112 protein-coding genes, 2 tRNA genes and 1 pseudogene (1 of these 115 running past the window's edge) are annotated in these 110,198 nt (G+C 64.7%); 65 read left to right on the forward strand and 50 right to left on the reverse strand.

The window, feature by feature from the left end; translation table 11 throughout:
- The first annotated feature begins 92 nt into the window (after positions 1 to 92).
- The 6 genes from DA1_RS13300 (at position 93) to DA1_RS13325 (ending at position 2,856) form a co-directional block, all read left to right on the forward strand.
- A tRNA-Val gene (locus tag DA1_RS13300) sits at positions 93 to 167 on the forward strand.
- A 38-nt stretch (positions 168 to 205) separates the two neighbouring features.
- A tRNA-Val gene (locus DA1_RS13305) sits at positions 206 to 280 on the forward strand.
- A gap of 159 nt (positions 281 to 439) precedes the next feature.
- Positions 440 to 1,540 (forward strand): NAD(P)/FAD-dependent oxidoreductase, encoded by a 1,101-nt coding sequence (locus DA1_RS13310; RefSeq protein WP_034394210.1) that lies wholly within the window; start codon positions 440 to 442, stop codon positions 1,538 to 1,540.
- 202 nt (positions 1,541 to 1,742) lie between these two features.
- Complete coding sequence (locus tag DA1_RS13315; protein WP_012205816.1) at positions 1,743 to 2,054, forward strand: DUF883 domain-containing protein; 312 nt, start codon at positions 1,743 to 1,745, stop codon at positions 2,052 to 2,054.
- Between the two features lie 8 nt (positions 2,055 to 2,062).
- Positions 2,063 to 2,482, forward strand: a complete 420-nt coding sequence (locus DA1_RS13320; RefSeq protein ID WP_012205815.1) for a phage holin family protein — start codon at positions 2,063 to 2,065, stop codon at positions 2,480 to 2,482.
- 2 nt (positions 2,483 to 2,484) lie between these two features.
- Positions 2,485 to 2,856: a hypothetical protein gene (locus DA1_RS13325; RefSeq protein WP_012205814.1), complete on the forward strand. Its 372-nt coding sequence runs from the start codon at positions 2,485 to 2,487 to the stop codon at positions 2,854 to 2,856.
- A gap of 147 nt (positions 2,857 to 3,003) precedes the next feature.
- Here the strand turns inward: DA1_RS13325 and DA1_RS13330 are convergent, their stop codons facing one another.
- A complete protein-coding gene (locus DA1_RS13330; protein WP_013802216.1) occupies positions 3,004 to 4,050 on the reverse strand; it encodes a quinone-dependent dihydroorotate dehydrogenase in 1,047 nt (348 codons plus the stop codon).
- 34 nt (positions 4,051 to 4,084) lie between these two features.
- Here DA1_RS13330 and rpiA point away from each other — a divergent pair, with 34 nt between their 5' ends.
- On the forward strand, positions 4,085 to 4,777 hold the full coding sequence (gene rpiA, locus DA1_RS13335) for a ribose-5-phosphate isomerase RpiA (RefSeq protein WP_034394207.1): 693 nt from the start codon (positions 4,085 to 4,087) through the stop codon (positions 4,775 to 4,777).
- 21 nt (positions 4,778 to 4,798) lie between these two features.
- On the opposite strand, the gene DA1_RS13340 is transcribed toward rpiA, so the two are convergent.
- From DA1_RS13340 to DA1_RS13365, 6 genes are all read right to left on the reverse strand, one after another.
- Entirely contained in the window at positions 4,799 to 5,173 is a 375-nt protein-coding gene (locus tag DA1_RS13340) for a hypothetical protein (protein ID WP_230590974.1), read from the reverse strand.
- Between the two features lie 39 nt (positions 5,174 to 5,212).
- A complete protein-coding gene (locus tag DA1_RS13345; RefSeq protein ID WP_034394201.1) occupies positions 5,213 to 5,902 on the reverse strand; it encodes a glutaredoxin family protein in 690 nt (229 codons plus the stop codon).
- Between the two features lie 207 nt (positions 5,903 to 6,109).
- Positions 6,110 to 8,158 (reverse strand): M3 family metallopeptidase, encoded by a 2,049-nt coding sequence (locus tag DA1_RS13350; RefSeq protein WP_034394199.1) that lies wholly within the window; start codon positions 8,156 to 8,158, stop codon positions 6,110 to 6,112.
- A gap of 75 nt (positions 8,159 to 8,233) precedes the next feature.
- Positions 8,234 to 9,088 (reverse strand): bifunctional methylenetetrahydrofolate dehydrogenase/methenyltetrahydrofolate cyclohydrolase FolD, encoded by an 855-nt coding sequence (folD, locus tag DA1_RS13355; RefSeq protein ID WP_034394197.1) that lies wholly within the window; start codon positions 9,086 to 9,088, stop codon positions 8,234 to 8,236.
- Positions 9,089 to 9,171: 83 nt separating this feature from the next.
- Entirely contained in the window at positions 9,172 to 9,822 is a 651-nt protein-coding gene (locus DA1_RS13360) for a response regulator transcription factor (RefSeq protein ID WP_034394194.1), read from the reverse strand.
- Entirely contained in the window at positions 9,819 to 12,392 is a 2,574-nt protein-coding gene (locus tag DA1_RS13365; RefSeq protein ID WP_012205806.1) for a PAS domain-containing sensor histidine kinase, read from the reverse strand. The genes DA1_RS13360 and DA1_RS13365 overlap by 4 nt, the downstream gene beginning before the upstream one ends.
- A gap of 320 nt (positions 12,393 to 12,712) precedes the next feature.
- On the opposite strand from DA1_RS13365, the gene aceE reads away from it, so the two are divergent.
- From aceE to lpdA, 3 genes are read left to right on the forward strand one after another with little or no spacing between them, the layout of a single operon-like run.
- Positions 12,713 to 15,430: a pyruvate dehydrogenase (acetyl-transferring), homodimeric type gene (gene aceE, locus DA1_RS13370; RefSeq protein WP_013802222.1), complete on the forward strand. Its 2,718-nt coding sequence runs from the start codon at positions 12,713 to 12,715 to the stop codon at positions 15,428 to 15,430.
- 19 nt (positions 15,431 to 15,449) lie between these two features.
- Positions 15,450 to 17,162, forward strand: a complete 1,713-nt coding sequence (aceF, locus tag DA1_RS13375; protein ID WP_034394191.1) for a dihydrolipoyllysine-residue acetyltransferase — start codon at positions 15,450 to 15,452, stop codon at positions 17,160 to 17,162.
- Positions 17,163 to 17,177: 15 nt separating this feature from the next.
- Entirely contained in the window at positions 17,178 to 19,022 is a 1,845-nt protein-coding gene (gene lpdA, locus DA1_RS13380) for a dihydrolipoyl dehydrogenase (RefSeq protein WP_034394189.1), read from the forward strand.
- Positions 19,023 to 19,163: 141 nt separating this feature from the next.
- Here the strand turns inward: lpdA and DA1_RS13385 are convergent, their stop codons facing one another.
- The gene (locus DA1_RS13385) at positions 19,164 to 20,093 is read right to left on the reverse strand and encodes a LysR family transcriptional regulator (protein WP_034394186.1); all 930 of its coding nucleotides are present in this window, start codon (positions 20,091 to 20,093) and stop codon (positions 19,164 to 19,166) included.
- A gap of 65 nt (positions 20,094 to 20,158) precedes the next feature.
- On the opposite strand from DA1_RS13385, the gene DA1_RS13390 reads away from it, so the two are divergent.
- Entirely contained in the window at positions 20,159 to 20,776 is a 618-nt protein-coding gene (locus DA1_RS13390) for a LysE family translocator (RefSeq protein ID WP_034394183.1), read from the forward strand.
- A 188-nt stretch (positions 20,777 to 20,964) separates the two neighbouring features.
- Here DA1_RS13390 and DA1_RS13395 read toward each other — a convergent pair whose 3' ends face one another.
- Positions 20,965 to 21,672: a hypothetical protein gene (locus DA1_RS13395; protein WP_034394180.1), complete on the reverse strand. Its 708-nt coding sequence runs from the start codon at positions 21,670 to 21,672 to the stop codon at positions 20,965 to 20,967.
- 133 nt (positions 21,673 to 21,805) lie between these two features.
- On the opposite strand from DA1_RS13395, the gene DA1_RS13400 reads away from it, so the two are divergent.
- Positions 21,806 to 23,071, forward strand: a complete 1,266-nt coding sequence (locus DA1_RS13400) for an MFS transporter (RefSeq protein WP_174549390.1) — start codon at positions 21,806 to 21,808, stop codon at positions 23,069 to 23,071.
- Here the strand turns inward: DA1_RS13400 and DA1_RS13405 are convergent, their stop codons facing one another.
- Both DA1_RS13405 and DA1_RS13410 read right to left on the reverse strand, forming a co-directional pair.
- Positions 23,072 to 24,097, reverse strand: a complete 1,026-nt coding sequence (locus DA1_RS13405; protein ID WP_012205798.1) for an FUSC family protein — start codon at positions 24,095 to 24,097, stop codon at positions 23,072 to 23,074.
- Between the two features lie 193 nt (positions 24,098 to 24,290).
- Positions 24,291 to 24,779, reverse strand: a complete 489-nt coding sequence (locus DA1_RS13410; protein WP_034394174.1) for an EVE domain-containing protein — start codon at positions 24,777 to 24,779, stop codon at positions 24,291 to 24,293.
- A 129-nt stretch (positions 24,780 to 24,908) separates the two neighbouring features.
- On the opposite strand from DA1_RS13410, the gene yghU reads away from it, so the two are divergent.
- A complete protein-coding gene (gene yghU / locus DA1_RS13415) occupies positions 24,909 to 25,748 on the forward strand; it encodes a glutathione-dependent disulfide-bond oxidoreductase (RefSeq protein ID WP_034394172.1) in 840 nt (279 codons plus the stop codon).
- 7 nt (positions 25,749 to 25,755) lie between these two features.
- Here the strand turns inward: yghU and DA1_RS13420 are convergent, their stop codons facing one another.
- The 3 genes from DA1_RS13420 to DA1_RS13430 all read right to left on the reverse strand — a co-directional run bounded on the left by DA1_RS13420 (position 25,756) and on the right by DA1_RS13430 (position 27,565).
- Complete coding sequence (locus DA1_RS13420) at positions 25,756 to 26,433, reverse strand: hypothetical protein (RefSeq protein WP_034394169.1); 678 nt, start codon at positions 26,431 to 26,433, stop codon at positions 25,756 to 25,758.
- A gap of 76 nt (positions 26,434 to 26,509) precedes the next feature.
- Positions 26,510 to 26,767, reverse strand: a complete 258-nt coding sequence (locus tag DA1_RS13425; protein WP_034398643.1) for a GlsB/YeaQ/YmgE family stress response membrane protein — start codon at positions 26,765 to 26,767, stop codon at positions 26,510 to 26,512.
- Positions 26,768 to 26,929: 162 nt separating this feature from the next.
- Positions 26,930 to 27,565, reverse strand: a complete 636-nt coding sequence (locus tag DA1_RS13430; protein ID WP_012205793.1) for a C40 family peptidase — start codon at positions 27,563 to 27,565, stop codon at positions 26,930 to 26,932.
- Positions 27,566 to 27,760: 195 nt separating this feature from the next.
- Between DA1_RS13430 and DA1_RS13435 the strand changes: the two genes are divergently transcribed.
- The 5 genes from DA1_RS13435 (at position 27,761) to DA1_RS13455 (ending at position 34,121) form a co-directional block, all read left to right on the forward strand.
- Positions 27,761 to 28,363, forward strand: coding sequence for an isochorismatase family protein (locus DA1_RS13435; protein WP_012205792.1), 603 nt, complete (start codon positions 27,761 to 27,763; stop codon positions 28,361 to 28,363).
- Positions 28,364 to 28,551: 188 nt separating this feature from the next.
- Positions 28,552 to 29,223 (forward strand): outer membrane protein, encoded by a 672-nt coding sequence (locus DA1_RS13440; RefSeq protein ID WP_034394167.1) that lies wholly within the window; start codon positions 28,552 to 28,554, stop codon positions 29,221 to 29,223.
- A gap of 115 nt (positions 29,224 to 29,338) precedes the next feature.
- Entirely contained in the window at positions 29,339 to 31,225 is a 1,887-nt protein-coding gene (locus DA1_RS13445; protein ID WP_034394165.1) for a propionate--CoA ligase, read from the forward strand.
- Positions 31,226 to 31,391: 166 nt separating this feature from the next.
- Entirely contained in the window at positions 31,392 to 32,780 is a 1,389-nt protein-coding gene (locus DA1_RS13450; protein ID WP_013802235.1) for a phosphomannomutase/phosphoglucomutase, read from the forward strand.
- Between the two features lie 15 nt (positions 32,781 to 32,795).
- Positions 32,796 to 34,121, forward strand: coding sequence for a 3-deoxy-D-manno-octulosonic acid transferase (locus DA1_RS13455; protein WP_034394161.1), 1,326 nt, complete (start codon positions 32,796 to 32,798; stop codon positions 34,119 to 34,121).
- A gap of 37 nt (positions 34,122 to 34,158) precedes the next feature.
- On the opposite strand, the gene DA1_RS13460 is transcribed toward DA1_RS13455, so the two are convergent.
- The 8 genes from DA1_RS13460 to DA1_RS13495 form a co-directional block, all read right to left on the reverse strand.
- Positions 34,159 to 35,583, reverse strand: a complete 1,425-nt coding sequence (locus tag DA1_RS13460) for a sensor histidine kinase (RefSeq protein WP_034394160.1) — start codon at positions 35,581 to 35,583, stop codon at positions 34,159 to 34,161.
- Between the two features lie 2 nt (positions 35,584 to 35,585).
- Positions 35,586 to 36,263 carry a response regulator gene (locus tag DA1_RS13465; protein ID WP_013802240.1) on the reverse strand — a complete coding sequence of 226 codons (678 nt, stop codon included), beginning with the start codon at positions 36,261 to 36,263 and terminating at the stop codon, positions 35,586 to 35,588.
- 370 nt (positions 36,264 to 36,633) lie between these two features.
- Positions 36,634 to 38,109 (reverse strand): TolC family outer membrane protein, encoded by a 1,476-nt coding sequence (locus DA1_RS13470; protein WP_034394157.1) that lies wholly within the window; start codon positions 38,107 to 38,109, stop codon positions 36,634 to 36,636.
- A 90-nt stretch (positions 38,110 to 38,199) separates the two neighbouring features.
- The gene (locus tag DA1_RS13475) at positions 38,200 to 38,547 is read right to left on the reverse strand and encodes a rhodanese-like domain-containing protein (protein ID WP_016447089.1); all 348 of its coding nucleotides are present in this window, start codon (positions 38,545 to 38,547) and stop codon (positions 38,200 to 38,202) included.
- Positions 38,548 to 38,624: 77 nt separating this feature from the next.
- Positions 38,625 to 39,335, reverse strand: a complete 711-nt coding sequence (locus tag DA1_RS13480; protein WP_034394154.1) for a protein-L-isoaspartate O-methyltransferase family protein — start codon at positions 39,333 to 39,335, stop codon at positions 38,625 to 38,627.
- A gap of 43 nt (positions 39,336 to 39,378) precedes the next feature.
- Entirely contained in the window at positions 39,379 to 42,606 is a 3,228-nt protein-coding gene (locus tag DA1_RS13485) for an efflux RND transporter permease subunit (RefSeq protein ID WP_034394152.1), read from the reverse strand.
- Positions 42,607 to 42,608: 2 nt separating this feature from the next.
- Complete coding sequence (locus DA1_RS13490; protein WP_034394150.1) at positions 42,609 to 43,850, reverse strand: efflux RND transporter periplasmic adaptor subunit; 1,242 nt, start codon at positions 43,848 to 43,850, stop codon at positions 42,609 to 42,611.
- Positions 43,847 to 44,545, reverse strand: a complete 699-nt coding sequence (locus DA1_RS13495; protein WP_013802244.1) for a TetR/AcrR family transcriptional regulator — start codon at positions 44,543 to 44,545, stop codon at positions 43,847 to 43,849. Before DA1_RS13495 ends, DA1_RS13490 begins: the two co-directional genes overlap by 4 nt.
- A gap of 146 nt (positions 44,546 to 44,691) precedes the next feature.
- Between DA1_RS13495 and msrA the strand changes: the two genes are divergently transcribed.
- The 5 genes from msrA (at position 44,692) to DA1_RS13520 (ending at position 49,228) form a co-directional block, all read left to right on the forward strand.
- Complete coding sequence (gene msrA / locus DA1_RS13500) at positions 44,692 to 45,228, forward strand: peptide-methionine (S)-S-oxide reductase MsrA (protein ID WP_034394147.1); 537 nt, start codon at positions 44,692 to 44,694, stop codon at positions 45,226 to 45,228.
- Positions 45,229 to 45,342: 114 nt separating this feature from the next.
- On the forward strand, positions 45,343 to 45,840 hold the full coding sequence (locus DA1_RS13505; RefSeq protein WP_230590859.1) for a Fur family transcriptional regulator: 498 nt from the start codon (positions 45,343 to 45,345) through the stop codon (positions 45,838 to 45,840).
- A 51-nt stretch (positions 45,841 to 45,891) separates the two neighbouring features.
- Positions 45,892 to 46,212, forward strand: a complete 321-nt coding sequence (locus DA1_RS13510) for a hypothetical protein (protein WP_034394141.1) — start codon at positions 45,892 to 45,894, stop codon at positions 46,210 to 46,212.
- Between the two features lie 122 nt (positions 46,213 to 46,334).
- On the forward strand, positions 46,335 to 46,790 hold the full coding sequence (locus tag DA1_RS13515; RefSeq protein WP_034394138.1) for a hypothetical protein: 456 nt from the start codon (positions 46,335 to 46,337) through the stop codon (positions 46,788 to 46,790).
- A 239-nt stretch (positions 46,791 to 47,029) separates the two neighbouring features.
- Entirely contained in the window at positions 47,030 to 49,228 is a 2,199-nt protein-coding gene (locus DA1_RS13520) for a TonB-dependent receptor domain-containing protein (protein WP_034394135.1), read from the forward strand.
- A gap of 34 nt (positions 49,229 to 49,262) precedes the next feature.
- On the opposite strand, the gene DA1_RS13525 is transcribed toward DA1_RS13520, so the two are convergent.
- Together DA1_RS13525 and DA1_RS13530 are read right to left on the reverse strand one after the other, a co-directional pair.
- On the reverse strand, positions 49,263 to 50,324 hold the full coding sequence (locus DA1_RS13525; protein ID WP_034394133.1) for a tyrosine-type recombinase/integrase: 1,062 nt from the start codon (positions 50,322 to 50,324) through the stop codon (positions 49,263 to 49,265).
- Between the two features lie 280 nt (positions 50,325 to 50,604).
- Positions 50,605 to 51,474 carry a pirin family protein gene (locus DA1_RS13530; protein WP_034394131.1) on the reverse strand — a complete coding sequence of 290 codons (870 nt, stop codon included), beginning with the start codon at positions 51,472 to 51,474 and terminating at the stop codon, positions 50,605 to 50,607.
- Positions 51,475 to 51,616: 142 nt separating this feature from the next.
- Between DA1_RS13530 and DA1_RS13535 the strand changes: the two are divergent.
- Together DA1_RS13535 and DA1_RS13540 are read left to right on the forward strand one after the other, a co-directional pair.
- Positions 51,617 to 52,054, forward strand: a pseudogene (locus tag DA1_RS13535) (LysR substrate-binding domain-containing protein); the annotation flags it as partial.
- Positions 52,055 to 52,134: 80 nt separating this feature from the next.
- A complete protein-coding gene (locus DA1_RS13540; protein WP_034398641.1) occupies positions 52,135 to 53,088 on the forward strand; it encodes an AEC family transporter in 954 nt (317 codons plus the stop codon).
- A 37-nt stretch (positions 53,089 to 53,125) separates the two neighbouring features.
- Here the strand turns inward: DA1_RS13540 and pdxH are convergent, their stop codons facing one another.
- On the reverse strand, positions 53,126 to 53,773 hold the full coding sequence (gene pdxH / locus DA1_RS13545; RefSeq protein ID WP_012205769.1) for a pyridoxamine 5'-phosphate oxidase: 648 nt from the start codon (positions 53,771 to 53,773) through the stop codon (positions 53,126 to 53,128).
- A gap of 52 nt (positions 53,774 to 53,825) precedes the next feature.
- Between pdxH and DA1_RS13550 the strand changes: the two genes are divergently transcribed.
- On the forward strand, positions 53,826 to 54,398 hold the full coding sequence (locus tag DA1_RS13550; RefSeq protein WP_034394129.1) for a nucleotidyltransferase family protein: 573 nt from the start codon (positions 53,826 to 53,828) through the stop codon (positions 54,396 to 54,398).
- Positions 54,399 to 54,409: 11 nt separating this feature from the next.
- Here the strand turns inward: DA1_RS13550 and DA1_RS13555 are convergent, their stop codons facing one another.
- Both DA1_RS13555 and DA1_RS13560 read right to left on the reverse strand, forming a co-directional pair.
- Complete coding sequence (locus tag DA1_RS13555; RefSeq protein ID WP_034398640.1) at positions 54,410 to 55,048, reverse strand: superoxide dismutase family protein; 639 nt, start codon at positions 55,046 to 55,048, stop codon at positions 54,410 to 54,412.
- A 135-nt stretch (positions 55,049 to 55,183) separates the two neighbouring features.
- Positions 55,184 to 55,810 (reverse strand): gamma-glutamylcyclotransferase, encoded by a 627-nt coding sequence (locus tag DA1_RS13560; protein WP_013802273.1) that lies wholly within the window; start codon positions 55,808 to 55,810, stop codon positions 55,184 to 55,186.
- A gap of 239 nt (positions 55,811 to 56,049) precedes the next feature.
- Here DA1_RS13560 and DA1_RS13565 point away from each other — a divergent pair, with 239 nt between their 5' ends.
- Both DA1_RS13565 and DA1_RS29635 read left to right on the forward strand, forming a co-directional pair.
- Complete coding sequence (locus tag DA1_RS13565; protein ID WP_034394126.1) at positions 56,050 to 56,574, forward strand: OmpA family protein; 525 nt, start codon at positions 56,050 to 56,052, stop codon at positions 56,572 to 56,574.
- Between the two features lie 361 nt (positions 56,575 to 56,935).
- Complete coding sequence (locus DA1_RS29635; RefSeq protein ID WP_080736908.1) at positions 56,936 to 58,147, forward strand: tyrosine-type recombinase/integrase; 1,212 nt, start codon at positions 56,936 to 56,938, stop codon at positions 58,145 to 58,147.
- Here DA1_RS29635 and DA1_RS13570 read toward each other — a convergent pair.
- The 14 genes from DA1_RS13570 to DA1_RS13635 all read right to left on the reverse strand — a co-directional run bounded on the left by DA1_RS13570 (position 58,095) and on the right by DA1_RS13635 (position 68,117).
- The gene (locus DA1_RS13570) at positions 58,095 to 58,382 is read right to left on the reverse strand and encodes a helix-turn-helix domain-containing protein (RefSeq protein ID WP_034394123.1); all 288 of its coding nucleotides are present in this window, start codon (positions 58,380 to 58,382) and stop codon (positions 58,095 to 58,097) included. The genes DA1_RS29635 and DA1_RS13570 overlap by 53 nt on opposite strands.
- A gap of 107 nt (positions 58,383 to 58,489) precedes the next feature.
- Complete coding sequence (locus DA1_RS13575; RefSeq protein WP_198488088.1) at positions 58,490 to 58,957, reverse strand: hypothetical protein; 468 nt, start codon at positions 58,955 to 58,957, stop codon at positions 58,490 to 58,492.
- Positions 58,954 to 59,388, reverse strand: a complete 435-nt coding sequence (locus DA1_RS13580) for a hypothetical protein (protein ID WP_034394120.1) — start codon at positions 59,386 to 59,388, stop codon at positions 58,954 to 58,956. Before DA1_RS13580 ends, DA1_RS13575 begins: the two co-directional genes overlap by 4 nt.
- The gene (locus DA1_RS13585; protein WP_080736907.1) at positions 59,372 to 60,067 is read right to left on the reverse strand and encodes an ASCH domain-containing protein; all 696 of its coding nucleotides are present in this window, start codon (positions 60,065 to 60,067) and stop codon (positions 59,372 to 59,374) included. The genes DA1_RS13580 and DA1_RS13585 overlap by 17 nt, the downstream gene beginning before the upstream one ends.
- A complete protein-coding gene (locus DA1_RS13590) occupies positions 60,064 to 60,477 on the reverse strand; it encodes a YoqU family phage-derived protein (RefSeq protein ID WP_034394117.1) in 414 nt (137 codons plus the stop codon). Before DA1_RS13590 ends, DA1_RS13585 begins: the two co-directional genes overlap by 4 nt.
- A complete protein-coding gene (locus DA1_RS13595; RefSeq protein ID WP_034394114.1) occupies positions 60,470 to 60,793 on the reverse strand; it encodes a hypothetical protein in 324 nt (107 codons plus the stop codon). The genes DA1_RS13590 and DA1_RS13595 overlap by 8 nt, the downstream gene beginning before the upstream one ends.
- A complete protein-coding gene (locus DA1_RS31120) occupies positions 60,790 to 62,124 on the reverse strand; it encodes a hypothetical protein (RefSeq protein ID WP_062794123.1) in 1,335 nt (444 codons plus the stop codon). Before DA1_RS31120 ends, DA1_RS13595 begins: the two co-directional genes overlap by 4 nt.
- A gap of 111 nt (positions 62,125 to 62,235) precedes the next feature.
- A complete protein-coding gene (locus tag DA1_RS13605; protein ID WP_034394109.1) occupies positions 62,236 to 64,350 on the reverse strand; it encodes a DNA cytosine methyltransferase in 2,115 nt (704 codons plus the stop codon).
- A 551-nt stretch (positions 64,351 to 64,901) separates the two neighbouring features.
- Complete coding sequence (locus tag DA1_RS13610) at positions 64,902 to 65,216, reverse strand: H-NS histone family protein (protein WP_034394107.1); 315 nt, start codon at positions 65,214 to 65,216, stop codon at positions 64,902 to 64,904.
- A 267-nt stretch (positions 65,217 to 65,483) separates the two neighbouring features.
- Complete coding sequence (locus DA1_RS13615) at positions 65,484 to 65,702, reverse strand: hypothetical protein (protein ID WP_051940848.1); 219 nt, start codon at positions 65,700 to 65,702, stop codon at positions 65,484 to 65,486.
- The gene (locus tag DA1_RS13620; protein WP_155294279.1) at positions 65,695 to 66,024 is read right to left on the reverse strand and encodes a hypothetical protein; all 330 of its coding nucleotides are present in this window, start codon (positions 66,022 to 66,024) and stop codon (positions 65,695 to 65,697) included. Before DA1_RS13620 ends, DA1_RS13615 begins: the two co-directional genes overlap by 8 nt.
- Before the next feature lie 299 nt (positions 66,025 to 66,323).
- Positions 66,324 to 67,163 (reverse strand): DUF2303 family protein, encoded by an 840-nt coding sequence (locus DA1_RS13625; protein WP_034394101.1) that lies wholly within the window; start codon positions 67,161 to 67,163, stop codon positions 66,324 to 66,326.
- 75 nt (positions 67,164 to 67,238) lie between these two features.
- Positions 67,239 to 67,607, reverse strand: coding sequence for a YfdP family phage-associated protein (locus DA1_RS13630; protein ID WP_046238254.1), 369 nt, complete (start codon positions 67,605 to 67,607; stop codon positions 67,239 to 67,241).
- A gap of 264 nt (positions 67,608 to 67,871) precedes the next feature.
- Entirely contained in the window at positions 67,872 to 68,117 is a 246-nt protein-coding gene (locus DA1_RS13635) for a hypothetical protein (protein ID WP_034394097.1), read from the reverse strand.
- 104 nt (positions 68,118 to 68,221) lie between these two features.
- On the opposite strand from DA1_RS13635, the gene DA1_RS13640 reads away from it, so the two are divergent.
- The gene (locus DA1_RS13640; protein ID WP_126312359.1) at positions 68,222 to 68,449 is read left to right on the forward strand and encodes a hypothetical protein; all 228 of its coding nucleotides are present in this window, start codon (positions 68,222 to 68,224) and stop codon (positions 68,447 to 68,449) included.
- Between the two features lie 225 nt (positions 68,450 to 68,674).
- On the opposite strand, the gene DA1_RS29655 is transcribed toward DA1_RS13640, so the two are convergent.
- From DA1_RS29655 to DA1_RS13645, 3 genes are all read right to left on the reverse strand, one after another.
- Positions 68,675 to 68,956, reverse strand: coding sequence for a hypothetical protein (locus DA1_RS29655; RefSeq protein ID WP_230590857.1), 282 nt, complete (start codon positions 68,954 to 68,956; stop codon positions 68,675 to 68,677).
- 207 nt (positions 68,957 to 69,163) lie between these two features.
- The gene (locus DA1_RS30395; protein ID WP_155737653.1) at positions 69,164 to 69,724 is read right to left on the reverse strand and encodes a DUF4124 domain-containing protein; all 561 of its coding nucleotides are present in this window, start codon (positions 69,722 to 69,724) and stop codon (positions 69,164 to 69,166) included.
- Between the two features lie 490 nt (positions 69,725 to 70,214).
- On the reverse strand, positions 70,215 to 70,973 hold the full coding sequence (locus DA1_RS13645; RefSeq protein ID WP_051940840.1) for a S24 family peptidase: 759 nt from the start codon (positions 70,971 to 70,973) through the stop codon (positions 70,215 to 70,217).
- 79 nt (positions 70,974 to 71,052) lie between these two features.
- On the opposite strand from DA1_RS13645, the gene DA1_RS13650 reads away from it, so the two are divergent.
- Positions 71,053 to 71,295, forward strand: coding sequence for a hypothetical protein (locus tag DA1_RS13650; protein ID WP_034394090.1), 243 nt, complete (start codon positions 71,053 to 71,055; stop codon positions 71,293 to 71,295).
- 182 nt (positions 71,296 to 71,477) lie between these two features.
- Here DA1_RS13650 and DA1_RS13655 read toward each other — a convergent pair whose 3' ends face one another.
- Positions 71,478 to 71,711, reverse strand: coding sequence for a hypothetical protein (locus tag DA1_RS13655; protein WP_034394087.1), 234 nt, complete (start codon positions 71,709 to 71,711; stop codon positions 71,478 to 71,480).
- A gap of 30 nt (positions 71,712 to 71,741) precedes the next feature.
- Here DA1_RS13655 and DA1_RS13660 point away from each other — a divergent pair, with 30 nt between their 5' ends.
- The 27 genes from DA1_RS13660 (at position 71,742) to DA1_RS29660 (ending at position 99,415) form a co-directional block, all read left to right on the forward strand.
- Entirely contained in the window at positions 71,742 to 72,263 is a 522-nt protein-coding gene (locus DA1_RS13660; RefSeq protein WP_034394085.1) for a phage regulatory CII family protein, read from the forward strand.
- Positions 72,264 to 72,690: 427 nt separating this feature from the next.
- A complete protein-coding gene (locus DA1_RS13665; protein ID WP_034394083.1) occupies positions 72,691 to 75,159 on the forward strand; it encodes a DUF5906 domain-containing protein in 2,469 nt (822 codons plus the stop codon).
- A gap of 299 nt (positions 75,160 to 75,458) precedes the next feature.
- Entirely contained in the window at positions 75,459 to 75,698 is a 240-nt protein-coding gene (locus tag DA1_RS13670) for a hypothetical protein (protein ID WP_034394080.1), read from the forward strand.
- On the forward strand, positions 75,695 to 76,540 hold the full coding sequence (locus DA1_RS13675; protein WP_155294277.1) for a hypothetical protein: 846 nt from the start codon (positions 75,695 to 75,697) through the stop codon (positions 76,538 to 76,540). The genes DA1_RS13670 and DA1_RS13675 overlap by 4 nt, the downstream gene beginning before the upstream one ends.
- Positions 76,541 to 76,551: 11 nt before the next feature.
- Entirely contained in the window at positions 76,552 to 77,154 is a 603-nt protein-coding gene (locus DA1_RS13680; RefSeq protein ID WP_155294276.1) for a hypothetical protein, read from the forward strand.
- A complete protein-coding gene (locus tag DA1_RS13685; RefSeq protein WP_230590855.1) occupies positions 77,151 to 79,130 on the forward strand; it encodes a phage terminase large subunit family protein in 1,980 nt (659 codons plus the stop codon). Before DA1_RS13680 ends, DA1_RS13685 begins: the two co-directional genes overlap by 4 nt.
- Positions 79,127 to 79,513 (forward strand): Mor transcription activator family protein, encoded by a 387-nt coding sequence (locus tag DA1_RS13690; protein ID WP_051940834.1) that lies wholly within the window; start codon positions 79,127 to 79,129, stop codon positions 79,511 to 79,513. The genes DA1_RS13685 and DA1_RS13690 overlap by 4 nt, the downstream gene beginning before the upstream one ends.
- Before the next feature lie 45 nt (positions 79,514 to 79,558).
- Positions 79,559 to 79,780 carry a phage head-tail joining protein gene (locus DA1_RS13695; protein ID WP_034394077.1) on the forward strand — a complete coding sequence of 74 codons (222 nt, stop codon included), beginning with the start codon at positions 79,559 to 79,561 and terminating at the stop codon, positions 79,778 to 79,780.
- Between the two features lie 9 nt (positions 79,781 to 79,789).
- Positions 79,790 to 81,349 carry a phage portal protein gene (locus tag DA1_RS13700; RefSeq protein ID WP_230590853.1) on the forward strand — a complete coding sequence of 520 codons (1,560 nt, stop codon included), beginning with the start codon at positions 79,790 to 79,792 and terminating at the stop codon, positions 81,347 to 81,349.
- A 110-nt stretch (positions 81,350 to 81,459) separates the two neighbouring features.
- The gene (locus DA1_RS13705) at positions 81,460 to 83,568 is read left to right on the forward strand and encodes a ClpP-like prohead protease/major capsid protein fusion protein (protein WP_034394074.1); all 2,109 of its coding nucleotides are present in this window, start codon (positions 81,460 to 81,462) and stop codon (positions 83,566 to 83,568) included.
- A gap of 29 nt (positions 83,569 to 83,597) precedes the next feature.
- The gene (locus tag DA1_RS13710) at positions 83,598 to 83,963 is read left to right on the forward strand and encodes a DUF2190 family protein (RefSeq protein WP_034394071.1); all 366 of its coding nucleotides are present in this window, start codon (positions 83,598 to 83,600) and stop codon (positions 83,961 to 83,963) included.
- Complete coding sequence (locus DA1_RS13715; protein WP_034394068.1) at positions 83,960 to 84,292, forward strand: hypothetical protein; 333 nt, start codon at positions 83,960 to 83,962, stop codon at positions 84,290 to 84,292. The genes DA1_RS13710 and DA1_RS13715 overlap by 4 nt, the downstream gene beginning before the upstream one ends.
- Positions 84,292 to 84,702, forward strand: coding sequence for a hypothetical protein (locus tag DA1_RS13720; protein WP_034394065.1), 411 nt, complete (start codon positions 84,292 to 84,294; stop codon positions 84,700 to 84,702). Before DA1_RS13715 ends, DA1_RS13720 begins: the two co-directional genes overlap by 1 nt.
- A gap of 26 nt (positions 84,703 to 84,728) precedes the next feature.
- On the forward strand, positions 84,729 to 85,526 hold the full coding sequence (locus DA1_RS13725) for a phage tail tube protein (protein ID WP_034394062.1): 798 nt from the start codon (positions 84,729 to 84,731) through the stop codon (positions 85,524 to 85,526).
- 104 nt (positions 85,527 to 85,630) lie between these two features.
- The gene (locus DA1_RS13730) at positions 85,631 to 88,321 is read left to right on the forward strand and encodes a phage tail tape measure protein (protein WP_034394058.1); all 2,691 of its coding nucleotides are present in this window, start codon (positions 85,631 to 85,633) and stop codon (positions 88,319 to 88,321) included.
- Positions 88,322 to 88,323: 2 nt separating this feature from the next.
- Positions 88,324 to 88,713 carry a hypothetical protein gene (locus DA1_RS13735; RefSeq protein WP_034394055.1) on the forward strand — a complete coding sequence of 130 codons (390 nt, stop codon included), beginning with the start codon at positions 88,324 to 88,326 and terminating at the stop codon, positions 88,711 to 88,713.
- 10 nt (positions 88,714 to 88,723) lie between these two features.
- Positions 88,724 to 90,616, forward strand: coding sequence for a hypothetical protein (locus DA1_RS13740; RefSeq protein ID WP_034394052.1), 1,893 nt, complete (start codon positions 88,724 to 88,726; stop codon positions 90,614 to 90,616).
- The gene (locus tag DA1_RS13745; protein ID WP_034394049.1) at positions 90,613 to 92,532 is read left to right on the forward strand and encodes a hypothetical protein; all 1,920 of its coding nucleotides are present in this window, start codon (positions 90,613 to 90,615) and stop codon (positions 92,530 to 92,532) included. The genes DA1_RS13740 and DA1_RS13745 overlap by 4 nt, the downstream gene beginning before the upstream one ends.
- 14 nt (positions 92,533 to 92,546) lie before the next feature.
- On the forward strand, positions 92,547 to 93,716 hold the full coding sequence (locus DA1_RS13750; protein WP_034394046.1) for a hypothetical protein: 1,170 nt from the start codon (positions 92,547 to 92,549) through the stop codon (positions 93,714 to 93,716).
- Entirely contained in the window at positions 93,716 to 95,116 is a 1,401-nt protein-coding gene (locus tag DA1_RS13755; protein WP_051940832.1) for a LamG-like jellyroll fold domain-containing protein, read from the forward strand. The genes DA1_RS13750 and DA1_RS13755 overlap by 1 nt, the downstream gene beginning before the upstream one ends.
- A complete protein-coding gene (locus DA1_RS13760) occupies positions 95,113 to 95,544 on the forward strand; it encodes a hypothetical protein (RefSeq protein ID WP_034394042.1) in 432 nt (143 codons plus the stop codon). The genes DA1_RS13755 and DA1_RS13760 overlap by 4 nt, the downstream gene beginning before the upstream one ends.
- Positions 95,545 to 95,546: 2 nt before the next feature.
- Positions 95,547 to 97,433: a hypothetical protein gene (locus DA1_RS13765; RefSeq protein ID WP_034394040.1), complete on the forward strand. Its 1,887-nt coding sequence runs from the start codon at positions 95,547 to 95,549 to the stop codon at positions 97,431 to 97,433.
- Positions 97,430 to 97,666 carry a hypothetical protein gene (locus DA1_RS13770; RefSeq protein WP_034394037.1) on the forward strand — a complete coding sequence of 79 codons (237 nt, stop codon included), beginning with the start codon at positions 97,430 to 97,432 and terminating at the stop codon, positions 97,664 to 97,666. The genes DA1_RS13765 and DA1_RS13770 overlap by 4 nt, the downstream gene beginning before the upstream one ends.
- Before the next feature lie 21 nt (positions 97,667 to 97,687).
- Entirely contained in the window at positions 97,688 to 97,990 is a 303-nt protein-coding gene (locus DA1_RS13775) for a hypothetical protein (protein ID WP_034394035.1), read from the forward strand.
- Positions 97,987 to 98,595 (forward strand): lysozyme, encoded by a 609-nt coding sequence (locus tag DA1_RS13780; protein WP_034394032.1) that lies wholly within the window; start codon positions 97,987 to 97,989, stop codon positions 98,593 to 98,595. The genes DA1_RS13775 and DA1_RS13780 overlap by 4 nt, the downstream gene beginning before the upstream one ends.
- A gap of 8 nt (positions 98,596 to 98,603) precedes the next feature.
- Entirely contained in the window at positions 98,604 to 98,849 is a 246-nt protein-coding gene (locus DA1_RS13785; protein ID WP_230590849.1) for a hypothetical protein, read from the forward strand.
- Positions 98,849 to 99,415 (forward strand): DUF2514 family protein, encoded by a 567-nt coding sequence (locus tag DA1_RS29660; protein WP_080737011.1) that lies wholly within the window; start codon positions 98,849 to 98,851, stop codon positions 99,413 to 99,415. Before DA1_RS13785 ends, DA1_RS29660 begins: the two co-directional genes overlap by 1 nt.
- On the opposite strand, the gene DA1_RS13795 is transcribed toward DA1_RS29660, so the two are convergent.
- Positions 99,390 to 99,599, reverse strand: coding sequence for a hypothetical protein (locus DA1_RS13795; protein ID WP_034394026.1), 210 nt, complete (start codon positions 99,597 to 99,599; stop codon positions 99,390 to 99,392). The genes DA1_RS29660 and DA1_RS13795 overlap by 26 nt on opposite strands.
- Positions 99,592 to 99,801: a hypothetical protein gene (locus tag DA1_RS13800; protein WP_034398611.1), complete on the reverse strand. Its 210-nt coding sequence runs from the start codon at positions 99,799 to 99,801 to the stop codon at positions 99,592 to 99,594. Before DA1_RS13800 ends, DA1_RS13795 begins: the two co-directional genes overlap by 8 nt.
- Positions 99,802 to 99,860: 59 nt before the next feature.
- On the opposite strand from DA1_RS13800, the gene DA1_RS13805 reads away from it, so the two are divergent.
- Both DA1_RS13805 and DA1_RS13810 read left to right on the forward strand, forming a co-directional pair.
- Entirely contained in the window at positions 99,861 to 100,361 is a 501-nt protein-coding gene (locus tag DA1_RS13805; RefSeq protein ID WP_034394023.1) for a hypothetical protein, read from the forward strand.
- Positions 100,354 to 101,016, forward strand: coding sequence for an SOS response-associated peptidase (locus DA1_RS13810; RefSeq protein ID WP_034394020.1), 663 nt, complete (start codon positions 100,354 to 100,356; stop codon positions 101,014 to 101,016). Before DA1_RS13805 ends, DA1_RS13810 begins: the two co-directional genes overlap by 8 nt.
- Positions 101,017 to 101,075: 59 nt before the next feature.
- Here DA1_RS13810 and gloA read toward each other — a convergent pair whose 3' ends face one another.
- The gene (gene gloA, locus DA1_RS13815) at positions 101,076 to 101,531 is read right to left on the reverse strand and encodes a lactoylglutathione lyase (RefSeq protein WP_034394016.1); all 456 of its coding nucleotides are present in this window, start codon (positions 101,529 to 101,531) and stop codon (positions 101,076 to 101,078) included.
- A gap of 333 nt (positions 101,532 to 101,864) precedes the next feature.
- On the opposite strand from gloA, the gene DA1_RS13820 reads away from it, so the two are divergent.
- The 3 genes from DA1_RS13820 to DA1_RS13830 all read left to right on the forward strand — a co-directional run bounded on the left by DA1_RS13820 (position 101,865) and on the right by DA1_RS13830 (position 106,343).
- A complete protein-coding gene (locus DA1_RS13820) occupies positions 101,865 to 102,521 on the forward strand; it encodes a response regulator (RefSeq protein WP_013802276.1) in 657 nt (218 codons plus the stop codon).
- A gap of 114 nt (positions 102,522 to 102,635) precedes the next feature.
- Complete coding sequence (locus DA1_RS13825) at positions 102,636 to 105,584, forward strand: ATP-binding protein (RefSeq protein ID WP_230590845.1); 2,949 nt, start codon at positions 102,636 to 102,638, stop codon at positions 105,582 to 105,584.
- Between the two features lie 63 nt (positions 105,585 to 105,647).
- The gene (locus DA1_RS13830; protein WP_012205761.1) at positions 105,648 to 106,343 is read left to right on the forward strand and encodes a response regulator; all 696 of its coding nucleotides are present in this window, start codon (positions 105,648 to 105,650) and stop codon (positions 106,341 to 106,343) included.
- 11 nt (positions 106,344 to 106,354) lie between these two features.
- Here DA1_RS13830 and DA1_RS13835 read toward each other — a convergent pair whose 3' ends face one another.
- Both DA1_RS13835 and DA1_RS13840 read right to left on the reverse strand, forming a co-directional pair.
- Positions 106,355 to 107,143, reverse strand: coding sequence for an Hpt domain-containing protein (locus DA1_RS13835; protein WP_230590844.1), 789 nt, complete (start codon positions 107,141 to 107,143; stop codon positions 106,355 to 106,357).
- Between the two features lie 259 nt (positions 107,144 to 107,402).
- Positions 107,403 to 107,678 carry an H-NS histone family protein gene (locus tag DA1_RS13840; protein ID WP_013802280.1) on the reverse strand — a complete coding sequence of 92 codons (276 nt, stop codon included), beginning with the start codon at positions 107,676 to 107,678 and terminating at the stop codon, positions 107,403 to 107,405.
- A gap of 504 nt (positions 107,679 to 108,182) precedes the next feature.
- Here DA1_RS13840 and DA1_RS13845 point away from each other — a divergent pair.
- The 3 genes from DA1_RS13845 to DA1_RS13855 form a co-directional block, all read left to right on the forward strand.
- A complete protein-coding gene (locus DA1_RS13845; protein WP_034394013.1) occupies positions 108,183 to 108,470 on the forward strand; it encodes a hypothetical protein in 288 nt (95 codons plus the stop codon).
- A 627-nt stretch (positions 108,471 to 109,097) separates the two neighbouring features.
- Entirely contained in the window at positions 109,098 to 109,685 is a 588-nt protein-coding gene (locus tag DA1_RS13850) for a (2Fe-2S)-binding protein (protein ID WP_034394010.1), read from the forward strand.
- On the forward strand, positions 109,682 to 110,198 hold the 5' end (the start) of the coding sequence (locus DA1_RS13855; protein ID WP_034394006.1) for a xanthine dehydrogenase family protein molybdopterin-binding subunit. It continues 1,784 nt past the right edge of the window; 517 of the gene's 2,301 nt are visible here — the first part of the coding sequence; its start codon is at positions 109,682 to 109,684; its stop codon lies beyond the right edge, outside the window. The genes DA1_RS13850 and DA1_RS13855 overlap by 4 nt, the downstream gene beginning before the upstream one ends.

Here is a 110,198-nt window from a genome sequence, read left to right on the forward strand (position 1 = left end):
GAGCACTGCCTTCACACGGCAGGGGTCACATGTTCGATCCATGTATCACCCACCATTTTTTCCAAAGAGGTTGGCCTAGCAGCCAGCTTCGCGGGTGATTAGCTCAGCGGTAGAGCACTGCCTTCACACGGCAGGGGTCACATGTTCGATCCATGTATCACCCACCAGTTTTTTCCAAAGAAGTTGGCCTTGCAGCCGGCTTCGCGGGTGATTAGCTCAGCGGTAGAGCACTGCCTTCACACGGCAGGGGTCACATGTTCGATCCATGTATCACCCACCAATCAAGCCCTCCTGAAATCTGTTCAGGAGGGCTTTTTCATTTCCGCTCGGTGCATGGTTTTCAGGCCCTGGAAATTCCAATGTGTCCAGATGATCTGTGGCGCATTCGTGTCTGACGCCGTCTGATAATCGGCTGCTGGACGGCGAAAGGGCAGACAAGATGAGCGAACAGGTCGATTGCGTGGTGGTGGGGGCGGGCGTGGTGGGGCTGGCGGTGGCCAGGGCGCTGGCGTTGCAGGGCAGGGAGGTCATGGTGCTGGAGGCGGCTGAAGCCATTGGCACGGGCACCAGCTCGCGCAACAGCGAGGTCATCCATGCCGGCATCTATTATCCCGAAGGTTCGTTGAAAGCCCGTTTGTGCGTCGAAGGCCGGCAGCGTCTCTACGCCTACTGCGGTGAACGTGGCATTGCCCATCAGCGCTGCGGCAAGCTCATCGTGGCAACGGATGAGGCGCAGCGCGGACAGCTCCAGACCATTGCACGCAAGGCCGAAGCCAATGGCGTCCACGACCTGCGCTGGCTTGAAGGCGCCGAGGCACGTGCCATGGAGCCCGCGCTGCACTGTGCGGCGGCGTTGCACTCCCCCAGCACCGGCATCATCGACAGCCACGCACTGATGCTGGCCCTGCAGGGCGATCTCGAAAACGCAGGCGGCATGGTGGTCTGCCGTGCCGAGGTGCAGGAGGCAGCCATCCGTCCAGGCGGCGTGTGGCTGCACACGGCCGATGGGACGGAACTGATGGCCCGCACCCTGGTCAATGCGGCAGGTCTTTATGCGCCATTGCTGGCGGCCCGTTTGCAGGGGTTTCCGCAGCAGTTTGTTCCGCAGGCCTTCTATGCCAAGGGCAACTATTTCACGCTGTCCGGGCGGGCACCGTTCTCGCGCCTGATCTATCCCGTGCCCGAGGCGGCGGGCCTGGGCGTGCATCTCACGCTGGACATGGGTGGCCAGGCCAAGTTCGGCCCCGATGTGCAGTGGGTCGAGAGCCCAGGTGATCTGCAGGTCGATCCCGTGCGCGCCGACGCCTTCTACGCAGAGATCCGCCGGTATTGGCCGGGTCTGGCCGATGGCGCGCTGGTGCCCGGCTACGCCGGCATCCGCCCCAAGATCAGCGGCCCCGGCGAGGCCGCCGCAGACTTCGTGATTCAGGGGCCTCAGACCCACGGCGTTGCGGGCGTGGTGCAACTGCTGGGCATCGAGTCACCGGGATTGACCAGCTGCCTGGCCATTGGCGCGCACGTGGCGCAATTGCTGGCCTGAGGATCTGCCGGTTCACGACACACGGCCACGGCAGGCCTTGTCTGACAAGGCTCAGGCCCTCTCGCTTCCCGGAAGCCCCGGAACAATTGGATAAGATGCTTGCATGTAACAAGGGCCTTGCCCATGTTGCGTGACAGGTATCGGGCGACATGATTGCCTGCTCCCCGCTGTATTTGTTTTCACCTCAATAGAAAGGCTCATCATGACGAAATCGATCACTGACACCGTCTCCACCGCACAAGCCGATCTTGAAAAACTGGTCGGCGACCTGCGTGGTCTGCTGTCTGCCAAGGAGCTGGATGCCGTGCCGGAAATCCATATGCTGCGCCAGCGTATCGATGATGGCATGTCCAATGTGCGTGAGTCCGCGGTGCGTGCGGCGCAGGAAGCGGCCCGCCAGGCCAAGGATGCCGCCTACGCTGCCGATCGCTACGCCCACGATGAGCCGTGGCGCGTTGCAGGCGCGGCCCTTGCCATGGGCGCCTTGCTGGGCTTCCTGCTGGGTCGTCGCTGATCAACGGCATGCCTGACCAGAAAAGGATGCCTGTGAATTGGATTTCCCTTCTGGGTTTGGATGCCTGGGTGGCGCGCTGGCGCGCTTCCGTGATCGAGCTGGCCATTGCCGCAGAAGACCGCACGGACCTCGCGCGGCTTGAATGGGCCGAGCACAAGCGCAGCATGCAGACGGTGGTCGTGCTGCTGATTGCGCTTGCTGGACTCAGCGTCGTGGTCATGCTCACGCTGTCGGTGGCCTTGCTCGTGCAGTTCTGGGACACCGAGCACCGCGTGCTGGTGGGCTGGCTGGTGGGCGGTGGCTGGCTGGCGGTCTGGGCCATTGCCCTGTGGCAATTGCTGGCTGCCGTGCGCCGCCTGGCCCGCCCCTTCATCCTTACCCGCAACGAGCTGAGCCAGGACTGGCAGGCGCTGAAGAAGAGGCTGTAGCCATGGTCGATGCTTCCAACGCTTCCCCGTCCCGCAACGCTGTCACGCCACCCGCGCCCACGGGGCTCAATGCGGAGCTCTGGGTCACATCCACCGTTGAGCAGCAGCAGGTGATGCAACGCATTGCCCAGCAACGCGAGCGCCTCAAGGCGCGCTCTGCGGCCGTGGCCCAGGCCCGGGCATTGAGCCGCTCTGCCACCCAGGTGCAGCCCGATGCACCGCTGGTGGAACGTGCCATCACCTTTGCGCGCCTGCATCCCGTGGCCGTGGCCGTGGCGGCCGGTGCCGCACTGATGGTGGGCCCGCGCAAGCTGCTGCGATTCGGCACCACCGTCATGCCCCTGATCCTGCGCTGGCAGCAGCGCAGGGGTTGAGGGCCGAGAAGCCTGCTTCTCTCCCAAAGAAAACGCCCGGCATGCCGGGCGTTTTCGCGTTCAGCGTTCAGTGCGCCAGCACTGGCTGTGTCTTGACTCAGCTGCCTTGGCTCGAAACGCCAGGCAGCCACCTGTCTGGCGCGAGCCTCAACGCAGCTGGGCTATGGCGCGTGCGGTCTCGGGCACCAGGGCAGGGCCTCGGTAGATCAGGCCGCTGTAGATCTGGACCACGTCGGCGCCTGCGCGGATTTTGCTGACGGCATCTTCGCCGCTGAGAATGCCGCCCACGCCGATGATGGGGTAGCGACTGCCCAGGGCGGAGCGCAGCTGGCGGATGACCTGGTTGCTGGCCTCCAGCACCGGCGCACCGGACAGGCCGCCCGTTTCCTGCGCGTGGGGCAGGCCCTTGACGGCTTCCCGGCTGATCGTGGTGTTGGTGGCGATCACACCATCCATGCCATGGCGCTGCAGCGTGGCGGCGATGACGCCGACCTGCTCTTCATCCAGGTCGGGTGCGATCTTCACGAACACCGGCACCCGCTTGCCATGCTGCGTGGCCAGCTGCTCGCGGCGCTCGGCAATCGCACCCAGCAGGGCGTCCAGCGCTTCGTCGCTTTGCAGGGCGCGCAGGTTCTTGGTGTTGGGCGAGCTGATGTTCACCGTCACGTAGTCGGCATGCGGGTACACGCCGTCCAGCGCCTTGAGATAGTCGCTGGTGGCATCTTCGATGGGAGTGGTGGCGTTCTTGCCGATGTTCAGCCCCAGCAGCATGGGTTTGCCCTGGGCGCGGGCCTGCGAGCGCTTGACGTTGCTCAGGAAGGCATCCAGGCCTTCGTTGTTGAAGCCCAGGCGGTTGATCAGCGCATTGCGTTCGGGAATGCGGAACATGCGCGGCTTGGGGTTGCCCGGTTGCGGGCGGGGCGTCACGGTGCCCACCTCGACGAAGCCGAAGCCCATGGCGGCCAGCGCGTCGATGCAGCGTGCATTCTTGTCCAGACCCGCTGCCATGCCCACGCGGTTGGGGAACTTGAGGCCGGCCAGTTCGACAGGGTCACTCACCATGGGCTGTGCCCACGCCTGCTGCAGGAGCGTGTTCTGCCCCTTTGCCATCAGGTTCATCGTGAGATCGTGGGCGGATTCGGGGTCCATGCCGAAGAGAAAGGGACGGGTCAGGGCGTAGGGGATCAGAGACATGGGGATAATCAAAGGATTACCTGGATTTTCCCTCATGACGACATCTGCTGCCTCTTTTTCCCAAGATGAACTCAAAGCCCTGGTCGGGCAAGCCGCTCTGGCCTATGTGGTGCCCGGCGAAATCGTCGGCGTTGGCACCGGCTCCACGGTCAACAAGTTCATCGATGCACTGGCCACCATCAAGGACCAGATCCCGGGCGCCGTGTCCAGCTCCGTGGCCAGCACCGAGCGCCTGAAGGCGCTGGGCATCAAGGTGCTGGATGCCAACGAAGTCGCCAGCCTGTCGGTCTACATCGACGGCGCTGACGAGATCGACGGTCGCGGCTACATGGTCAAGGGCGGCGGCGCCGCGCTGACGCGCGAGAAGATCGTCGCTGCGCTGGCCGAGCGCTTTGTCTGCATTGCCGATGCCTCCAAGCGCGTCGAGGTACTCGGAGACTTTCCGCTACCTGTGGAGGTGATTCCCATGGCGGCTGCCCAGATTGCGAACCGCTTCAAGGCTATGGGTGGTCGCGCCGAGATCCGCATGAAGGACGGCGCGCCCCTGGTGACGGACAACGGCCAGCACATTCTTGATGTGCGCGGCCTGAAGATTGCCGAGCCGCTGGCCTTCGAGTCCGAGGTCAACCAGTGGCCCGGCGTGGTGACCGTGGGAGTGTTTGCGCACCAGAAGGCATCGGTCTGCCTGCTGGGCACGCCCGAGGGCGTGCAGACGCTCAACTATTGAGCGAAGGCCCTCCGGCCTCGGCTAGCCGAGGCTTTCGAACGCCACGGCGCCTGTGATCCACGCGAGCAGGGCCAATGCACCCAGGCACAGCGCGCGCAACGAAGCTTGCGCGCGCTGTTTTTTGTAGCGCTGTATGAGCAAGGCGATGGCCGCCAGCCCCGTGTAGAGGGCAAGGAACGCAGCCGTCGCCATGTAGTAGGCCAGACGGTTGAGGCCATTGCCCAGACCTCCGTCATGCATGAACCACAGCGTGATCAGGCAAGGCACAAGCACCAGGCTGCCCAGCCTGAAAGGCTCGCGCCATGAAGGCCTGGCAACCAGGGTCCACGCGATGAGCGCGGGCAGGCCGACAAGCGTGGCAAGCCTTGCCATGGTCCAGACCACATCGGACAGCATGGAATCCACGGCCGGGCTCCTGACTGCGGCAGTGTCTGCCTAGAAACTCAAGCCTGCGGGGTTGTCGCTGGTGCGTGCACCAGGTGCAGGGGCGGGGATGGGGGTGCGTCTATTTCCCTGTTCCTGGGCGGTGGGTGCCGCAGCGGGCGCTGATGCAGCCGGTACGGCAGGCTTGGGTGTGGTCAGGGGCTGCGCTGGTGGCCGCTTGTACTGGGCAGGCAGTTGGGAGCTTGCGGGATAGCCTGCGGCATCCAGGTACTGCGTCCATTCGCTGGAGGAGAAGCCGGTAAGAAATTGCTTGCCGACGGTGGCAAACGGCAGTCCGGTCTGCCCGCTGAGCTTGTTCAGGGCTGCCGCGTCCGCCTCGGTCTGCACCAGACGCTCGGCATAGGGAATGCCTCTGGATTGCAGCAACTGACGCGCGCTATCGCAGGGCGCGCAATCGGACGAGGAGTACAGCGTCACCGGAAAGCGGTCAGCAATCTGGCGCAGCGCATAGGGCAGGCCGGCGTTGCTGTCCGAGGCGCTTGCAACTGCCTGGGCGGCAGGCGCTGCTTGCTGCTGGGCGCTTTGGGCCGGGCGGTCCGAGAAAGTGACTTTTCCATCGGGCCCGACGATACGGTAGACCTGTTGTGCGCTGGCCGGCAGCGCGGCAGCGAGGCAGACGAGGGCGAGGCATGGCATCAGGTGGCGCAGGGCGCCGCGGCCAAGGCTGGGAGAAGACTGCATGGACGATCTCGGTTTCGGAAGAAGGGTTTCGTGCCGGGGGCCACCACTCGTCGGATGGATGCCCGCACAGGAGTGCCTGCAAGCATAGCGTGCCATTCATCCTGGGCCATCTTCTGGAGCCACAGGATGTGGCTGCGCGCATCCGATGGGGTGGCCGGGCCAGGAAAAAGCGCCCCGTCGGGGCGCTGCAGACCTGGGGCCGGGCTCTCAGGCCTGGGCCATGCCCTGGTGGCGCAACAGCGCATCCAGCTGGGGTTCGCGGCCACGGAAGGCCTTGAACGACTCCATGGCCGGGCGGGCCCCCCCGGCCTCCAGAATCGCCTCACGGTAGCGGCGGCCTGTCTCGGGGTTGGGGGTTCCATCGGCCAGCATGGTTTCCTCGAAGGCCGCATAGGCATCTGCCGAGAGGACTTCAGCCCACTTGTAGCTGTAGTAGCCGGCTGCATAGCCACCTGCAAAGATGTGGCTGAAGGTGTGGGCCGAGCGGCTGTAAGGAGTCGACGGCAGCACGGCCACCTCGGCGCGCACGCGGGCCAGCAGCGGCATGATGTCTGCCTTCGGATCGTGCTCGGTATGCAGCAGCATGTCGAACAGCGAGAACTCGATCTGGCGCAGCGTCTGCATGCCCGACTGGAAGTTCTTGGCCGCGATCATCTTGTCGTACAGGGCGCGCGGCAGCGGCTCGCCGCTGTCCACGTGGGCGGTCATGTGCTTGAGCACTTCCCATTCCCAGCAGAAGTTCTCCATGAACTGGCTTGGCAGCTCCACGGCATCCCATTCCACGCCCGCGATGCCCGAGACGTCGCGCTCGTTGACCTGGGTCAGCATGTGGTGCAGGCCGTGGCCGGTTTCATGGAACAGCGTGATCACGTCATCGTGCGTGAGCAGGGCCGGCTTTCCATCGACGCCGGTGGCAAAGTTGCAGACCAGGTGAGCGACCGGCGTCTGCAGCCTGTGGTTGTCAGGGCGCAGCCAGCGGGTACGCACATCGTCCATCCAGGCTCCGCCACGCTTGCCCGATCGCGCCGGCTGGTCCAGGTAGAACTGGCCGACCAGCTCGGGGCCTTGCGGCGTGCTGCGCTCGATGCGGTAGAACTCGACGGCGGGATTCCAGACCGGCGCCGCGTCGCGGCGGATGGCCACGTCGAACAGCGTCTCGACGATCTTGAACAGGCCGGCCAGCACCTTGGGCGCAGGGAAGTACTGTTTGACCTCCTGCTCGCTGAAGGCATAGCGCGCCTCCTTGAGCTTTTCGGAGACATAGGCCCAGTCCCAGGGCTGGGGATCGGCCAGGCCCAGCTCATCGCGTGCGAAGGCGCGCAGGTCGGCGACATCCTTCTCGGCATAGGGGCGGGCCCGGTGCGCGAGATCGCGCAGAAAGTCGATCACCTGCTGTGGTGAATGCGCCATCTTGGGAACCAGCGAAATCTCGCCGAAATTGCGGTAACCCAGCAACTGCGCCTCTTCCTTGCGCAGGGCCAGGATCTCCGAGATGTTGGCCGTGTTGTCGAAGCGGATGGCATCGCCCTCGGCCTGGTCGGAGGCGCGTGTCACATAGGCGCGGTAGAGCTTCTCGCGCAGCGCACTGCTGGCCGCGAACTGCATTACGGGCAGATAGCAGGGCATCTTCAGCGTGAGCTTGAAGCCTTGCTTGCCTTCGGCTTCAGCGGCGGAGCGGGCTGCCTGGCGCACATCCTGAGGCACGCCGTCCAGCTCCTCGGCTGTGGCGTAGTAGGCGAATGCATCGGTAGCGTCGAGCGCGTTCTCGCTGAACTTCTGCGTCAGTTCGGCCGAGCGTTCCTGGATCTTGGCAAAGCGCAGCTTGTCCTCGCCCCGCAGCTCGGCGCCGGAGAGCACGAAGTTGCGCATGGCATGGTCCCAGGCCGCACGCTGCTCGACATTGAGCGTGGCGGGGTCAATGGCCTTGTACTTGGCGTACAGGCGCTCGTCGGCACCCAGGCGCGTCCAGAATTCGGTGACCTTGGGCAGGGACTCGTTGTAGGCGGCGCGCAGCTCGGGCGTATCGGCCACGCTGTTGAGGTGGCTGACGGCGCCCCAGGCCGTTCCCAGCTTCTCGGTGGCGACATCGAGCACGGCCGAGATCGAATCCCAGCGCGCCGGAAAGTCGGGTGCCGTGACGGTCTCCAGGGCCTCTGCGGCCCCGGTCAGCAGGATATCGATGGCCGGGCCGACATCGGCAGGGCGTATGCGATCGAACAGGGGCAGGTCGGAGGATTCGAGGAGGGGATTGCTCATGCGTGTCAGATGCCGTCGGGTGCATTGAAATCAAGCGGCTCCCCGGGGAGCCGCCCGATGCTTGTCAGCTCCTGGTCAGCCGGCGGCGCGCTCGGCCGCCTCCATGGTGTTGACCAGCAGCATGGTAATCGTCATGGGGCCGACACCGCCGGGTACGGGCGTGATGAAGCCGGCCACTTCCTTGACGCCGTCAAAGTCCACGTCGCCGCAGAGCTTGCCTTCGTCGTTGCGATTCATGCCCACGTCGATGACCACGGCACCGGGCTTGCACATGTCGGCCGTCAGCACGTTGCGCTTGCCCACGGCGGCGACCACGATGTCGGCCTGGCGCGTCATGGCGGCGAGATCGGCCGTGCCGCTGTGGCAGATGGTGACGGTGGCATTGGCGGCCAGCAGCATCATGGCCATGGGCTTGCCGACGATGTTGGAGCGGCCGATGACCACGGCGTGCTTGCCGCGCAGGTCCTTCATGCCGATGGATTCCAGCATCTTCATGCAGCCGTAGGGAGTGCAGGCCTTGAAGCCGACTTCACCCACCATCAGCGCGCCCGCGCTGGCCACGTGAAAGCCGTCCACGTCCTTGAGCGGCGAAATGGTCTCGATGACCTTGTGGTCGTCGATGTGTGCGGGCAGCGGCAGCTGGACCAGGATGCCGTGGATGCTGGGGTCGTTGTTCAGCGCCTCGACGCGGGCCAGCAGTTCGGCCTCGGTCATCGAGGCATCGTACTTCTCCAGCACCGAATGAAAGCCCGCGTCCTCGCAGGCCTTGACCTTGTTGCGCACATAGACCTGGGAGGCAGGGTTGTCGCCGACCAAAACCACGGCCAGGCCGGGCATGGTGCCGCGGGCCTTCAGGGCGGTGGCGCGCTGGGCGACTTCGGCACGCAGTTGGCGGGAGAGGGCGTTGCCGTCGATGAGTTGGGCTGTCATTGCAGTGAATACCAATAAAAATGCTGCTAGGGCTTGTTGATCAAGCGCTAGCAGCTCTTTGAAAAAAGCGGTGGTGTCTGGGCTTATCCGGCGACGGCTGCCTTGGCCGCTGCAGCGGTCTGGCCCTGGCCCAGGGCGATCTTGAGCAGATCGGCCACGGTGTTGGCGTTGAGCTTTTCCATGATGTTGGCGCGGTGCGCCTCCACCGTCTTGATGCTGATGCCAAGATCGTCGGCGATCTGCTTGTTCAGCCGGCCGGCGACGATGCGCTCCAGCACCTGGGCTTCACGGCTGGTCAGCTTGGCCAGCAGCGCGTCGCGGCTGGCGGCCTGCTGGTGGCCGGCAAAGGCTTCGCGGGCATGGTCCAGCATGCGCTCGACCAGGTTCAGCAGGTCCTCTTCGTTGAACGGCTTCTGGATGAAGTCCAGTGCGCCCTTCTTCATGGTGTTCACCGCCATGGGCACGTCGCCATGGCCGGTGATGAAGACGATGGGCAGGGGGGACTTGCGTTCAATCAGGCGGTCCTGCAGTTCCAGGCCCGTCATGCCGCCCATGCGGATGTCGACGATGAGGCAGGCGATCTCGCGTGGGTCGTAGCGCGAGAGGAAGGTCTCGGCCGAGTCGAAGCAGCGCACACGATAGTCCTTGCCCTCCAACAACCATTGCAACGAATCACGAACCGCTTCGTCGTCATCAACTACGTACACAGTGCCTTTTTTCGGGATCAAGCTCATGCAATCGTCCTTGTTGTGGGTTCAATGGTCGCTGCCGGCGTTGTCGCGTCGCCCGGCGGGGCCAGCGGCAGCCAGAATGAAAACCGGCAGCCGACAACCTCGGAACCATTGTAGAGGTTCTCGGCACGCATCCGGCCCTGGTGGGACTCGACAATGCTGCGGCACAGATTCAGCCCCATGCCCATGCCTTCGCTCTTGGTGGTGAAGAAGGCCTCGAAGAGGCGTTCCAGCACCTCGGGCGGCAGGCCCTTGCCGGTGTCCTGCACGTTGAATTCGATGACGCGCTGGTCCTCGATGGTGCGCGGTACCACGCGCAGCTCCACATTGCGCTGGTGGCTGGGGCGGCCCGACTGCTCGATGGATTCGGCGCCGTTCTTCATGAGGTTGACCAGCACCTGCTCGATGAGGATGGTGTCGGCCATGATGGCCGGCATGCGCTCGGCCACGTGGTAGGTCAGCTGCACATTGCGGCGGCGCAGCTCGATCCCGGCCAGCTCCACGGCCTCGCTGACCATGTCGGTGACCTGGGCCAGGGTGCGGTTGGGCTCGCTGCGCTTGACGAAGGAGCGTATGCGCAAAATGATCTGCCCCGCGCGCTGCGCCTGGTGGGCGGTTTTCTCCAGCGCGAACTTCATCTGCTCTTCGGTCAGCGTGCCCTTTTCGAGCCGGGTGAGCATGCCGCTGCAGTAGTTGCTGATGGCGGTCAGCGGCTGGTTGAGCTCATGGGCGACGCTGGAGGCCATCTCGCCCATGGTGATCAGGCGGCTGACGGACTGGGCGTGCTCGGCCTGGCGATCGGCCTGCTCCTCGGCCAGGCGGCGCGGCGTGATGTCGGTGGCGATCACCATTTGGGCCAGGCGGCCGTCCACCCAGCTCAGGTAGCGCGATCGCACTTCCAGCCACTTGCCCAGTTCCGGCAGGTAGATCTCGGCGTTTTCGCTGCGTGCGCTGGTCAGCGAGTCGGTGGGCAGGCCCATGAGGCCATCCTCGTCGTCCATGCCTTGCGGCTGCGAGCGCACGGGCAGCACGCCGGCCTGGGCGACGAGCTGCAGGTGGCCGTCGGTCTGCGAGCCGAACCACTGCCGGTACAGCTTGTTGGCGAACAGCAGCTCGGCGCTGCCCAGCGGGGCGACGGACACCGAGGCGTCCAGCGCCTCCAGCACGATGGTGAAGCGCTCGTAGGAGGCGGACAGTTGCTCGCGGATGCGGTTGGGCTCGGTGATGTCGGTCATGGACGACATCCAGCCCGTGTGCTGGCCATGGGCGTCGATCAGCGGCGAGACATACAGGCGCGCATCGAACTGCGTGCCGTTCTTGCGCTGCACGCGCACCTGAAAGCCCCCGACGATGGTCTTGCCCGAAAGCTCTTCGCGCAGCTTGGAGTGCAGGTTGTCGTAGTCGTTGTCGGGCCAGTAGGAGTAGGGCGGCATCTGGCCGACCAGCTCTGATTCGCTCCAGCCCGTCATCTGGCAGAAGGCGGCATTCACATAGGTGATGCGGCCTTGCAGGTCCAGCGCGCGCATGCCGGTGAGCACGGAGTTTTCCATGGCGCGGCGGAAGTTTGTCTCTGCGACCAGGGCCTCCTGGGCGCGCTGGCGGCGGCGCGTGTGGCGCCAGGTGGCCAGCAGCAGCCAGGCCGTCATCGCACTGAGCGTACCCACCAGCCAGAACAGGCCGCTGCCGACCACGCCCAGCGAGGTGCGATAGGCCTGGGCACGCAGCACCAGGCTGTTGCCAACGGGAGCGACGGGGGCCTCGTCCTCGTTGGCAACGGTGCGCCAGCGCAGCAGTTCGGTGGCGGTCTGCTTGCGCGGCGTCAGCGGCGTGCCTGCCAGCACCTGGCCCCGGCTGTCGAGCATGGTCATGGCGTAGCGGGCCATGATTTCGGTGGGCGTTCCATAGCGCAGCAGGCTGTCGATGGAGTACTCGCCCAGCAGCTCGCCGATGTAGCGGCCGTCCTGTGCCAGCGGCACATGCAGTTGCAGCAGCGGCGCGGCTTCCCCCTTGTGGGCCAGTCCCTGCACGTAGATGGGTTGCTGCATCTCGCGCGCGAGCTGGTAGGCCTCCAGCGCGTCTCCGGCGCGCAGCACTTCACGCGGGATGCGCAGCTGCTCGCTGCTCACGGTGGGGGCGGACTGGCTGGCCAGGATGCGCCGCTGTGCATCGATCCAGGTGATGGACTGCAGTTCCGGGTACTGGCTGATGAGTGCTTCGGCGCGGCTGGCGAAGTCGGACTCGCCCAAGTCGTGGTTGCCGATGTCGCGCGCCATGCGCATCAGTTGCTCCTGGCGCTCGAGCAGGCGCAGGCGCACGCGTTGCTGGGCATATTCCACGTCGCGGTGCAGCGCTTCCTTCTCGCGGTCTATCTCCTCCATGCGCAGGTACCAGAAGGAGGCCACGATGGCCGCCATGAACATCAGTACGGCCGCGAGGGGGGCGAGCGCCGCGAAGCGGTCCTGGCGCGTGGGAGAAAGACTGCGCCACCAGCTGCGCCACCAGCGCACTGGCGCGGCCACGCCTGCCATGGGGGCAGGGCTGTGCGTGCCGTGCTCGGAAGGGGAGGATTGCATGCGCCCAGTGTAGGGGAGAGTCTGACTGTTTTTAAGGAGTATTGGAGTCGCCGCCGAGGCGCTTCGGCGACGTTCTTTGGGGTCTTCACTGTATGTGCGTTTGCAGCAAAATTTCAAATTATGAAATCAAAAAGCACCATTTGAAATTCGAAAAAAGTATGCGACACTCGCCGAGCATTGAGGCAGTGAATCGGTATTTTCAAGTTCGCCAGACAGGGTCTGTGCCGCGCAAGGCGTGGTGAACTACCCGCCTGCGTTGGCGCGCTGCGCCGCTCACTGGTTCGACCCCAAGACGCTACCTTCTGCAAGGAGACATTCCCATGACAGCTCAGACTGACCCGCAAGGCAATGCAGGCGTTCCCGCCGGCCTGGACCAACAAGAATCGCGCGAATGGATGGACGCCCTGTCGGCCGTCATCGACCGTGAAGGCGCCGAATACGCGCACAAGCTGATCGAGGACCTGCTCGAACACGCACGCCAGAACAGCGTGGACATGCCTTTCTCGGCCAACACCGGCTATGTGAACACCATCGAGACCTCGCAGGAAGCCCGCTGTCCCGGCAACCTGGAAATCGAAGGCCGTCTGCGCGCCTACATGCGCTGGAATGCCATGGCCATGGTGGTCAAGGCCAACCGCCTGCACCCGCCCGAAGGCGGTGACCTGGGCGGCCACATCGGCTCCTTCGCTTCGCTGGCCAACATGTTCGCGGCCGGCTTCAACCATTTCTGGCACGCCGAAAACGAGAACCACGGCGGCGACTGCCTGTACATCCAGGGCCACGTCTCGCCCGGCATCTATGCCCGCGCCTACCTGGAAGGCCGCATTTCCGAAGAGCAGCTGCTGAACTTCCGCCAGGAAGTGGACGGCAAGGGCCTGTCCAGCTACCCGCACCCCAAGCTGATGCCCGAGTTCTGGCAGTTCCCCACGGTGTCCATGGGCCTGGGCCCGCTGATGGCCATCTACCAGGCGCGCTTCCTCAAGTACCTGCATGCCCGTGGCATTGCCGACACCGAAAGCCGCAAGGTCTGGGTGTTCTGCGGCGACGGCGAAATGGACGAGGTCGAGTCGCTGGGCGCGATCTCGCTGGCCGCGCGCGAAAAGCTGGACAACCTGATCTTCGTGATCAACTGCAACCTGCAGCGCCTGGACGGCCCGGTGCGCGGCAACGGCAAGATCATCCAGGAACTCGAAGGCGAGTTCCGCGGCTCCGGCTGGAACGTCATCAAGCTGCTGTGGGGCAAGGGCTGGGACGAGCTGCTGGCCAAGGACAAGGACGGCGTGCTCAAGAAGATCATGGCCGAGTGCAACGACGGCGACTACCAGTCGTTCAAGGCCAATGACGGCGCCTACGTGCGCAAGAACTTCTTCGGCCGCGACCCGCGCGCGCTGAAGATGGTCGAGCATATGAGCGACGACGAGATCTGGAACCTGCGCCGCGGCGGCCACGATTCGCAGAAGGTCTACGCAGCCTTCCACGCTGCCAATTCGCACAAGGGCCAACCCACCGTGCTGCTGGTCAAGACCGTCAAGGGCTTCGGCATGGGCAAGATCGGTGAAGGCAAGAACACCGTTCACCAGACCAAGAAGCTGGGCGACGAGGACATCAAGGCCTTCCGCGACCGTTTCAACATTCCCATTCCCGACAGCCAGATCGCCGACCTGCCTTTCTACAAGCCGGCCGACGACACTCCGGAAATGCGCTACCTGCACGAGCGCCGCAAGGCCCTGGGCGGCTACCTGCCGCACCGCCGCGTGAAGGCTAGCGAGCAATTCACGGCGCCTGCGCTGGATACCTTCAAGGCCATCCTTGAAGCCACGCCCGAAGGCCGTGAGATCTCGACCACCCAGGCCTATGTGCGCTTCCTCACGCAGCTGCTGCGCGACAAGGAAATCGGCCCGCGCGTCGTGCCCATCCTGGTGGACGAGGCCCGTACCTTCGGCATGGAAGGCCTGTTCCGCCAGATCGGCATCTACAACCCCGCTGGACAGCAGTACACCCCGGTCGACAAGGACCAGGTGATGTACTACCGCGAGGACAAGGCCGGCCAGATCCTGCAGGAAGGCATCAACGAAGCCGGCGGCATGAGCAGCTGGATCGCGGCAGCCACGAGCTACAGCACGAGCAACCGGATCATGATCCCGTTCTACGTGTACTACTCGATGTTTGGCTTCCAGCGCATCGGTGACCTGGCCTGGGCGGCCGGCGACATGCAGGCGCGCGGCTTCCTGCTGGGCGGCACTTCGGGCCGCACCACGCTGAACGGCGAAGGCCTGCAGCACGAAGACGGCCACAGCCACATCCTGGCCAACACCATTCCCAACTGCGTGAGCTACGACCCGACCTTCGCCCACGAAGTCGCCGTGATCATGCAGGACGGCCTGCGCCGCATGGTGCAGAACCAGGAAAACGTCTTCTACTACATCACGCTGCTCAACGAGAACTACGCCATGCCCGGCCTCACGCCCGGCACCGAGCAGCAGATCATCAAGGGCATGTACCTGTGCAAGCCCGGCCAGAAGGTGCCGGAAAGCGGCCTGCGCGTGCAACTGCTGGGTTCGGGCACCATCCTGCGCGAATCCTTCTTCGCCCAGGAACTGCTGCTGGCCGACTGGGGCATTGCCGCCGACGTGTGGAGCTGCCCGAGCTTCAACGAGCTCACCCGCGACGGCCAGGACGCCGACCGCTGGAACCTGCTGCATCCGCTGGACACCCAGAAGGTGCCCTTCGTCACGCAGCAGCTGCAGTCGCACAATGGCCCGGTGATCGCATCCACCGACTACATGAAGGCCTACGCCGAGCAGATCCGCCCCTACATGCCCAAGGGCCGCACCTACAAGGTGCTGGGCACCGACGGCTTCGGCCGCTCGGACTTCCGCCGCAAGCTGCGCGAGCACTTCGAAGTGGATCGCCACTACATCGTGGTTGCCGCACTGCGCGCGCTGGCCGAAGAAGGCAAGATCAACGCCACCACCGTGGCCGAAGCGATCGCCAAGTACGGCATCAAGGCCGACAAGATCAACCCGCTGCACGCTTGAGTAAGAACGGGAGACACATATGGCATTGGTAGAAATTCAAGTCCCCGATATCGGTGATTTCGACGAAGTTGCTGTGATCGAAGTGCTGGTCAAGGCCGGCGATCAGATCAAGGCCGAGCAATCGCTGATCACAGTGGAGTCCGACAAGGCCTCCATGGAGATCCCCTCCAGCCACGCTGGCGTGCTCAAGGAGCTGCGCGTCAACATGGGCGACAAGGTCAAGCAGGGCAGCATCATTGCCGTGGTCGAGTCGGCGGAAGCCGCTGCCCCGGCACCTGCAGCCGCCGCACCGGCCCCCGCCGCTGCAGCCCCAGCCCCGGTGGCTGCGCCTGCACCGGCCGCTGCTCCCGCTGCCGCGCCTGCGGCCTCGGGCGCCGCCACGCAGATCGACATCAAGATTCCCGACATTGGCGACTTCAAGGACGTGGCCGTGATCGAGATGCTGGTCAAGGTTGGTGACAGCGTGACGGCCGAGCAATCGCTGTTCACCGTCGAATCCGACAAGGCCTCGATGGAAATCCCGTCGCCAGCGGCCGGCACCATCACGGCGCTGACGCTCAAGATCGGTGACACGGTCAACGTGGGCGACGTGGTCGGCCAGATGAGCGTGCAGGGCGCTGCCGCGCCTGCAGCCCAGGCTGCGGCCCCGGCACCTGCTGCTGCAGCCCCTGCACCGGCAACTGCTGCCCCTGCACCGGCAACTGCTGCCCCGGCCGCTGCAGCTCCGGTGGCTGCCGCTGCAGCATCGGCTCCCGCCGCTGCGCCTGCGCACAACCCCACCGTGGCGCCCACGGGCAAGCTGCCCCATGCATCGCCCTCGGTACGCAAGTTCGCCCGCGAGCTGGGTGTGCCGCTGGACGAGGTCAAGGGCTCGGGCAACAAGGGCCGCATCACGGCCGACGACATCCAGGCTTTCACCAAGTCCGTCATGGCGGGTGCCGTACAGACCAAGGCCCAGGCCGCGACCGCTCCCAAGGGTGGCTCCGGCGGCGGCGCAGGTCTGGACCTGCTGCCCTGGCCCAAGGTGGACTTCGCCAAGTTCGGCCCGGTCGAGCGCAAGGACCTGTCGCGCATCAAGAAGATCAGCGGCGCCAACCTGTCGCGCAACTGGGTCATGATCCCGCACGTCACCAACAATGACGAGGCCGACATCACCGACCTGGAAGCCTTCCGTGTCTCCACCAACAAGGAGAACGAGAAGAGCGGCGTCAAGGTGACCATGCTGGCCTTCGTGATCAAGGCGGTGGTTGCGGCGCTCAAGAAGTTCCCCGAGTTCAATGCCTCGCTGGACGGCGACACCCTGGTCTACAAGCAGTACTTCCACGTTGGCTTTGCGGCCGACACGCCCAACGGCCTGGTGGTCCCCGTGCTGCGCGATGCCGACAAGAAGGGCATCCTGCAGATCAGTCAGGAAATGGGCGAGCTGGCCAAGAAGGCCCGCGACGGCAAGCTCGGCGCTGCCGACATGCAGGGCGGCTGCTTCTCGATCTCGTCGCTGGGCGGCATCGGTGGCACGAACTTCACCCCCATCATCAACGCCCCTGAAGTGGCCATCCTCGGCTTGTCCAAGGGCCAGATGAAGCCGGTGTGGGATGGCAAGCAATTCGTGCCGCGCCTGACGCTGCCGCTGTCGCTGTCCTATGACCACCGCGTCATCGACGGTGCCTCGGCCGCGCGCTTCAATGCCTTCCTGGGCCAAGTGCTGGCGGACTACCGCCGCATCCTGCTGTAAACGGAGGCCCGACACATGGCAATCATCGACATCAAGGTGCCCGACATCGGCGACTTCGCCGAAGTGGGCGTGATCGAACTGCTGGTCCAGCCCGGTGACACCGTCGCCAAGGACCAGTCCCTGATCACCGTGGAGTCCGACAAGGCCTCCATGGAGATCCCCTCCAGCCATGCCGGCGTGGTCAAGGAACTCAAGGTCAAGATCGGCGACAAGATCGCCGAAGGCGGCCTGATCCTGACGCTGGAGGCCGCTGGCGAGGCGGCCGCCGCACCCCAGGCGGCAGCACCGGCCCCTGCAGCGGCGGCTCCAGCGCCTGCCGCTGCAGCGCCCGCAGCATCGGCTCCCGCTCCGGCCGCAGCCAGCTACGCCGGTGGCGCGGCCGATTACGACTGCGACGTGGTCGTGCTCGGCGGCGGTCCTGGCGGCTACTCGGCAGCCTTCCGTGCGGCCGATCTGGGCCTGAATGTGGTCATCGTCGAGCGCTACAAGAGCCTGGGCGGCGTCTGCCTGAACGTGGGCTGCATCCCGTCCAAGGCGCTGCTGCACGTGGCCGCCGTGGTGGACGAGGTCAAGCACCTGGAGGTGGCCGGCGTCAAGTTCGGCGCGCCCGAGGTCAACATCGACCAGCTGCGCGGACACAAGGACAAGGTCATCGGCAAGCTGACCGGCGGCCTGGGCCAGATGGCCAAGATGCGCAAGGTCACCGTGGTGCGCGGCTACGGCAACTTCGTCGGCGCCAACCACCTGGAAGTGGAAGAGACCACGGGCGACGGCCAGGAAAAGACCGGCAGCAAGAAGATCGTGCAGTTCAAGCGCGCCATCATTGCCGCCGGCAGCCAGGCCGTGCACCTGCCCTTCATGCCCAAGGACCCGCGCGTGGTGGACTCCACCGGCGCGCTGGACCTGGCCAGCGTGCCCAAACGCATGCTGATCCTGGGCGGCGGCATCATCGGCCTGGAAATGGGCACCGTCTACTCCACGCTGGGCGCACGCCTGGACGTGGTGGAGATGATGGACGGCCTCATGCAGGGCGCCGACCGCGACCTGGTCAAGGTCTGGCAGAAGATGAACGCGCCGCGCTTCGACAACATCATGGTCAACACCAAGACCGTGGGTGCCGAAGCCACGCCCGAAGGCATCAAGGTCAGCTTTGCGCCTGCCAAGGACGGCATCACCGTGCCCGAGCCCCAGGTCTACGACCTGGTGCTGCAGGCCGTGGGCCGCACACCCAACGGCAAGAAGATCGCTGCCGAGAAGGCCGGCGTGGCCGTCACGGACCGCGGCTTCATCGAAGTCGATATCCAGATGCGCACCAATGTGCCCCACATCTTCGCCATCGGCGACGTGGTGGGCCAGCCCATGCTGGCGCACAAGGCTGTGCACGAGGCCCATGTGGCCGCCGAAGTCATCGCCGGTGAACTGCAGGGCAACAAGGAGCTGGCTGCCAGCGCCTTCAACGCCCGCGTGATCCCCAGCGTGGCCTACACCGACCCGGAAGTGGCGTGGGTGGGCCTGACCGAGGACCAGGCCAAGGCCCAGGGCATCAAGGTCAAGAAGGGTGTGTTCCCCTGGACGGCTTCGGGCCGCGCCATTGCCAATGGCCGCGACGAAGGCGTCACCAAGCTGCTGTTCGACGACAGCCCCGAGGCGCACGGCCATGGCCGCATCCTGGGTGGCGGCATCGTCGGCACGCATGCGGGCGACATGATCGGCGAGATTGCGCTGGCCATCGAAATGGGTGCCGACGCCGTGGACATCGGCAAGACCATCCATCCCCACCCCACGCTGGGCGAAAGCCTGGGCATGGCGGCCGAGGTGGCGCACGGCTCCTGCACGGACCTGCCGCCGCAGCGCAAGTAAGCGCAAGGCCGGGCGTTCAGGCCCGGCAAGAACAGAAAGGCAGCTTCGGCTGCCTTTCTGCTTTGGGAGATGCAGACAAGGACACAGACATCAGTCCGAACACCGGTCCAGACACAGGCACGGCAAAGGGGACAGAGCTGTTCAGGCCTGGGCGCGCAGCCACTGCAGCAATTGGTCGTGCACACCATCTGGCGTGGGCGGAGCGGGGGACAGCAGGCAGTAGCGCGAACCGTCCTCGACAAAGCCCATGGGCGCTGCCAGCACGCCGTTGGCGACGTCGTCGCGCACCAGTTGCCAGGGTCCGATGGCCAGTCCCATGCCTGCCACGGCGGCCTGCAGGCTGAAATAGAAATGGTCGAACTGCAGCTGGGATCCCGACGGCGGCGGCTGGCCGCTGTGCTCTGCCCATGTGGACCAGGCCCCCGGGCGGGTGCGGCTTTGCAGCAAGGGTGCCTCCGGGCGCAGCCCGGTGGCATGCCCCTCGTCGGAGCGCGTGCACCACTGCGCCAGCCGTTCGGGCCGGCAGACCGGGCCTATGCGCTCGGCAAACAGGGTCTCGGCATGACAGCCCGCTGGCGGAGAGAAGTCATCGCGTCGTATGGCCAGATCGATGCCGTCCGCGAAAGAGAAAGGCCCGCCGCCCGCCATCAGGTGCAGCTGCAACTCCGGGTGTTGTTCCTGGAACTGCGGCCAGCGCGGGATCAGCCAGCGCATGAGCAAGGTTGGCTCGCAGGACAGCACCCAGCGGCGCGCCTGCTGCGCGCGCGAGCGCAACTCCTGCGTGGCCTGGCGCATGCGCTCCAGGCCTTCGTGCACGGCCTGGGCCAGGTGGCGGCCCGCCTCGGTCAGGAAGACGCGGCGGCTGCGGCGGTCAAACAGGGTCACGCCCAGATCGTCCTCCAACAGGCGCACGGCCCGGCTGATGGCGCCATGGGTCAGGTGCAACTCTTCTGCCGCCTTGCTGAAGTTCTCCCGCCGGGCGGCCGCTTCGAAGCAGCGCAAGGCCTGCAGCGACGGCAGCCGCTTGCTCGGGGTATGTGAGTTGAGTTCACCAACTGTGTCAGAAAACATCGTTATGTATTTTCATGGAAGGCCAATACTATCCGGCGCGTTGCATTGAATCGAATGGATAACCGATGACCGAATGGATAGCTGTAGTCACCATTACCCTGCTGGCCGTCATCAGCCCAGGGGCGGATTTCGCCATGGTCACACGCAACAGCCTGCTGCGCTCGCGCCGCGCGGGCCTGCTCACGGCGCTGGGCATTGGCCTGGGGGTGCTGGTCCATGTCGGCTATACCTTGCTCGGGGTCGGACTGCTCATGCAGCAATCCACCTGGTTGTTCGACGTGGTCAAGCTGCTGGGTGCAGCCTATCTGATCTATCTGGGCGTGACCATGCTGCGCAGCCGCCCGGAGGGCGATTTGCCCGGCCAGCCCGTGGCCGCGCTCTCCGACATGGCGGCACTGCGCATGGGCTTCCTGACGAATGCGCTCAATCCCAAGACCACGGTGTTCGTGGTCAGCCTGTTCTTGCAGATCGTGGGACAGGACACGCCGCTGGCCACGCAGCTGGCATATGGCGGATTCATCTCGCTGGCCCATGTGGCGTGGTTCTGCATCGTGGCGCTGTGCTTTTCGGCCCAGCGGGTGCGTGCACGGTTGCTGGCCGTGCGGCATTGGATAGACAGGGCCTTTGGCGGCATGTTGGTGGGGTTTGGTTTGCTGCTGGCAACGGCCAAGCTGCGGCTGTGATGTGGTGATGGTCTGACAGGAATTGGTGGGGGAGGACGGGCAAGCAGGCGGCTGCTGCCCGGCATGCAAGGCCTGCGAGGTGCCATCTGGTACCTCGCAGGCTTGGCTGTTTCTGGCGAGTGTCAGGTTCGCCCGGCAAGCGGGCCGGCGTCCCAGTGGCTTGCGGTTCGACCCGGCACGGCAGGTGTTCATGGTGGGGGCGTGCCATCGTCTCCATGGTGAACGCCGGCGCCAAGGCCTGCTCCCATGCCCAGGCCGCCCATGCCTGCGGCGCCCATTCCTGCACCACCCCCGCCGCCACCACCGCCCTTGCTCGAAGCGCCGGATTCCGCGCCACCTTTGCGCGCCCCGCCCGCCGTGCCGCCCGGACGCGTGGGGCCCTGGTTGGGAACGCGCAGGCTGTCGGGGATCGGCTCCAGATCCAGCGCTTCGCGGATGAAGGCGCGCAGCGAAGTGACGAGTGCCGCAGTCTCGACAGGCTGGCCTGCCACCATGTCCTGGGCCGCCTGGGCGGCCATGCGCACTTGGTCCTGCGTCCCGAGCAAGATGACATCGGACAGCGCGGCTTCGACCGCATCGCGAATGCGCCGTTGGCGCTCGCTACCAAAAGCCGGTGGTGCAGCGGCATCGGCATCGTCGGCGGCGGGCCTGCGCAGATCGCGCAGGTGCAGGGGATTCACATGCAGCGTGCCCGTGAAAGAGCCGCCCAGCGTCTTGTAGGCGGCGATAAGCGACTTCAGGCGTTCATTGATCTGGCGGTTCTCACGCTCGCGCCGCTTTTGCACGGTCTGCATGAACAGCAGGCGAATGCCCATCATCAGGCAGGTGACCAGCAGCAGGCCCATTACCGTGGACAGCAGCGAAGACCAGGAGCTGAAATCTAGTGATGAGCGCATGCGCAAGGCCTCGGGAGTTGATCCAGGCCTTCAGTGTGCCTCCATACAGACGGGTCGGCGGGTAAGAAGAGTGCTGTTTGCAGGCGCCGCTTGGCCTATGCTTTCGATACTTCACACATCAGCTACAGGGCGCATGGCATACGCCCCCGGGAGACAGCATCCAGTGAAAACAACGAAGCAGGGGGTGCATCCCTCATGGATCATCGTGGCGGCCGGCGTCAGCGCGGCTCTGCATGTAGGCAAGCTGCCGCCGGCTGTGCCGGTGCTGCAGCAGCAATTGGGCCTGTCCCTGCTGCAGGCCGGCTTTCTGCTGTCCACCGTGCAGGTGGCCGGCATGGCGCTGGGCCTGGTGGTGGGTCTGGGTACAGACCGCTGGGGGCTGCGGCGCAGCATGCTGGCAGGCCTGCTGCTGATGGCGGGTGCCAGCGCCCTGGGCGCCACCGCTACGGGGTTTGCAGCGCTGCTGGCCTTGCGTGCCGTGGAGGGACTGGGCTTTTTGCTGGTGGCCATGCCGGGGCCGGGTCTGATCCGGCGCTGCGTGGCGCCACGCGATCTGAGCGCGCGCATGGGATGGTGGGGTACCTATATGCCGTTGGGCAGTGCCATCGGCTTGCTGCTGGGGCCGTGGGTGATGGCCTGGGCATCTTGGCCCGCATGGTGGTTGCTGTTGGGGCTGATTTCGGCACTCGCATGGGTCGCCGTCTGGTGTGGCGTGCCGGCAGACAGGCCGGTGCCCCTTGGCACGTCGGTGGCGGGCGGTGGCTGGCGTCCTCGCCTGGCGTTGACCCTGCGCAGCCCCGGACCCTGGTGCGTGGCTGTGGCCTTTGCCGTGTATTCAGGGCAGTGGATGGCCGTCATCGGCTTTCTCCCCTCGGTCTATGCCGAGGCTGGCCTGGGCGCCGCATTGTCGGGCACTCTGACGGCCGTGGTGGCGCTGGCCAACATGGTGGGCAATGTGGCCTCGGGCCGTTTGCTCCAAGACGGCTGGAGCGCCACGCGCGCCTTGCGCCTGGGCTTTGGCTGCATGGCGGCGTGTGCGCTGCTGGCCTATCTGCAATGGCAGGGGCAACCGCTGGCGCCGTTGTGGCTGCGCTTTGTGGCGGTGGTGTTGTTTTCGGCGGCGGGCGGGCTGATTCCGGGCACGCTGTTTTCCATGGCAGTGCGGCTGGCCCCCGATGAGTCCACGGTATCGACCACGGTGGGTTTCATGCAGCAATGGTCCAGCGTGGGGCAGTTTGCAGGCCCGCCTCTGGTGGCGGCCGTGGCCGTGCACGCGGGCGGATGGCAGTGGACCTGGGTGGTGACGGCGGCCATGTGCGCCATCGGCTGGTGGCTGGCCGGCGCGATCGGGCGCATCAACTGCGCGGCTGCAGCGCCGCGCGGGCGCGCTGCAGTCTGATCACGCGTCGCGCGAGCCTATCAACGCCTTCAGGGCTTCTTCCATCTGCTGCGCATGGTCCAGCGCGGGCAGCCAGGCCTGGGGCACCGGCTGGGCGGGTGCCTGGGGTGCGGATGCGGCCAGTTGGGCCAGGGCGTCATCGGGCTGCAGGGCCACCACGTTGCCGTTGGCGGATAGCTGGCGGCAGGCATCGACCAGCCATTCACAGTGCAGCACGATGGCGCGCGGCATGAGGCCACTGTCATGCGACATGCCGCGCACCAGGCTTTCGCCCAGCAGCAGCGCGCTGGCATACAGGCGCACGGCGTGGCGGTCATAGCGCCCGGTGATGGTCTGCAGCCCCGCGCCTCCCAGGCGGCCGCGCAGGGACCAGCGGCTGGCGCTTTGCGCCTCCACCATGGCTGCGCGCAGTGCGCTCAGCGCATCGCTGCTGCGCGTGAGCTGGCCCAGCGCGACGGTGGCATCGGGCGTGTCGTGGGTGGCAGTGGCGCGCAGGGTGGCTTCCAGCCCCTCGGCCAGCTGGCCCAGCAAGGCGCTTGCCGAGCGCGACACGGCGCGCAGCGGATTGGCCGTGAAGATCACCTGGCTGAACATCAGGCCGACACCGGCGCCCACCAGTACGTCAACCAGCCGGGTCTCGCCCGCGGCGCTCGGCCCCATGCTCAGCACCAGCACGACGGAGACGCCCGCCTGTATCGGGACGACCGGCGGCTGTCCGAGCATGGCGGCCAGAGACAGGGCGACCAGCGAGGCCAGACTCAGCCGCAGCAGCGGAATGGTGTCGGGCAGCAGCCAAGCCAGTTCGCCGACGATGATGCCGATGGCGCAGCCCAGCACCAAGCCCCAGGTCTGCTTGAGATGGCTGGGCAGGCCGGGCGCCAGGCAGACCAGGGCGGTGACGGCGGCAAAGACGGGTTTGGGGTGGCCGAGCAGGTAGTGGGACAGCTCCCAGGCCAGCATCGCACCCAGGGAGGCGGCGATGGCGTCGCGAAGCGCCAGACGCAGGCGGCCGGGCGCAGCGGCCATGCCGCTCTTGGGTGTTCCAGGGGGTGTTTTTGCTTTTGCTTTTCGCCAACGCACGAAGATTCTCCCTCCAGCATGCGAAATCCAGGTTCGCAAATGCCCAAAAGCATAGCGGCCGGTCCAGGTCCGGCGTGCAGGAGAGAAGCTTCTTGCTTGTAAGAAAGCAGCCCGCGGTGGGGCGGGGCGGGTCGGCAGCTCAGGCGGGTTGGAGCAGGCCTTCGATGAAGGCCCATTCCTCGGGCGTGACCGGCGTGATCGACAGGCGGTTGCCCTTTTGCAGTACACGCATGCCGGCAAGCTCGGGATGCTCGCGCAGCTCGGCGATCTGCAGCGTGCGTGTCTTGCGCAGCGCCTGCACGTCCAGCGTGAGCCAGCGTGGCTTGTCGGGCGAGGACTTGGGGTCGTAGTAGGGACTGCGCGGGTCGAACTGCGAGGCATCGACGCGCAGGTTGCCTGCAATGCGGGCGATGCCGTAGATGCCGGGCTCGGCGCAACTGGAGTGCCAATACAGCACCCCATCGCCCACCTGCATGGCATCTCGCATGAAGTTGCGCGCCTGGTAGTTGCGCACACCGTCCCAGGCGATGGTGGCCTGCGGCGCGGCCAGCGCGTGGTCTATGGAGAATTCGTCTGGCTCGTTCTTCATGAGCCAGAACTGGCGGGCGGAGGTGGGTGCGGCAGTCATGCCGCGATTGTGGCAAATCCCCGGGCGCCGTGGCGGCGTTCCGCGCACGCCGGCAAGAGCGCGCCGGTGACGGGACAATCGCCCTCAGCCGGGCACCTCTCCCCAGCCCGCGAACCACAGGAACCCTGCATGACCGACAGCTCCACCTATGTCCCGCCCGCCGTATGGCAGCCAGCGCCTTCGGGCGGCACCTTTGCCAACATCAACCGCCCGGTCGCCGGTCCCACCCATGACAAGGCATTGCCGGTGGGGCAGCAGCCGCTGCAGCTGTATTCGCTGGCCACGCCCAACGGCGTGAAGGTCACCATCATGCTGGAGGAGCTGCTGGCGCTGGGCCATGCCGGCGCGGAGTACGACGCGTGGCTGATCCGCATCAGCGAAGGAGACCAGTTCTCCAGCGGCTTTGTCGAGGTCAATCCCAACTCCAAGATCCCGGCGCTGGTGGACCGCAGCGTCGAGCCGCCGGTGCGCGTGTTCGAGTCAGGCTCCATCTTGCTGTACCTGGCCGAGAAGTTTGGTGCGCTGCTGCCTGCCGAGCCCGCTGCGCGCACCGAGACGCTGAACTGGCTGTTCTGGCAGATGGGATCGGCGCCTTACCTTGGCGGTGGTTTCGGGCATTTCTATGCCTATGCGCCCGAGAAGTTCGAGTACCCCATCAACCGCTTCACCATGGAGACCAAGCGCCAGCTCGATGTGCTCGATCGCCAGCTGGCCCTGCATCCGTTCATTGCGGGTGCGAACTACAGCATTGCCGATATCGCCATCTGGCCCTGGTATGGGGCCCTGGTGCTCAATGAGGTGTATGGCGCGGCCGAGTTCCTGTCAGCCCATGAATACACGCATGTCATGCGCTGGGCCAGGCAGATTGCCCAAAGGCCGGCCGTGCTGCGCGGCCGCCGCGTGAATCGTACCTGGGGAGATGAAGCCACCCAGGTGCCCGAGCGCCACCAGGCGTCGGACCTGGGCTGATAGCCGTCTACTGGGAGCGGCCCCAGGGGCCGCGATCGGGCTGGCGCCAGAAGCGCGGGCGCTTGCTGGAAGGCTCGGGGGCGGGCTCGGCGTCGCGCCCGTCCTTATCGGTCCTGTCGGCCTTTTTGGCCTTTTCCAATTGCTGACCTGTCTGCTCGACCTTGCGCGCCGTGCGATCCAGCCGCGAGGGAATGTCGAGTTCTGCATGCTCGACCACACGAATGCAGTCCTGGATATGCCGCTCGCCCAGATAGCGCAGCGTGGCATAGCCCAGCGCTGCCGCTGCAGCCTGGCCTGCCAGTGGCACGTATTTGGCGGCCTGCGTGGCCGTCATGCGCATGCCGGCCGCGCGCGCCAGGCGCACCACCATGTCGCGCGTGATCAGCTTGCCGATCAGCACCGAGCCCACCATGGCCACGGCCTTTTGCACCTGCTCGCGCTTGCCGGGTTCCAGCTTGTCCAACTGTTCGGGTGTAAGGCCGAATTCGCGGTTGATGCGTGGCAGCAACCGCGCCAGCAGTGCCGCATCCACCAGCCAGTCCAGGCCCGGAATGGGCAGGCTGCTGGCTGCTGCGCCGACCAGCGCACGCCGGTGCAGCAACTTGCGCGCGCTCTCGGCCGCTTGCTCCACATCGTGGCGCGGTGGTGGAGGGGGAGGGGTTTTGTCCGATGTGCGAAAGATCATGCGTGCCAGTGAGGACGGGGCAGATGTCGATCAAGAAAATGCGCCAGCCGGCGGATGCGGCTGGCGCGCAGGGTGGTCAGCGTGCGCTCTTGCTGCGCACCAGACTGTAGATGAAGAGGATGACGATGGCGCCCACGATGGAGGCGATCCAGCCGGCCGGCTGCCCGGCCTCGTACCAACCCATCGCGACACCGACGTAGCTGGCAAGAAACGATCCTGCCACGCCGAGCAGGATGGTCATGATCCAGCCAAAGCTGTCATCGCCGGGTTTGAGTGCCCGCGCCAGCAAGCCAACGACCAGGCCAACGATGAGGGTACCAATCAAGGACATCATGCTTTTCTCCGAACTGAAGCTTCCATGCCGCGACTCTAGGGCCCTGCACCGGGCGGCCCTGTCGGACAGCATCTCAACCTGGGACGAAGCCAGGGCAGGGCCCTGAAAAACAAAACGCCTGCATGTGCAGGCGTTTGTGGATTGGCGCACAAGACGCTGCGATCACTGCAGCTGGCTTGCCTGCATCTGCAGGGCCAGAGCGGCCTTGCTGGCGTCAAGGCCCAGGCCGTCGGCGTCCTGCACGCGGCGGGCGCCATCGAAGCGGCGAGCCCAGTACGCGCTTTGCATGCTTTCCACGCGAACCTGTGCACCGGTGCGCGGTGCATGGATGAAGTTGCCGTCGCCGACATAGATGCCGACATGGCTGAAGGTGCGGCGCATGGTGTTGAAGAACACCAGATCACCGGGCTTGAGTTCGTTCTTGTCGATTTTTTCCGTGGCCTGTGCCTGCTGGTCAGCGCGGCGCGGCAGGACCTTGCCCAGGGTTTCGGAGTAGATGGCGCGGACGAAGCCGCTGCAGTCGAAGCCGGTCTCGGCACTGTTGCCGCCGCGGCGGTAGGGAACGCCGATGAAGCCCATGGCGGTCACGACCAGATCGGAGGTCTTTTCGGCGACGCTTTGTCGTGCTTCCTTGACGAAGTCAGAAGTGCGTTCCGCCATGTGATGGCGGGCTTCGCGCAGCTGCGAGATGAGGCTGCGGTTGACCAGCAGCTGGTTCATATCGTCGTCACGCATTTCGGGCGGAGCCGCGTGTGCCGTGACGCTGACAAACAGGAGTGCAATAAGCCATCGGGACATGGGGCGCGAGATTACCACGCAAAAACGTAGGACAAATTCGATAAGACCCCCGAAAGCCTGGGTTTTTGAGTTACCTCAGGAATCCGGGCTGCGCGGCAGGGAGCGCACGCAAGCTGCGACAATGGAAAGCTTTCCCTTTTGTCCTCTATAAGAAGGGCGGCCCGCGCCGCCCCATATTCCCAAGAAAGATCCGCCATGCTGCTTGAAGCCACCGACTCCCAGCTCGTACTCGTCGATTACCAGGAGCGCCTGATGCCGGCCATCTTCGAGGGACCGGCAGTTCTGGCCAATGCCGTGAAGCTGGCGCGCCTGGCGCAGCTGGTGGACGTGCCGGTCTTCGGCACCGAGCAGAACCCCTCGCGCCTGGGCGCCAACGACGCCGAACTGCGCGCGCTGTGCGACCGGACCCTGTCCAAGATGCATTTCAGCGCCGTGGCCGAGGGCCTGGGCGAGTGGCTGCGTCCTCCTGCACGACCCCAGGGCGGCAATGCGCGCAGCCTGCCCAAGCACCTGCAAAAGCCCCAGCAGCAGGCGCCCGAGCGCAGCATGGTGGTGATTGCCGGCTGTGAAGCCCATGTCTGCCTGCTGCAGACGGCGCTGGAGCTGCTGGAAGATGAGTTCGATGTCTGGGTCGTCACCGACGCCTGCAGCTCGCGCACCGAGCGCAACCGCGATGCCGCCTTCGACCGCCTGGCCGGCGCGGGTGCCGAGCTGGTGACCACGGAGATGGTGGCCTTCGAGTGGCTGCGCAGCTGCGAGCATCCGGCCTTCAAGGATCTGCTTGCCCTGGTCAAGTAAGGCACGGGTTCCTGGGTCCGCCGTCTTGGGGCGCTCTTTGGAGCGCCTTTTTTCATGGTGATCTGTCTCTTCTTGGGAGGGGGCTGTCGCTGCACCGCGTAGTTCTACGGAGCTGCGTGCGTAGCCGGCCGAATAGGCGCGGGCAGGGCGTTTTTCTACAGTGGCGGCATTCCCCCAAGAGAGACTGTATGAAGCACGTTCTGACCTTCACCGCCCTGATCCTGACCGCCTCGGGCAGCGCTTTGGCTGCCGACCATTTCTATGGCGCCGTCCGCATCAACTCCGCCAACTACAAGGCTCACGACATGGACTCCAGCGCCCGCCCCGGCCTGGGGCAGTTCGTGCCTGGCGACGACAGCCGCCGCGCTACAGGCGGCTCTCTGGCCCTGGGTTATCAGCTCCCGTCGGACTGGCGTCTGGAAGCCGAATACACCCTGCCCAGGAGCAACGAATTCACCAGCGGCTCCACGCGCTTTCCCACGAGCTTCAATCACCACAGCATCCGTTCTCAGCGCCTGATGATCAATGCGTACAAGGATTTCCCCCTGAACGCGCAGTTCTCCGTGTACGGCACGGCGGGCCTGGGCCTGGCCCACCTGCAGTCCAGCGGCTGGCAAGGCAATCCGAATCGCCAGTACTTCAGCGATTCCCAGAACAATCTGGCCTATGCGCTGGGCTTTGGCATCAGCTACTCGCCGATTCAAAAGGTCAGCATCGACCTGGGCTACCGCTATGTGGGCATGGGCAAGACCCACAGCGGCGCCAACAACTTCACCAATGTCCGTGGCCTGCAGGATGAGCAGATGCGCGCCAAGCTGAGTTCCAGCGAGATCTCGGTCGGCCTGCGCTACAGCTTCTGAGTTTGAAGGGGCCTGTCTGCCCGCGCAGCGCGGAGTTGTCAGCTTTCGGCAAGCGCATTATGAATAATTATGAATTCAGAAGCCGCCAATCCATGACAACGACAGGAGACAGACAATGGCCCCGCGTTTCGACGATTTCCACCGCCGCTCCATCGAGGAGCGCGACGCTTTTTGGGCCGAGCAGGCCCGCCGCATCGACTGGCATGTGCCGCCCCAGCGGATCTGCGACTACGACAATCCGCCGTTTGCACGGTGGTTTGTCGGGGGGCAGACCAATCTCTGCCACAACGCCGTGGACCGGCACCTGGCCGAGCGCGCCGACCAGAACGCGCTGATCGCCATCTCCACCGAGACCGGCACGGAAAAGGTCTACACCTACCGCGAACTGCATGCCGAGGTACAGCGCATGGCCGCCGTGCTGCAGTCGCTGGGCGTGCAAAAGGGCGACCGCGTCCAGATCTACATGCCCATGATTGCCGAGGCGGCCTTTGCCATGCTGGCCTGCGCGCGGCTGGGTGCCATCCATTCGGTGGTGTTCGGCGGCTTTGCCTCGGCGGCGCTGGCCTCGCGCATCGACGATGCCGAGCCCAAGGTCATCATCAGTGCCGACGCGGGCTCGCGCGGCGGGCGCGTCGTGGCCTACAAGCCCTTGCTGGACGAGGCGCTGCAGCTGGCCAGCCACAAGCCAGCGGCCGTGCTCATCGTGGACCGTGGCCTGGCGCCTGCGCCCATGCGCGCCGGCCGTGACCACGACTGGGCCAGCCTGCGTGCGCTGCACGCCGACGACCAGGTCGCCTGCACCTGGGTGGAATCCACCGACCCCAGCTACACGCTCTACACCAGCGGCACCACGGGGCGCCCCAAGGGCGTGCAGCGCGATACGGGCGGCTACACGGTGGCGCTGGCCGCCAGCATGCCGCTGATCTTCGGGGCCGAGGCAGGGCAGACTTTTTTCTGCACCAGCGACATCGGCTGGGTTGTGGGCCACAGCTACATCATCTATGCGCCGCTGATCGCAGGCATGGCCACCGTGCTCTACGAGGGCCTGCCCATACGCCCCGACGCGGGCATCTGGTGGAGCATCGTGGAGAAGTACCGGGTCACCCACATGTTCTCGGCGCCCACGGCCATCCGTGTGCTCAAGAAGCACGATGCCGAGTACCTGCACCGCCACGATATCTCCAGCCTCAAGGCGCTGTGGCTGGCCGGCGAGCCGCTGGACGAGCCCACGGCGCAGTGGATCAGCCAGGCCCTGGGCAAGCCCATCATCGACAACTACTGGCAGACCGAGACCGGCTGGCCCATCCTCACGCTGTGCAACGGCGTGGAGCAGCAGACCACGCGCTTCGGCAGTCCCGGCAAGGCCGTCTATGGCTATGACGTGAAACTGATCGACGAGGCCACGGGCGAGGAACTGCTCGGCGCCGGGCAAAAGGGCGTGCTGGCCATCGAGGGGCCGCTGCCGCCGGGCTGCATGCAGACCGTCTGGCGTGACGATCAGCGCTTCGTCAATACCTACTGGAAGAGCATTCCGGGCCGCATGGTCTACAGCACCTTCGACTGGGGCATACGCGACGAGGATGGCTACTTCTTCATCCTGGGCCGCACGGATGACGTGATCAACGTGGCCGGCCACCGCCTGGGCACGCGCGAGATCGAGGAATGCATTTCCGCCCACCCCCAGGTGGCCGAAGTCGCCGTGGTCGGCGTGGCCGATACGCTCAAGGGCCAGGTGGCGCTGGCCTTTGCCGTGCCCCGGACGGCGCTGGAGGGCGAGGCCGAGCGCGCGGCGCTGCAGGCCGATGTGATGAAGCTGGTCGATGTACGCCTGGGCGCCGTGGCCCGGCCCTCGCGCGTGGTCTTCGTCAGTGCGCTGCCCAAGACGCGCAGCGGCAAGCTGCTGCGCCGCGCCATGCAGGCCGTGGCCGAGGGGCGCGACCCGGGCGACCTCAGCACCATGGAAGATCCGGCCGCGCTCGCCCAGGTGCAGCAGCAGCTGTGAGGCAGGGCGCGCGCCGCAACCGCTTGCGGCCGGGGTGATGTGCGCCGGCGCCCCTGCCTGCCGCGCCTACAAGCCTGCCGCGCCTACAATTGCGGCTTGGGCCGCAGCCGGGCCAGGTTCCGGGCTGCGGCGCCCTGTTTTCAACCGACGAGAAAGCGTTTTCGACGTGCAGGTCGCATCTTCCATCTTCAAAGCCTATGACATCCGCGGCATCGTGCCGTCCACGCTCAACGAGGAGGTCGCGCTTGGCGTGGGCCGCGCCTTCGGCATGGCGGCCCTGGCGGCCGGCGAGACCGTGGTGGCCGTGGGACGCGATGGCCGCCTGTCGGGACCCTCGCTGTCCGCGGCGCTGATCGCCGGCCTGACCGAGGTCGGCATCGAGGTGATCGACATCGGCCTGGCCACCACGCCCATGCTGTACTACGCGGCCAGCACACTGGCGCGCTCGGGCATCCAGGTCACGGGCAGCCACAACCCCAAGGACTACAACGGCTTCAAGATGGTGCTGGCCGGCCGCGCCATCTACGGCGAGGAAATCCAGGCCCTGCGCCGCCGTGTCGAGAGCGACGACTGGACGATCACGGGCACCGGCAGCGTGCGCCGCGCCGATGTGCAGGCCGACTACCAGGCGCGCATCGTGGGCGACGTGAAGCTGGCGCGACCCATCAAGATCGTGGTGGACTGCGGCAACGGCGTGGCCGGTGCCTCGGCGCCCGGCATCTTCCGCGCCCTGGGCTGCGAGGTGATCGAGCTGTTCTCCGAAGTGGACGGTGAATTCCCCAACCACCATCCTGACCCCAGCAAGCCCGAGAACCTGCGCGACGTGATCGAGGCGCTGCGCACCTCGGACGCCGAGCTGGGCCTGGCCTTCGACGGCGACGGCGATCGCCTGGGCATCGTCACCAAGGACGGCCAGAACATCTTCCCCGACCGCCAGATGATGCTGTTCGCCAAGGACGTGCTCTCGCGCGTGCCGGGCGGCAGCATCGTCTACGACGTGAAATGCACGCAGCGCCTGGCGCCCGCCATCCGCGAGGCCGGGGGCGAGCCTGTGATGTTCAAGACGGGCCACTCCCTGGTCAAGGCCCGCATGAAGGAGCTGGACGCACCGCTGGGCGGCGAGATGAGCGGCCACATCTTCTTCAAGGAGCGCTGGTATGGCTTCGATGACGGCACCTACGCGGGCTGCCGTCTGCTGGAGATCGTCAGCCGCGAGGCCGACCCCAGCGCCTTGCTCAACGCGTTGCCCACCAGCTTTTCCACCCCTGAACTGAATGTGGCCTGCGCCGAGGGCGAGCCCCATCGCCTGGCCGCCGAACTGCAGGCCCTGGCCGCCGAGACCTTTGCCGCACCGGCCCAGGTCAGCACCATTGACGGCCTGCGCGTGGACTGGGCCGACGGCTTCGGCCTGATCCGCGCCAGCAACACCACGCCCGTGCTGGTGCTGCGCTTCGAGGGCCAGACCCAGGAGGCGCTGTCGCGCATCGAGGCGCAGATGCTGGCGCTGCTGGAGCGCGTCAAGCCCGGCGCGCAGGTTGGCGGCGCCGCGCACTGATTTGCGCGCAAGGCGATGACTTCACGCTCTCCCACGTCCTGGGCGCGCGCGCTGTACAGCGCCGTGACCTGGGCGGCGCAGCCGCTGCTGCGCCGCAAGCTGCTGCGCCGCGCCGAGGCCGAGCCCGTCTATGCCGAGCACATTCCCGAGCGCTTTGGCCGCTACCAGCCGGCCACGCTGGGGCAGGACGGACATGGCCGGTGGATCTGGATTCATGCCGTATCGCTGGGCGAGACGCGCGCTGCCGCCATCTTGCTGACCGCGCTGCGCGAGCGCCTGCCCGGCATGCGCCTGCTGCTGACCCATGGCACGGCCACAGGCCGCACCGAAGGCCGCCGGCTGCTGCAGCCCGGCGACCTGCAGGTCTGGCAGCCCTGGGATACGCCAGCGGCCGTGCGCCGCTTCGTGCAGCAATTCCGGCCCGCGGTCGGCGTGCTCATGGAGACCGAAGTGTGGCCCAACCTGGTCGCCATCTGCCGCGAAGAGGGCGTGCCGCTGGCGCTGGCCAATGCGCGACTCAGCGACAAATCGCTGGGCCAGGCGCTGCGCGTGGCGCCGCTGGCGCGGCCCACCTATGCCGCCCTGGCCGCCGCCTGGGCGCAGACCGAGGACGATGCCCGGCGCCTGCGCCTGCTGGGTGCGCCCGTGCGCGGCGTGCTCGGCAACCTGAAATTCGATGCGCGTCCGGACGCTGCGCTGCTGGAGCGCGCCCGGCAATGGAAGTCCGGCCTGTCCCGCCCTGTGGTGCTGTTGGCCAGCAGCCGCGAGGGCGAGGAGGCCATGCTGCTGTCCGCCCTGCGCACGCTGGGGCCGGCAGGCCGGGCCGTGCAATGGCTGGTCGTGCCGCGCCATCCGCAGCGCTTTGACGAAGTGGCGGCGCTGCTGGCTGGCGGCGGCCTGCATGTCTCGCGCCGCAGCCAGTGGGTGGGTGGCCCGCCCTGCGGGGCTGCGGCGGATGACATCGACATCTGGCTGGGTGATTCGCTGGGCGAGATGGCCCTGTACTACGGCCTGGCCGACGCCACGCTCATGGGCGGCAGCTTTGCGCCGCTGGGCGGCCAGAACCTCATCGAGGCCCTGGCCTGCGACTGCCCCGTGGTGCTGGGGCCGCATACCTTCAACTTCAGCGAAGCCTCGGACCTGGCCTGCGAAGCCGGTGCCGCGCTGCGGGCGCCCGACCTGGAGCACGGGCTGCGCCTGGCCGTGGACCTGGCCGGGGACCGCCAGTCCCACGCCAATGCCGTGGCCCAGGCGCGCGGCTTCCTGGACCAGCACCGCGGGGCCGCACAGGCCACGGCGCAGGCGGTGGCCGGGCTGTTGCAGTCCCAACCGTTGCGCTGAGCACTAGGTTTTCGGCTGGCGGTATCCGCAGGCCGGATCAGCCGGCGTCCTGCAGCACGGGCAGGCTCACACTCGCCAGCAGCCCTCCATCCTCCGCACTGAGCAGCTCGATGCTGCCGCCGTGCCGCTCGGTCACGGTCCTGGCGATGGCCAGGCCCAGGCCGCTGCCGCTCTGGCTCTGGTCGGGCACGCGGAAGAAGCGGTCGAAGACACGCTGGCGCCAGGCCTCGGCAATGCCAGGGCCACGGTCGCGCACCTGGAGCACGGCCTGGTCGCCCTGGCGCTGCAGGCGCACGCTGATGGTGGCGTGCGCGGGGCTGTATTTGATGGCGTTGTCCACGAGGTTGTCGATCAGCGAGACCAGGCCTTCGCGTTCGCCCATCACGCTCAGTGGCTCGCTGGCTTCCAGGGCCAGTTCCACCGGGCGGCGGCGGGCCAGGGCGTCGAGTGCGGCGAGCCGGTCTTCCAGCAGCAGGTCCAGGCGCAGCGGCTGCATGGCCATGCCGGGCGCTTCGGTCTCGCTGCGCATGAGCTGCAGCAGCTGGGCCACCATGCGGCTGGCGCGCTGGTTGCTGCGCAGCAGGCTGTCCATGAGTTCCTGCTGGCGCGGTTCGCTGCCAAGGCGCAGCAGGGCCTCGACATTGACGTGCATGGCGGCCAGCGGCGTGCGCAGTTCGTGGGCTGCATCGGCGATGAGGTTGCGCTCGCGCTCGCTGCTGGAGCGCACGCGGGCCAGCAGGGCGTTGATGTCCTGCACCAGCGGCCGCAGCTCGGCGTGTGGCGGCGCATAGGTGAGCGCGCTGAGGTCGTCGGGGCCGCGTGTGGCCAGCTCGTCGCCCACGCGGCGCAGCGGGCGCAGTGCCGCGCGTACCGACCACCAGGCCGGAAAGGCCAGGAAGGGCAGGCTGATCAGCAGCGGTAGCAGGTAGTAGCTGCGGGTGTTGAGGGTGATCAGCAGTTCCTTGAAGGACGGCAGCATCAGCGTGACTTCGGTCTGGCCCGAGGCCGAGCGCAGCGTGCTCATGCGCCAGGTCTGCCCTTCGAAATCTATGTCCTCGACCGTGTCCAGCACGCGGTTGCGCAGGGTGGGTGCCGGCGTGGGCGAGCGGTACAGGAGCTGGCCGCGCTGCCAGACCAGCAGCGTGGGCGTGAAGCGGATGTCGTCGTCTCCGTCGCCGTACTCATGGCGCAGGGCCGTGTCCAGCGCGGCCAGGCTGTGCTGCTGGCGGTCCGGAAGGTCGGCCAGGTCCTCGGCCACAGCCATGACAAGTTCGTAGACAGGCTTGCTGACCAGCAATTCATTGTGGAAGTGGGCCATGTAGATGGCTGCCACCAGCAACGCGGTCCAGATCGCGGTGAGCACGCCCATCTGGGCCAGCAGCATCCGCCGGCCCAGTGTGGGCCGCAGCCAGCGGCGCCATCTCGGGCTGGCCTGTTGCCCCTGCAGGGTGTGCGATGTCATGGTCAGGACAAGGGTGCCATCGGCTGCGAGTCGATGACATAGCCAATGCCGCGCACCGTGCGTATGAAGCCCGGCCCGATCTTGCGGCGCAGGTTGGAGACATGCACTTCCAGGGCATTGCTGCCGTTGGCGCTGCCGCCCGGGATGACTTCCTCCTCGATGCCACTGCGCGTGACCACGCGGTCCATGCGCCGCAGCAGCAGGGCCAGCAGGTCGAATTCGCAGCGGGACAGCTCGACGTTCTGGCCTGCAACGCTGACACGGCGCGTGGGCTCGTGCAGCGACAGGCCGCGCAGATGCAGCGTTCCGTCGCCCTGCCCATAGCTGCGGCGTGCCAGGGCGCGCACGCGCGACACCAATTCGGCCAGGGCAAAGGGCTTGACCAGATAGTCATCGGCGCCGCTGTCCAGGCCGTGCAGCCGGTCGTGCAGGCTGTCGCGTGCGCTCAGGATCAGCACGGGCAGGCGGCGCCATTCGCGGCGCAGGCGCGTGAGCAGGCTGATGCCGTCGCCATCGGGCAGGCCCAGGTCCAGCAGCACCATCTCGAAGCTTTGCTGCTCCAGCGTGCGCAGCGCATCGGACAGGCGGCGCACCCAGACCACGTCCATGGCGTGATCGCCCAATGCGATGCGCACGCCATTGCCCAGATCCAGATCGTCCTCCACCAGCAGCAGTCTCATCGTGTGTTTCCTGTGCCGCTCCCATGCCGCGGACCGGCGCCTGCGGGAGGGCTGCCGCGAGTATCGGTCAAGGCGGGGCTCAGGCGCTTCAGCATCCCTTCAGGAAAGCCGGGGCAGGTCTTCAGGCTGGTTTGCCACAGTGGCCCGCTCGACAACTCCCACGAAGGCAAGGCGCGCATGCCAAGACTCTCCCGCTGTTCCTTGCTGAGCCGTCTGGCGGTGCTGTGCGCGCTGGCTGCCTGGATTCTGGTCGTGGCGGGTTTGCGTGCCTCGGCTTTGCCAGAGCACAGGGCTGCGGCGCCAGGCGCGCGGCCCGCGGCGGCCGGGCATCAGCCCGGGGCACTGCCGGCCGTGCGGGCGCTTCAGGGATTCAAGGGGCTGGCGCGCGGAGCGTCAGCGCATCGATGGCGCGCAGGTCGTCGTCGCTGAGCGTGCCGGCGGCCTGGCGCAGCTTGAGCTGGCCCAGCAGCACCTGGTAGCGCGCCAGGGCCAGGTCGCGCTGGGTCTGGTAGAGCTGGCTCTGTGCGTTGAGCACATCGATGTTGATGCGCACGCCGACCTCGTAGCCGAGCTTGTTGGCGTCCAGCGCGCTTTGGCTGGACGCCAGCGCGGCCTCCAGCGCCTTGACCTGTGCCTGGCCCGACTGCACGCCGAAGAAGGCCGTGCGCGTGCTCTGCTCCACGTTGCGCTGGGCGTCGTCGAGCTGTGCGCGCGCCTTGTCTTCCAGCGCCAGGGTTTCCTTGATGCGGTTTTGCACGGCAAAGCCGGCGAACAGGGGCAGGTTCATGACCACGCCCACGCTGGCGGCATTGGTGCGGTAGCTGGTGCCGATCTGCGGTGTGACCGAGCCGTTGGGATAGCGGTTGACCACGTAGCCGGCCTGCAGGTCCACGGTAGGCTTGTGGCCGGCCTCGGCTTTCTTCGTTTCCAGCTGGGCGATGTCCAGCGCCAGGCGGGCCTGGCGCAGCTGGGGCTGGCCTTGCAGTGCGGTGTCCACCCAGGCCTGGGCGTCGGAGGGCATCAGGGCCGGCAACTGCAGCGGCTGAGCCAGGGGGCGGGGCACGGTGCCCACGGCGCCAACGATCTGGTCCAGCACCAGGCGCTTGACACGCAGATCGTTCTCGGCGGCGATTTCCTGCGCGCCGGCCAGGTCGAACCGGGCCTGGGCTTCGCGCGAGTCGGTGATGGTGGCCGTGCCGACCTCGAAGTTGCGCTTGGCAAATTCCAGCTGCTGTGCAATGGCGGCCTTCTGTGCCTTGACCACGGCCAGGCTGTCCTGGGCGCCGAGGACATCGAAGTAGGCCTGGGCCACGCGCACCAGCAGGTTCTGCTCGCCGCTGTCCAACTGGGCGCGCGCCACGTCCACGCCGCGCTGGCCCTGGTCGTAGGCGATCTTGTTGGCCGGGCGGTACAGCGGCTGCTGGGCGCTGAGCTGCAGGTTCTGCTGGGGCGAGCGAAAGCTCCCCGGCAGCACGCTGACTTCCACATGCGAGGTGTTGGCACCGGCCTGCAGACCCACGCTGGGCAACAGGCCCGAGCGTGCCTGCTCGGCGCGGCTGGCGGCGGCCTGGGCGTCGGCCTGCTGGGCCTGCCACTGGGCGTCGTAGCCGCGGGCCTTGGCCACCAGTTCGGACAGGTTCTGGCCCGTGGCCGCTGAGGCTGTCAGAGAGGGCAGGGCAGACTGCGGAGCCGCAGGGGCGGGCGCAAGGACGGCTGGGGCAGGAGCCTGTGCCAGGGCCGAGCCCATGCCGGCCGCGCACAGCAGCAAGGCCATGTGGCGCAGGGGCCAGGCGTATGGGCGGGTCAGGGCGGAAGCGACAGGGGCAAGGGGCCGAAGCAGGGGCATAGAGGTCCTCGAATCAAAACACAGTCGTCACGAAGCACCGGGGACGGCTGGTGTACCGCCGTGTCCCGGGTTTCTTTTGCGTGTTGCCGCTCAGTAGCGCGGCACGCCTGGGTCGCGCTCGCGCGACCAGGCATCGATGCCTCCGCTGATATTGGCCACGGTCTCGAAGCCGTTGTTCATCAGGAAGGCAGCGACATGCATGCTGCGTGCGCCGTGATGGCACAGGCAGGCTGTGGGGTGATCCGGATCGAGCTCCTGCAGGCGCGAGGGAATCTCGCCCATGGGGATGCAGCGCAGCTCGAAGCCCTCGGGGCGTACGCTGGCCTGGGCCACTTCCCAGGGCTCGCGCACGTCCAGCACCAGGGGCAGGGCATCGGAGCCGCTGGAGTGCTGGGTCAGCCAATCGTTGAGTTGCGCGGGAGGCACTTGGGGAAGCATCGGAAAGATCCTTGCGGAATGGAGTGGAGTTGCCGCAGCGGCCGAAATCCTCTGGACCCCGGCCGCCGTGGCGGATTTCAGAACGTGAAGCGCGAAGGCTCTTCGAAGTTGGCCAGGCGTGCGGTCACCACGTCCCAGGGCTGGCTGGTTTCGAACTGGTGGCCGTTCTTTTGCACCAGCGTGAAACGCATCATGGGCAGTTGGCCGACGATGGCTGCCAGGCGGCCGCCATCGTTGAGCTGGGCCAGCAGGGACTGGGGCACCTGGGCGACCGAGCCGCTGAGCACGATGGCGTCGAACTGGCCCAGAGCGGCCGCTGCCGTGGCGCCATCGGCCAGCTTGACCTCGGCATTGGTGATGCCGGCGCCCAGCAGGTTCTCGCGGGCCATCTCGGCCAGCTCGGGGACGATTTCCAGTGTCACGACTTCCTTGGCCTGGGCGGCCAGCAGGGCGGCCATGTAGCCCGAGCCGGCGCCGATTTCCAGCACGCGGTCGGTGGGCTTGATCTTCAGGTCCTGCAGCATGCGGGACTCGATGCGCGGGGCCAGCATGCACCAGCCCTTGGCGGCGGCTTCCTCGGTCGGGGCGACCAGGGGGATTTCCAGGTCCATGAAGGCCAGGCCGGCATGCTCGGGCGGCACGAAATTCTCGCGGTGCACCTTGCCCAGCAGCGCCAGCACTTCTTCATCAAGCACGTTCCAGGGGCGGATCTGTTGCTCGATCATGTTGTAGCGCGCGTGCGCTTGGGCGCTGTGGTGTTCGGGCAGGCTGTTCAGGGGCAGGCTCATGGGGTATCTCCGGAGAAAGACTTGTCAGGACAAACCTTTGATTCTACGAGTCTCGCGGCGGGGTGGGCGCGCTGGCGGCGCCTTGGCCGGGTGCCGCGTCGTGCCGGTTGCCGTTCCACAGGCGCCGCAGCCACTGGGAGAAGTCGTCAAGGTAGCAATAGACCACGGGCACGACCACCAGGGTCAGCAGCGACGAGGTGACCACGCCGCCGATCACCGACTGGCCCATGGGCGCGCGCTGCTCGGAGCCTTCGCTGAGTGCGAAGGCCAGCGGCACCATGCCGAAGATCATGGCCAGCGTGGTCATCAGAATGGGGCGCAGCCGCACGCGCGCCGCCAGCAGCAGGGCCTGCTCGCGCGGCAGGCCGTCGCGGATCTGGCCGGTGTCCGGGTCGCTGTGCGGGCCGCGCGCACGGATGGCGAAGTCCACCAGCAAGATCGCGTTCTTGGTGACCAGTCCCATGAGCATGACCACGCCGATGATGGAGAACATGGACAGGGCCGAGCCGAACATCATCAGCGCCAGCACCACGCCGATCAGCGTCAGCGGCAGCGAGGTCATCAGCGCCAGCGGCTGCAGGAAGCTCTTGAACTGGCTGGCCAGGATCATGTAGATGAAGATGATGGCCAGCGCCAGGGCAGACACCGCATAGCCGAACGATTCGTTCATGCTCTTGGTGGCGCCGCTGAACTGTGTGCGGTAGCCGGGCGGCAGGGCGATGTCGGCCAGGGCATTGCGGATGTCGGCCGAGACCTCGCCGCTGGAGCGCAGGTAGACGTTGCCGCTGAAGGCGACCTCGCGCGTCATGTCGCGGCGGTTGATCTGGCTGGGGCCGGTGGCGGGCGTGACGGTGGCCACCTGGTTCAGCCGCACGATGCGCATGCCGCCGTCGCCCGAGGTGGAGGGCAGGGCGAAGGGCAGGCGCTCCAGGTCCTGGGGCGTGCTGCGCGACTCGGGCGCCAGGCGCACCTTGACGTCATAGGTCTGGTCGTCGCTGGCGCGCCAGTTGCCCACGGTCTGGCCCGCCACCCAGGTGCGCAGAGCGGCGGCCATGGAGCCTACCGACAGGCCCAGGTCGGCGGCCGCATCGCGCCGCACGGTGATGTCGATCACGGGCTTGTCGGGCTTGAGGCTGCTGTCCAGGTCCACCAGTCCGGGAATGCCGCGCAGGCGTTCCATCACCACGCGGTTCAGGCGCTCCAGCTCACCCAGGTCCGGGCCCTGCAGCGAGAATTCGACCTGTTTTTGCCCGCCCACGGGTTCGCGCTGGCCCACATGGGTGACGGTGATGCCGGGCACGCTTTGCAGCTGCTCGCGCAGCACGCCCGAGAGTTCATCGCCGCTGCGCTGGCGCAGGTGGCGGTCCAGCAAGCGGATGTAGATGCTGGCGTATATCTTGCCCTGGGCCGTGCCGGTGTTGATGGTGGCCAGCGTGTAGCGGACCTCGGGCAGGGCGCGGATGATGGCATCGACCTGGCGGGCCTTGGCCTCCGTGGCCTCGATGGACGAGCCCACGGGCGTGTTGAAGCTCACCGTGGTTTCCGAGAAATCGGCCTTGGGCACGAATTCCGTGCCCAGCAGCGGCACCAGGAAGATGCTGGCCACGAAGATGGCCAGCGCCGCCGCCAGCGTGGTGATCTTGTGGCGCAGCGCCCAGCCCAGCACGTCCTGGTAGAAGTGGGACAGCGATTCGGTGGCGCGCTCGAACCAGGCCGTGACCCGGCCCAGCGTGCGGTCGTAGAGGCTGTTGCCGCGCTTGTCGCCATGGGCGTGGATGGTCGGGTCATGCCAGACGCTGGAGAGCATGGGGTCCAGCGTGAAGCTCACGAACATGGAGATCATCACGGCCGCCACGATGGTGATGCCGAATTCGTGGAAGAACTTGCCGATGATGCCGCCCATGAAGCCGATGGGCAGGAACACCGCCACGATGGACAGCGTGGTGGCCAGCACGGCCAGGCCGATCTCCTGCGTGCCGTCCAGCGCGGCCGCATGCGCGTCCTTGCCCATCTGCACGTGGCGCACGATGTTCTCGCGCACCACGATGGCGTCGTCGATCAGCAGGCCCACGCACAGCGATAGCGCCATCAGCGTGATCATGTTGATCGAGAAGCCGAACCAGTACATGAACAAAAAGGTGCCGATCAGCGCAATGGGCAGCGTCAGCCCCGTGATCACCGTGGAGCGCCAGGAGTTCAGGAACAGGAAGACGATGAGCACCGTCAGTGCCGCGCCCTCGATCAGCGTCTGGCGCACGTTGTTGACGGCCACGCGGATGGGGCGGGCGCTGTCGGCAATCGACTCCAGCCGCACGCCGGCCGGCACTTCGGCGGCGATCTCGCGCAGCGTGGCGTTCAGGCCGTCCACGACTTCGATGGTGTTCTCGTCCTGGGCCTTCTGCACGGACAGCAGCAGGGTGCGGCTGCTGTTGTACAGGGCCACGGTTTCCAGTTCGCCCGCGCCGTCCTGCACGCGCGCCAGCTGGCCCAGCCGCACGGGAGCGCCGCCGCGCTGGGCGACGATGATGCGCTCGAAGTCCTGGGGGCGCTTCATGCGTGCGTCGATCTGCACCACGCGCTCCTGCTCGCGCGAGCGGATGGCCCCCAGCGGCAGGTCCTGGTTCTCGCTGCGCACGGCGTTCACGATCTGGTCGGGCGTGATGGCATAGGCTTCCAGCGCCTCGGGCTGCAGGTAGATGTTGATCTCGCGCGGCGTGGCGCCCACCAGGTTGACGGCGCCCACGCCGCGCACGTTCTCCAGCCGCTTCTTGAGGACCTGGTCGGCCCAGCTGGTCAGGGCGACGGCATCGGGCGCCTTGGCGCCGGCATCGGCCTGGGGCAGCACGGCCACGGACCAGATGGGCGAGCTGGCCGGATCGAAGCGCAGCACGCGTGGCTCCTTGACCTCGTCGCGCAGGGTGGGGCGCACCGAGGCCACCTTCTCGCGCACGTCTTCGGCAGCGCGGCGGCCATCGACATGCAATTGGAATTCGATGATGACGACGCTGGTGCTCTCATAGCTGCGCGAGGTCAGCGCGTTGATGCCGGCAATGGAGTTGACGCCTTCCTCGATCTTCTTGGTGACCTCGGACTCCACGATCTCGGGCGAGGCGCCCGGATAGTCCACCGTGACCACGACCACGGGGAAGTCCACATTCGGGAACTGGTCCACCTTGAGTCGCTGGTAGGAAAACACACCCAGCACCATGAGGGCCAGCATGAGCATGGTGGCGAACACAGGGTTGGCCAGGCTGACGCGCGTGAACCACATGGTCAGCGGGCTCCGGGGGCTGGCGCAGCCTGGGGTTGCTGCACCTGTTGCAATGGTTGCAACTGCACGGCCGTGCCCGCGCGCAGGCCGCCCACGCTGCCGGCCAGCACCCTGTCACCGGCCTGCAGGCCGGTGGATACGGCGATCCAGGTGGCGCCATCCTGCGCGCTCTGGCTGCCCAGCGTGACCGGGCGGTGCTGCACGCGCAGCAGGGTCTTGTCCGCTTCGGACTCGCCCGCAGGCTGCAGCAACTGCACATAGGGCTGGGGCTGGTCGGTGCGCACGGCGGTCAGGGGCACGGCCAGCTGTTCGGTCTGCCCCGTGACAATGCTGCCCTGCAGGTACAGGCCCGGGCGCACGATGGGGATGGATCTGACGGCGGCGCCTGCGTTGACCGGTGCAGCCTGTACACGCAGATAGACGGCCACGCTGCGCGAACCTGCCTGGGCGCTGGGGTTGATTCGCACCACGCGCGCGGGCACGGAGGCCACATCGTCGCCCGCGCCCTGGACCTGCAACAGGGCCTGCTGGCCGACCTGCACACGCACCGAATCGGCGGGCGCCAACTGGGCCACGACTTCGAGGTCGGACGTATCGACGATCTCCAGCACCCGCGTTTCCACGCCCACGCGCTCGCCGTCCTGCACCAGGCGCTGTGAAACCTGGCCGTCCATGGGACTGCGCAGCACGCTGTCGGTCACGCTCTTGCGGGCCACATCGGCGGCGGCCTGGGCGGCGGCCAGGTTGGCGCGTGCGGCGTCGAGGTTGGATTGGGAGGTGGCCAGCGCCGTGGTCGAGATGAAGCCCTGGGTGACCAGGGCCTGGTTGTTGTCGTGCTGGCGCTGGGCCAGCTGCAGCTGCGCCTGGGCCGCATCGGCCTGCTGGCGGGTCTGGCGCCAGCGGGCCTCGACCTCGGTGGCGTCCACGCGGGCCAGTTCCTGGCCCTTGCGCACGCTGTCGCCCTCGCGCACCTGAAGGCCGCGCAGCTCGCCGGCCACATAGGCCTTGACCACGGCGCTGCGCACGGCCTGCACCACGCCGCTGACGGGCACGGTCAATTGCAGCTGGCGCGGCTGCAGCTGCACCACTTCCTGCGGACCCACACGCACCGGCATCTCGCGCGGCTGGGTGGCCGCGGCGATGGCGCTTTGCTTGCTGTGCCGGGTGGATGCGGCGCGCCATACGCTGGCGCCGATGGCGATCAATAAGGCCAGGCCGATCAGCCAGCCGGTGCGACGCTTCATGGTGTGGGCGGGGAGGAGGGGGGTGTGGTGGCTGCAAGGGGCTGGCACATGCCATGCAGCAGGTAGTCGATCTGGGATTCCAGAAACTGCTCGGGATCGAAGTCGCCATGGGGCAGGCAGCCGCCCAGCGAATGCTTCCAGATCATCAGAAACATCATCGGGGCGACCACGCAGTGCACGGACAGGTCCAGATCCATGGGCCGGAACTCGCCGCGCTCGACGCCGCGCTGCAGGATGCGCCGGATCAGCTCATGGCCTGGAAGAACCACTTCCTGGTGGTAGAACTGAGACAGCTCGGGAAAATTGCCCGCCTCGCTGAGCATAAGCTTGGTGATGCCCGACGCCTTGGTGCTGCCGATGCGTTCCCACCAGGACTTGAAGCAGTAGCGCAGCAGATCGGTTGAAGGTGCGCAGTAGTTGTCGAGCTCTTCGCTCCACTCGCCGAAGCGGCCCGCGATGCTGTGGCGCACCACGGCCTTGAAAAGCTCCTGCTTGCTCGCGAAATAGAGGAACAGCGTGCCCTTGGAGACCCCGGCGCGGGCGGCGACTTCTTCGACGCGGGTGGCGGCGTAGCCCTTTTCCACGAAGAGGTCGAGTGCCGCTTCCAGCAACTCGCCGGGACGCTCCTGCTTGCGGCGGCTGCGCTTTCCGGAAGGCTCGGCGGGGGCGGGTGAAGAGGCGGGGGAGTCGGTCACGGAAAATTAATGACTGATGGGTTAGTTATCGTAACCGCAGAACCGTTCGTCGTCACCTGGCTTGTGCATGGGCTAACCTGTAGGAGCGACGGCCCGCATGCATTGCGTGTGGTCATTTTTTCGATTTCTTCACAGAAAAGGCGCATATGGCGACTGAAACCATTTATCTGGGCGGCGGCTGTTTCTGGTGCACCGAAGCCGTTTTCGACCGCGTGCGCGGCGTGAGCGACGTGCAAAGCGGCTACGCCAATGGCGATCTGGACGATCCCAGCTACGAGGACATCTGCACCGGCGAGACCGGCCATTCCGAGGTCATCCGCGTGCAGTTCGATCCAGCCGTGATCCCGCTGCGCGACCTGCTCACCGTGTTCTTCGGCACGCACGACCCGACCACGCTCAACCGCCAGGGCAATGATGTGGGCACGCAGTACCGCAGCGGCATCTACACCACGAATGAGCAACAGGCCGAAGTGGCGCGCACGCTGATCTCCGAACTCACGCAGGCCGGCGCCTACGACGCGCCCATCGTCACCGAGGTGCAGCCCCTGGCGAGCTACTGGCCGGCAGAGGACTATCACCAGGACTACTTCCTCAACCATCCCAACCAGGGCTACTGCGCCTTTGTGGTGGGGCCCAAGGTGCAGAAGTTCCGGGGCGCCTTTGCACGCTGGGTCAAGCCGTGAGCGGGTGGCGGCGCGTGATGTAAGCGGTTGTGATTCGCGGGCATAATGCAACCCGGTTGCGATAATGCCGCCTGGCTGCCCTGCCGTGTTCAGCGGCCTGACCTTTGATCACTCATGTCCTTGCCGATCCCCACTTCCCTGCCCATACCTGCCGGCATGCGTTCGACGCGTGCCACGCGGGCCGTGCTGGCGATGTGGGAGTCGCGGGCCGACGCACTCCTGAGCGAAGCCGATGTGGAAGCGGCCCTGCACGCCCAGGGCGTGCAGGTCAACCGCGTCACCGTCTACCGGCTGCTGGACCGCCTGGCGGCAGCCGGTGTGTTGCGCCGCAGCGTGGATGCTGCCCGCGTGGCCCGCTACAGCCGGTCCGTGCCGGGCGCGGCCAGGCAGGCCGATGCCGCTGCGCATTTCGAATGCGCGGATTGCCACAGCGCTTTTCGGCTGGGCGGCGAGGGAGGTGGGGGCGGCGAGCCGCTGCAGGCCGCTTTGCTGCAGCTGCGCCAGGCGCTGGCCGCCAGCGGCCTGCAGGGCCGGGCCATCGATGTGGCAGTGACAGGGCTGTGCCAGGACTGCAGCAGTGCAGGGCCATCCCGAAATGCCCCGTCTGCCTGAGGTGATCGCCTTAGCCCCTTTCTTCTCTTGCATAGCTCTTCAGGATTTCGCATGACCCTTGCACCGTTGCGCCCCGTTTCCTTGATCCTGGCCGCTGTCTTCCTGGCCGCAGCAGCCCAGGCACATGACCACGACCACGACCACGACCACGCGAAAGCCCAGCCGGACGCCAAGGCACAGGGCGCCTCGGCGTCGCTCGATGCCCATGCCCGGGCCGACATGGAACGCCATCGCGCCATGGCCAAGGCCCACGAAGCCGCCGCGCAGTGCCTGGCTGCTGGCCGCGATCACGAACAATGCCAAAAGCAACTGCAGGCCGATTGCAAGGGCCTTGCGCTGGGCAAGTTCTGCGGCATGCGCCATGCGCATTGAGTGCGGTCCTGCCCGCCGTGTGGCGCCGTGAGCAATCGCCTGTCTTTGTGACGGGATGGTGAAGCCTGCCCCGCAAATTGGCGCATACACTCTGCGCTGCCCATCCAGCCCCTGATCCCTCCATGCCCTTGCAACGCCCGGAACGTCACTTGCCAGCGCAGGCCTCAAGGCTTGCGTTGCGCGGCGCTGTGCCGGGTCGGGCCTGGCTGGTGGCCTGGCTGCTGGTCTGGTCCATTGCCCTGGCGCCGTTGCTGGGCCAGATGCACCGCGTGGTACACGCGGGCGGCCTGGCCGCAGCCACGCTCCATGGCCCGGTGGAGGTGGTTGCCACTTCCTGCAATGCATCTGTCGATTGGGTCCATGCGCTGTTCTCGGGCCACGGCCCGGCGGATTGCCAACTGCTGGACCAGTTGCACGAAGGCATGGCGGGGCCGCCATCCGCCGTGGCTTTGCCGCTTTTCTGGGGCGAGCAGGCCGAACCCGTCCAGCCGGTCGTCGTGCGCGATGGCCGCATGCTGGCGGCCTTTTTCGATGCGCGGGGCCCCCCGCATCCCATCACTGTCTACCTGGCGGCTTGAATCTCCGGGACTGGCGCTGCATGCGCCCGCCCTGCACAGTCGTTTGGCCGCGCCTTGCTGCATTGATCGCAACAAGGCGCCGCGCCCAGGTCCGGCAGTTCCTTGAATGCATATCCGATCGGATGGCCGCATGCGCCTGCAGGGCGCGCCGTGGCCGTCCGCTTCCGACGCCATTTTTTGCAGCGCCCGGATTTCCACGCCCGTAGGGCCGTGGCCGGCCGCTGCCGGGAAGACCAGTGATGAGAGTGACAACAAAGCAATACCACCAGGACGCCAAGGCGCAGGGGGAGAGGACGAAACTGCGCCCGCTGCTGCAGCAACTGCTGCTGGCAGGCGTGCTGGGCCCGGCGACGGGCGGCCTGGCCATGGCGGCAGAGCCTGCCGACCCCGTACCCGCAGCAGGACCCGCAGCCGCAGCTACCGCCGAGACGGGCGTGCCGCGCAGTGATGCCCCCGTGCTCAATGAGGTGACGGTCAAGGCCAGCGGCCTGGGCCTGACCTCGGCCGACATGTCCACGCCGGCCACGGTGCTGGAAGGCGACGTGCTCACGCTGCGCCAGGCCGCCACGCTGGGCGAGACGCTGGACGGCGAGCCCGGCATCCATGCCAGCCATTTCGGCGCAGGCGCAAGCCGGCCCATCATCCGCGGCATGGACGGCCCGCGCGTGCAAATCCTCAGCGATGGTTCCGAGCTGCACGATGCCTCCACCATCAGCCCTGACCATGCCGTGGCCAGCGAGCCCATGCTGGCCACGCAGATCGAAGTGCTGCGCGGCCCCTCGGCGCTGATCTACGGCGGCGGTGGCGCCATGGGCGGCGTGGTCAACATCCTGGACGACAAGATTCCCACGTCCATTCCCAAGAACGGCATCACGGGCTCGGCCCAGCTGCGCGGCAGCACCGGCGCGGGCGAGACGGCGGGCGCTTTCTCGCTGACGGGCGGCGCCGGCCAGCTGGCCATCCACGCCGAGGGCATGGCGCGCGATGCCGGCGACTACCGCGTGGGCAGCGGCTGGGCGCCCAACGGCCGGTCCCAGGGGCGCGTGGGCGGCAGCTTCAACCGCACGGACACGGGCAGCCTGGGCCTGTCCTGGATCGGCACGCAAGGCTACCTGGGCCTGGCCTACACGCGCCAGACCGCGCGCTATGGCCTGCCAGGCCACAACCACAGCTTCGAGGGCTGCCACACCCATGGCGACCATCTGCACTGCGGCGGCCATGACCACGGCGACGAGGACGGACATGACCATGGCGGCGACGAACACGATCACGACCATGGCAGCGTGCCGGTGGTCGATCTCAACAGCGAGCGCTGGGATCTGCGCGGCGAATGGCGCAATCCGACGGCTGGCATCGCGGCGCTGCGCGTGCGCGGTGGCTGGACCGACTATCGCCATGACGAGATCGAAGGCGGCCAGGTCTCGACCACGTTCAAGAACCGCGCCCATGACCTGCGCGTGGAGGCAGAGCTGGAGCCCATCGCCGGCTGGCGCGGCGTCATCGGCCTGCAGACCGTGCAGCGCAAATTCAGTGCCGAGGGTGAGGAGGCCTATGTGCAGCCCACCGAAACCCGCCGCAACAGCATCTACCTGCTGGAGGAATACCGCTGGCAGGACTGGCGCTGGCAGGCTGCGCTGCGCCACGAGCGCCAGACCGTGGACGCCCAGCAAAGCGGCATCTCGCGCAGCCACAGCGGCACATCGTTCTCGCTGGGCTCGGTGTGGAAGTTCACCCCGGGCTACAGCCTCTCGGCTTCGCTGACGCAGGGCAACCGCCTGCCCACGGCCGAGGAGCTGTACGCCAACGGCCTGCACATGGCGACTTCCACCTATGAGCGCGGCAATGCCGACCTCAAGCGTGAACGCTCGCAGGCGCTGGACATCGGCCTGCGCAAGACGGCGGGCGACACCACGTTCAGCGTCAATGCCTTCCACCATCGCGTCAAGGGCTACATCTACGGCGCCACGCTGGATGAGCACGATGGCCTGCAACTGCTGCAGTACACCCAGGCCGATGCGCGCTTCACCGGCGTGGAGGGCCAGGTGCGCCAGAAGCTGTCGCGCCAGTGGGGCGTGACCCTGTTCGGTGACGCCGTGCGTGCGCGGCTGGAAGACGGCTCCGCCTTGCCGCGCATCCCCGCTGCGCGCGTGGGCCTGCGCGTGGACACCTTCTACAAGGGCTGGGATGCCCAGGCCGAATGGGTGCAGGTGCTGCGCCAGAACCGCGTCACCGCCTATGAGACCGAGACGGACGGCTACGGCATGCTCAACGTCTCTGCCAGCTACACGCTGCGCACCTCGGGTGGCATGCCCTGGCATTTCTTCATCAAGGGCAACAACCTGACCAACCGCCTGGCCTTCGCCCACACCTCGTTCATCAAGAACGCTGCGCCGCTGATGGGGCGCAATATCACGGTGGGCGTCAAGGTGTCGTTCTAAGGCGGGTTGTCCGCTGCGCTCCCCGCGCCGTCTGCTACAGGTAATGCTGCAGATGGCGCAGGGCGCGCGCGCTGTCAACGCCTATCCACTGCACGACTTCGGTCTCGGCACGGCCCGCGCGCAGCCACTGCACGATGGCCGTGTTGCGCAGCACCTGCGGGCCGACGCGGTGCAGCGGCGCCTGCTGCGCCGAGGCAGGCTGCGCGGCATGGGCGCGCTGTATCAGTTGCGACGCCACATGGAACAGCACGCGCACTGACAGCGGCTGCCCCTCACGCGAATAAAAGACCGTGGCATCGGGTTGAACGGCCTCCGGTCCGCGCTGGCCGGCGCTGAAGCCTTTCCAGTCCTGCAGCGCCTTCACCACCGTTTCCGACAGATCCAGCGTGCGCTGCTGCGCGGCGCGTGCGCCATCGATATGCAATTGACAGGGGAGGCCATCGCCTGGTCCGGCGAATTGCACATCGCGCCAGCACAGGCCGCGCACCTCCTCGGGCGCCAGCGCCAGTTCGTACAGCAGCAGCAAAATGGCGCGGTCGCGCGCCGACTGAAAGCCGTCGGCCATCGGTATGTGGCGGGGCAGGGCATTCCACAGCGGCGCGGGAAGGCAATGGCCCTGGCCGTCTTCGGCAGGTGGACGTTCCTGCGGCGCCAGCCCTGCGGCGGGATTGGCGCTGACCCAGCCGTGGTCCAGCGCATGGTCGTAAATGCGTTCCAGCAATCGCCAGTAGCGCCTGCGCGTGACCTCGCTGATGCGGCGGCCGGGCTGGTGGCCCGACAACTGGCCTTCGCGCGGGCGCAGGAAATTCTGGACATCAACGGCGGTGGCCTGTTGCCAGGCGCGGGCCTTCGCCTTGACTTTCCCTTTCGGCGTGGCAGGGGAGGGAGGACCTTCTTTGGCTGACATGCCGGCATCGCCCAGGCTGCGCAGCCAGGCACGCCATACCTTTTCGTAGCCGCTGTCGGGTGCCGTGTCCAGGGCATCCCAGCCCTTGGCGCCCTCGGTTTCCAGCCAATGCCGGAACAGGGCCAGTCCGTCGGGGACGGTGGACGGCGGCTTGCCGGCAGCGGGTGCCTGAGATGGTGATGAAGTCATGGGCGTTGAGAACAAAACGAGTCAACCAATGGAGCTGTTCAATGTAACTTACATGAAGTCAAGCGGCAACCTTGTTATCGACTGATGGACACCAGTGGCAACAAGTCGCCAGAAAAAGGGCCGTTCGGCTTGGATTCGAGTCCTTGGCACGTCTCTAGAGTGTGTTGTGCACTTTTAAGCACCCGCCGGCTCTGCGCGCTGGTGATCGCAAGCGCTGGTCCAGGGGAAGCAAGGGGAGGGCAGAAGGCGGCCCCTGTCCTCAGGACAGGGGCCGCAGCGGTCAAGCCGCCATGCGCCCGAATCGGCCAGCGTTGAAGTCGGCAATGGCCTCGCGGATCTCGACCTCGCTGTTCATCACGAACGGGCCGTGGCCCACCACGGGCTCTTCGATGGGCTCGCCCTCCAGCCACAGCACGGTGGCGTCGTTGTTGGCCTCCAGGCGCACCAGATCAGCCTCGCGATCGAAGTGCACCAACTGGCCTTCGCGAACAACCTCGCCGTCGTTGACCAGCACCGTGCCATGCAGCACGACCAGGGCCAGCGTATGTCCGGGCTTGGCGCGCAGCTCGGTGGTGCTGCCGGCTTTCAGGCGCAGGTCCCAGACATTGATGGGCGTGAAGGTGCGCGCCGGCCCCTGGCTGTTCCCAAAGGCTCCGGCAATCACCCGCACCCGGCCTGAGCCGCCTGGCAGTTCCACGGACGGGATCTGTCCATCCACCAGGGTCTGGTAGCCAGGCGCAACCGACTTGTCCCTGGCGGGCAGGTTTACCCACAGCTGCACCATCTCCAGTCGCCCGCCGCGTTCGGTGAACGCATGGGAATGGAATTCCTCATGCAGGATGCCCGAGCCGGCCGTCATCCACTGCACGTCGCCAGGGCCGATCAGGCCGCCAGCACCGGTCGAGTCCCGGTGCTCGACTTCGCCCTCATAGACGATGGTCACGGTCTCGAAGCCGCGGTGCGGATGCACGCCCACGCCGCGAGGCTGGACAGCCGGCTCGAAACTGGCGGGGCCTGCGTGGTCCAGCAGCAGAAAGGGGCTCAGAGCCGCACCATGGTTGCCATAGCTGAACAGCGAGCGCACGGGAAAGCCGTCGCCCACCCAATGGGCACGGGGAGCGCTGTAGACGCCGAGCATCTTCTTGAGCATTTGCTTCTCCTTGGGAATCGTGGCTGCCGCAGCGTTAGCGCCAGCCACTTTTTGCACATGGGAGAATCTTAGAATTTGAACGATGAATGCGGTAGATGGCAAAATTTGCCTTCATCGTCCTGAATAAAGAACAATGACCATGCTGCGTGTGTTGGCCGAAAGGGTGCAGTGCCTGGTTGCCAGCCCCGCGTTGCTGCAGGCACATGGCCGCCCCACGGGCCCCGCCGACCTGGAGCGCCTGCCCAGCATGGACCTGGGCCAGCCGCAGGACGAGCACCGATGGGTACTCAACGGCCCGGACGGTGCACTTGCCGAGATCCGTCATCATCCGCGCCTGGTCACGCGCGCCATGCTGACCCTGCGCGATGCGGCGTTGGCCGGCGTGGGCGTGGTGCAGTTGCCGCGCATGTTCGTGGATGGCGAGTTCTCGCGCGGCGAGCTCCTCAACGTCCTGCCAGGCTGGGAGCCGCGCCGCGAGCTGATCCATGTGGTGTACGCATCCCGGAGCGGGCAATTGCCCGCCGTGCGGCTGCTCATCGACCATCTGGCCCAGGCCTTCGAGGCCCTGGAAGAAGCCTGAATGAGGCAGTGCCGGGCCTGCAGCGCATAATCTGCGCGCGCCGCCAGCCTGCGCAGGCGCAGCTTCCCGATCCCGCTTCAGTGAACTCTCCCGTCTTTGCCTCCCTTATCCCCGTCATTCTTTGCATTGGCGCAGGCTTTCTCGCCGCCCGCCTGGGCTGGGTGCGGGCCGCTGCCATCAAGGATTTGTCCAACCTCGTTTTCCTGGTGCTCACGCCGGCGCTGCTGTTCCGCACCATGGGCGCGGTGCGGGTGCAGGAGCTGGACTTTCAGCCCGTGGCGCTGTATTTCCTGGCGACTGCGCTGATCTTCGGGGTGTCCATGGTCCTGGGCGGTTTTTCCACGCGTTCGGCCGCGCGGGGGCTGGCCAATATGTTCAGCAACACCGTCATGATCGGCGTGCCGTTGGTGGGGCTGGTCTACGGGGAGGGCGGTCTGGTGACGCTGTTCACCCTCGTTTCGCTGCACGCACTGATTCTGCTCACGGCGGCCACCATCGTGTTCGAGCTGGCCGAGGCCCGCGAGCACCAGCGGTCGGGCCAGAGCGCGCCGCGCCCCATGTGGCGCACGGTGCTGCAGGCGGTGCGCAACGGCATCGTCCATCCTGTGCCGCTGCCCATACTCGCCGGCCTGCTGTTCGCACAGACCGGGCTGGTTCTTCCTGGCGTGGTGGATCGCTCCCTGCAGGTCTTGGGCCAGGCACTCGGCCCCATGGCGCTGCTGCTGGTGGGTGTGACCCTGGCCTATACCAAGGTGGGCCAGAACCTGCGCGAGGCAGTGGGCATAGCGCTGGTCAAGAGCCTGGTGCATCCGCTGCTGCTGCTTGCGCTGGCCTGGGCCTTAGGTCTGGGCGGCCTGCCGGTGGCCGTGATGTTCACGGCGGCTGCACTGCCCGTGGGGGCCAACGTGTTCCTGTTCACACAGCGCTATGGCGTGATGCAGGAGGAGGTGTCCGCCAGCATTGCGGTGTCCACGGCGCTGGCCCTGCTTACCGTGCCGCTGATGCTGTGGCTGGCCCAGCGTCTGCTGGGCTGACGGCTTTCAGCAGGAGCAGCGCCAGCAATCCAGGGGATCAGGGCGCCAGGCGCTGGCGCAGCCAGGTTCCAGCTTCCAGCTGGTAGCACAGGCGGTCATGCAGGCGGCTCTTGCGGCCTTGCCAGAATTCCCAGCGTTCGGGCACGAGCCTGAATCCACCCCAGTGCGGCGGGCGCGGCGGGTTCAGCAGGAATTGCGCGCCGTACTTTGCCGCATTGGCCACCAGTACGCTGCGGCCGCTGATGACCTGGCTTTGCGGACTGGCCCAGGCGCCAATGCGCGAGTCCAGCGGGCGGCTGTTGAAGTAGGCGTCGCTTTCGGCATCGCTGACCTTTTCCACGCGGCCCTCGATGCGCACCACGCGCTCAAGCTCCACCCAGTGGAACTGCAGCGCTGCAAACGGATTGCCCGCCAGTTGCTGGCCCTTGCGGCTGTCGTAGTTGGTGTACCAGACCAGGCCGCGCTCGTCATAGCCCTTGATGAGCACGATGCGCGTGCTGGGCCGCAGGTCGCCGCCCACGGTGGCCAGCGTCATGGCATTGGGCTCGGGCACCTGGGCGCTCAGGGCTTCCTGCAGCCATTGGTCAAACTGCTGCAGCGGATCGGCCAGGGAGGCCGATTCGCTCAGTTCCGCGCGCTCGTAGCTTTTGCGCAGATCGGCGATCGAGGTGGAAATGCTGCTCATGGCCAGCATTGTGCCTGCGCCCGCCACCTGATTTGCCGCGCTAAAGTTGCGCATGCTCACAGACTTCAAAGACCGCCCTTGCGTGCTCATCCTTGCTTCGGGCCGTGGCGAGCGTTTCCGTGCCTCGGGCGGCACCCTGCACAAGCTGTCCGCACCGCTGGGCGGCAGCACGGTGCTCGATCACACGCTGGCCGCCGTGCGCGCCAGCGGTCTGCCCTGGCACCTGGAGGATGCAGGCTACCCGGGCATGGGTGACTCGCTGGCCGCCGCCGTGCGCGCCACGGCAGATGCACCGGGCTGGTTGGTGCTGCCTGCCGACCTGCCGCTGGTGAGCCCGCAGACGCTGCTGAAAGTGGCCGATGCGCTGCGCTGCGGAGCGCAGGCGGCGCAGCCCCTTCATGCTGGCCAATGGGGGCATCCCGTAGGTTTTGGGGTGGCCTGCGGCGAGGCGCTCATGGCGTTGAGTGGCGAGAAGGGCGGTGCGCCTGTGCTGAAAGCACTGCGCGAGGCCGGAAATGTGGTCCAGGTGGAGGTGGACGATGCCGGCGTGCTCACCGACATCGACACTCTGGACGATCTGGCGCGGGCAGAGTCGGTGCTGCAGGCGCGCCTGAAGTTGATCTGAGCCCTGCCCAGTCAACCGCGCGTGATCACCGCACAGGCCAGGCGCGCGCCCGAATTGCCTGTGGGTTGCGTGGTGTAGTCGTCCGGGTCCTTGTGCACGATCAGGCCACGACCCACCACGCTATTGGGGCCCTGGTCCAATGCAAGGCCGCGCGACACGAAGTCGATGCTTGCCATGCCTTGGGCATCGGATCGCAGGCTGGGCAGGTCGCCCGTGTGATGGGTCGAAGAATCGAAGCGTCCATGGGCCTGGCCGGTCGGGTTGAAGTGGCCGCCCGCGCTCAGGCCGTCAGGGCTGGAGCAATCGCCTTTTTCATGGACGTGAAAGCCGTGCTCGCTGTTCGGCGCCAGCCCCTGGATGGAGCCTTGCACGCGCACGCTGCCATCGGCCTGTGCCGTGAACTGCAGGCTGCCGCTGACCTTGCTGCCTTGCGTGGGCTGCAGCTGGGCCATGGCCACATTGCGGGAGGCGGGCGCTGTCGTGACGGCTGCCGGGGTCGATGCGGAGGCTGCGGCAGGAGGCTTGGCCTGGCTGCCACAGGCGCCCAGGGCCAGCACCATGCCCGCAGCCATCAACAGCTTCACGGCGGTGGACGGGGTGGAGGGCTGCGAAGTGGCGGCGTGGCTGGATTGGGAAGCGTTCAAAGGCATGGCGGCAATCTCCTGGTTGGAATGGGAACTGAAAAAGTCACGGGGGCGCACGGCGCGCAGCCGCCATCATGCAGCGTGCGATACGGCGGCCATGTCGGAGAGCGCAGCGTTCTGCGGCCGTGCGCGGCGATGGCGTCAAACGGAGCCTTGCCGCGCGCCTGCGTCGGGCTGGCCCGCGTAGCTGAGCAGGCGCTGGAGCGCGCGGTCACGGATGCCCAGGCGCTTGAGCTCATCGAAGGTTGCGCGCGCATAGTCATGCGTGCTGCCGTAGATGCCCTTGGCCTCGCTGAAAATGCGGCGATAGTCCTCGGGCGCCAGTTCGCCCGTGTGATTGGGGCTTTGCCGGGACAGCGTGAACGCCAGCGCCTGCACCGTGCCCTGGCCGGTGCGGCAGGGCAGCCAGCGGGGGTCATAGACGGCATTGGCCATCTCGCGCTGCCACAGCTTTCTCATGACGTCATGGCCGTGGTGCCGGGGAATGCGGAACACCATGCCCTGGCAGCTGCCACCGGACAGCATGCCAAAGACCAAGCCAGGGTTCTGGGGCGTGCCGCGGTTGATGGTGCTCCACATCTTCAGCGCCCGGTGCCAGCCAAAGACACGCGCCGTGCGGCGTTCGCAGAAATCGAAATCCGGCCGCCAGATCAGCGAGCCGTAGCCAAAGATCCAGAGGTCATCGCTCCCGCCCCATCGGTGCAGCGCCTCGTCCAGCATGGGCTGTGACTCTCGGCGGGCGAATGAAAATTCTGGCAGGGCGGACATGGGCGCGACAGCATGAAAGAACAATGACGTTTTAACGCCTGGACGCGCAAACGGTGCACAAGCGCGTGCTTTGCCCTTGCAGGGCCGGTCTTCTGTCTCCGCCGCACCACAGTTTTTGCCGGCCGTCACTGCGGGGTTTGGGCGTGGCGCGGGGCCCTCGACGGTGGCCCTCTACAATCCACCGGTTTTTCGCAGTCTTTCTGGTTTTCATCCAACAGCTCATTCACGGAGAGTGCTTCATGTCCTTCAGTCATTCCGACGACGACAGCCAACAACGTTTTGCCCTGGGTTTCCTGTTCGCGCTGATTGCGCTCGTCGTCTCCACGGTCGTTGGCGTAGTCGTCTACCAGCGCGGCATTGCGCATGGCCCGGCGAAGATGGCAGGCGGCGCTTCCCCTGTGGCAGCAATGGTGCCCGTGGTCTTGGAGCAAGATGTGGCCCGCGTCGTTGTCGAAAACGGCGTGGTCAAGTTCTACTTCGCATCGGCCAAGGCCGAGCTGGCCGTGGGCGCCAATGAAGCGCTGGCCGACGTGGTCGCCGGTGTAAAGGGCGGCAAGCGCGCCGTGATCTCGGGCTACCACGACGCCACGGGCAGCGCCGAACTCAACGCCGAACTGGCCAAGAAGCGCGCCCTGGCAGTCCAGGCCGCCCTGTCCGCTCTGGGCGTGGCTGAGGAAAAGGTCGAGCTGAAGAAGCCCGAGCAGCTGCAGGCTGACGGCAGCAACGCCGAAGCCCGCCGCGTGGAAGTGATCCTGGTGGACTGAGCCTCAGCCTTGCCGCTGTAAACGGCCAAAAAGAAAAGGCCCGGAGCGTCAATCGCTCCGGGCCTTTTCTTTTGATGGCTGCGTGGATCAGGAATTGCGCAGCGGGTCGAACTTCGCGTCGCCGTCAGGCTGGGTCCCGGCATGGGCTCGCGAATTCTCTTGTATGAGTTCGATCTTGTAGCGAACCCCAAAAATCGGCAAGTAAAGATAAATCCTTATGAATCAATGACTTGCATTTACGTTCGGCACCGTCAACCGCCTCAAATGTGTTGAAAACAGGCTCCAGCCGCCACAAAATGGCGGCCGAGACTCACCCCGACCACATCGGAGATTGAGCTGATCGAACCACTGGAGAGCAGAAATGGCGAAGCCGAGACAGAAAGCATCTGGCAAATGGGAAATTGGGTTGAGACATCCGTCGCTGCCTGGAGGCCGCAAGTACTTCACCTTCGATACCGAAGGGGAGGCCATCAAGTACAGCCAGCAGTGGAAACTGATGAAAGACTCAGGTCTGGCCCTGCCGAGGGAGCTGCTCGATGGTGACAATGGCTTCGGCAACATCCGCTTGACCCGCGTGCTCGGCGAGTGGGAGCAAAGTGGATACGCCGCCCCATCTCAATTGATTACGCTCTCGACCCTGAATCGGGAGGTTGGCACTATCAAGCTCACAGATGCTTCTTATAAATGGTTGCAAGGATATATACAGTGGCTGAAGGTGTCCAAGCAATTAACTCCTCAGTCAATAAGGCACCGAGTCCAAGCGCTCGGTCGTGCGATAGATGAGTATTTGCGAAACCATCCGACACTGGTAATGCAGAACCCGGCTCGGCTATTGCCGAAAGGTTATTCGGCGTACAGCGATATCGATACCAAATTGGCACAAGCTGATGGCGGCGAGGCAAAGACCAATGTTCAGCGGGATAGACGCCTGAGACCAGGCGAAGAAGAAAAAATCATCATGGTGCTTTCTGGCTACGAAAGACCAGATAGGACCCGTGGACTTCAGCTTGCGGGTGGCAATGCTCTGCTTACGCTGTTCAAGCTCATCCTGGGTACAGGTCTGCGTTTGAAAGAGGCTGCCACGCTCAAGCGCTCTCAGGTGGACATGGAGTCCAAGGTTATACGCGCCCAGAATTCAAAGCAGTGGCGCGGAAAGGTGAGCTTTCGGGATGTTCCTATGGCTCCCTCAGTGCATGCGGCACTACAGGAGTACCTGAGCACGCGCGCAATGCTGCCAAGCGCATGGCTTTTCCCATTTATGGAAGAGGAAGATGCGAACGGATACCGGATCGTCGGCAAGAGGCTTTCGTTCCGGTTCCGCATTGCATTCAATTACATGGAAATTCATGATCTCCATGAGCATGATTTGAGGCACGAAGCCACTTGCCGGTGGCTTGAGATGAGAGACGCAAGCGGAAACTGGATTTTCCGCCTGGAAGAAGTAAATCGAATCATGGGCTGGGCGCCCGGATCCGCGATGGCACATCGATATGCCAGCTTCCGAGCGGAAGACATGGCCGCTAAGCTGTGGAGAGTTTCGGCAGGGCCGGGGGCGGCTGCCGGCGGGGCTTGATCGGGCGGACGTTGGGGGCGGACTGAGGCCCGCCGCCGCGGTCAGCTCGGCGTTGCTCAGCCTCTTGCCGGCCGCGCTCGGCAAGGTAGGCTAGCAGGTCGGCGCGCACGAAGACCCAGCCACGCCCGAACTTCAGGCCGGGCAGCTCCCCTTTGCGCGACAGTTCCTCGACGGTGTCCTCCGTGCAGCCGAGCAGCTCGGCGCACTGTTCTGCGGTGATGGTGTCGGTCGTCATGGTCGTTCAAATATGAAAAAGGCCAGCGGGTGCTGGCCAGGTGATCGGTTCGTCGTCGCGGTGTGGCGCGCGCTTGTCGCGCCAGTGCTCGGGCTTCTTGCTTGCCATCATCGTGGTGCTCCTCTCCAGATGAAATCGCCCTTGTCCTCGCGCATGGCCGGCTCGCTGTCCTGGCACGGGCATTCGAAGCCGCTGAGGCGGTCGGCCACCGGACGCCAGAAGTTGCGCACGCGTCCGCTGGGGACATGGTTGTCCTCCTTGGCGTCTGCCAGGTCGAACTGGCCCAGGGCCCACATGGCGTCGGCGCTGCTGCAGCGGCTGCCCATGGCGCTGATGCTCAGGTGGTACTCGGGGCCCGCGTCGAACTCTCCCGGCTCGGGGTCGGGCTTCTCGACGGCCGAGATGACCAGGAGGCCGTTCGCCTGGTGGGCCCAGGCCTGCCACGGGTAGCCCATGGAATCCAGTTCGCGGGCCATGGCCAAGATGTGATCGGCGCGGGCCCAGCCGGATCCGGCCGTCGGCGCCTTCGGCTGGATCGCGCTGACGCCGGCCAGGGGTGTTGGTGCTGTGGTCACGGGGTCTGTCCTTTCTCGAACAGATCGCCCACAGCGAGCCGCGCGCGCCGGGTGGCCCGGGCATTGGCCGCTCGCATGGGGGCATCGAGCTTGTTGTGGCAGCGCTGGCACAGCGCCTCAAGGTTGTCATCTGCGCAGTTCGCAGGGTTCGGGTCGTGGGTGTGTGCGATGGTCAGCACCACGTCCACCATCCTGGCCACTTCGTAGTTGCACATGTGCGTCTGGCCGAGGTGCTCGCCCGTTTCTGAGCAATACACATCGGCGCTGTCCAGCATGTAGGTTCCCTCGTCGGTTCCTGCGCCGCGCGCGATGCGGGTGCGGTTCGGCGCCTTGCAGCGCTCGCAACGATCACCCGCCCGAGCAAGGATGCGCGCACGGATCTCCGGCCAGTTGGCAGGGTAGAGGGCGCGCATTTCAGGCCGGATCGGCATGCTGTGGTCCTTTCTGCTGCGCCTGGGCGCGCTCGAACTCCACGACCCAGACCCAGGGGTTTGACTCCCACGATCCATCGCCGTTGATGGTCCACCAAAGGTGCTCGAAGTTCTCCCGCGCGAACCTGCCGCCGGGGAGATTCAGGCTATGCGGGACGCCTTCGGCCAGTGCGTCGGCCTCGCTGATGTCCTGCAGGCGCTCCACGCGCACGCCGGTGATCCGCAGCGTGATGCGGCTGGCCCAGCGTGGCATGTGGATGCCTGGGCGCAGCTTTCCCGGTTTGGTCTTCTCTGGTGGCGTGTCAAACCCGCGCCATTCACCGGTTCGCGAGCCGTCGGCTTCGAACTGGGTCGGCGCCCACGGAGTTCTATAGCCGGCGTCCAGGGCCCTATCGCCGCACACGGATGGCGAAAGGTGACCCAAACTTCCGGGGAAGCGGAAGGCCTCGCGCACCCACAGCCTGTCGCCGGGCTGGCCGTAGGGGCAGCACGCGGCGGCCTCCGCAGCCTGGTCGGGCAGCAGGTAGGTCGCGGCATGGCTGCCGGCATGGCGCGGCGCCAGGATCGAATCGATGCCCAGCGTGCTTTCCACCTTGGCGGCCCGGCGCGTTTGGGTTTTCGTGCCCGCCAGAAGGGCTCGGACCATCGGCGCCGAAAACAGGATCGGTCGTTCTTTCATGTGCTCTCCTTGTGCCCAGTGGGGCGCTGGAACAGAGACAGGGCATGGGCCTCGGCGCGCACTGCAGCGGCGGCCTCGGCGCCGTAGCCCCAGATGTCGCCGTTCTTGGGGTCCATCCGGCTCGGCGCGATGTATTCCGGGTGCAGCAGCTCGCCGCGCAGGATGTAGTGGTGCAGGGCCTCGACAAGGTTCTGCAAGGTGCCCCCGTGGGTGAAACCGCGCCAGCGGCCCCGGTACGCCACATAGACCCGCGCGCCCCGGTACTCATCGATCAGCCAGACGCGGCCCCGGGCATCCAGTTCCAGACGCGCGATGGCGCCGGATTCGCGGTTGTGGAAGAAGCGGCGGCCGTGCCGGCTGATGATCTCTATCAGGGCATTGGCATGCCCCAGGCGTTCGGCTTTACTCATCGCTCGCCCCCTTGGCTGCTGCCTGGGCTGCGCGACCCGCGTAGTAGCAGAGAGCTGTTGTCACCGGGAACGCGCCAGGGCCTGGTCCGCTCGCAGGTTCGTGCCAGTTGCTCCAGCCGCCACGGCGCGGCACGCAGCGCATGTAGCCATGCACCGGCGCCCCGATTTCATCGCCGTCCTCGCCGTCGCTGGCTCGCACCCACTCGTCGCGGACTGCCTGCGCTCGGAAGGCTGCCAGTTCATGGTGCCCGCGCGACTTCAGGAAGGCCTCGTCGTCGTTGTAGAGCTTTTTGATTTCCAGCGGATGTTTGCTCATTGGTCACCGCCTTCCTTGGCCTGGGCTGCGGCCACCGTGTCGAGGTCCAGTGCGGACTGGTTCAGCACATGGAACTGCGTGCACTCCAAGTAGCCAGCCTGGGCCGCGCGCAGCAGCAGGGCATAGTCCACATCTGTCTCGTTGCAGTCTGCGAACTCTTCCACCGCACGCTTGATCTCCAGCAGCTCGGCGTGGGTGAACGCATCCACTGCAGGCGCAGCAGGTGCTGCCATGCCCAGCAGCATGGTCCACGCGCGCTCGTAGTCATCCCAGGATTCCTGGTTGTATTTGCCGGCCGATGCACGGCTGGAGCCGAGGCAGGTCTGCCGGTCCTTCAGGAATTGGGCGAGGCGCTGGGCCTCGGCGGGCGCAGCAGGTGCCTGGGGCGCTGCTGCCAGCGCGGCATGCCAGGCCTGTTTCGCCATCAGCTTGGACCGGCCATCGCCAGCGCGCTCCCACCACGCATCGAATCCAGGCGGGGCTGCAGGCGCTTCCAGGGCGGGCGCTGCGTCCAGCAGTCGGCGCAGAGCCCATTTGCCCTTGGCGCCAGGCAGCATGGCAGAGCCGGGTTGGTCGTCGGGCAGCTCGTCCAGCAGGTCCAGGGCCGCGTCCAGCTTCTCGAAGTCGGCGCGCTGCACCTGAATGAAGCTTGCGCCCTCGTCGCTGCTGTCATCGGCGGCATGGGACGCAGCCACGGCCACGGCGCAGAGGGCTTCGAGTGCCTGGCGCTCCACCAGGGCCAGGGCCGGCCCAGCCACAGCTGCAGGCTGCTCGGCGCGGGTCCAGACCACTGCAGCGTTCAGCTCCTCGCCCTGGCCGATCCAGCGCCCGTCCAGCACACGCTCGCGGCTCACGGTCGGCGGCACGGCAATCGCACAGCGGCGGCCATCCTTCTCGATGTACTGGGCACCATAGACCGGCAAGGCTTGGTCCATCGTCAGCAGGTTGTTCACCAGGTCGGCCACGGTGCGCGTGGGGCAGATCCACTGGCGCTCGCCCTGGGGCGCAACAGCGGCAGGAGCTGCCCCGGCGAGCTCGATGTGCGCGACGAACTGGTCGTGCAGGCGCGGCAGCTCACACCACGCGACGACGTTGCCGCTAACGCCCCAATGCTGCTCCTCGTGCTGGTTCATCTCGTACCAGCCAGCGGGGCAGAAGTATTCGTCTTTCTCCTCGCTGTATTCGCCCCATTCGGGATCGGCGTCATCCCCTAGCGGTAGGGTGTGCTGGGCTGCCCACATGGCGCGCATTGGGATCTTCGCGCCCTCCAGCCAAGCGAGGACGTAGCGGCCAGATTTCGGGAGAGCCTCGGAGGTCTTGATGATCTTCATGGTGAGTCTTTCAGGAAGAGACGGGAGCCAGGCACCAGGCGCTGGCAGTGGTGTTGATGACGTGGCCTGCGCGCTGCAGCAGCGGGCACGCGGCCTGGGGTGGGGTCGGGGTCATGCAGCAACCCCGTAGATCAGGGCTTCGTGCGCGAAGTTGGCGCGGGCCAGGGCCTCGGCGAGCGGCGGGCAGACGCTGTTGCCGCACATGCGGACCTGCGCGGTCGTGCTCAGGTCGATGAGGGGCACGTCACGCGGGTCGCTGGCTTGCTTGCCATTGCGGAACAGCAGGGCCGGGTCAGGCACGCGCTCGAAGTGGTAGTCGCGCGGGAAGCCTTGGGCCCGGAACAGCTCGCGCGGCTTGAGCATGCGCAGCGTGATGTCCACCAGCACCCACCACTGGCCGGCGTGCCACATGAGCACCAGCTCGGCCGGATCGGGGAAGTGCTCGGGCAGGTGCTTGTGCAGCAGCTCGGCGCAGAGCCGGGCGCGCTCGGCATGCTCGGGCGCCAGCGTTGCTGCCGGCACCTGGCAGGTCTGCACCAGGCCCATGCGCGCCTTGGTGGGCACGGTGTGCATGGGCTCGCTGCAGGCGCTGTCCTGGCCGCCCTCGCTGTAGTACTTCACGAGGTAGGCGGTGATGAGCCGCTGCTGGGTGCCGCTGGATGTGACCGTGGACATCGGATCGCCCACGGCGCGCCCGTCGCCGTCATAAAACCCGCCGTTGGCCTGCTCCAGGCACGCGGCCACCATGGCCTGCTCGCCCCGGTGGGCGCCCGTCACGGTGCGCAGCGGCTCGCGCGGGTCGTTTCCGGTGCGCTCGCCGTGGTGCGTGAGGTGGGTCAGGTGCACGGCAGCCAGCGCGCTGGTGCCGCCGCTGGCGGTCACGGTGTTGAGCGGCACCTCCAGGCTGCGGATGCCGTGGCTGAAGCGCTTGCCGCCGGCCGGGCCCTCGCCGTGGCCCATGTCCACCAGGTGCGCTGCCACCAGGGCATGGTGGCCGCCTGTTGTCACGGTGCGCAGTGGGCTGTCCGGTGCGGCGCCTGGGTGGCCGGTGGTGTTGGTCATGACCAGGTGGCCCTGCACCACGGCGCTCTTGATGCCACCGGCCACCACGGTCCCCAGTGGCGTCTCGATGTCCTGCACGCGCGGCTGCTGGCCCTCTCGCTCGCCGTAGCCGATGGTGACCAAGTTGGCGCCCACCAGCGCGTGATGTGTGCCAGACGCGGCCACGGTGGACAGCGGTGCATCCACGGCATGGCCGACCAGGTGCTGCTCGGACGTGCCGCGCATCGGGGCCATGACGGGCGCCATCACTGGCTGGGCCACAGCGCGGTGGTTCTGCGTGGTGACGGTGCCGATGGGGCGATCCGTGGGCGCCGGCCTGCCCGAATACACCGGGCCGCCGGCACCGACGATGAACGGGCTGGCACTGGTGAGCACATGGCGCCACAGGCCCTTCGCCACGCGGCGCATGGTGTTGTCCACCAGGGCGCGCTTGCGGCCGAACACGCTCTCGGCATGCAGGTCGAAGTCGATGCACTCGGCGGCCGTGCGGTGCGCGGCCAGCTTGCCAGCGATCACGCGCCGGTCGGTGGGCTCTGCGTGGGTCTGCTCGGGCCAGACGATGGGCAGGCCGTCGCGGCGGGCCACGAGGAACAGGCGCTTGCGGATGGTGGGCGTGCCGTGGTCGCTGGCGCGCAGCTCGCGCCAGTCCACCTGGTAGCCGTGGGCCTTGAGCTGGCGCACGAACGACTGGAAGGTCTTGCCGCGGCGCGCGGGGTCCGGCCGGGCCATGCCATCGGGGCCCACAAGGATCGGGCCCCAGGTCTGGAACTCCTCCACGTTCTCGAGCATGAGCACGCGGGGCTTGCACATGGCCACCCAGCGCATGCCCACCCAGGCCAGGCCCCGGATGTGCTTCGACACGGGCGTGCCGCCCTTGGCCTTCGAGAAGTGCTTGCAGTCGGGCGACAGCCAGACCAGGGCCACGGGCTGATTGCCGGTGACCTGAATGGGGTTCACGTCCCAGACCGATTCGCACAGGTGCAGCGTGTGCGGGTGGTTGGCCGCGTGCATCGCCAAGGCTTCCGGGTCATGGTTGATGGCGATGTCCACGGGCCGACCGAACGCGGCCTCCAGCCCGGTGGACGTGCCGCCGCCGCCGGCAAAATTGTCAATGATCAACTCGCCGGGGAAGGCCAGCGGCATGGTGAAGTTGTCGCGCTTCATCGGTTGGGGCTCCAGAAACGAAAAAAGCCTGGCGGCATTACCCGGGCAGGCTTTGAGATGGGAAGGTGGGAATCCGCAGTGGCCCTAGTGGCTTATTGGCGGCGGCGGATGCCTGTCAAGCAAATAAATGCGTTGAGGGGGTTGCAATCTGGGAAAAGGGTTGTATTATTGACTTAAAGAGGCCGTCAGCAAATGTTGTTGACGGCCTTTTTTCGTCCATCAGTTTCTGATGGTATTGACAATAACTAAAATAATAGAAAGATAAAAATGACAAAAAAATCTAATAAAAACAACAATCTAACTTTTTCTTGCGGGCATGTTGCTCGCAGAGGGCGTGGTCGTTCCAACCGATGCACCCGGGCCTTTTCCAAGGTACAAGCGGCCTATCGCATATTCAAATGGGGTCAAGATTTGGACTTGGACTTGGACTTGGACTTGGAGCATGGCGACTCCAGCGGCTGGGGTGAATGGTTCGCTGAGAACGTCCTTGGCTTCTTTACTGGCGGTTTGTGAATGCAGGACCTATTGCAGGCCCCGCATTTGCGTCTGCTTCAAGTGGCAGGCGAGACCTGGAACGGCGCGCGATCCTTACCGTTGATCCAGTTCGGCGGCTTGCCCCTGCCGGTCCAGGTGGCGCCGGTGGCGGGGTCACGGTACTTCGGTGCGCCCACGCTGCCGGCCTTCTTTGCTTTTGATCCGGGAAAAAGCTCATCAGTCGTGATGCCGTGCTCATCAGCAAGTGAGCGGGCCTGCAGGGTGATCTCGCGGAGTTGCAGGATTGCTTGGGCGCGCTCTGCAGCCCGAGCGGCTGCAATCTGTGCATCGAGTTCTGCCCTCTTGGCCAGCAGTGTCTGGTAGTCGCTCATTTCAGCTTCCTTTCTGTATCTGGAAAAACTTCAACCCTTCCGTCGGGGTAGTAGAGGCGCCCGCCGACGCGCGAGGGCAGTCGATAGGCAGCCATGCGTTCTGGCGGGATGCCAGGGTTTGTTTTCAACTCGGCCCCTGTGTAAAGGTTGTCTTGTCGGCCCCATGGGTTGTGCCAGGGAGTGGTCGCAGCAAGCGATTCTTTTCGCTGTTGCAATTCGCTTGGGCGGAGCACTTGTGGCACCTTTCCACCCACGGTGAATGCACTGTCAGGAGATGGTGTTTTTCGGTTTGCCATGGTTGGGGAGGGGCATGCAGAGGTTGTAGATGGCCAGCCAGTGCATTGCGCGGTGGCTGTGGAACGGGTAGCGGCAGCCTTCATTCGGCGTCTGGCCAGCGGCATGGGCTTCCCGTGCCTCGCGTTCAATGACCGCCTTGGGGACACTGGTTGTCCAGGTGCCGCATTGGTCAACGATGGGGTCAGCCATGGGTATCCTCCTTCGAGCGTGGCGGCACCAATGCAGCGCAGACCATATGGGCGTGCACCTCACTCCTGGGCGGCCTGCAATGCAGGGTGTGCACCTGGGCGCGCTCCAGTTCCACAACGAGTGCGGCACCTGGAACCAGGTGCACCCGGTTCTCATGCCAAAAGCGCTGGGCGGCGTTGCCCGTCCAGGTGACGCGCCAGGGCTCAACGCGATGGGGGCCGAGGCGGTCATACAGCAGTAGCTGTAGCTGGAAGGCCCCGCACGCCGCGTGGGTCGCCTGGGGCGGTGTGCGGCTCAAAAAGACGGTGCCGGTGTGGTTCATCATTGCCTCCGTTCGGCTGGTTGCCCTGTGCTCGGTGCGGCTGCAGGGGGTGGTAGACGATCCAGGCGGACGGAACAATCAGCGCAGACATGGCAGGCGCGGAAACGGCGCGAGCCAGCGGCGGGCTTTTCTTGTTCGCACTGGATGCAGAAGATGGCTTCGGCCAGGTCATGGAGCCGCATGGGCTCTCGGCCTTTCTTTGGACTGCGCATGGCGCTCCTTTCCGGTGGTGCATCAGGCCAGCGCCCTGGCTGCAAGGCGCTGGGCTGATGGCCCTCGCATGGGGCGAGGGCGCGAGGTCAGGCCTTGGTGTAGGTGCCGATGAGGACCGGCGAAGTGTTTTCAACTGCCGTGCGGATGAGCGTGGCGAACTCGTTGGCCATCTGCTCCACCTGCTCCTCAAAAGCGGCCGGGCGCAGGATCAGCCGTGGCTTGTCATCCAGCAGCACGCTCAGCCGCAGCGAGAACGTGCGCGTCTGCAGGTCCGGGTAGGGCGTGCAGGTGAAGAGCAGGTGTGTGGGCAGCGTGTGGCTGCTGCTGGCCCGCGCCCTCTCCAGCACGGATTGCTCGGTGCTCAGGGCCTGCACATTGCTCTGAGCCTTCTTCATTGCCTCGACGGAAATGTCGCGGACTGCCGAGACCGCCTTGCGTACTTCCAGGGGCACACCATCGCTTTGCGCCTGCAGGAAAAGGGACCAGTCTTCGAGCCATTCGGCCATGTCCTTCTGGCTCTGTTGGCGGTTGATGATGGCGAGCAGCGCGGCGTAGGCTGCCGTGGCTCCTGGCTTGAGGATGGCTGTGTGCGCGCAGTGGCCGGGCTCGGTGGGCGTGCCCAGGTCCAGCACTGCCGTGGCGGTCATGGCCTCCGCATTCACGAAGACTGTGCAGCCCTCATCGCGGTGGCTGGCCATGTATGTCACGAAGTCGTTGATGTACGGCGAGACCATCTTGCCGGCGGCGCGGCGCCGGGCTGGCAGGTAGGCCTCCAGGTCGTGGACCTTGAACTGCTCAGGCAGGGCCAGGGCGCCGCTGTGCGTGCTCAGCGCGGCGGAGAGGGCGGCCTCGGCTTGGTCGATGTCCTTCTCAGGCGCGCCCAGGGCGTGAGCGTTGGCGTGCAGGGCGGTGGAAGTGCTGTTCATTGATATCTTTCAGGTACGGTTGAAAAGAAGCGGCCCGCAAGTGGCGGGCCGTTCAGTAGGGATGGGTGGTGCGGGTCAGGACAGCTGCTTGGCGCCGTCCTTTGCGTCGGCAAACATCTGTGTCTGGTTCTGGGGCATGAGCGTCATCACGCCGAACTTGCCCACGTGCATCACCGTCTTGCGCGTGGCTTCCTCGGCGGCCTTGCCATCGGCCGTGGGCCGTGTGTACTTCAGGGTGTGCGACACGGTCACCTGGCTGGTGCCGGGGATGCGAGTGATCTTGAATTTCACGTCGACATCGCCCTGGCGGTCGTTGTCAACCACGCCGGCCGCCACCTTGCCCAGTGCGGCGGACAGCATGCGGTCGAACTGGCCGCCGTCGAGGTCGGTAATGAACTCGCTGACGTCTATTTGCGAGGCCGAAGTTTGGGGAACTTGATGCATGGAAATGCTCCTTTCGAGCGGTTGGGTTAGAGAACAGGGCCAGGGGGAAAGAGAACGAGGGCGGCAAGGCCGGTGCCGTTGATCAGGAACAGCAGCCAGAAGGCCACCGCCAGGGCTCGTGCGTGCAGCAGGGGGCGCCTCATGCGATGCGCTGGAGGGCTCGGGCGCTTATGGAACGCGCGCCTGGGTGGCGCTCCATGGCATCGCACACTGCCGCGCAGCTGCTGCGTGCGAGAGCGATGTGCGTGAGGGCGCCGATGGTGATCAGAAATGGGCGCATGGAAGAACTCCTGTGGGGTACTGAGGCATGGCCGGCGCGCCAGCGCGCACGCGGCGGCGGGGCAGGTTCACCAGCATCTGGTCAGGGTCAACTTCAACTGTGGGCACCATGCACCGCTGCTGTTGCGCTCGGGCGATCGTTGCGGCGATGTCGGTGCAGCGGCTGTCGCGGTATGCGAATGCGCTGCTTGTGAGCGGGATGCTGGGCATGGTGATGCGGGCGGCTGTCATGGCGGCTCTCCTGGTTGGATATGGAAAAGCCGCCTCATGGGCGGCCTGAAGTGCACTGCGGCAGGGCGGTGACAATGGCGCCTTCAACAATGGAGGAGCCGCAGATGCTGGACGTGACGATGACGAACGGGAAGGCGATGGACCAGGCCATCAACTGGATGCGCACGGCGGCGCGCGAGCTGGATGAGCGCTATGGCGAGGGGTATGCCAAGGCCAATCCGCAGCTGGTCGCGGCCATGGTCCAGGCCGCGGCAACGGACCAGCACTTTCAGGGCGTCAATGCGCTCTCGGAGGCTGTGGTCGAGGCTGCCGATGCGATGCGGGGTACGTAGTGCAGAGCCTGGGGACCGCAGCGGTTCCCAAACTTGAATGGGTCGCGCTCGAATTCGCAGGCCTTGTCCAGTGGCTTTCCATTGACCGGGTCCGTGCCCTGGTGAGGCGCTTTGCAACGGTCATCGAATCGGCCTGTGTTGGTGCGGTGGTAGTGAGCGCAGTCCTTGCAGAGCTGCTGCGGTGTAGGGTTCATGGTGCCTCCTGGCGCAAAAGAAGCGGCCCGCTCAGTGGCGGGCCGTGGGTTGCTCAAAGAAGGTGGTGCCGCACCATGCATAGAGCAGCATCCCGTCGTCCCGGGTTCGTGCTGCAGACGCACTCGTCTCATCTGTCTGCTTGGTGCGCGCTCCGTAGAGAGCAAGTTGAGTAACGTTGTCCGTGCCGGGGCCGCGCTTTGCGTGGCTGCGTTTGCAGAGCTGATCCAAGGCTGCTGTTTCCGCCAGATCCCGGAAATAGGCGGCGAGCCAGAAAGCGGGGTGATGTGTGCCAGGAGATTCCGGGTAGGGCATGCTCAGATGCTCGGCTCTTGGCTTTCGAGGTGGACGACGCGGTGGGATGGCATTGGCCATGGTTGTGCCTTTCGTCAGGTGGATGCATTGAAATAAAAAAGGCCGCAGGTGCGCATCACTACGTTTCCGCATCTCCTAGATTCGCGCGGCCGGGAAAAGAAAAAGCCCGCATCGTGCGGGCTTTTTTTGAGTGTGTGAGGCTGGCTGCTATTGACCCAGGCTCGTCTCGATGTCTTTGCGCTCGGCCAGTAGCCGATCCAGATCACGGCTCAGGCGGCGTTGATCGCTGTCGCACTGGGTTGCCAACGCTTGCATTTCTGTGGAGAGCGAATTCTCATACGTGGCACCCGCCAGGTTGTTTGTGGCAAACCGCTTGTTGTTTCGTAGACCGGCCATCCGTAGTTCACACTGATTCTTGGCGTTCTCCACGGCGCCGTAGGCATCGGGAATATGCCGATTCTTGAGATCCGACAGCCTGTTGCGCTTGCGAATGGTGGCGGCTTGGGCATTTAGTCGATCTGCTTCACTCATCGGCTTGGCTGCCGGCACTGCTGCAGCGCTGTCAGAAGGCTGCGGTGCTGCTGTTACAGCAGCGGGCTTGGCTGCGTGGCCTGCGGCTGGCTTGACATCAATTTCGCCGCCTTTGCTGCCGCCAGCGCATGGCGTTTCCTGAAATGAAAATCGGCCATTGGCGTCCTGGCACTTGAAAACGGCCCACGCAGGGCTCGTAAAAGCGCATGCCGCTATTACGGCTGCAAGCATGTGCATTCGCATTCTCTGGGTTCTCCTCTGTCTGTGATCCGTATCGAGTTGTAGCACAGAGGAGAAATCGCACACCAGCCTGTGGGGTGTGCGATAGGAATTGTTGCCCGCTGCTTTCCCGGGCTGGTCAGGCGGGATGCATCAGCCCGATGCATCCACAGCCGCCTGCAGTTACCGCGCCAATGCAGGTAGGCGCCGCTCTTGCGAGCGATCAGGCCCTGTAGTGTCAACGCGCACCACGCGATGCGCTCGGCCAGGGAGGACCAGGTTTCGCGCGCTTTCTTTCAGGCTGCAGGCGCGGGACGGGTGCAGTGCGCCTCGGCTTGCCGCCCAGGTCGCGTTCTTATCCCTGTGAATTTTGAAGGACCGGGGCTGATGCCCGGTCGATGCCGAGTGGCCCAACACGACCTGTGGCGTGTTGAGGTGCACTGTAGCGAAACGCTAGAAAATACTCCAGCTATTCGCTAGATAAGTTGACTAGCGAATGTGGTTATCGCTATATACCCCCTTGCCGATAGACAAATTCTCCTTTGATCGCTAGAAGGTCGGAGCTCTCAGGGGGGATGCGCTCGTCAGGGAATCGACTTTTGTTGGTGTTCCTGCTTTCAAGCACCCAGGAACCATCTATTCCTCTGCGTAACTGCTTGATTTTCAAGCCATCTGGGTGCTGGATGAGAAAGATGGCCCCGCTGCGTGGTGATGTCTTTGTGCGGTCGAAAATGACTATGTCTCCGTCCACGATGAAGTCAGCCATGCTGTCTCCGTCGGCCATGATCGCCATTGCATCTTTTGGTCTAACTCCATAGCGCTCGAACCATGTTCGCTCCTTCGCAAGGCGGCCCTTCAATCTGCTCTCCCAGTTGTTGCTGCCCCCTCCGCAGGAGCCACGCACATCCCAATATTCGATTGACAGGGTCTCCACCCCGTCCTCCCCTTCTTCGTGGAGGGTAAGTTCGGTCTCGATCGCGTTGGTAGCTTGGTCAGGCCCGCCCAGATGCTGAGGTAAGGGGGCGTCATTGTCGAACCACCCTCGACGCAGGCGCCACTCATCCTCGATGCGCTCTGCAGCCTTGTCGCCCAGCGAGCGGGGGCTCTGAGAGCCGTCCTTTTTAGGGGGCAGCAGTGTGCCTGCGAGGACTTGTGTCAGGGTTTGATAGTTCATGCCCGCCCGATCGGCAACGGACTTGATCCCCCCTGGCACGGCATCCGCCAGCATCTTCAGTTTGCGTTTTCTGCGCTCAGATCCTGTTTCCATAATGCATTTCTAGCAAAGTGCTACTAGCGTTTCATGCGATTCGCTTGTTCGTTGTCTAGCGATAAGCTATATTCGCTACATGACCATTCCGCAGTACTCACCTGAGAGGCGTCGATCCCTGGCCAAGGAGTTGGGGATCGAAGAGCAGTACCTGTACCAAATCTCGAAGGGTCTGCGGGTGGCCAGTCCAGCACTGGCCCGCAGCCTCAACAGGGTTGATCCTCAGGCGCAGTTGCAAGACTTGCGTCCTGACGACTGGCATCTGATCTGGCCAGAGTTGGCCTTGCAGCCCATCAGGGCAGAGGGTGCCTGCCGTGTCTGATTCGATCTTTCCAGACGTGCGTGCGATAGACCGCGCGTACAGCGCTGTCGGCCTGAGCCGGGTCTTTGATCCTGCTTCCGCCGAGGCCGTGGCCCGTGAGCTCTTTGCGCGCTTGACCCGCCCCCAGCCTGATGAAGGTCGTGAGGTGCGCCATGGCTGATCACCATTGGTGTGGCCTACGGTCATGGCGCGACTGCATCTGCCATCCGGCGCAGCTGCTGCACGACTGCTGGACGCACGCTGCCTGTTTCCTCCATGCGTTGCATGCAGAGGTGGCTCCAGCGTCGCAGCTTGGCGACCGTGAAGCCGCGGCCCTCGCACTCCAGCACGAAGGCCATCTGGCCTACCAGCAGTTCCATTGCATCCATCCAGTCTCGAGTGGTGTCCGCTTCGGGTGTGGTGCGTTCCTGGTTCATCGCTTCTTGTCCTTTCGAGGGTGAGTGCTGATGTCCACGACTTTCTCAATTTCTCTGCCTGGCGGATATGGCGGCGTGGGCCCAGCGGCCGACACTCAGCTGGGGATGGACGAGATCCTGGCTGCGCAGCAGGCAGCCCAGGCGTTCAAGGGCGGGGTGCCTGCGCTGGCCCAGGCCATGGGCATATCGCCCAACACGCTGCAGCACAAGCTCAACCCGGGCAGCACGCGCCATCACCTGACCCTGCGTGAGTCCATTGCTCTGCAACGCATCACGCGCGACGTGGGCGTGATGCGCGCCATGGCCAAGGCCCTGGGCTATGTCTGTGTGCTGGCCACGCCAGACCAGGGAGAGGGCGACCCTGTGCAGGCATTCGCCAATTTCCAGGGCGAGGTGGCCGACTTCTCCCGCGCCATCGCCGACGCCATGGTCCACCAGCCTCCCAGCCCCAACGCCCAGCGCCGCATCGACTACCGCGCACAGGAAGTGATTGCGGCCACGTGCCACATGGTGAGCACCACGGCGGCCATGGTTCCAAAGCGGGCGACCTGACATGTTTCCAGCGACCACCCTAAGCCACAACCACCACGGCCTGGCCTTGTCCGCCATTCGGGCCTGCACCTCTATCTCCCTGCTGATTCGTGGTGGTCAGGGTGGTCGCTCCTTTCTTGCCGCACTCGCGGCCCAACGCACGCGTGGGGGTGACAGCCCATGCGCACGCACAACAGCAGGCACCAGCATGCACACATCTCCCTCGCGCCCCGCCCCGGCCGCGCGCACCCTGTTCCCCGCCCCCCTTTGCTTTCAGGAAGGCGCGCACACGCGCCTGTCAGTTGGGGGGTGGATGGCTTTGTCGCTTTTTTGCAACGGCTGCTTAAAAATTAAGCAAACCGATCACGGGTCCTTCCTGGCGAGCTTCAAAGCGGGTAATTCGAACCTTTTCCGCCGGGTAGTCAGTGGCGCTGGGAGTTACTGACTGATGTCCTCGAACTATGACGACGTCCTGGGCCAGCTCGTCCAGGCCGGCCTGGAGGTGGATCGGCTCGAAGTGGGGCGCCTGCGCCGCTGCCGGGTCGAGGGCCGGGGCAAGGAAAAGCCCGGCTGGTATCTGCTGCATGAGATGCGGCTGGACAACGGCAATGATCTGATCGTCGGCAGCTTCGGCGTCTGGAGCGGCGCCGAGAACAATGCCCGCAAGGTCGAGATCCGCAAGTCGGAGCTCAGCCGCGAGCAGTCCGAGGCGCTGCGCAAGCGCCTGGCCGAAGACAAGCGCCGCGCCGAGGCGGAGCGCAAGGCCGAGGCCGAGCGCGCAGCGGCCAGGGCCACGGCCGCATGGAAGAAATGCCAGCCGACGGGCGACAGCGACTACCTGGCCCGCAAGGGCGTGGGCGGCTACGGTGTGCGCCACTCGCCCAGCGGCGCCATGGTCATCCCGCTGCTGGACGCCATGGGCCACATCCACGGCCTGCAGATCATCCGCGGCAAGGATCGCAAGCCCGGCACGCGCGAGAAGGAATACTGGCCGCTGGGCCTGGTCAAGAAGGGGCGCTTCCACCTGATCGGCATGCCGGTGCCTGGCGGGGTGGTGCTGGTCGCCGAGGGCTATGCGACGGCGGCCAGCCTGCACATGGCCACCAACGTGCCGGTGGCCGTGGCCTTCGACGCCAACAACGTGCCGCTGGTGGCCGAGGCGCTGCGCGCCCGCTACAAGGGCGTGCGCCTGCTGATGTGCGCCGACGACGACAACACGCAGCGCTGCCATGCCAAGGACGAGGCCGAGAGCCAGCGCCTGGGCAAGCATGTGGAGTGCCGGGCCCGGGTGTGGCTGCCCGACGGCCGGACCTGCCCGAAGTGCGGCCAGGACCACAACGCGGGCAATGCCGGCATGACCATGGCCAGCACGGCCGCCATGCAGGTGGACGGCCAGTGGTTGGCGCCAGCCTTTGCCGATCCGGTGGCGTTGCGCGCCGGCTGGCTTGACGATGGCGCCAAGCTCAACGACTTCAACGACCTGCATCTGGCCGAAGGGCTGCATGTGGTGCGCGCCCAGGTGGAGGCCCGCCTGCTGGAATTGGGGTGGCGCACGCGCAGCGGGGCACAGCGCCTGCAGCCCAGCCGGGGGGAGGGGGGTGGCACGGTGCTGGAGCAGCTGCGGCCCATCGACAGCCTGGACGAGCTGCTGGAACGTTTTGCCCTGGTGTACGGCCAGGGCGGCGCAGTGTTCGACCACGACGAGCACCGGCTGGTGACCCTCACCGACATGGGCCACATCTGCCTGAGCCGCGACCTGTATCGGACCTGGAGCGAGCACCCCGACCGGCAGATCGTGCGGCCCGAGCAGGTGGGATTCGACCCGGCGTGCACGGATGAGTCCATCACCTGCAATCTGTGGGACGGCTGGCCCACCCGGCCCAAGCCTGGCAGCTGCGAGAAGCTGCTGGAGCTGCTGTGGCACATGTGCAGCGGCGACGGCAACGCGGATGTGCTCTACAACTGGGTGATCAGCTGGCTGGCCTACCCGCTGCAGCACCCAGGCGCGAAGATGAAATCCGCAATCGTCGTGCACGGGCCGCAGGGCACGGGCAAGAACATGTTCTTCGAGGCCTACATGGCCATCTTCGGCAAGTACGGCTGGACCATCGACCAGTCCGCCATCGAGGACAAGTTCAACGACTGGGCCAGTCGCAAGCTGTTCCTGATCGCCGACGAGGTGGTGGCCCGCTCTGATCTGTACCACGTCAAGAACAAGCTCAAGGCCTTCATCACCGGGGACCAGATCCGCATCAATCCCAAGAACATGGCGGCCTACTACGAGGCCAACCACGTCAACATGGTGTTCCTGTCCAACGAGGCCATGCCCGTGGTGCTCGAAGAGGACGACCGGCGCCACGCCATCATCTGGACGCCAGCCAAGCTGGATGCCGAGTTCTACCGGGCCGTAAAGGCGGAGATCGATGCTGGCGGCGCCGCTGCGCTGTACGACTTCCTGTTGGGCTGGGATGTGGGCGATTTCGACAACGCCACGCAGCCCCCCATGACCGAGGCCAAGCAGGAGCTGATCGCACTGAGTCTGGACAGCCCGAGCAAGTTCGTGCGGGCCTTCGAGGCAGGGGACGTGCCAGGCTTCCCTGGCAAGGGCGCGCCGGGCCTGCTGACGCCGTGCCTGACCACGGACATCTACGAGCTCTACAAGTGGTGGTGCGGCAACACCAATGAGAAGGCGTTGACCCTACCCAGGTTCGCCAACGCTCTCAAGCGCAAGCACCAGGCCGGCATCGAGCGCAAACGCTACGTGCTGGATTTCAACCGGACGGTAGGCCCTGCCAGCGTCTGCTATCTGCCCGGTGGCCAGGAGCTGCCCCCCGGCCGCCCCGAGACGGAGTGGCTGGGCGAGCGCATCGACGTCTTCAAGCGGTCGATGAAAGACGCCAAGGGAGGTGCCCTGTGAAGCACTGCACCCTCGCTCGCCCTGATCTGTGCGGCATGTGCGGCATGCCGTGCGGCTTCGCGTGCGTCATTAAGTCATTGATTTCAAAGGCATGTGCGGCATGTGCGCCATCCCTCCTTATGTGTGTGGGCGCAGGCGTGTGCGCACACCTGCGCAGGTGCGCGCATGTGCCTATGCGTGAGCATGGCGCACATACCGCACATAGCGCACACATCAAGCGCGACAAGCACTTACGTCATTTTCACGACGCACATCTAGCCGCACTACATACCGCACAACCCTTTTTGAAAGGAAAAGAGATGGAGAGAGAAGAAAAGAGGGTGATTGGCTGCACGGCCGAGAACGCTGCTCTGGTGCGCGACGTGGTCAAGACCTGGCCGCAGCTGCACGGGCTGGTCCACCAGCTGCAGGCCGCCGGCATCTTCCCTGGCTTGCGTTCCCTGGAGTTCACACTGCGCGGCGGCCCACAGTTCCGGGCCCAGGGCCTGGAGGCGCTTGTGGCGAGCCGCGCGGCAGTGGAAGAGGGGGGCGCGGCATGAGCAGCTTCTCCGTCGAAATGTCGGCCCGGGTGCTGGGCCAGGCCGAATTGCTGGCCCAGCTGCACGGCATGACCGGAGCACAGGCGGCAGGCGCCTACGCCAAGGCCATCAACGACACGGCATTCGAGGTGCGGCGCGCCATGCAGGCCGAGATGCGTGCCCGGTTCGACCGGCCCACGGACTACATCCTGCGCTCGCCGCGCGTGAAGATGGCTACGGCGGCGCGCCTGTCGGCCTCGATCGCGCCGGACTACATGGGCGGCAAGGGGATTGATCCGCAGAAGATCCTGCGTGCCCAGGGCGAGGGCGGCACCCGCCGCGACAAGCGAAGTGAGGTGGCTCTGCGGCGCGCCGGGATTCTTCCTAACGGATATCAGACTGCAATTCCAGCCGATAGGTATGGCGGGCCGTATCCGGGTAGCGACGATGGGCGCGGCAACCTCAAGGGCAGCTTTCTGGTGCAGCTGCTGGCGTACTTCCAGGCCTTTGCAGATGAGGGGCGTGGCTTCAAGGCCAACATGACCGAGAAGGGCTACAAGCGCGTGCACAAGGGCACGAAGAAGGCTGTGGGCCGGCGCTACTTCGTGGCCTACGGCAAGGCACGCGGCGGCGCGCGCACCACGGCCCTGGGCGAAGCCGACGCCCGCACGTCCCACCTTGCCCCGGGTATCTGGGCTGCGAGCGGCACGGGCGGCGCGGATGTGCGCGCCGTGCTGTTGTTCGTGAAGCGGGCCCACTACAGCGTGCGCCTGGAGAGCGAAGCAATCGCCAAGCGCGCCGACGCACAGAACTACCTGGAAAAGCGCCTGCGCTATCGCGTAAGGGAGGCGGCCGGAGTATGAGCGAGCACCGCATGCATCCTGAAGAAATGAGCCTGGGCGAGTTCAACCGCCACATGGGCTACAAGGGCCGCTTCGCCTGGCAGCTCAAGAATGAGCAGCGCCTGGTAATGAGCGATGACGGCAAGCGTGTGCGCGTGGCCGATTCCATCCGCTTGATCAACGAAACCAAGGACCCCAGCCGGGCCGCTGTGGCCGCCCGCCATGCCGCTGGCAGACAGGGCGCGCTGGCCTCCGCGCCAGAAGAACCGGAGGACGACAGCGAGAGCGCTGTCTCTGAGCCGGGTGCGACGGGCAGCGGTTTCAAGTTTCACGACGGCAAGGCCAAGCGTGAGCACTATTCGGCGCTGCGCGAGGAGATTGCCTACTTCAAGGAAGTGGGCCAGCTCATGGATGCCGACGAAGCCCTTGGTGCCTTCGCGGACGCGGGGGCGCGCGTGGGCGCGGTGCTGGACACCGTGCCCGCCAGCGTCGGCCCCATGCTGGTGGGGCAGCCTGCCGAGGAGATTGTGAGGATCCTGGAAGACCAGATGGATGTGGCCCGGGCCGAGCTGGCCGTGGCCGTCGAAAAGCTGGCCGCCGAGATCAGCAAGCGCAGGAAAGAGGGGACCGCTTGAACAGCGCCGCACAACGAAACATCGGCTGCCCCAGCGTCGCGCTGCGCGCCATGGCCAAGACCATAGGGCCACGCAAGCGCCGGTCCGTCAGCCAGTGGGCGGATGCAGAGCGCAAGCTCTCGGGCAAGGGCAGCGCGATTACCGGGCAATGGCGCACCAGCCGCAACCCGCCGCTGCGCGAGCCCATGGACTGCGCATCGCCCAAGTCCGGGGTGCATGAAATCGTCTTGATGTTCCCCATCCAGTTCGGCAAGACCGAGGTGGAGGTCAACATCCTGGGCCACACCATGACCGACGACCCGTGCCCGGTGATGGTCGTGCTGCCCGGCGAAGTCTCGATGAACAAATGGGTCAACCAGAAGTTGAACCCCATGATCGAGGAATGCGACGCGGTGCGCGGGGCGCTGCGCAGCGTGGCCAGCCGGGATGCCAGCAACACGCGCGAGTTCAAGGACTTCGTGGGCGGCCAGCTGTACATGGAGCATGCCGGCTCGCCCTCGCGCGCCAAGTCCTCCTCGATCCGCAAGCTGTTGGTCGACGAGCTCGATGAGATCGCGGCCAACTGGAAGGGCGGCGACGACCCTGTCGAGATGTTCGACGGCCGCACCAGCGCCTTCCCGGCCACCGGCCTGCGCGTGTACATCAGCAGCCCCCAGGTACGGGGCCTGAGCCGCATCGAGGCCAAGTACCTCAAGTCCGACCAGCGCCGCTACCACGTCCCGTGCCCGCACTGCAGCCACATGCAGCCCCTGAAATGGTCGGGCCTGCACTGGAGCCCTGATCGGTCCAAGGTCTGGTATGTCTGCGAGGAAAACGGCTGCTGCATCGATGAGCACCACAAGACGGCCATGATCGCCGCCGGCCGCTGGGTCGCCGAGAACCCCGACAGCAAGATCCGCGGCTACCACATCAACTGCCTGTACTACCAGTTTGGCCTGGGCCCGACCTGGGCCACCCTGGTGGAGATGTGGCTCGACGTGCAGGGCGACCCGGCCCGGCTCAAGACGTTTGTGAATGACCGCCTGGCCGAGCCCTGGGAGGACAAGTCCATGCGTCTGGTGCGCCACAACGTCATCCAGGAGCGGGCCGAGCCCTACGTGCTGCGCGTTGCGCCCCGTGGTGTGCTCTACGTCACGGCGGGCGTGGACACGCAGGACGACCGGCTGGCTGTGCACCTGACCGGCTGGGGCCGCGGCATGGCCTTCTGGACGCTGGACTACTTCGAGCTGCCAGGCGACCCCGCCGAGGGCGCCGTGTGGGCGGCCTTGACCGAGGCACTCAACAAGGCCATTCAGCGCGTGGACGGCGTGCTGCTGCGCGTGGAGGCCATGGCCCAGGACCAGGGCGGCCACCGCACCGACGAGGTCAAGAACTACATCCGCCAGGCCCTGGTGCGCCGGCCCATGTCCATCCATGGAGCCATCGCCAACAACGCGCCCGTGCTCAGCAAGCCCAAGCTGATGGACGTCACCCACAAGGGCAGGACGGACAAGAAGGGCGTGCGGGTCTACACGGTGGGTACGGTGTCTTGCAAGGACTGGCTGTTCGGCCGGCTCAGCGTGGATGCGGAGCGCAAGCCCGAGGAGCGCGTCACGCACTTCAGCGACCAGCTGGATGCCTTCTATTTCGCAGGCTTGGTGTCGGAGACCTACGACCCCTCGAAAAACCGCTATGTGGTGAAGAAGGGCGCGCGCAACGAGCCGCTGGACACCTGGTGCTACAGCTATGCCGCAGCCCATCACCCTGAGCTGCGCCTGCACCGGCACCGGGAGGTTGATTGGGACGCGCGTGAGAAGTACCTGTTGCAACAGCTTGCGCGGCAGCCGGATGGATCCTTTGTGCCCGCCGCTCCGCTCCCACGGAACGGCACTTCGCCCGAACCCGCCAGCCCGCCAGCGCCCACCAAGCCGAGGCCTGCACCACGCCGGCCACAGAAATCCCACTTTGCCTCTGATGATTGGAGTAGCCGACTATGAACACACAACCCCAATGCCTTGATGCACAGGCGGCAGATGCTGTCTTGCAACTGGAATACGACCTGGTCGAGATGGTGAGGGAGGAAATGGGTTGGCCCGAAGCCCAGGCCTATCCCTTGGCCAAGGCTTTGGTGCGAGGGATGCGCAAGCGGTATGGGGGCATGCGCATCGGTGGTCGCGGCGCGGCCATCTACATCCCAGCGCCAAGCAAGGAGGAGCGGAACGAGGCAATCAGGCGGGAGTTCGATGGAACGAACCGGGCGGCCGTCATGGCCAAGTACGGCATCAAGCGCACGCAGCTGTATCGCATCATCAGCCGGCGACCCGGGGCTGCGCGGATTGGCGTGTCCAGCGCGAAAGTCCCATTTTTCGACAAGAAATGAAACAGGCATTGCTGTAGCTTGCGATCACCAATCTAGGGGCTGCACATGACTGCCATCACCAAGGAACATCTTGATCAGCTCGACCTGGCAATCGCCACGGGAGAGCTGACCGTCTCGTACAGGGGACGGACACACACCTACCAAACCACCGACCAGATGCTCAAGGCGCGCGCCCACATTGCCCGGCTGCTTCGGCAGCAAAGCGGTGCTGGGACTGCCGCCTTTGCAGGCCGGAGCTACGGCCTCGCCAGTTTTGATCGGGAATGAAAGCCCACCATGACCCTGAACCTGATTGATCGACTCGTTGGCTGGTGGTCTCCCGTGGATGGCGTGCGCCGTGCTCAGGCACGCAATGTGCTCGCCCACTATGAGGCCGCTCAACCCACCCGGCTGCGCAAGCACCGCAACATCAACCCATCGCCCAATAGCCTGGTGGAGCGCAGCGCTGGTGCCCTGCGCAACCATGCCCGCTACCTGGAGCGGAATCACGACCTGACCCGGGGTGCGCTGCGGACCCTCGTCAACAATGTGGTCGGTCCCAATGGCATCGGTATCGAACCGCAGCCGCGGCGACGCGATGGCTCGATACACACGGAATATGCCGAACAGCTGCGGCGGTTGCGGCGACAGTGGTGTCGGCGGCCAGAAGTCACGGGCCGCATGCATTGGGCCCAGGCCGAGCGCATGTCGGCCTACAGCTGGATACGCGATGGCGAGATGTTCTCCCAACTGGTTATAGGGGAAGTCGCCGGGCTCAGGCATGCCGGATCGGTGCCGTTCAGCATTGAATTGCTGGAGGCGGATTTCGTGCCGCTGGAGTACAGCGACCTGAACCGCAAGATCCGCCAAGGCATACAGGTCAATGACTGGGGCCGGCCTGTGAATTACCACGTCTTCCGACGAGACCCCCGTGAGGCTGGGGCGTGGATCTCCCCGACAGATCTCAAAAGCATCCCGGCGGCAAATATGCTGCATGTTTCGACCATGGATCGTCTCCACCAATGGCGCGGGATAAGTGAATTCGCCAGTGTCCTTAATCGTGTCGAAGATCTCAAGGACTACGAGGAAAGTGAGCGAATTGCCGCCAAAATCGCCGCGTCCATGGCGGCATACGTGAAGCGCAATGCGGGTACGGACGGCTTTGATACCGAACAAGATAAGCGCGAGAAAGACGAAGATGGCAGGCCGATCCCGCGTGAAATGCGCATGCAACCGGGAATGATCTTTGACGACCTGATGGTGGGCGAAGAGATCGGGCTCATCGACACCAATCGGCCCAACCCCAACCTGGTAGCCTGGCGCAGCGGCCAGTTGCGGGCCTATGCGGCGGGGATCGGTGCCAGCTACAGCAGCATCAGTCGTGACTACAGCGGAACATACAGCGCGTTGCGCCAAGAGCTGGTGGAGCAATGGGTGCACTATGCGGTGCTGGCCGACGACTTTGCGGGCCAGTTCAGCCTGCCGGTTTGGGAAACCCTGGTACGTGTTGCGCACTTGAGCAACGTCTTGCCAATCCCCAAGGATGTCGAACCGGGGACAGAGGCAGAGTGCTTGCTGATCGGCCAGGCCATGCCCTGGATCGATCCACTCAAGGAGGCAAACGCCTGGGAGAAGCTGGTGCGCGGAGGGTTTGCCAGCGAGGTTGAGGTCATCCGGCGCCGGGGCGGCAATCCTCGGGAGACGTTGGACCAGATCCAACAGTTCCGGCGTGATGCCGCAGAGAGGGGACTCCGCATGGCTTCGAATCCTGCGGATGACCGGGCAGCACCGTTGACTCCCGATGGCAGCGAGGATCCCGACCAGGAGGAGGGGGTCAAGGTCACGCCAGACACCTGACATCCACAACTCTGCAAATAGTCCCATTTCTCGGCAAGAAATGGGACGCCTAGAAAAAGAAACTGCCTGCATTCGCCCTGTTTGGGCTCAACGAATGCAGGCAGTTTCACATGAGCACAACCCAGAAGTGGTACGCGATCCGGCGCAAGAGCGCAATGGCCGCTGCTGCAGCCGGCACGCTGGCTGCCGCTGAAATCTTCATCTATGGCGACATCGGTGAGAGCTGGTGGGATGAAACCGTCAGCGCCCGGGATTTCGTGGCCGAACTGCAGGCGCTGGACGTTGAAGCGATCACCGTGCGCATCAACAGCGTGGGCGGCAGCGTGCCGGATGGCTTGGCCATCTACAACGCCATGCGGCGTCACAAGGCCACCGTCACTGTCGAAGTGGATGGCATGGCCTTCTCCATCGCCAGCTTGATTGCCATGGGCGGCGACAAGGTCCATATGGCCGACAACGCCATGCTCATGATCCATGCGCCCTGGACCTATGCCGCTGGCAACGCGGCCGAGCTGCGCGATCTTGCAGACCAGCTGGATACCTGGGCTGCAGCAATGGCGACCAGCTATGCAGCCCGTACCAACGACCACGACGGCGCCCTGGCGCTGCTCACCGATGGCAAGGACCACTACTACACGGCGGCCGAGGCCAAGGCCGCTGGCTTTGTCGACGAGGTCACCGAAGCCCACCCCATTGCGGCCAGCGCATCCCGCGACCTGCCGATTTCTCGCTATCGCTCCCTGCCGTCCGCCTTGGCGCAGACGGTGGGCTCTCCTGCGGCAACAGCCGCGCCATCCGCTCCTCAAGAGGAACCCATGAACAAGAACCGCAAGCACTCGCCACAGAACGCCATTGGCGCTTCCGGCGCCGCTGCTGCAGGTGGCGGAAGCGCCGCACCCGCAGTAGCCACCGCGCCTGAAGCAGCCTCTGTGCTGGCCGCCGACCAGACGCGGCGCCAGTCCATTCGCACAGCATTCGCCGCTTTCTCCGACCGCCCAGGGGTGGTTGCGCTGCAGCAGACCTGCGAGGATGACTATGGCATCACCGCCGAGGCAGCCGGCGCACGCCTTCTGGCGCACCTCGGCTCCCAGGCTACCCCCGTGGCAGGCCTTGCCACGGTGGAAGACGAAACCGACAAGCGTCGTGGTGCGGCTGTCGCTGCGCTGTTGGTGCGTGCAGGCTATGCCACCAAGGATCAGGTGGCTGCGCAGGCGAGCAATCCCTACCGGGGCATGAGCCTTGTGGAGATGGCACGGGCATCACTGGAGCGCATCGGCGTGTCGGCCCGTGGCATGGACAAGCGCGACCTCGTCGCCGCAGCTTTCACCCAGTCGACCAGCGATTTCCCCATCCTGCTCACGGATGCGATCCATCGCACGCTGCTGTCGGCCTACTCGGTGCAGGCCCTGACCTGGCAGCGCTTTTGCAAGCGCGGCTCTGTGTCCGACTTCCGCGCGCATCACCGGCTGCGCGCTGGCTCCCTGGGCAACCTGCAGCCCAAAAATGAACTGGGCGAGTACAAATCCATCGCCATCCCCGATGGTGAAAAGTCCAGCATTGCGGCGGCAACCAAGGGCTACATCATCAATCTCAGCCGCGAGATGGTGATCAACGATGACCTGGGTGCTCTCACTGATCAAGCCGCAGCCATGGGCCGCAGTGCCGCCCGTACCGTTGAAACGGATGTCTACAAGCTGCTGGCCGAAAACGACGGCATGGGCCCCACGATGGACGACGGCAAAACCCTGCTGCACTCTGACCACGGCAACGTGGTGACTGCACCGGCCGGGCCGACTACCCAGTCGTTCCAAGACTTCCGCGTGCTCATGGCCAAGCACAAGGACATCAGCAAGAACGATTTTCTCAACCTCCTGCCCGCAGTGTGGCTGGGCCCGCTCGGCCTGGAGGCGCTTGCAAAGCTGGTGAACCAGGCCCAGTACGAGCCGAGCACCTCCAAAAACGCCATGACGCCAAACATCAGCCTGGGCCTCTTCCGGGACATCGTGGGTTCTCCTCGTCTGGAAGGCACACGCCACTACGCGCTCACCGATCCGAACGAGGCAGCAGCCATCGAAGTGGCTTTCCTCGACGGCGTGGATACGCCTTTTCTTGAGCAGGAATCCGCCTTCACCACCGACGGCACTCGCTTCAAGGTGCGCCTTGACTACGGCGTCGGTGCCCATGACTGGCGCGGTATCGCCACCAACGCAGGCGCCTGAGCGCATTGCTATCAAAGGAGTAGCGGCAAATGGCAAACAACCACATTGCACCCGGCCGGGTGATGGACTACGTCAATACAGGCGCGGAAATCGTGAACAGCGGAGATGTCGTGGTCTCTGGCAGCACCCTGGGTGTTGCCCTGGTCAATATTGCGCCGGGAGCCACTGGCTCTGTGGCAGTCGATGGTGTCTTTCGCGTGCCCAAGGTTGCCGGCGCGGCCATTGGCCAGGGCGTGGCTCTCGTGTTCAAGAAGGCTTCCCAAGCGTTCTCTGTCGGCGCAACTGCTGCAGGCGATGTATCCGGGCCCGCTGCTGTCGCCTGGGCTTCGGCTGCTCAGGCGGCCGAATGGGTGGACGTCAAGTTCACGGGCGTGCCCGGAACGGTGGCCGCATGATGTCTGCCACGCCGAACCTCGCGCCCTTCGCTGCGGCGCAGTCAAGGCTGGGCGCCGCCGTGCAGCAGCGTCTGTCCAATGCGATTGCCACATGGCAAGGCGGGTCCAGGTTTGGCGTGCTCTTCGATCGTGACGACGAGGACTACATGCCGGAAACCGTCTCGGCAGTTCGCTTGACCGTGTCCATGTGCGTGGCCAACGCGCCAGGCATTGCCGAAGGCGAGAGAGGCCTGGTGGTGGATGGCCAACCCTACATCGTGTCCAGCCCGGTCATCCCCGATGCCGGAGGCTGGGCCACGTTCGCCGTGATGCCCCAGGGAGGTGCCTGATGCTGGAGCTTGAACCCGTTCTAGCCCAGCGCCTGGCTGCACTGCCGGCCTTCACTGGCTGGCGGATCAGCGGAGGCACCGACGCCGCCAATCGCACCCTGGTGCCAGGTGCCGATGTACGCATGAGCGGTGCCAATGGCGCTGCTGAGCGGCGCACGGTTTCCCAGCTGCAATTCGTTTGGACGGTGGGTCTTGTCGTCCCCCGGAGCGACAGCGCAGCCGGGCAACTTGGCGCGGCCATGCGCGCCGCCTTGGGGGCCTTGCACAACTGGCGGCCGGGGAGTGTGGCCGGGCAGGAATGGACCGAGCTGCAGTTCGCCAATGTCCGCGAAGCGGCCTTCAGCGATTCGGGCCTGGCCGGCTTCGAGATCTCCTTCACCACGACGACCCTGGTGCCCGGCCAGACCTGACAAACCATTTTCAAGGATCACCCGCAATGCCTATCCAGCACACCTCCAACCAGTACCTGATCCCGCGTGGCCGGGCCTACTTCGACCCCTTCGATGCCAATGAAGCCTTGACCGGCGAGATCGATCTGGGCAACTGCCCGGACATCAAGATCACTGTTGCCAGCGAAAAGGCCGAGCACTTCAGCAGCCAGACAGGCCTGCGTGAAAAGGACGGCAGCTGGGTCGTGCAGATCAACCGCACGGGCTCGGTCACCTGCGACAACTTCTCGCCCCGCAATGCCGCACTGTGGCTGTCTGGCACCCACTCGATCAAGCAGCAGGCGGCGGTTGCTGTGGCTGGCGAAGTCCGCTCGGTGTTGCCCGGCCGCCAGTATCAACTGGGGGCCACCCCGGCGAATCCACTGGGCGTGCGCAACGTGACAGAGGTGACCGTCAAGAGCGAGGACGGTCAGACCGATTTCGATGCGGGCGTGCACTTCAACGTCGATACCGAAACTGGCCGCGTGCAGATCCTGGAGCTCGAGACAGGCGGCATCCCGGCGGGAAAGGTGATGTTCGGCTACAAGCCCGTGGCCGGTCGGTTCGAGTCGGTGGCCTCGGGCGCCAAGGCTGAGCTCTCCGGCGCGCTCCGCATCGTGTCGAACAACGCTGCAGGCGGAAACCGGGACTGGTATCTGCCCAAGGTCACCCTCTCTCCCAATGGGGATTTGGCCCTGATCGCCGAAGGCACTGACCCCGTGAGCATGGAGATGGGCCTGGAAGTGCTCAAGCCAGCCAATGCCGAGGCCGTTTACTGCGACGGCAGGCCGATCTCCATGCCCTGACCCTCAACCTCCACCCGGCGCCTGCCGGGTGGTTGGCCCTGCGGCTTGCCAAGGACGCAGCGCCAACCATCGAGCCCCACCCCCACCAGCCTCACCAGCACACCATGGCCTTCAAGCCCATCGAGATCATCATCAACGCCAAGGACAACGCCTCGGCGGTGTTCGGGCGTCTGCAGACCATGATCGTCACTGTGGGCGCGGCTTTGCTCAGCTATTTCGGCGTGACCGCCTTTGCTGGTGCGGTAAAGGGTGCCGCAGATTTCGAGGAGGCCATGAGCCGCGTGAAGGCGGCAACAGACGGCACGGCCGAGGAAATGGCGGCCCTGAGAAAGGCTGCAGAGGACGCTGGGGCAAACACCAAGTACACCAGCGTCGAGGCCGCTGCGGCGTTGGAGAACCTTGCCAAGGCCGGCCTGAGTGCCAACGACGCTATAGCTGCGCTGCCCGCTGTGTTGTCGCTGGCCCAGGCTGGCGACCTCGCTCTGGGCCAGTCGGCCGAGTTCGTGACCAAGGCCGTCATGGGCATGGGCCTTTCGTTCCAGGATGCAGGTAGGGTTGCCGACGTCCTTGCGAAGGGTGCGAACGCAACCAACACCAGCGTGGAAGGACTGGCGCAGGCGCTGAGCTATGCGGCGCCCGTGGCCAACACGCTGGGCCTCAGCCTGGAAAGCACCGTCGCCATCATCGGCAAGTTCGCTGACGCTGGCATCGATGCCAGTCGCGCCGGCACGGCCCTCAATTCCATCCTGAGCCAGTTCGCCAACCCCGCAAGCCAGTTCCGCAAGGAGTTGGGTGCAGCCGGGATCGTCACCACTGATTTCGAGAAGGCACTGCACCAGCTGGCGGCCAAGGGACCGGAGGGAGCTCGGGCCATCAACGCCGTGGGCCTTGAGGCCGGGCCCGCACTGCGCGCGCTGCTCAACCAGGGCATGGGCGCGCTGGACGATCTGACAGGCAAGCTGCGTGAGGCCGAGGGCAGTGCGGCGGCGACTGCAAAGACCATGTCCGACAACCTCAACGGCTCCATCAAAGGCCTGTCGAGCGTCTGGGACTCCCTCACCAATGCGCTGGCCACGCCCGTGTTGCCTGTCCTCAAGCAGGCCTTCGATGACCTGGCCCTGTCCTTGAGGGGCATCGTCTCCGATGGCACGGTGACGCGGTTTGGCGAATCCATCGCCACCGCATTCAAGAACGGCATCGACTACATACGTCAGTTCCTGCAGACCATCGACTTCCAGGCCGTGGGCGTGAAGCTCCAGGCCTTTGCCGACGAGACGAATGCCGCATTCACGAAGGTCGGGGAGTACGCCACCAATGCGGGCAACACGCTGCAGACCGTCTGGGGCGTGATGACGGCAGGGACAAATGCCGTCCTGACTGTTATCTACGGCCTGGGCAGCGTGTTCGCCGAGGTGGCCAGCTCCATCATGACGGGCGTGTCCAAGCTGCGGCAGGGGCTGGCGACGGTCACCTTCGGCAAGCTCTCCGAATCGTTCAAGCTCGCGGCGGACGACGCGGTGCTGGCAGCCGAGGGTTTCAGCGATGCCGCCCAGGCGATGCGCGACAAGGCCGCCGAAGCGTTGCAGGATACGGCCGATGCGGCGCAGACTGCACGAGCCGGGTTTGCCGGTCTGATCGGCGCTTCCAAGGAGGCCGGCGCTGCGGCAAGCCAGTCATCGCTGAATTTCCGCGAAGTCGCCGCTGCAATCGAAGAGACTGGCCGTAAATCCGCTGAAGCCAAAAAGGCCTCTCTGGACAAGGCAGCTGCGGATACTGCTGCTGCAGAGAGCGTCAAGCGCCTGCGGGCCGAATACAGCGAACTGATGGCGAGCGGCAACCTTCAGGCTGCGGCCGAGAAGCTGCGCGAAATCGACAAGGCTCAACGGGGAGTGGCCGACTCTGCGAAGTTGGCCGCCGAGGCTACTGCGCTGATCGACCAAGCCTATGCCGACCTGGGCCTGACCACTGGAACGGAACTCAAGCGCCTGGCCGACCAAGGCCGGGCCGCTTTCAGCCAGCTGGAGAAGGACGGCACGCAGTCTGCACTGCGCATGGCCGACGCCTTCAAGGTGATGGCTGAGCGTGCCATTGCTGCCAATGGCGGGATCGTTCCTGCATGGCTGAAGCTGGAGGCATCGGCAAAAGGCTACACGATTGCACTGGACGATGCCGGCAAAGCGGTCGTCAATACCGACAAGGCCACTCGCAGTGCAACTGGCTCTATGGTTGACAGCCTTGACCGCGTGGGCAACGCCACAAGGCGCGTCAGCGGGTATGTGCGAGATCTGGGCAGCGACTTCGGCTTCACGGCGGATGCGGCAATCAAACTGGCCCAGGCTGGCCAGCATCTGGCGGCCGTGCAGGCCCAGAAGAATCAGGACACGGCTGATTCGAGCATCACCAAGACGCAAGGTCAGACAAATGCCATCAGCAACTTGGTGCCGGCTTTCGAGACCGTAGAAGAGCTTCGGGCCTGGAACGAAGAATGGAAGCGCCAATACGGGGAGATGAACCCGTTCTCGGTCAAGAGCAGCGGAGCGCTTGGCAACTACCAATATGACCTCACGCAGTTCGCCGTTTCCGAGGCGGAAAAGGCGATCAAGCTCAAGCAGGCCAGTGCCACAGGCAAGGCGTCATCCGGCCAAGCCGGCGGCACGACCTCCACCACTCGCACGATCAACCTCAACATCAACGGGCGGGCGCTGGGTGCCGTCAACACTGACGCAGCCGGAGAAGCCGCGCTTGAGCGCTTGCTGGATGAACTCGAGCGCAGCAAGGCGCTTGCGGGGCAGTGAACATGGCAACCACAAACCACACCCTCGGCGCATTGCCGCTGCCCTCCGGAATGATCTGGGTCGATGAGTTCGATTGGACCTCTGTGGCCAGGAGCAGCGAACGCAGCATCACGGGCGCCTTGCTCGTTGACGAGGCTGCGATTGTGGCCGGCAGGCCCGTCACTCTTGAGGGCGAGGAGTCCCAAGGGTGGATACGCAGGGCCACTTTGCTGGCACTGATGGAAATGGCGGATGACCTGGGCCAGACCTACGAGCTCCGTCTGGCTGACGGGCGCACCTTGAACGTTCAATTTTCAGGTTCGCAACCTATCACCGCAAAGCCTATCGGCCGGCCGGAGTTGCCTGTTGCTGCACACCCCTATGTGGCGACGGTGCGCCTGATCACCGTATGAGGACAAGTACATGACTATCAAAGACGGCGACATCGTGCTGCTCGCCAGCAAGGTGATGGACGACGTGCCCGAGGGCGGCGGCGGTCCCTCGGGCAACGTGATCGAGTGGGGCGTCAGCAATGGCGTGTTCCCCGATGTGACCGAGGTGGACCGTGCCGGCGGCGACGCCAGCATCCGGCAGCTTTTCTCTGCCGTGCGAACCCCGAATACAGAGGCGCTGCTGGACGCTAACGTGATCCTGTCGGGCATGCCCACGGACCCCAACGTCAGCGTGACGCTGGTGCCTTGCGGGGCCTTCGACCGGCGCACCGAGATCGCTGCGGCCATCGCCAGCTATCTGATCCCTGCGCCGGAATGGAACGGCTACCTGCTCGAGAACCACGTTCAGGGACAGGCCGCCATCCACATCTTCCACCGGCCCGGCACCCCCGCACCCACCATCGGCCGCACCTTGGTGCTGGTGGCAAACGAGGGGGCTGCAAACGAGGTGCTGCAGTACGTGCGTGTGCTACGGGTCGAGACCGAGACGCAGAGTTTTACGTATTCCGTGTCCGGCGGCTATGTCGACTACCAAGCCAGTGTCACCCGCTGCGAGATCACGCCGCGCCTGCGCACAGCCTTCGCCGGCAGCCCGCCGAACCGGACGTTTGTTCGTGACCCGGGCAAGACGAAGATCCGCGACACCACCGTCGCTGATGCTGCCACCTACTACGGCGCGCAGACCCTGAGCGCTGCGGTCTCCCTCGGCGAAAACGTCCTGCGCGTGTCCAGCATCTACACCCAGCTGGTGCCCAGCTCGCGTACCGAGTCCGTTGCGCTGGACCAGCGGCCGGCCGGCGTGCGGCAGCTGACCCTGGCCACGGCGCCGCGCGACATCAAGGTGGCCGCTGCGCCCCACACGCGGCGCATCCGCGTGAGCCAAGAGAACCGGGGCTACTCATGGGTGCACATCCTGCGGCCCTTTCCCGCGCCCAACACCGTGGCCGTGTCGTTCCAGATCCTGGGCATCTGGTACACGGCCACGGACAACGGGCAGGGTGAGCTGACGGGCGGCGCCGTGGGCACGGTCAACTACACCAACGGCTCCATCTCGGTCACGCTGCCGGAGCTGCCTGATGACAGTTCCAGCATCATCTTCCAGTGGGGCGAAGCAAGCGCGTTCGTGAATCGTTCGGGCGCCACGGGCTGGCGGCTGCCCGAGCATGCGCTGCGCCTGGACCACCGGGGCATCAAGCGTGGCACGCTGTCGATCAAGTGGCAGTCGGCCGGTGTGCTGCGCACGGCCACCGACAACGATGGACAGCTGCAGGGCGATGCCACGGGCGAGATCAACTATGCCTCGGGCGCGCTGCTGCTGCGCCCCAAGTTCATGATCGATGCTGGCGGCCAGTTCGCCATCGAATACGACTACGCGAACATCATCGAAAAGAACGTGGTCGTGACCCCCGATGCGGGCGGCTTCGCCACGGTCAACTTCGACACCGAACCTGCGGCCGGGTCGGTGTCCATCGGCTGGATCACGGTGCGCAATCTGTCGGCCAGCTCGGGCGCGTCATCGGCGGGGACGGCGGCCGGCAAGAACACCGGCAACACCAGCAAGGTGAGCTACATGCCCCAGGTGCCGCCCGTGGCGCCGCCGGCAACGACCAGCCGCGTGCCGCTGCCAGGCAACGACATCTATGCCAAGTACATGGCCCCAGGCGGCACGCGAGTGCTGACGCAGGAGGCCGTCTACATCGAAGTGACCGCTGCATATGCGCCGGACGGCTACCACTACCCCGTGCCCGATGCCACGGGCGTCACCTGGTCCGAGGGGGACTATGCGCAAGGGCAGATCAGCATCGGGGGCACCACCTACAGGCGCTGGGGTTCATCCATCACCAATGGGAGTAACGGATCATGACCGGGATGGCCGCAGCCGTCGTCACGACGACAACCAATACCAACTCGACAGCCACGTCGACCTCCAGCCATAGCAGGACCAGCTACCAGACCAGCAAGACGCAGGACACAGTGCGCCATCTGCTGACCGACGATGGCCATGGCTCGTTCGGCCCGGATGGGACGATCAGCTACGCGGGCAAGTTCGCCAACGTGCGCTTCGTGCAGCTGGACAGCAAGACCGAAGGCTACAACAGCGATTTTGAGGACGCCAAGACCTTCGAGTCCACTTCGATGTCCGGCGGCGGAGGCGACCCTGGTTCGAGCAGCTCGTCGTCCAAGGGCGGCGAGCGCAGCGACACCTCGGTCAGCGAAGAGATCCTGGCGGCCAGCACCGTCACACTGACGTATGCCGAGGGCTTTGCTTCCCCGCAACACCACGTGATGAGCTACACGCCCGAGCCGCTCACGCTGGACTTGTGCCCCTACACCACCGACTACATCGTGCCCAACAGCGTGCGATTCCGGTGGATGGGCCAGGTGTATGAGGACTACGACGGAGTGCTTGTGCGGGGCCGCACTGCAATCAGCCCGGGCATCGTCGCGGGCGCCCTGGACTATTCCAGTGGAGTCGCGCGCATCACGGACTATGTCGTGGGCGGCTCGCCCACCGATTTCGCCGTCGAGAGCCTGTGGACCGTGCGCCAGAACTGGACCACGGCCAGCATCTTCATGCGTACCGCAGCTTCGCCGGTCAAGCCTTCGGGTTTCGTCATGAACCTGTCCGATGCCACCGGCGCCCAGATCACGGCCATCGCCGGTATCGACGGGCTGATCACGGGCGATCACCTGCGCGGGCGCATCGACTACCAGACCGGCGTGGTGGAGCTGCAGTTTGGTGACTACGTCCTCGACACCTCGCTGACGGCCGCGCAGAAGGCCGAGTGGTGGTACTCGGCCGACGACGTGGGCGCCGTGCAGCCGGACAAGATCTGGCGCCCCTGGCCCGTGGACCCGACCACGCTGCGCTACAACAGCGTCAGCTATTTCTACTTGCCGCTGGACGAGACCGTCATCGGCCTGGACCCGGTGCGCCTGCCGCAAGATGGCCGCGTGCCTATCTACCGGGTGGGCGGCTACCTGGTGATCGGCCACACGGGCAAGATCGGCCCCGCCCAGCTCACCAACGGCCAGACCCTCAACTGCGGTCGCACCCGGCTCTCGCGCGTGTACTTGGTGGGCGCTGACAGCAAGCTGATCCACCAGGGCTGGACCGTGGACCTCGACGCCGGCCTGGTCAGCGTGCAGGATACGACGGGCTGGGTGCAGCCCGTGCGCGTGTTCCACCGAATCGAAGAGATGGCCAGGGCGTCGGACGTGCAGATCAGCGGAGCCATCACCCTTACCAAGTCGCTGAGCCACGAATTCCCCGTGGGCTCCATCGTCAGCAATGCCCTCATGTCGGGCACGCTGCGCGCCCGGGTGAGCCATCTGTTTGACCAGAACACCTGGACCGGCCGCTGGCAGGACACAGTCGACGGCGCCGAGGCCCTGGCCAGCTACAACGACACCGTGGCGCCTATCCAAGTGACCAATGCCGGGGCCATCCCGCAGCGCTGGATGCTGCGCTTCAAAGACACGACCAACTTCGAGTGCATCGGCCAGGACGTGGGCAACATCGGCTCGGGCTCGATCAATACCGACTTCGCGCCCATCAACCCCATCAGCGCCGCGCCGTACTTCACTGTGCGCGCCATCGGCTGGGGCCAGGGCTGGGCCGCCGGCAACGTGTTGCGCATCAACACCGTGGGTGCCATGCAGCCCTTTGCGGCCATCCGCACCGTGCAGCCCAGCGAGGCGGCGGGCACCGACCACGCCTTCGAGCTGCTCACGCGCGGCGACGTCGACCGCCCACCCACCAATCCCCAGACCATCTGATCCCGAGGTAGCCCATGATCTACACGTTTGATTCCACCCAGGCCGGCGCCCCGGTGCTGTCCGGCACGGCCGGCGCGCTGGCGACGGTCCTCAAAGCCTGCCTGGTCGATGGCTTCGGCGCAGGCGTTGTCGTGTCGCTGGTGGTCACCGCCGGCGTCGCCAAGGCCACGTATTCGGCCTCCCATCCTTTCCGGGCGGGAACCGTCGCGCGCATCGCTGGCGCGACGCCCGCAGGACTGAACGGCGACAAGCTGATCCTGGCGACCACGGCCAACAGCGTCACCTATACCGCAGCGGACGTGGCGGACGGGGCGGCCACAGGCACCATCACCAGCCGCATGGCGCCTGCCGGATGGCAGGAGCTGTTCGCAGGCACGGTAGCCAATGTGCTGGTGGTCAAGCCCTCGGCTGTGGAGGCAACCGGTTGCGTGCTGCGAATCGATGATGCCGGCACGACCAATGCGCGCCTGCGCGGCTATGAGTCCATGACCGATGCGGTGACCGGCCATGGGCCGATCCCACTCGACAGCCATGTGTCAGGCGGCGTGTACTGGTCCAAGGCCTATGGCGCCGACGGCACGCCGATCCCCTGGCGCGTCTGGGCCGACAGCAGGGGTTTCTACTTCGCCGTGTCCCCTCGCGGCAATGCGGATCGGTACACGCTCTTCTATGCCGGAGACCTTGCAAGCTTCAAGTCCGGCGATGCCTGGGGCTGGTTGCTCACGGGCAATGCATCGGACCAGGTCGGCGTGACCTGGCGGCCAGATGGTTGCTGTGGCTGGTCCAGCCGTAATGCGCGCGCCGGCATGTATCTCGCGCGCTCGCATACCGGCGTGGGCCAGTCCATTGCGGCGGCCCGATATGGCGCCCACCACAACGGCCCCGCCACGGAAACCTATGCCGGCACCAGCGGCTACGCATGGGGCTCCTACCCCAACAGTCCCAACAACGGGCTGATGACCGGCGAGCTTGAGGTGTTCGCCCTGGGCATGCGGGGCACATTGCCTGGCCTGCTGCATCCCATACAGGATTGCGGCGACGCATTCACCAGCGGGACCACGCTGGACGGCACGGACGAATTCCTGGGGCGCAAGCTCATGGCTTGGCGCGTGGGTCCACCCGCGCTGGGCGGCGAGGGCGGCGGTACTGTGTTCATCGATGCGACAGGCCCCTGGAGCCGCTGATGCCGCACGCTGCTCAATGGGTGCTGTCCGGCGTCGCCGGCTACAACGCGCCGGGCCTTGCCCTGGCCGAGCTACGTATGTTGACGGGCGACCCGCAGTGGTCCAGCACGTCCCTGCTGGTCCATGCCATGGACGGCGCGCTTGTGGACGCCACGGGCAAGGCCCTGGCGCCCACCGCTGTGACGGTGGACCCTGCCAATCCCTACGACGGCTATCCCACGCTGGCGTGTGTCACAGGCACGGCGATCACGACACCAGCGCACGCATCTCTGGCCTTCGGCAGCGGGGACTTTTCGGTGGAGGCCATCGTGCGCATCGATGCGATCCCAGCAGCCGGTGACGGCTATGCGTTGTTCGCCAACGCAACCTCCTCCGCGCTTCCCTCCACGTTCTTCATCAGCGACCTCGGCACGCTGCAGGCCTGGAACAACGGCATCGTGGTCCCGGTGGCCTCCAGCGGCGCGCCGTTGCCCCTGGGGCGTTTTGCGCATGTCGAATGGCGGCGTGTCGCCGGCGTGCTGTATGCGTTGCTGGACGGCGTGCTGCAGTGGTCGGTGCCGCACACGGCCAACTATGCGTCCACCGGCCCCGCGACGCTGCTGGCCAACCCCGGCGGCGGCTCGGGCTGGTTGCGCGGCTGGCTCGCAGCGCTGCGCATCACCAAGGGCCAGCGCTACCAGGGAACGACAGCGTGGCCGGGCCGGCAATTTGCGCGAGGCCCGGTGTCCGTGCTCGCTCCGACCTACTCGGCGACCATCGATCCCACCGAAGGCGCGGTCAGCGATTTGTCCGATGTGGGGGCAGCTGGTGCGGCATGGGTCGATGTGTCGCCCGGGGGCTTTCGGATCGTTGCCGATTTTGCGGCGCCGGTCTCTGTCGATGCGCTGCAGTTTCAGTCCGCCGGCAATGGCATCGAGTTCGCGCAGCTCATGTGCCGCGATGGTGCCGGCCGGTGGCAGATAACAGGGGAGATTGCCAGCCCTTACGTGGCGGATCAGTCTTGGTCGGCCGTCCTCAACGGTGCTATGTCGGCGGCACGCGCTCGGCCTCGGTCGCGCGCAGCCCGTACCTCGGTGGTCGTGTCGGCTCCGCTCAGTGCGTTCTCCGCCCGCGTCTCGCGCGTGCGGGCCGTCGACACGCAGTTCGGCGGGCCCGGCCGGATTTTCGGAACCACCAAGACTAAGGCCACGCCCAGCAATCTGCCCACGAAGGCGCGCGTGGTGCTGCTGCACCAGCGCAGCAAGCTGCTGGTCCGCGAGACGTGGAGCGACCCCGACACCGGCGATTACTCGTTCGATGGGCTCGATGTGCGGCAGGAATTCCTCGCGCTGGCCGAGGACGCGGCGGGCAATTTCCGGGCCGTGGCGGCGCAGCGACTGCTGCCAGGGGCCACGCCATGACCGCCGGCATCTGGGAGATCGGCCCCGCCATGGCACTGGCGCAGCTGCAGGCCACGGCCACGCGCTCGGACGTGGGCACTGGCAACGCCCGCGTGCGCATCTACCTCGAGGTGCCGGCCGACTTCCTCGGCAGCCGAGGGGTTCAACAGGCCGAGGTCGTGCTGGCCAGGCCCAGCGCCACGGTGGTCAACGGCACCCTGGTGCTGCACGTCCGCGATGCGGCCGGCGCCATGGTCATGGCCACAGGCATCCCGCGTTGGGCAGACTGGCATGCAGCCGATGGCACGCTGCTCGCCGGCGGCGAGGTGTCGGACGCTGATCACGCTGGCCCCTGGCGCCTTTTCGGCGGCCAGACCCCTGAGGGCGAGACCAGCCCGCTGCTGTACGCCGGCAGCCTGGTGCAGCTCGGCGAAACCAGCCTGACGTAGCCATGGCCACCGAGACGGATCTGCTCTTTAACGCGCCCCTGGGCGACGGGCACTCGCCCGTCGACCTGGTCTTCGCCGATGACGAGCCCGCCGAGCAGGTCGTGGTGCTGCGCGCCGCCGGCCGCATCACGGGCCTGCGCGGTGCTGTTGCCCTGCGTACCCTGGTGCTGGCCTCGGCGCAAGGCCGGATCACCGGGCTGCGTGGCGCGGCGCGCGGGCAGATCAACATCAACGTGGCCCGGCCCACCGTGGGGCAGGTGCCCAGCGCCTGGCAGGAGGCGACAGCGGCGCGGGCTGTTCTGCGCAGCGTCTACGAGCAGGCCGCGCCCGTTCTGGCCGCCGTGCAGGAGCGGGGCGAGGCCGCCGTGGCCATATCGACCCTGCTGCTGCAGACGTGGCAGCAGGCCCAGCGCCTGGCGCACGCCACGCAAGCGGCCTGGCAGGACGGCCAGTATGTGGCCCGCACGCTTCGCCAGGCCTACGAAGAGGCCGCGCGCACGCGCGCTGCATCCCGCCAGGCCTGGCAGGAGGCCGAGCGCGTCTGCATGGTGTCGCAGCAGCAGTTCGAGGAGGCACTGCGGCGCCGGCATTCGGTCGCGCAGTCCTTCGGTGTGGGCGTGCTCCGTGGTGCGGCTGTCCGCACGGACATGCAGGACGGCAGGGCAGTGCGTATCGCAGTGCTGGGCCGGTACGAAGAGGCGTGGAACCCGCGCCCAGGTATCACGCCGCCCGGCCCGAAGCCGCCGATAGAGCCGCCGTGCTACGTGCCTGTCGTCGGCGGGCCGGCAGATCTGGTGTTTGTGGACCCCTGGTCCAGCAGCACGCACCTGGTTTTTGTGTGCTGCAAGCCCGGCCCCGATCCAGAGCCTCCGCGCTACCAAATCCCACTTCTAAAGGTCTACATGACAGTTCATTCAATGGAGGCGGTGCTGCTGCCGAACATGGAGCCCGTGGCGTTGACGGATGTCTCTATCGCCAGCGATGACGATGGCTTCGCATGGAGCCTGTCCGCCAACGGCCCGGGTCACCTGCTGGAGCAACTAGCACCAATCGGTGGCATTCCCGTGCGAATCCGCGTGGTTGTCGACGGGGTGGACTTTGTGTTCGTGGTGCAAAGCCTGGCACGCACGAGGCGATTCGGTGAGCATAGGGTGGCGTTGCAGGGAGTCAGTACCAGTGCGCTGCTGGGCAGTCCCTATATGCCTGAGCAAACGTGGTTGGGGAATTCGCCCGCTACTGCACAGCAGCTTCTGATCCAGGCGCTTGAGTTCACTGGCGTGGACCTTGATTGGACAATTCCGGACTGGTTGGTGCCTGCTGGTGTGTGGAGCCATCGTGGCACACCGTTGTCTGCGGTCATGCGGGTGGCAGAGGCCGTGGGTGCTGTGGTCCGTAGCCATCGAACCCAGGACCGGCTTATCGTTGCCCCCCGGTTTCCCGTCCTGCCCTGGAATTGGCCGGCGGCCGTGCCTGATGTGTCAATGCCAGCCGCTGTCATCGCAACTGATGACCTGCGGCCCGAACCCCGGGCCCCCTACAACGCTGTCTACGTCAGCGGTCAAGCCGGCGGCATCTTGGGGCATGTATTGCGTGCGGGCTCGGCAGGTGAGCAGCTCGCGCCGCAGGTGACGGATGCACTCATCACCGATGAGACTGCGGCACGCCAGCGCGGTGCAGTGGTTCTGGCCGGGGCGGGCAACAAGCTGATCCAGAGCATCACCATGCCGCTGGTGACGGGCGGGAGCGCGCCAGGATTGATCCAGCCGGGCCAGTTGATCGAGGTCGCCGATGTGGGCCAGACCTGGCGGGGCCTGGTCCGTGCCACTCGCCTCAGTGCATCAATGCCCGTGGTCCGGCAACAAATCACGGTGGAGCGGACCGCTACATGACCACAACCAACCTTTTCAAGCGTTTGCAGCAGTTGCTGCCGGCCGATCCTGTGCTCACGGGCACCGTGTCAGCGGTCGATGGCGATGGGATGGCCACTGTGGACTTGCCTGGCGGCGGGAATTTGCGTGTGCGCAATCCGCTGGGCAGCGCGCTGGGCGACAGCGTCTACATCCAGGGGCAGGCGATCACAGGGGATGCTCCGCAGCTCCCCTTTGTGCGTATCGAAATCTAGAAACAACACAGGAGGAAATCAATGCAGGACGACTACGGCAACGCCCTGGCCCCCCATACCGCGAAGTCCATCACCTCGCGGCTGGATGAGGGCGACAAGCGCATGACCCGCATAGAGCAAGAGTTGCAGGCCAACACCGTTGCCACGCAACAGGTGAAGGCGAACACCGAGGAAATGGTGGAGTACTTCGCGGCAATGAAGGGAGCGTTTCGGGTGCTCAACTGGATCGGCAAGGTTGCCAAGCCCATCACCTACATCGTGATGCTGGGCACGGCGGGGATTGCGTTCTGGAAAGCCTTGATGGTAGGGGGAGGTGGCCGATGAACGAGACACTCCGCAATCGTCTGCTCGCCACGGCTGCCGGCCTGGCTGCCACTGCAGCTGGAGGCTACGTCGCTACGAAGGAGGCCGGGCCCAGCCCCGCCGTGGCGCTGGCCCGCGAGATTGGGCTGCACTACGAAAGCAGCGGCCGGCACATCGGCACGCCCTACATCGACCGCCTGGGCAAGGGGCAGCCGCTGACCGTCTGCGCGGGCGTCACAGGCCCCGAAGTTGTGGCGGGGCGCTACTACAGTCCCGAGGACTGCGAGCGCCTGGAGCGACCCAAATACCGCGAGGCCGAGCGCTTGGCGCGTCGGGCGCTGCGGCACTGGGACAGCTACAACCTCTGGGTGCAGGCCAGCTTTATAGACATGGCCTACAACGTGCCCTCGGCGCTCGCACCAGATACCACCGTCCTGCGGCTGGCCAACGCCGGGCAGCTGGATGCGGCATGCCAGCAGATGCCGCGTTGGGTCTACGGCACCGTGAACGGCGTGCCCACGCGGCTGCCTGGTCTTGTTGATCGCCGCGATACCACGCGCGAGCTGTGCGCGCAGTGGGGCAGGGACGGGCATTTCAGTGTCGGGCTGCTGGCACGGGGGTCATGATGAAGTCAATGATTGGAGTCGCTGTCGTCGTCGCCTCACTTTCGGGCTGCACGATAGTTTCGGTGGGCTCTGTCCATCAGGCCTGCCGCGTGGTTGAGGTCGCTGCGGCCGAGGCTGACATGGCGCCGGCCTGGTACATCAGCGCCGGGCAAGTGCTGGAGCGCTGCGGCGTGCCTGAGGCCCGCGAGCGCGCCGAGCAATCCGCCTGTGCGGCCCAGCGTCGCGCCGGCTACAGCTGCGAGGCCAGCCCATGATGGCCCGCCTGCAAGCCCATGCCTGGCAGCTGCTGGCTTTGCTGCTGGCGGCCCTGCTGGCCTGGCAGGCCCTGGCCCGCCTTGGCGCCGAGCGCGATGCCGCGCAGGCACGCACCAATCTGGCGGCTGATCGAGAAGCCGCGGCCCTGGCTGCCCTGCAGGCAGCCGAGCGATACCGAAAACTTGAGGAGCAACACCGTGATGACCTGCGCAACATCGACACCCAGGCCAAGCAGGATCTGGCGCGTTATGCAGCTGACGCTGATGCTGCCCGCGCTGCTGCTGGCCGGCTGCGCGGCGACCTCGCCGATTACATCGCCACCCACCGTGCCGCCGCCGAGGCTCGCGCCGCTGCCGGACAGTGCGCGCCAGACACCGGCGCCCTCGATCTGCTCGCCGAGCTGCAGCGCCGCGCTGACGAGCGAGCGGGAGAGTTGGCGCGCATTGCTGACGACGCCCGAGGCCGGGGCAGCGCCTGCGAGCGCGCCTACGATGCCGGTAGCGCGATGATCGAGGCGGCGCGCCAGGTCGGCGCTACTGTCAATCCTCCGGGCAGCGCTCCATAGCCCAGTCCAGCGCCTCGGCGGCAGTGGTGTGCGGCCCGTCGAAGGCCCTGATGCCGCGCTCGTCATCCCAGAGGGCGCCGGTCCAACGACGGGCAGCAGGGAAGGGCAGGCGTCCGTAGTCCACGACGCAGGCGTACCAGCCCGGCGCCGTTGGCTGGCCACCCCAGATCAGGCTGTCAGCCATGGCGCGTCGGAAGGATCTGCACCGGCCCGAGGCCGCTGTACACCAGGGCTCCGCCCGGCCCACGCACTTCAAACCATCCAGGCTGCGCCTCCACGATCCGGTAGGCCTCTGGTGGTGCTGGAAGCGGCTCAATCTCAGGCACGCCGAACCATTCCGGCATGCGAAGCAGGGCGAATTTCGGGGATGGCTGCGGGGTGATCATCTGGACCTCCGTGAGATCGGGTTTGCATAATAACTGTACATCCATACAGTGAAAATGTCATGCCCCACGATCAATCAGGGTTGCCCGACCTGCCGGGACGGTACAAGCGCGACGGCTGTTCGCCGGGCAGCGTGCGCGAGCGCGAGGGGCATTTGGTCGCAGGCTGGCCGGTGACGATGCTCCGCCTCCGCTTTTGCGGCGTCTACATGCCGATCCACAAGCTCCACAAGGTGCACAGAGTGACCGGCCTGCTGCTGACGACAAACGAATGTGGCGACGACAGGGTGGACATCATCGATCCGGGCGGATCAGGCAATGAACTCACGCGAGGCATGATCCACGTGGAGATGCTGAAGGCCCGTCCTGATGGCTCGATGCTGCTGCAGGGGCAAGAGTGGGATGAGGGCGATCTGAGACAGTGGCCGCAGACGTGGCTGTGCTGCCCTGACCGCGCTGGCATAGATCCGGCGCTTCAGCTTATGCAGAGCTGGCTCAATCGGCAGTACGCTGCGGCCAAGGCGGCGATCGAGCGGCCTGGAAAGAGGTGGCCCTATGTGTAATAGATACCAGTCCCCACGCGAGACCGAGATTGAGCGCATGTGGCACGTTGGCCGGCACAACCCCGGGCGCTGGTGGGACGAAGATGTTTTCCCGCGCGGCACCGGCGCGTTCGTGCGCCGCGCCCAGGACGACACGGGCTACAGCCGAGAGCTTGTCGCCGGAACCTGGGGCCTGATTCCCTGGTTTGCGAAAGAGCCGCGCTTGAAATTTCCTACGAACAACGCGCGCAGTGAAGAACTGAGCCAGAAGGCCAGCTACAAGCACCCGTGGGCCAGGAGTCAGCGCTGCATCATCCCCGCGACGACGTTCGATGAACCCAACTGGGAGACAGGGAAGAATGTGTGGTGGCGGTTCGCGCGCGCCGACGGCGACCCGTGGGGCCTGGCGGGCTTGTGGAATGTGTGGACCGACCCTGCCACGGGGCAGATCCATGAAAGCTACACGATGCTCACGATCAACGCGGATGCGCACCCGCTGATGAGCCGCATGCACAAGCCGGACCCGAAGCTGCCAGCGGATCGGCAGGACAAGCGCAGTGTGATCCCCATCGAACTTGCCGACGTGGACCAGTGGCTTGCGGGCACCTTGGCCGAGGCCTCGCAGCTGCTGCGCGTGGCACCTGTCGAAGTGTTCCAGGCCGGCCCAGTCGCCTGAACCCAAACGAAAAAAAGCCCCCTCGGCAGCCATCACGGCGTCGAGGGGGCTTTTGTCGTTTAAGCGCTGCGCAATGGATCTGTATTCTCTCCATTGGCTTCTGATTGGCGGCTGTCTTTGTAAGTCCTTGATTTTTCTTGTATGAGTTCGATCTTGTAGCCGTCCGGATCCGTCACAAAGGCAATCACCGTGGTGCCGCCCTTGACGGGGCCTGCCTCGCGCGTCACGTTGCCGCCGGACGCCTTGATCTTCTCGCAGGCGGCATACGCGTCCGGTACGCCAATGGCGATGTGACCATAGGCCGAGCCCATCTCATAGGCCTCGGTGCCCCAGTTGTAGGTCAGCTCGATCTCGGCTTGGGCCGGGTTGCCGCCCTCGAAGCCCAGGAAGGCCAGGGAGTATTTGTACTCAGGGTTCTCGGAAGTTCGCAGCAGCTGCATGCCAAGAACCTGTGTGTAGAAATCGATGGAGCGCTGGAAGTTGCCAACGCGCAGCATGGTGTGGAGGATTCGCATCCCTCGATTGTGCCGGGATTCCGCCATCTCTTCAGCCGCCCGCCAAGCGCCGCAGTGATCTCATCGCGCACAAGTCTGGCGCCTTCCCGCAGATCGGGCACGTCAGGGCCTGACGGCATCTGGCCCGAATCCATTCAACCATTGGTTCAACTGTCTGTTGAATTCTAGGAGTGGGACCTAGGACTGGTACCCGATTTTTCGGCAATAAATCTTGCAAATCAGACAAATCTTAGATTTTTGGATTGAAAAATCAGACAAATCCAATTAAATCCTAGTAGCCGGCTGCCTAGAATAGGAATGTTCTTCGTGCGAATTATTTTAATTTTTTGAGTCATGAAAAATTTCGTCTTGCGGATACTAATTGCCGATGACCATCCGGCAGTTCTGGCAGGCATAGAAAGTGTTTTGGAGGACAAGCATGAAATAGAGATTGTAGGTCGAGCGAAAAACTCCACGGAAATCATAAGCTTTCTGAAGAAAAACGAATGTGATGTTCTGGTAACTGATTATTCCATGCCCGGTGGAACCTACGGTGATGGTCTGGTGATGCTGAATGTCATTCGGAAAAGATTTCCAAGTGTCAAGATCGTCATGCTGACAATGATCGAGAATATTGGAATCATCAAATCTCTTACCAACCAAGGAATCTACAGAATTGTCCATAAAACGGATTCCTTGGGAAGTCTGCTGCCCGCCATCTACGCTGCATACACGGATGGTCAATTCATATCTCCCAGTGCAAGCAAGCTGCTGGGAGGAGAATGGCTGGGTGCGGTGCGGACATCGATAGAACTCTCAAAACGGGAAGAAGAGGTTCTGCTTCTTTTCATCTCTGGCATGACGGTGTCCGAGATAGCAAAAAAACTCTATCGCAGTATCAAGACGGTCAGCACGCACAAGGTGGCTGTCATGAACAAGCTGGGTATACGCAAGGACATTGATCTCATTCGCTATGGGATTGAGATGGGCTGGATTGACGTAAGGAAATAGGGAAAGAAATGCATCGTCATTGCCGCAGACGATCCGACCAAGTTACATGCCATCCGCAGCTTTCTTGCAAAGATTTCTTTTATTACATGAGGAGATCCACAGCCTGATCGATGGTTGTATCTTGATGCCCAGATGGAAATATATAAAAAAGAGGCTGGAGAAAAGGAAGAGCTCCACCTTCTGACCAAATACAACAAGACACTGCTTTTTGGCGGTGGCCTGGTTTTCTCTCTTCTTATCATTGTTTTGGCAATGCTTGCGGCCCTGTTCGAGCTCAATGATTTCATGGAGGAAAGAAGAGCAGTATTCCAGAGCAAGAGAACCCGGGTTCTGGTAGAGATAGAAACAAAGCAAGTCATTATGATGCGAGGAATCATTGCATCAGAGTTGCTTTGGGGGCAGACGCACACATCTCATCCCGGCGTCTTTGCCGGGGCAGATGCTGTGATGGCAGGGGTGAGTCCTGTAGTATTGCTTGAGAATAAGATCAACAAGAATGTACACAAGCACTACAGAGATATGTTGGGAGAGCTGGCATATTTGGCAAATTCCAGCTTTCTTCAAAATGGAAGAGCAATATCTGCCTATGTCTTCAGTCCGGACAGATCGTTCATAGGCGTCCTTGTACCGCAGGTACCAAACGGGCATGAGCGAAAAGACATGCTCTTGAAACTCAGGGAACAGATTTCGACTTTGCCTGAGGATAACGGCACCATCATTCCGTCCGTCCAGCTGCGTCATCCCATATGGCTGCCTCCGAGTAAAAGCATTCTGACTGGGGAGATGTCATTTCAGATTGTTGTTTCGGCTTTCCAAGATGGAAAGCCATTTCTCACGGTGGTGAGCGACATGCCGACTCAATATATCGAGAGCCTTATGCAGCAGGGTGAAGGCAGGAACTCCTTATTTATTATTGATTCTCAAGGCAACGTTGCGTTGGGTGGGGAGGGGATCGGCGATGCAATAGGGGATTTTTTTGATATCGAGGCGTCGAAATTTCACGGAGGACTGATAAGTAGATATATTTTGAGCAAGTATGGCGCCGTCTATAGGAATGGATATTTTTATTACTATTCGAGGATATCAAATACGAACATGATACTTCTCCAGGTTTTTTCCTGGAAAGATGCTGTGTATTTAAATGGGAAGTCCCTTGTATATTTGCTGTTTTCATTGATATTCATCATTTTTTTCTGGTGTTTTTTGATATATTTTTATGATAGGGTTTTTATTCCAATATATGGGAAAGCCAAAAATGTTTTTGACACGGAACATCTAAGCCGCACCATCATTGCCATGGCGCCTTATGGACTTGGTCTTCTTGATTTCAAGGAAAAGAAGATGCTGTTGGAAAACAGCATGATGTACAAGTACAAAGAAAGCATGGTGTTGGATGATAAGTCTGCTGGTGAGCGGTTGATTGAATATTTTCTCAGATTCTACGGTGAGAAATATCTGAGTGGAAAAAAGACTGAATATTTGCCGGTAGTCAGCGAAGTCGTGGTCTCTTACAACGGAACGGTTGCAGAGCTTTCAGTGATCATGGTGAAGGCCAAATATCAGGGGAGGCATGTCCTGCTGTGTGGATTTGCCGATATCACTGTACACAAGCAGGTGCAAAGAAATCTGGAAGATGCCAAAAAGGCGGCAGAAGAGGCAAACCAGGAAAAATCTTCTTTTCTTGCTGCCATGAGCCACGAGATACGCACGCCACTGAATGCAATATTGGGAAATCTGGAAATACTGGGAAGAAGCTCCATGTCAGAAGAGCAGCAAACCAGGCTCACCACCATATCATCTTCATCCCATTCTCTTTTGACGCTGCTGAATGATGTTCTCGACTTCTCGAAGATCGAGTCTGGTCAGATGAGTGTGGAATTTGCCAGCTTTGATCTCAAGTCTGTGATTCAGCAGGTGGCTGCCATTTACAAACCGCTGGCTGCGGAATTAGGTATAGGATTTTCCTTGATCATTGACCATTCGCTGAGGGAGGGATATATAGGAGATGGCGAGAGAATAAAGCAAATCCTCAACAATCTTCTCAGCAACTCCTTGAAATTCACCAAGGCTGGCAAGATTGACGTATTTGCATCAGACAGGGCCGGTGAGCTCAAGATCAAAGTGTCAGATACCGGGATAGGCATTCATCCCTCACAGCACCCCTTCATCTTTGACGCATTCAAGCAGGCAGGCTCGGATATAGCGGCGGAATTTGGTGGTACGGGGCTGGGCCTGACGCTGTGTCAGCGTATGGCACATCTCATGGGCGGGGAAATCCGGTTCTTCAGCGTGCCGGGAAAGGGCAGCATTTTCGAATTGACCTTGCCCGCATGCCACGCCCAGCCTGTTCCTGCTTGCTTGGGTTGGGACCATGGCGATGTCATGCTTGCAAACGATGAAAGCGCAGGTTATGGCGCAAGGATTCTCATCGTCGATGATCACCCGGTCAATAGGCTGCTGCTTCTGGATCAGCTGAAAATCCTCGGCTTCGAGGCGGAATCTGCAGAAGGCGGGGAATCCGCTTTGCGAATGATGTCGCGGAATATCTATGATCTGGTTCTTACGGACCTGCAAATGCCCGGAATGAGCGGTTATGTACTTGCTCAGCGCATCAAGCAGAATTATCCGGCAATTCCTGTGGGAGCAATAACGGCACATGCAGGCAAGCAGGAAAAATTCAAATGTGCAAAATTTGGCATCGCAGATATTCTTGTCAAGCCGGCCTCCTTGAAAAACCTCAAGGAATTCATTGGAAAAAATATAGGAAAGTCTGGCAAGGGTGTCGCTGAAGCTGCGGAAGTTCCGGGCAGCAGATTGCCTTATCGTGATGTATTGATTTCAGCAACCGAAAACTCATTGGCTGCGTTGAGAAAGCATTTGCTGCAAGGTGATCTGATGGCTGTGCACCGTGAAATTCATGCCATGAAAGGGTCATTTGCGGTGGCTGGGCTGAAGGATAGAGTGGAAGATATGGACCGATTGTCATCTCTTGTCAATATGCGGCACTTCCGTGCAGTGGATGATGCCCTGACTGACCTGCTGGAGAACCTGAGAGATATCTGATGAGCCGTGGTGCAATGATGCTGCACTGAACGATTGTGTTTATTCCGTTGATGGTGCCAAATCATGTTTTCCAATACAAATCACAGAAAAGATTTGAATATATCCGTACTGCTGGCCGATGATCATCCTGGAATCATCTCAGGCATCCGGCATGAGTTGTCTTCCGAGCTGGAAATCCTGTTGAAAGCCAGTGTTTCAAATTCAACCGATCTGGTGAAAAAGTTGGATGAGGGTGGCTTTGACGTGCTTGTTTCGGATTACTCCATGCCTACGGGTCAATACGGAGATGGCTTGAATCTGTTTGGCTATATATCCAGAAGATTTCCGAACCTGGGTTTGGTGGTCCTGACCATGCTGGACAATTCGGCCATTCTCCAGGCACTGGGCAAGGTGTCGAACATCAGCATCGTGAGCAAGGCGGACCCGGTGCTGCATCTGGTTCCAGCCATTCATGCTGCCTATACAGGAGGGACATACTTCTCTCCAGCCATTTCCGAGCGACTGGAAAAAATGAATGCGGGTGTCATGGGCGGCGAAGGAAAATCACCGGGGGTGCTCAGTCCCAAGGAATCGGAGGTGGTAAGGCTTTATGCGGCCGGTTTGCGTATCGACGAGATCGCGGCCAAGCTGAACAGAAGCAAGAAAACCATCAGCACCCAGAAAGTCAAGGCCATGCACAAGCTTGGAATTGAACGAGACATTGATCTGATGAAGTATGCCCTTGAGTGCGGATGGGTGACCTCATCGAGATCTCAATGATGACCGGTTCTTTATCTGCCGTTCAAGGTCCGGATTTCTTCCAGGAGCTGGTCAAGCTGCAATTCCAGCGCCAGCAGCGAGTGCGCATGGTGCATCAGCCCATCATGGTTGATGCCGTTTTCCAGGCCGGCACAGCGTATTGACAGCTCAGTCAGGTCAAAAAATCGCAGTGAACCGGAAAGATTGTGCAGCTCTCTTTGCACATCCTTGCGATTCTTGCTGGATTTGATGATCGCCAGCGACGAACGTGCAGACTCCAGAAAGGCCGTTCTGATGGGGGCCGGGATCTGTTGAAAATGGGCGACGTCATCGGTCGACGAAATGCGGCCGCTGTTGGCAGGCCGGGGCTGAACGGCCAGTTGCAGTGCATCAAAGAGGCCCTGCAGCGAACGCCAGGAGACTTCGATGATGCGGGCGTTGATCACCTTGGGTTGCAGCGGGTGATCAGCCTCGCATTCGATGATGCTTGCAGCTCCTGCCACCAGGCGGTTTTCATCCTTGGGATTCCAGGACGTTTTCGATCCGCAAAGCACAACAACCTGGAACTTCTGAAGGCGATCCTGGCGAATGGCCGTGGGATGGTGGCAGGCCGTGGTCGCCAGGCCCCAACTTTTGAGGTGCGGGAGCAGATGGGCGTGTAGTTCATCGGATGACGAGATGAACAAAACCTGCTCGCCTGAAAATGACAAAGCGGAGGATGAGGGCTCTTCTGTGGTGGTTATCGATTCGGCGGCAGTCGAGAACTTTTCAGAACGGTATGGTGTGGGTGCACTGTCCAAGGTGGATGTCTGTTTTTTCATGGGTGGCCGAGCATCTGGCGCCGGCATCTGCAGCCAGTCACTCGCTGGAGGCTTCAGATCCGGCTGGAAGATTGGACCACGGCATCCATCCATGGTGCATGTTTAAGGACATGTCCATAGAGCATCCTTGTTTCACCTGCGTGGCGTCTGGCCTTGGAAGCCCAAGCCCGGGCATTCAGGTGTGTCAGCAAGTGCCGCAGGAATGAAAAAAGCCTGCAGAGAACTGCAGGCTGTTTTCATGGAGGCGTTTATCCAGGCTTCAGATGGCGAACTGGGCGCGATCCTTGTCCTTGATCCAGGCGGGGGGCTTGCCACGGCCGGTCCAGGTGTCACCGGTTTCGGGATTGCGGAACTTGGGGGCCACGGTGGAGGGGGCGCGGCGTGCCGTGAAGATGTCGTCGGCAGTCAGGCCGTAATCCTGAACCAGACCGCGAATCTTGGCGATCACATCACTGACTTCTTGCTTGCGTGCTGTCTGGATCTGGGCCTCGAGTGCCTCGCGCTGTGCCAGAAGTTCTTTGTATGTGGTGTTCACGGTAGTTTGCCTTTCATGGATTGAAGCGCGAATATTAACGGTTTTTTAAGAACAAGTTTGCATGCTTTCGATCATTTTCTCCTATGACTGCCATTGGCAGTCCTGACCGTGTTCAAAATGATCGGTCAACGCCAGGTAAAGGCCATGTAAAGAGCCGGCAGTTATGGGGCGCTGTATGTTCCGGAGCCCTTCAAAATCCTGTATGCCCTCGCTTTCAGGTTTGAAGCGCCGTGGTTCACAGGGGTGAGTGATCGGCTGCGAAGGAGTTTGGGCTTATTGAAGGGGATGTGAAAGGCGATGCCGTGATCAAACTGCACCGCACATTGGAAATTCTTGAAGTCCAGTCTGTACGCTGCTTGCCAACGGCTTTTTGCGTGGGGTTGGGGGAGGGTGGCGAGCGGGCTGCAAGCGAAAGATGAGGGTGTTGGTGGTCCCGCGACATCCTTCGCAAAAGACACGCGTTTTTGCCCACAAAACTGTTTATTCATACAGTATGATGCGGCCATGAGCATCGATCAGATCGCCTTCGCACTCCCCGCAGTCCTTGCCGTCTGGCTGTCGCAGTCCCGTTCCGTTGCCCTGCGGCGGTGGGCCTGCCTTCTCGGCCTGGGATGCATGCCTTACTGGATATATGTGGCCCTGTTGGCCGGGCAATGGGGCATGTTGGCCTTGGTAGGCGCCTTTGCGCTGGGCTGGCTCAAGGGGCTTTGGGTGCACTGGCTGGCACCTCGTCGGCGTGAGGCCGTGGGCTCGGGCCTTGGCACCATCCAGATCACGCCGGGCACCCGTTGACGGCTGGCCGCTGGTCCGCGCCTTGTGTTCATCGATGCTGCAGGCGGGCGCGTGTTTTACGGGCGCTGTGCATGGCGTGCTCGGGAATTTCAAGCGTTCTCACTGGAATTTGATGCAGATAAAAGCCGAGTGTTTTGCTTGGTTGGTGTGATGGCCGTGCCGATGCACCGGCTGCCAGGGTGCCCTGCTGTCTTTATGCCCAGCCGTGCATGGCTGCAAGACTGGGCCGGGGCTGTGATGCAAGGATTTCTGCCCTTTGTGCACTGTGGTGGTGCGCGTCTTTCGGTTCTTGGTGCAGGTTTCCGGATCGGCTGGTAGCGCTGTGTTTTTGTGGATATTTCCGATTTGTATGGTGAGTTATGTGAGCAAAAAGCCACGGAGTTTGCGGGTCTGTGCAGGTCCTTGTATGGACGCCAGCTGGCAGTGATGGGCAAGTCCGAGGCATAGAATCGTTTGCATACAACAGGCAGTCATCTATCAGAGTTGCCTCTAAAAACCACGTGAAAACAGCCCACCCCGTTGGCGGTGGGCTTTCTTTTTCGGGCTTGGCCGCGGCGAGCCCGTCGCCTGATTTTTCAGTGCGCACCTATGGTTTGCACCTGTTGTCAACCACAAGGTTTGCACACGATGAAATTCACTCTCAACCAACAAGAGGTCGAGATCCAGGGCGTGAGCCCTGAGACGCCGCTGCTTTATGTGCTGCGCAACGACATGCAGCTCAACGGTCCCAAGTTCGGCTGCGGCCTGGGCGAATGCGGCGCATGCGCCGTGCTGATCGACGGCAAGGTGGCCCGCTCCTGCTCCGTTCCCGTGAGCGTGGTCCAGGGCATGAAGGTCACGACGCTGGAAGGCCTGTCCCAGGACGCGACCCAGGCCGAGCACGCCCGCGTGGCGCGTGACTGGGAAGCAGCCCATCCGGCCGCCGTGCCGGGCATGCCTGCCGGCAAGCCGACAGCCGATGCACAGGGCAAGGCTGTCTACCGACTGCACCCTGTGCAGCAGGCTTTCATTGACGAGCAGGCTGCCCAGTGCGGCTACTGCACCAACGGCATGGTCATGGCCCTCGTGGCCTTGTTCGACCACAAGCCCACGGCCACCGACGAGGAAGTCATCCAGACCCTGTCCGGCCACCTGTGCCGCTGCGGCACGCATGTGGAAATCATGCGTGCGGCTGCTCGCGCCCGCGTGCTGATCGCCCAGGGAGGTGCAGCATGAGTGCATCCAACCCCCTTCAACTGACGCGCCGCAACCTGCTCAAGCTGGGCGGCATGGTCATGGTCAGCTCGGTGGCGGCCGCTGGCCTGGTGGCTGAAAGCACGGGTACGGCGCCCGCCGTGGCCGGCGCCTTCCCCATTCCCCCCATCGACCGGGTGAGCAGCTTCATCGCCATTGGCGCGGACGGCAGCGTCACGGCCTACCACGGCCACGTGGACCTGGGCACGGGCATCCGTACCTCGCTGGCGCAGTTGGTGGCCGATGAGCTCGATGTGGAGTTCGAACGCATCACCATGGTTCTGGGCCACACAGGCCGCACGCCCAACCAGGGCCCGACCATTGCCAGCAACACCATCCAGGTGGATGCCATCCCCATGCGCAAGGCCGCCGCGCAGGTGCGCCAGCTGCTGCTGGGCCTGGCTGCCGAGAAGCTGCAGCAGCCCGTGTCCGCACTGACCACGTCCAAGGGCGCGGTGGTGGCCAAGGGCGGCCGGCGCATCGGCTACGGCGAAC

This window comes from Delftia acidovorans NBRC 14950 (assembly GCF_001598795.1).
Lineage (GTDB): Bacteria > Pseudomonadota > Gammaproteobacteria > Burkholderiales > Burkholderiaceae_C > Comamonas > Comamonas acidovorans.

What these genes read in the sequence shown, in the direction of transcription:
- DA1_RS13775 (WP_034394035.1), top strand. Translation starts at nt 97,688, where the DNA reads ATGCAGGACGACTACGGCAACGCCCTGGCCCCCCATACCGCGAAGTCC.
- DA1_RS13515 (WP_034394138.1), top strand. Translation starts at nt 46,335, where the DNA reads ATGCCCTTGCAACGCCCGGAACGTCACTTGCCAGCGCAGGCCTCAAGG.
- DA1_RS13665 (WP_034394083.1), top strand. Translation starts at nt 72,691, where the DNA reads ATGTCCTCGAACTATGACGACGTCCTGGGCCAGCTCGTCCAGGCCGGC.
- DA1_RS13320 (WP_012205815.1), top strand. Translation starts at nt 2,063, where the DNA reads ATGCCTGACCAGAAAAGGATGCCTGTGAATTGGATTTCCCTTCTGGGT.
- DA1_RS13315 (WP_012205816.1), top strand. Translation starts at nt 1,743, where the DNA reads ATGACGAAATCGATCACTGACACCGTCTCCACCGCACAAGCCGATCTT.
- msrA (WP_034394147.1), top strand. Translation starts at nt 44,692, where the DNA reads ATGGCGACTGAAACCATTTATCTGGGCGGCGGCTGTTTCTGGTGCACC.
- DA1_RS13525 (WP_034394133.1), bottom strand. Translation starts at nt 50,324, where the DNA reads ATGACTTCATCACCATCTCAGGCACCCGCTGCCGGCAAGCCGCCGTCC.
- DA1_RS13565 (WP_034394126.1), top strand. Translation starts at nt 56,050, where the DNA reads ATGTCCTTCAGTCATTCCGACGACGACAGCCAACAACGTTTTGCCCTG.
- DA1_RS13805 (WP_034394023.1), top strand. Translation starts at nt 99,861, where the DNA reads ATGCCCCACGATCAATCAGGGTTGCCCGACCTGCCGGGACGGTACAAG.
- DA1_RS13730 (WP_034394058.1), top strand. Translation starts at nt 85,631, where the DNA reads ATGGCCTTCAAGCCCATCGAGATCATCATCAACGCCAAGGACAACGCC.
- DA1_RS13385 (WP_034394186.1), bottom strand. Translation starts at nt 20,093, where the DNA reads ATGTTTTCTGACACAGTTGGTGAACTCAACTCACATACCCCGAGCAAG.
- DA1_RS13720 (WP_034394065.1), top strand. Translation starts at nt 84,292, where the DNA reads ATGCTGGAGCTTGAACCCGTTCTAGCCCAGCGCCTGGCTGCACTGCCG.
- DA1_RS13670 (WP_034394080.1), top strand. Translation starts at nt 75,459, where the DNA reads ATGGAGAGAGAAGAAAAGAGGGTGATTGGCTGCACGGCCGAGAACGCT.
- DA1_RS13640 (WP_126312359.1), top strand. Translation starts at nt 68,222, where the DNA reads ATGCTGGACGTGACGATGACGAACGGGAAGGCGATGGACCAGGCCATC.
- DA1_RS13405 (WP_012205798.1), bottom strand. Translation starts at nt 24,097, where the DNA reads ATGGCCGCTGCGCCCGGCCGCCTGCGTCTGGCGCTTCGCGACGCCATC.
- DA1_RS13530 (WP_034394131.1), bottom strand. Translation starts at nt 51,474, where the DNA reads ATGCTCAAGAAGATGCTCGGCGTCTACAGCGCTCCCCGTGCCCATTGG.
- DA1_RS13420 (WP_034394169.1), bottom strand. Translation starts at nt 26,433, where the DNA reads ATGATCTTTCGCACATCGGACAAAACCCCTCCCCCTCCACCACCGCGC.
- DA1_RS13555 (WP_034398640.1), bottom strand. Translation starts at nt 55,048, where the DNA reads ATGCCTTTGAACGCTTCCCAATCCAGCCACGCCGCCACTTCGCAGCCC.
- DA1_RS13645 (WP_051940840.1), bottom strand. Translation starts at nt 70,973, where the DNA reads ATGGAAACAGGATCTGAGCGCAGAAAACGCAAACTGAAGATGCTGGCG.
- DA1_RS13715 (WP_034394068.1), top strand. Translation starts at nt 83,960, where the DNA reads ATGATGTCTGCCACGCCGAACCTCGCGCCCTTCGCTGCGGCGCAGTCA.
- DA1_RS13630 (WP_046238254.1), bottom strand. Translation starts at nt 67,607, where the DNA reads ATGCATCAAGTTCCCCAAACTTCGGCCTCGCAAATAGACGTCAGCGAG.
- DA1_RS13610 (WP_034394107.1), bottom strand. Translation starts at nt 65,216, where the DNA reads ATGAGCGACTACCAGACACTGCTGGCCAAGAGGGCAGAACTCGATGCA.
- DA1_RS29635 (WP_080736908.1), top strand. Translation starts at nt 56,936, where the DNA reads ATGGCGAAGCCGAGACAGAAAGCATCTGGCAAATGGGAAATTGGGTTG.
- DA1_RS13410 (WP_034394174.1), bottom strand. Translation starts at nt 24,779, where the DNA reads ATGACTGCCGCACCCACCTCCGCCCGCCAGTTCTGGCTCATGAAGAAC.
- DA1_RS13520 (WP_034394135.1), top strand. Translation starts at nt 47,030, where the DNA reads ATGAGAGTGACAACAAAGCAATACCACCAGGACGCCAAGGCGCAGGGG.
- DA1_RS13700 (WP_230590853.1), top strand. Translation starts at nt 79,790, where the DNA reads ATGACCCTGAACCTGATTGATCGACTCGTTGGCTGGTGGTCTCCCGTG.
- DA1_RS29655 (WP_230590857.1), bottom strand. Translation starts at nt 68,956, where the DNA reads ATGCCCTACCCGGAATCTCCTGGCACACATCACCCCGCTTTCTGGCTC.
- DA1_RS13325 (WP_012205814.1), top strand. Translation starts at nt 2,485, where the DNA reads ATGGTCGATGCTTCCAACGCTTCCCCGTCCCGCAACGCTGTCACGCCA.
- DA1_RS13655 (WP_034394087.1), bottom strand. Translation starts at nt 71,711, where the DNA reads ATGAACCAGGAACGCACCACACCCGAAGCGGACACCACTCGAGACTGG.
- DA1_RS13780 (WP_034394032.1), top strand. Translation starts at nt 97,987, where the DNA reads ATGAACGAGACACTCCGCAATCGTCTGCTCGCCACGGCTGCCGGCCTG.
- yghU (WP_034394172.1), top strand. Translation starts at nt 24,909, where the DNA reads ATGACCGACAGCTCCACCTATGTCCCGCCCGCCGTATGGCAGCCAGCG.
- DA1_RS13705 (WP_034394074.1), top strand. Translation starts at nt 81,460, where the DNA reads ATGAGCACAACCCAGAAGTGGTACGCGATCCGGCGCAAGAGCGCAATG.
- DA1_RS13835 (WP_230590844.1), bottom strand. Translation starts at nt 107,143, where the DNA reads ATGAAAAAACAGACATCCACCTTGGACAGTGCACCCACACCATACCGT.
- aceF (WP_034394191.1), top strand. Translation starts at nt 15,450, where the DNA reads ATGGCATTGGTAGAAATTCAAGTCCCCGATATCGGTGATTTCGACGAA.
- DA1_RS13675 (WP_155294277.1), top strand. Translation starts at nt 75,695, where the DNA reads ATGAGCAGCTTCTCCGTCGAAATGTCGGCCCGGGTGCTGGGCCAGGCC.
- DA1_RS13740 (WP_034394052.1), top strand. Translation starts at nt 88,724, where the DNA reads ATGACTATCAAAGACGGCGACATCGTGCTGCTCGCCAGCAAGGTGATG.
- DA1_RS13695 (WP_034394077.1), top strand. Translation starts at nt 79,559, where the DNA reads ATGACTGCCATCACCAAGGAACATCTTGATCAGCTCGACCTGGCAATC.
- DA1_RS13435 (WP_012205792.1), top strand. Translation starts at nt 27,761, where the DNA reads ATGCTGCTTGAAGCCACCGACTCCCAGCTCGTACTCGTCGATTACCAG.
- DA1_RS13605 (WP_034394109.1), bottom strand. Translation starts at nt 64,350, where the DNA reads ATGAAGCGCGACAACTTCACCATGCCGCTGGCCTTCCCCGGCGAGTTG.
- DA1_RS13595 (WP_034394114.1), bottom strand. Translation starts at nt 60,793, where the DNA reads ATGAGCAAACATCCGCTGGAAATCAAAAAGCTCTACAACGACGACGAG.
- DA1_RS13360 (WP_034394194.1), bottom strand. Translation starts at nt 9,822, where the DNA reads ATGAGCTTGATCCCGAAAAAAGGCACTGTGTACGTAGTTGATGACGAC.
- DA1_RS13590 (WP_034394117.1), bottom strand. Translation starts at nt 60,477, where the DNA reads ATGAGTAAAGCCGAACGCCTGGGGCATGCCAATGCCCTGATAGAGATC.
- DA1_RS13680 (WP_155294276.1), top strand. Translation starts at nt 76,552, where the DNA reads ATGCATCCTGAAGAAATGAGCCTGGGCGAGTTCAACCGCCACATGGGC.
- DA1_RS13760 (WP_034394042.1), top strand. Translation starts at nt 95,113, where the DNA reads ATGACCGCCGGCATCTGGGAGATCGGCCCCGCCATGGCACTGGCGCAG.
- DA1_RS31120 (WP_062794123.1), bottom strand. Translation starts at nt 62,124, where the DNA reads ATGAAGATCATCAAGACCTCCGAGGCTCTCCCGAAATCTGGCCGCTAC.
- pdxH (WP_012205769.1), bottom strand. Translation starts at nt 53,773, where the DNA reads ATGAGCAGCATTTCCACCTCGATCGCCGATCTGCGCAAAAGCTACGAG.
- DA1_RS13660 (WP_034394085.1), top strand. Translation starts at nt 71,742, where the DNA reads ATGTCCACGACTTTCTCAATTTCTCTGCCTGGCGGATATGGCGGCGTG.
- DA1_RS30395 (WP_155737653.1), bottom strand. Translation starts at nt 69,724, where the DNA reads ATGCACATGCTTGCAGCCGTAATAGCGGCATGCGCTTTTACGAGCCCT.
- DA1_RS13470 (WP_034394157.1), bottom strand. Translation starts at nt 38,109, where the DNA reads ATGCCCCTGCTTCGGCCCCTTGCCCCTGTCGCTTCCGCCCTGACCCGC.
- DA1_RS13745 (WP_034394049.1), top strand. Translation starts at nt 90,613, where the DNA reads ATGACCGGGATGGCCGCAGCCGTCGTCACGACGACAACCAATACCAAC.
- DA1_RS13585 (WP_080736907.1), bottom strand. Translation starts at nt 60,067, where the DNA reads ATGAAAGAACGACCGATCCTGTTTTCGGCGCCGATGGTCCGAGCCCTT.
- DA1_RS13330 (WP_013802216.1), bottom strand. Translation starts at nt 4,050, where the DNA reads ATGTCTCTGATCCCCTACGCCCTGACCCGTCCCTTTCTCTTCGGCATG.
- DA1_RS13475 (WP_016447089.1), bottom strand. Translation starts at nt 38,547, where the DNA reads ATGCTTCCCCAAGTGCCTCCCGCGCAACTCAACGATTGGCTGACCCAG.
- DA1_RS13725 (WP_034394062.1), top strand. Translation starts at nt 84,729, where the DNA reads ATGCCTATCCAGCACACCTCCAACCAGTACCTGATCCCGCGTGGCCGG.
- DA1_RS13750 (WP_034394046.1), top strand. Translation starts at nt 92,547, where the DNA reads ATGATCTACACGTTTGATTCCACCCAGGCCGGCGCCCCGGTGCTGTCC.
- DA1_RS13615 (WP_051940848.1), bottom strand. Translation starts at nt 65,702, where the DNA reads ATGGCTGACCCCATCGTTGACCAATGCGGCACCTGGACAACCAGTGTC.
- gloA (WP_034394016.1), bottom strand. Translation starts at nt 101,531, where the DNA reads ATGCGAATCCTCCACACCATGCTGCGCGTTGGCAACTTCCAGCGCTCC.
- DA1_RS13460 (WP_034394160.1), bottom strand. Translation starts at nt 35,583, where the DNA reads ATGACATCGCACACCCTGCAGGGGCAACAGGCCAGCCCGAGATGGCGC.
- DA1_RS29660 (WP_080737011.1), top strand. Translation starts at nt 98,849, where the DNA reads ATGGCCCGCCTGCAAGCCCATGCCTGGCAGCTGCTGGCTTTGCTGCTG.
- DA1_RS13735 (WP_034394055.1), top strand. Translation starts at nt 88,324, where the DNA reads ATGGCAACCACAAACCACACCCTCGGCGCATTGCCGCTGCCCTCCGGA.
- DA1_RS13480 (WP_034394154.1), bottom strand. Translation starts at nt 39,335, where the DNA reads ATGAGCCTGCCCCTGAACAGCCTGCCCGAACACCACAGCGCCCAAGCG.
- DA1_RS13580 (WP_034394120.1), bottom strand. Translation starts at nt 59,388, where the DNA reads ATGCCGATCCGGCCTGAAATGCGCGCCCTCTACCCTGCCAACTGGCCG.
- folD (WP_034394197.1), bottom strand. Translation starts at nt 9,088, where the DNA reads ATGACAGCCCAACTCATCGACGGCAACGCCCTCTCCCGCCAACTGCGT.
- DA1_RS13635 (WP_034394097.1), bottom strand. Translation starts at nt 68,117, where the DNA reads ATGACAGCCGCCCGCATCACCATGCCCAGCATCCCGCTCACAAGCAGC.
- DA1_RS13345 (WP_034394201.1), bottom strand. Translation starts at nt 5,902, where the DNA reads ATGCAGTCTTCTCCCAGCCTTGGCCGCGGCGCCCTGCGCCACCTGATG.
- DA1_RS13830 (WP_012205761.1), top strand. Translation starts at nt 105,648, where the DNA reads ATGTTTTCCAATACAAATCACAGAAAAGATTTGAATATATCCGTACTG.
- DA1_RS13505 (WP_230590859.1), top strand. Translation starts at nt 45,343, where the DNA reads ATGTCCTTGCCGATCCCCACTTCCCTGCCCATACCTGCCGGCATGCGT.
- DA1_RS13850 (WP_034394010.1), top strand. Translation starts at nt 109,098, where the DNA reads ATGAAATTCACTCTCAACCAACAAGAGGTCGAGATCCAGGGCGTGAGC.
- DA1_RS13650 (WP_034394090.1), top strand. Translation starts at nt 71,053, where the DNA reads ATGACCATTCCGCAGTACTCACCTGAGAGGCGTCGATCCCTGGCCAAG.
- DA1_RS13690 (WP_051940834.1), top strand. Translation starts at nt 79,127, where the DNA reads ATGAACACACAACCCCAATGCCTTGATGCACAGGCGGCAGATGCTGTC.
- DA1_RS13485 (WP_034394152.1), bottom strand. Translation starts at nt 42,606, where the DNA reads ATGTGGTTCACGCGCGTCAGCCTGGCCAACCCTGTGTTCGCCACCATG.
- DA1_RS13455 (WP_034394161.1), top strand. Translation starts at nt 32,796, where the DNA reads ATGACTTCACGCTCTCCCACGTCCTGGGCGCGCGCGCTGTACAGCGCC.
- DA1_RS13440 (WP_034394167.1), top strand. Translation starts at nt 28,552, where the DNA reads ATGAAGCACGTTCTGACCTTCACCGCCCTGATCCTGACCGCCTCGGGC.
- DA1_RS13800 (WP_034398611.1), bottom strand. Translation starts at nt 99,801, where the DNA reads ATGATCACCCCGCAGCCATCCCCGAAATTCGCCCTGCTTCGCATGCCG.
- DA1_RS13365 (WP_012205806.1), bottom strand. Translation starts at nt 12,392, where the DNA reads ATGCAATCCTCCCCTTCCGAGCACGGCACGCACAGCCCTGCCCCCATG.
- DA1_RS13390 (WP_034394183.1), top strand. Translation starts at nt 20,159, where the DNA reads ATGACCGAATGGATAGCTGTAGTCACCATTACCCTGCTGGCCGTCATC.
- DA1_RS13550 (WP_034394129.1), top strand. Translation starts at nt 53,826, where the DNA reads ATGCTCACAGACTTCAAAGACCGCCCTTGCGTGCTCATCCTTGCTTCG.
- aceE (WP_013802222.1), top strand. Translation starts at nt 12,713, where the DNA reads ATGACAGCTCAGACTGACCCGCAAGGCAATGCAGGCGTTCCCGCCGGC.
- DA1_RS13350 (WP_034394199.1), bottom strand. Translation starts at nt 8,158, where the DNA reads ATGAGCAATCCCCTCCTCGAATCCTCCGACCTGCCCCTGTTCGATCGC.
- DA1_RS13465 (WP_013802240.1), bottom strand. Translation starts at nt 36,263, where the DNA reads ATGAGACTGCTGCTGGTGGAGGACGATCTGGATCTGGGCAATGGCGTG.
- DA1_RS13795 (WP_034394026.1), bottom strand. Translation starts at nt 99,599, where the DNA reads ATGGCTGACAGCCTGATCTGGGGTGGCCAGCCAACGGCGCCGGGCTGG.
- DA1_RS13425 (WP_034398643.1), bottom strand. Translation starts at nt 26,767, where the DNA reads ATGATGTCCTTGATTGGTACCCTCATCGTTGGCCTGGTCGTTGGCTTG.
- DA1_RS13770 (WP_034394037.1), top strand. Translation starts at nt 97,430, where the DNA reads ATGACCACAACCAACCTTTTCAAGCGTTTGCAGCAGTTGCTGCCGGCC.
- DA1_RS13765 (WP_034394040.1), top strand. Translation starts at nt 95,547, where the DNA reads ATGGCCACCGAGACGGATCTGCTCTTTAACGCGCCCCTGGGCGACGGG.
- DA1_RS13395 (WP_034394180.1), bottom strand. Translation starts at nt 21,672, where the DNA reads ATGCGCTCATCACTAGATTTCAGCTCCTGGTCTTCGCTGCTGTCCACG.
- DA1_RS13710 (WP_034394071.1), top strand. Translation starts at nt 83,598, where the DNA reads ATGGCAAACAACCACATTGCACCCGGCCGGGTGATGGACTACGTCAAT.
- DA1_RS13340 (WP_230590974.1), bottom strand. Translation starts at nt 5,173, where the DNA reads ATGCTGTCCGATGTGGTCTGGACCATGGCAAGGCTTGCCACGCTTGTC.
- lpdA (WP_034394189.1), top strand. Translation starts at nt 17,178, where the DNA reads ATGGCAATCATCGACATCAAGGTGCCCGACATCGGCGACTTCGCCGAA.
- DA1_RS13845 (WP_034394013.1), top strand. Translation starts at nt 108,183, where the DNA reads ATGAGCATCGATCAGATCGCCTTCGCACTCCCCGCAGTCCTTGCCGTC.
- rpiA (WP_034394207.1), top strand. Translation starts at nt 4,085, where the DNA reads ATGACGACATCTGCTGCCTCTTTTTCCCAAGATGAACTCAAAGCCCTG.
- DA1_RS13620 (WP_155294279.1), bottom strand. Translation starts at nt 66,024, where the DNA reads ATGAACCACACCGGCACCGTCTTTTTGAGCCGCACACCGCCCCAGGCG.
- DA1_RS13625 (WP_034394101.1), bottom strand. Translation starts at nt 67,163, where the DNA reads ATGAACAGCACTTCCACCGCCCTGCACGCCAACGCTCACGCCCTGGGC.
- DA1_RS13400 (WP_174549390.1), top strand. Translation starts at nt 21,806, where the DNA reads ATGGCATACGCCCCCGGGAGACAGCATCCAGTGAAAACAACGAAGCAG.
- DA1_RS13430 (WP_012205793.1), bottom strand. Translation starts at nt 27,565, where the DNA reads ATGTCCCGATGGCTTATTGCACTCCTGTTTGTCAGCGTCACGGCACAC.
- DA1_RS13510 (WP_034394141.1), top strand. Translation starts at nt 45,892, where the DNA reads ATGACCCTTGCACCGTTGCGCCCCGTTTCCTTGATCCTGGCCGCTGTC.
- DA1_RS13755 (WP_051940832.1), top strand. Translation starts at nt 93,716, where the DNA reads ATGCCGCACGCTGCTCAATGGGTGCTGTCCGGCGTCGCCGGCTACAAC.
- DA1_RS13445 (WP_034394165.1), top strand. Translation starts at nt 29,339, where the DNA reads ATGGCCCCGCGTTTCGACGATTTCCACCGCCGCTCCATCGAGGAGCGC.
- DA1_RS13810 (WP_034394020.1), top strand. Translation starts at nt 100,354, where the DNA reads ATGTGTAATAGATACCAGTCCCCACGCGAGACCGAGATTGAGCGCATG.
- DA1_RS13785 (WP_230590849.1), top strand. Translation starts at nt 98,604, where the DNA reads ATGATTGGAGTCGCTGTCGTCGTCGCCTCACTTTCGGGCTGCACGATA.
- DA1_RS13570 (WP_034394123.1), bottom strand. Translation starts at nt 58,382, where the DNA reads ATGACGACCGACACCATCACCGCAGAACAGTGCGCCGAGCTGCTCGGC.
- DA1_RS13560 (WP_013802273.1), bottom strand. Translation starts at nt 55,810, where the DNA reads ATGTCCGCCCTGCCAGAATTTTCATTCGCCCGCCGAGAGTCACAGCCC.
- DA1_RS13490 (WP_034394150.1), bottom strand. Translation starts at nt 43,850, where the DNA reads ATGAAGCGTCGCACCGGCTGGCTGATCGGCCTGGCCTTATTGATCGCC.
- DA1_RS13820 (WP_013802276.1), top strand. Translation starts at nt 101,865, where the DNA reads ATGAAAAATTTCGTCTTGCGGATACTAATTGCCGATGACCATCCGGCA.
- DA1_RS13310 (WP_034394210.1), top strand. Translation starts at nt 440, where the DNA reads ATGAGCGAACAGGTCGATTGCGTGGTGGTGGGGGCGGGCGTGGTGGGG.